A 115,343-nucleotide genomic window follows, 5' to 3' on the forward strand; every position below is an offset into this window, starting at 1 on the left:
ATTATAACACAAAAAGCATTTTACACGCAAAAAAAGAGCCAGATATTAAATCTAGCTCTTTAATCAAAATCCTATTTTAAAACGTTTCTCTTTATAGTAACAGATTTGCTTACTGCATCCCAGAAGATGTCCTTGCCATCTACAAGGCCTAAAGCCCTTGCAACGTTTGCAATTGGAAGCATAGTTCTGTTATTCTTAATTATAGGTTTAACATCACTTACAAATGTATTTCCGTTTACAATTATATTGTTTGTATCAACAGGTATTTGTACGATATTTTCCTTGTCTACAAGATAAACAGTCCTTGTATTTTCATCCCATGTTACCATAAATCCTAAAGCTTCAGCAACAAAACGTATTGGAAGCATAGTTCTTGATTGATAGATGAATGGAGCGATGTCCATCCTAACTTGGCTTACAACACCATTTACTGACTTCTGCATTAGATTGTTATTTATAAATAGTATTGCTTCAAGCTTGTCATAAACTTTAGCTTCTTCAATTTTTTCTTCTACTGGTTTAGTTTCTTTTTCAGTATCATTTTGTTTTGTTTCGTTTCTATTAGGTCTATATGGTCTGTATGGTCTGTATGGTCTTTCTTCTTCTCTATGCTCTGGCCAATATGGTCTGTTAGGTGTTGGTGTAGGTGTAGGTGTAGGTGGAAGTACTTTAGCATCATTTTTTGCCTTAGCTTCTTCTACTACTTTATCAACTCCTGGTTGATCAACTTGTTCATCTACTTTGTCTTTAAATTCTTTCTTCTCTTGGTTTGTTAAGTTAGAAAGTTTATCTATTTCTTCTTTTGCTTTTTCTTTGTATTTTGTTAAATCATCTTTTTTATTTACTGTTAAGGCATTTGTATCTGCTGTTAAATTGCCTTTTGTTAATGTAACTTTCTTACCATTGTGATTAGCTACTGTTAATGCTGTATCATTTGCTGGTTCCGCAGTGATTCCATTATCTACAAAGTCTGCAAATGCTACGTACTTTGTTAAGCCTTGATTATCTGTTAACGTTACAACTAGTCCTGCTAGTGTTAGGTTATCACCTTCTTTGTAGATTAGTTTTGTTGGCTGTGTTTTTACTACCATAGTTTCTACATGAGCTGGATCAAATACTTTTTTTGCTTTCTTAAAGACTGCTTTTGCTGTTGCGTTACCTTCTCCTATGATTAATGTGGTTTTTAAAGCATTTATATCTGATACAATTGCTCCTTCTACTTCCCATTTGTCAAATTCATAGTCTGGTTTTGGAACTGCTTTTAGGTTTACTTTTGTTCCTTTTGGTCCTTTGGATGGATCAGCTGTTGCTGTTCCGTTTCCATCATCGGTTACTGTTACCGTATATTCTACTATTGGGATGATTTTTTCTTCCCATTTTGCTTTTAAGGTCTTGTTTTCTTTTACTTCTGTTTCGAAGTTATATTCTTCTGTGCCTAGGAACCAACCTTTGAATATATAGGTCTTGCCGCTTGCGCTATCCAGGATTTCTGTTGTGTCTTTTCAAATCCGTTGGTGCTTTTGCTTTTCCGTTTTCTTTTACTTTTGGTCTTCTGGTTTTGTGCCGTAGGTTGTTTCAAAGCTTACTTTGTATTCGACTGTTGGGATGATTTTTTCTTCCCATTTTGCTTTTAAGGTCTTGTTTTCTTTTACTTCTGTTTCGAAGTTATATTCTTCTGTGCCTAGGAACCAACCTTTGAATATATAGGTCTTGCCGCTTGCGCTATCCAGGATTTCTGTTGTGTCTTTTTCAAATCCCGTTGGTGCTTTTGCTTTTCCGTTTTCTTTTACTTTTTGGTCTTCTGGTTTTGTGCCGTAGGTTGTTTCAAAGCTTACTTTGTATTCGACTGTTGGGATGATTTTTTCTTCCCATTTTGCTTTTAAGGTCTTGTTTTCTTTTACTTCTGTTTCGAAGTTATATTCTTCTGTGCCTAGGAACCAACCTTTGAATATATAGGTCTTGCCGCTTGCGCTATCCAGGATTTCTGTTGTGTCTTTTCAAAATCCGTTGGTGCTTTTGCTTTTCCGTTTTCTTTTACTTTTTGGTCTTCTGGTTTTGTGCCGTAGGTTGTTTCAAAGCTTACTGTGTATTCTGCTATTGGGATGATTTTTTCTTCCCATTTCGCTTTTAGGATCTTGTTTCCTTTTACTTCTGTTTCGAAGTTATATTCTTCTGTGCCTAGGAACCAACCTTTGAATATATAGGTCTTGCCGTTTGCGCTATCCAGGATTTCTGTTGTGTCTTTTTCAAATCCCGTTGGTGCTTTTGCTTTTCCGTTTTCTTTTACTTTTTGGTCTTCTGGTTTTGTGCCGTAGGTTGTTTCAAAGCTTACTTTGTATTCGACTGTTGGGATGATTTTTTCTTCCCATTTTGCTTTTAAGGTCTTGTTTTCTTTTACTTCTGTTTCGAAGTTATATTCTTCTGTGCCTAGGAACCAACCTTTGAATATATAGGTCTTGCCGCTTGCGCTATCCAGGATTTCTGTTGTGTCTTTTTCAAATCCCGTTGGTGCTTTTGCTTTTTCATTTTCTTTTATTTTTTGGTCTTCTGGTTTTGTTCCATAGGTTGTTTCAAAGCTTACTGTGTATTCTGCTATTGGGATGATTTTTTCTTCCCATTTCGCTTTTAGGATCTTGTTTCCTTTTACTTCTGTTTCGAAGTTATATTCTTCTGTGCCTAGGAACCAACCTTTGAATATATAGGTCTTGCCGCTTGCGCTATCCAGGATTTCTGTTGTGTCTTTTTCAAATCCTTGCGGTTCTTTTGCTTTTTCGCCTTCTTTTATTTTTTGATCTGCCGGTTTTGTTCCATAGGTTGTTTCAAAGCTTACTGTGTATTCGACTGTTGGGATGATTTTTTCTTCCCATTTTGCTTTTAAGGTCTTGTTTTCTTTTACTTCTGTTTCGAAGTTATATTCTTCTGTGCCTAGGAACCAACCTTTGAATATATAGGTCTTGCCGCTTGCGCTATCCAGGATTTCTGTTGTGTCTTTTTCAAATCCCGTTGGTGCTTTTGCTTTTTCATTTTCTTTTATTTTTTGGTCTTCTGGTTTTGTGCCGTAGGTTGTTTCAAAGCTTACTTTGTATTCGACTGTTGGGATGATTTTTTCTTCCCATTTTGCTTTTAAGGTCTTGTTTTCTTTTACTTCTGTTTCGAAGTTATATTCTTCTGTGCCTAGGAACCAACCTTTGAATATATAGGTCTTGCCGCTTGCGCTATCCAGGATTTCTGTTGTGTCTTTTTCAAATCCCGTTGGTGCTTTTGCTTTTTCATTTTCTTTTATTTTTTGGTCTTCTGGTTTTGTTCCATAGGTTGTTTCAAAGCTTACTGTGTATTCTGCTATTGGGATGATTTTTTCTTCCCATTTCGCTTTTAGGATCTTGTTTCCTTTTACTTCTGTTTCGAAGTTATATTCTTCTGTGCCTAGGAACCAACCTTTGAATATATAGGTCTTGCCGCTTGCGCTATCCAGGATTTCTGTTGTGTCTTTTTCAAATCCTTGCGGTTCTTTTGCTTTTTCGCCTTCTTTTATTTTTTGATCTGCCGGTTTTGTTCCATAGGTTGTTTCAAAGCTTACTTTGTATTCTTTTGGTGGTATTTTTTTGAAAATTGCCTTCGCTGTTACATTTCCTTCTCCTATGGTTAGGGTTGTTTCAAGAGATTTTGGATCTTGTGCTGTTGCTCCTTCTACTTCCCATTTGTCAAATTCATAGCCCGGGTTTGGATCTGCTTTTATGGTTACCTTTGTTCTCTTTGGCCCCTTGGAAGGATTTGCTGTTGCTGTGCCATTTCCATCGTTATTTACAGTTACCGTGTATTCTTTAGGTTTAACTGTCACAGTTCCTAGGAAAATTTTGTAGAAATCATCAATTTTTTGGAAAAAATGTTCTGTATTTTTATCATTGTACATATATGAAGATGCGGGCACTTTTTCAACTGTAGGAAAACTTCTATATGAAAGTCCCATAGTCTTGGAATCTGTCTCGATCTTTAAGGCAAATTTGCCGCTAGTTATTGTATAAGGCTGTATTACTTCTAATGTTTGATATCCTTTTTCTGTAAAAGTGCCGCTAGCCAATTCTACCCATTTGTCACTGTTTATATCTTTTAGTGTATCCCCTTTTGTTCCATCAGCAAATGTGGTCTTTTCTTCTTTTAGTAGTTCTGGGTCTTCGGTTATATAGATTTTATATGGAGCAGACCCTTCTGACTTATTATAGTAGGTTACATACTTGATAGTTTCAGGTTCAGTTGTACCTCTTTCATAAACATTTATGGCCTTGTTTAGCTTTCCTTTTATATCGAATTTTTGATTAAAAGTAGTACCTGCAAGTTTGCAAGGATTATATACATTTTTAAGACTTGCTCTTTCATCTGGATCCATGGGTCTAACTTCTCGTGGGGTAATGATTTTAGTAAAACTTGGAACTATATCTCCATTGCCTAAAAATGATTCATAGGAAATCCAATGATACCCTCTAGCATCGTCATAGCGATCATATGGCGGAGCGGGCACTGAATTTTTAACTAAAAAGGCTCCTTTTGCTGTTTCTCCTAATTTATTTTTAATTTCCTTATCGTCATCCCATCCTATTAATGCAACCGCATGATTATACTTCAGATAATTTGAATTTTTAAAATTTCTCACATAGTGATAACGAACTCCATTTTTCTTAACAGACCATTTATCAATCCATCTACCTCCAAGAACATCTTTGCTATACCCATCTTCCGCTATTAAATAGGTACCTTGTACCGATCCATTTTCATATATACATCTCTTTAGATTTTCAAGTGTTAAGTCCAATTCCAAGGTCCTTGTAACTAAAAAATCTAGTTTCTTATTAAAAGCATCACCCATTATCTTAAAGGTATCTCTTTCACCTTCAGGAAGTGAGATTGCTCTTGATGGGTCAAAATCTTTTTGTTTTCTGTCTTTTGGATCATCTTCATTGATTGAGTATGCTGTGAGATTTTTTTCTAGTACGGGTCCTGAAAGCCTAGCGCAGTAAGCTAGCGCATCTTCATCAAGCCCACCCGATTGAAGATTTGTTTGATCATCAACATTATATGCCATATGACCTTCTGATAAATCATAGTCTTCTCCATATTTAATTTTTAATAGTGATTCTACTACTGCTAAATAAGCATGAGCCCAACAAGTTCCTGTGTAAAACTGATCTTTTCGTGGAGTTATGACATTTATGCCAAAGTGATTTAATTTTATATCACCACTTCTAGAATCATATTTTTTGAATCTAGAGAATTCACTTGATGATCTAGTTCTAATATTTCTTGTTTTTTCTTGAGGAAAGATATACTTTGGCGGTATGTAGCCATAAGTAAATTCCTCTTTGTGATTTAGATAATACTCGTACTGAGGATTAGGTATGGGACCCTCTATTTCCTTAGCTCTTATAGGTGCAGTTTTCATTGTGCTTCTATTAACTGTCGATGTATTTTCATTTACATTTACGGCTGCAGAAACAGGCAATATAAGCGTGTGTACAAGAACCATTAAAGAAAGTAGTATTACCCAAAACTTTCTTAGCAGTTTCTCTCTAGGAATATACATTTTATTATCACTCCTTTATCAATCATTAGTATAGTCAAACATAATTTTATTTGGCTGTATAATATCTATTGAGGATTTAACTCCCCAATAGATATTATACAGCCTTTATAAAACTAAAAAAGGACACCTGGGTGTCCTTTTTTAGAGATGATCTATTGGATCCCCTTTTTATAGTTGATCTATTTTTCGATCATTCTTATAATAGTAACTTGCTTTGTAGCTGCATCCCATAAGATGTCCTTGCCATCTACAAGGCCTAAAGCCCTTGCAACGTTTGCAATTGGAAGCATAGTTCTGTTATTCTTAATTATAGGTTTAACATCACTTACAAATGTATTTCCGTTTACAATTATATTGTTTGTATCAACAGGTATTTGTACGATATTTTTCTTGTCTACAAGATAAACAGTCCTTGTATTTGCATCCCATGTTACCATAAATCCTAAAGATTCAGCAACGAAGCGTATTGGAAGCATAGTTCTTGATTGATAGATGAATGGAGCGATGTCCATCCTAACTTGGCTTACAACACCATTTACTGACTTCTGCATTAGATTGTTATTTATAAATAGTATTGCTTCAAGCTTGTCATAAACTTTAGCTTCTTCAATTTTTTCTTCTTCATTATCATCTCTATCATATCTGTCGTCTCTTTCATTATATTTTCTACGAGGTCTACGTCTTTCGTATGGGTATGGGTAGCTTGGTGTGTATATCTCTTCAAATCTAGCATAAATAACCATATCTCTTTCGATAATTGTTGGATTGCCATATAGATAAGGTGACCATCCAGCAAACTCATATCCATAGTAAGGTATAGCTGCTGGTGCAAAACTTGCTAAATCTGCAAATGTTTTGCCTGCTCCCATTGGTACATAAACAGTATTTGCTTTTGCTACAGTACCTTTGTTTTCATTTTCTGATTCAAATGTTACTACATAGTATTTGCTTGGATCTGCTGGCTTTCCTCCACCTGGTTGTGTTGGATCTACTGGTCCTACTACTGGTGGATTTTGTGGTGTTGGTGCACCTGCTTGTTTGAAGTATGCTTTTACTGTCATATCTCTAGCGATTGTTGTGTTTGCATCTAAAGCTGGTTCCCATTTTTCAAATTCATAGCCTTGTACTGCTGTTGTCTTTGGTGCTGTTACGTCGGCTAATGTCTTTGTTTCTGTCTTTAATACATATACTGTATTTTTAGCATCTACTGTTCCCTTTGTTGTATCTGCTGATTCAAATGTTACTACATAGTATTTGCTTGGATCTGCTGGCTTTCCTCCACCTGGTTGTGTTGGATCTACTGGTCCTACTACTGGTGGATTTTGTGGTGTTGGTGCACCTGCTTGTTTGAAGTATGCTTTTACTGTCATATCTCTAGCGATTGTTGTGTTTGCATCTAAAGCTGGTTCCCATTTTTCAAATTCATAGCCTTGTACTGCTGTTGTCTTTGGTGCTGTTACGTCGGCTAATGTCTTTGTTTCTGTCTTTAATACATATACTGTATTTTTAGCATCTACTGTTCCCTTTGTTGTATCTGCTGATTCAAATGTTACTACATAGTATTTGCTTGGATCTGCTGGCTTTCCTCCACCTGGTTGTGTTGGATCTACTGGTCCTACTACTGGTGGATTTTGTGGTGTTGGTGCACCTGCTTGTTTGAAGTATGCTTTTACTGTCATATCTCTAGCGATTGTTGTGTTTGCATCTAAAGCTGGTTCCCATTTTTCAAATTCATAGCCTTGTACTGCTGTTGTCTTTGGTGCTGTTACGTCGGCTAATGTCTTTGTTTCTGTCTTTAATACATATACTGTATTTTTAGCATCTACTGTTCCCTTTGTTGTATCTGCTGATTCAAATGTTACTACATAGTATTTGCTTGGATCTGCTGGCTTTCCTCCACCTGGTTGTGTTGGATCTACTGGTCCTACTACTGGTGGATTTTGTGGTGTTGGTGCACCTGCTTGTTTGAAGTATGCTTTTACTGTCATATCTCTAGCGATTGTTGTGTTTGCATCTAAAGCTGGTTCCCATTTTTCAAATTCATAGCCTTGTACTGCTGTTGTCTTTGGTGCTGTTACGTCGGCTAATGTCTTTGTTTCTGTCTTTAATACATATACTGTATTTTTAGCATCTACTGTTCCCTTTGTTGTATCTGCTGATTCAAATGTTACTACATAGTATTTGCTTGGATCTGCTGGCTTTCCTCCACCTGGTTGTGTTGGATCTACTGGTCCTACTACTGGTGGATTTTGTGGTGTTGGTGCACCTGCTTGTTTGAAGTATGCTTTTACTGTCATATCTCTAGCGATTGTTGTGTTTGCATCTAAAGCTGGTTCCCATTTTTCAAATTCATAGCCTTGTACTGCTGTTGTCTTTGGTGCTGTTACGTCGGCTAATGTCTTTGTTTCTGTCTTTAATACATATACTGTATTTTTAGCATCTACTGTTCCCTTTGTTGTATCTGCTGATTCAAATGTTACTACATAGTATTTGCTTGGATCTGCTGGCTTTCCTCCACCTGGTTGTGTTGGATCTACTGGTCCTACTACTGGTGGATTTTGTGGTGTTGGTGCACCTGCTTGTTTGAAGTATGCTTTTACTGTCATATCTCTAGCGATTGTTGTGTTTGCATCTAAAGCTGGTTCCCATTTTTCAAATTCATAGCCTTGTACTGCTGTTGTCTTTGGTGCTGTTACGTCGGCTAATGTCTTTGTTTCTGTCTTTAATACATATACTGTATTTTTAGCATCTACTGTTCCCTTTGTTGTATCTGCTGATTCAAATGTTACTACATAGTATTTGCTTGGATCTGCTGGCTTTCCTCCACCTGGTTGTGTTGGATCTACTGGTCCTACTACTGGTGGATTTTGTGGTGTTGGTGCACCTGCTTGTTTGAAGTATGCTTTTACTGTCATATCTCTAGCGATTGTTGTGTTTGCATCTAAAGCTGGTTCCCATTTTTCAAATTCATAGCCTTGTACTGCTGTTGTCTTTGGTGCTGTTACGTCGGCTAATGTCTTTGTTTCTGTCTTTAATACATATACTGTATTTTTAGCATCTACTGTTCCCTTTGTTGTATCTGCTGATTCAAATGTTACTACATAGTATTTGCTTGGATCTGCTGGCTTTCCTCCACCTGGTTGTGTTGGATCTACTGGTCCTACTACTGGTGGATTTTGTGGTGTTGGTGCACCTGCTTGTTTGAAGTATGCTTTTACTGTCATATCTCTAGCGATTGTTGTGTTTGCATCTAAAGCTGGTTCCCATTTTTCAAATTCATAGCCTTGTACTGCTGTTGTCTTTGGTGCTGTTACGTCGGCTAATGTCTTTGTTTCTGTCTTTAATACATATACTGTATTTTTAGCATCTACTGTTCCCTTTGTTGTATCTGCTGATTCAAATGTTACTACATAGTATTTGCTTGGATCTGCTGGCTTTCCTCCACCTGGTTGTGTTGGATCTACTGGTCCTACTACTGGTGGATTTTGTGGTGTTGGTGCACCTGCTTGTTTGAAGTATGCTTTTACTGTCATATCTCTAGCGATTGTTGTGTTTGCATCTAAAGCTGGTTCCCATTTTTCAAATTCATAGCCTTGTACTGCTGTTGTCTTTGGTGCTGTTACGTCGGCTAATGTCTTTGTTTCTGTCTTTAATACATATACTGTATTTTTAGCATCTACTGTTCCCTTTGTTGTATCTGCTGATTCAAATGTTACTACATAGTATTTGCTTGGATCTGCTGGCTTTCCTCCACCTGGTTGTGTTGGATCTACTGGTCCTACTACTGGTGGATTTTGTGGTGTTGGTGCACCTGCTTGTTTGAAGTATGCTTTTACTGTCATATCTCTAGCGATTGTTGTGTTTGCATCTAAAGCTGGTTCCCATTTTTCAAATTCATAGCCTTGTACTGCTGTTGTCTTTGGTGCTGTTACGTCGGCTAATGTCTTTGTTTCTGTCTTTAATACATATACTGTATTTTTAGCATCTACTGTTCCCTTTGTTGTATCTGCTGATTCAAATGTTACTACATAGTATTTGCTTGGATCTGCTGGCTTTCCTCCACCTGGTTGTGTTGGATCTACTGGTCCTACTACTGGTGGATTTTGTGGTGTTGGTGCACCTGCTTGTTTGAAGTATGCTTTTACTGTCATATCTCTAGCGATTGTTGTGTTTGCATCTAAAGCTGGTTCCCATTTTTCAAATTCATAGCCTTGTACTGCTGTTGTCTTTGGTGCTGTTACGTCGGCTAATGTCTTTGTTTCTGTCTTTAATACATATACTGTATTTTTAGCATCTACTGTTCCCTTTGTTGTATCTGCTGATTCAAATGTTACTACATAGTATTTGCTTGGATCTGCTGGCTTTCCTCCACCTGGTTGTGTTGGATCTACTGGTCCTACTACTGGTGGATTTTGTGGTGTTGGTGCACCTGCTTGTTTGAAGTATGCTTTTACTGTCATATCTCTAGCGATTGTTGTGTTTGCATCTAAAGCTGGTTCCCATTTTTCAAATTCATAGCCTTGTACTGCTGTTGTCTTTGGTGCTGTTACGTCGGCTAATGTCTTTGTTTCTGTCTTTAATACATATACTGTATTTTTAGCATCTACTGTTCCCTTTGTTGTATCTGCTGATTCAAATGTTACTACATAGTATTTGCTTGGATCTGCTGGCTTTCCTCCACCTGGTTGTGTTGGATCTACTGGTCCTACTACTGGTGCTACATCTTTGTAGATTGCTATGAATGTTTCTGTTGCTACGTTTCCTGTTGCTGGTACTTCTGGATTCCATTTGTTAAATTCTTGTGTTGTGTCTGTTGGAACTGCTACTATTGCCGCAATCTTTTCTTTTAGTTCTGCGTCTTTGTATGTTGTTCCATCTAGTACATCTATTGCTTTTACTTGAACTTTTCCAATCTTACCAGCTGATGTTGCGTCGAATTTTAGTCTCACATAGCCTGCTGGTACTTGACTGTCTGGATCGGTTACTTCGCTGAATTTTGGTTTTCTTTTATATGTTGCTGTAAATGTTTGTGTTGTTACTTTTCCACTTTGAGGTACTTCTGGAAGCCAACTCAAAAATGCCTTAGTGGGATCATTGGCTATTGGTTTAATCGCTAATATTCGCATCCTTAATGCTGGTGATCCGAAATCCGCGGTACTAGGTACATTTAAGACCACCTTTTGCTCGCCGTTGATGGTTCCTTCGCCTGCATCAAATGTTAGATTTATCTTGTAGACTGCTGTAAATGTTTTTGTTGTTACGTTTCCTGATGTTGGTACTGTTTCGCTCCATTTGTCAAATTCTTGTTTTGTATCTTGGTTTATTGCTTTTTCTGGAATTTCATCTTTTACAGCTTTGTTATCCCATGCTGTTCCTGTTAATACGTCTATAACTTTGTATCTGTGTGTTCCGTCTACTGTATTTCCTTCGCCTGCGTCAAATTTTACTCTTGTATATCCGTTTGGAACTGCTGCGTTAGGATCTGTTCCTGCTTTCACTAGTTCTTTTGCTTTATATGTTGCTGTAAATGTCTTTGCTTCTACTGTACCTGCTGTTGGTACTGTTTCGCTCCATTTGTCAAATTCTTGTTTTGTATCTTGGTTTATTGCTTTTTCTGGAATTTCATCTTTTACAGCTTTGTTATCCCATGCTGTTTCTGCTAGTACGTCTATAACTTTGTATCTGTGTGTTCCGTCTACTGTATTGCCTTCGCCTGCATCAAAGATTACTCTTTCAATATTTCCTAATGCAGGGATTTCCGGATCATTTCCGATAGTTACCTTTTCATCTACAAATTTTACATATAATTTTACTGGAATTGTCCATCTTTTATTAAAGGAGTATTTATAAGAACATTTGTAATATCCTTCGTCTTCATATTCTTCAGTTATATTAAAATAATCATACTCAATTTTTAGACCGTTTAGATCTTTTGCTCTGCCCACGTCAAATTTTCCTGGTAACACGCTATATTTGAATTTCTTTGTTTTTTTATCAACAGCAATATAATACGGATTCACTTCACTAAACTGTATCCCTCCGATAAAAGGTACTGCTGTTTCATTTGGTGAGTTTAAAGTCGTCATATTGTTGCCTTTTACTATTACATTTTTAAGATTTGTATTAGTGTCTAAATCTATGGTTGATAATTTATTATCGGCACAGGCTATTTCTTCTAGAGCAGAAGCGCCTGTTACATTAAGATTTGTTAAGTTATTTCTCCTACAACCTAATTTTTTTAAGTTTGTTTTATTGCTTACATCTAATGATCTTAGTTGGTTATCACTGCACTCGAGATTTGTAAGGGCAGTGTTTTGGCTTACATCTAATGATGTTAGTTGGTTACCCCTGCAATCGAGATTTGTAAGGGCGCTGTTATTGCTTACGCCTAATGATGTTAGTCGGTTATTATAGCAGCTAAGTGTCGTAAGCGCTTTGTTTTGGCTTACATCTAATGTTCCTAGTGGGTTACTTCCGCAAGAGAGATTTGTAAGAGCATAGTTTTGGCTTACATCTAATGAACTTAGTTGGTTATCATAGCAGGTAAGTTTCGCAAGGACTTTGTTTTGGCTTACATCTAATGATGTTAGTTGGTTACCCCTGCAATCGAGATCTGTAAGGGCGCTGTTATTGCTTACGCCTAATGATGTTAGTCGGTTATTATAGCAGCTAAGTGTCGTAAGCGCTTTGTTTTGGCTTACATCTAATGAACTTAGTTGGTTTCTTGAACATTTAAGACTTGTAAGGGCCATATTTTTACTTACCTTTAATGAGCTTAGTTCGTTCAGTTCGCAAATAAGTGTCTTAAGATAGATGTTTTGGCTTAAATCTAATGATGTTATTTGATTGTTTGAGCAATCAAGTATTTCAAGGTCTTTAAAACATGCAATCCCTTCAAGGCTTGTAATTTTTCCTTTACTACTTGTAGACTTTAGATAAATATTTGTTACACCACTTGTTTCCCATTTCTCTAAAATGCCATTGTTATTCTTATCATATTGTTTTACAAATCCCTTAAATATTTTATCAGGAAAGTTTGTACCATTAATTTTAACATCCCCCGCCCCAGCATGTACTATGCCGCTTCCAAATGGAAGGTTGGTGAAAAAGATGATAAAGGCTAGAATTAAGCCTAAAATCCTCGTTTTTTTGATTTTCATTAATTTCATATCCTTTCTATATATATTTTTTACTATCCTTATATATATTTATAAAGTATCGCTATGTGCGTCTTGATAAACAATCCTCCTTCGTGACAAAATTCACATACGACTAAGCTTTTTTAAAATATATACTTAAACATTATAATTAAAGTCTAATAATATACTCTAATAAAATGATATATTGCTTCTATTAAATTATAGAATACTTTTGTCTAATTGTCAAGGATTTTTATTTAAAAAATTTCTCTTCTAATGCAGTTATATGCTCATTTATAACAATACATATCAAAAAAAAAAAAAAGACACCTAGTGTCTCTTTCTGCTAATATTATTTTTATTAAATTAAACACGTATATAGATTCGTGGCAAATTAATCTTCGTGTGAAACGTTTTTTGTATTTAATCGTTTAAGGCGAAGCGATATGCAATCGAAATGATTTTGATCTAGATGCTTCATCAGAAATCGTTATGCTTTTAATATGATTTAGGCATAAAAAAAGAAGCGTGCTTTAAACACGCTTCAAGTTTGTGGAGGCGGCAACCAGATTTGAACTGGTGGTCAAGGTTTTGCAGACCTGTGCCTTACCACTTGGCTATGCCGCCATATGGAGCGGAAAACGAGATTCGAACTCGCGACCCTCGCCTTGGCAAGGCGATGCTCTACCACTGAGCCATTTCCGCACATGGTGCCCAGAGCCGGGATCGAACCAGCCACACGTAGATTTTCAGTCTACTGCTCTACCGACTGAGCTATCTGGGCACACTAGTCATATTACTGACTAGTCTATGATACTATAAATTGATTTAATTGTCAAGGCTTTTTTATATATATTTAATATTTTAAAAATATTATACTGCTAAATTTTTTATCATGCCTAGTGACATAAGTAGAGGCAATCCTGCCATGATGATCCATACTACTATGTTAAAGGCTAGTGGCAGGTATGAGAACTTTGCTGGCGCTTCTACGTCCAAAGTGCAGTCTACATCTTCTGTTACTTCTTTTGTCTTCATTTTTGAAAGTACTCTATATAGGACGAAAATTATCACTATGGCTATGAGTACCATGAAAACTCCTTGTAATAAGCCTATATTTAAGTCTGCTTCACCTAGCGTAATCATCTTCATATCGTTTACTGCGCCCTCGGCAATATCCTTTTGGAATATGCTAAGTATGACTGAGCAAGTATTGAATGTGAAGTGGCCAAGCATTGACGAGTAAAGTGAATTTGTTTTTTCGTTTAAAACTGAAAATACATAGCCTAATATGAATGGTGCAACTATGTTGAATGGATTAACATGCATTAGCATAAATAGTAGTGCTGTGTAAAAGTATGTGAATTTCCTTCCCTTTGCTCTCTTGGCTGGTGCGCTTAGTAGGCCTCTTACGAAGAACTCTTCACAGATGGCTGGAAGCACACCTATAATCAAAATGCTGTATATACTTGATAGTCCGCCTGATTTGACATTGATTTGAGGCACTCTTACCTCGCCAAATAGGCTATAGAACTTGATTAAAAGTGTCGAGCTTATACCAACTAGTGGATAAACTAAAAGTGTTAGAAGAACTGATACAAGCGCTTCTTTTCCAGTGATTTTATTTAGTCTAAAGTATCTTTTGAAATTAACTTTCTTTTGCTTTACATAAACAAGAACTGGTACTAACAGTATCAATACCTCTCCAGCGAATAGTCCTAGGTAAAGGTCTAGCTGCTGAAGCATTGAGCCTATGAAGATATATGCAAGAAAAAGTATTGTATATAGCCATGAGGCTTTGTTGATATCTATCCCTGTCCTGTTTACTTTGTTCTCTCTATACATTATGCACCTACTTTAACTCTTCTAATCTCTTTAATGTCTTATCTAATAGCTCCTTGTAGTTCTCAAGCTTTTCTTTCTCTTTATCAACAACATCCTTTGGTGCCTTGCTAACGAATTTTTCATTTGAAAGTTTTTTCTCAAGTCTTTCAACTTCAAAATCTAGCTTTTCTTTTTCTTCCATAAGTCTTTGTTTTTCTTTTTCAAAATCTATAAGCTCGTTTAATGGGAAGAATAGTTCTGCGTTTGTCATCATTATCGATGTGAAATCTTTGTTTATGGCATCCTTATTGTCAAGTATAGTTATCTTATCTATATGTTCAAGATCTTTAAAGTAATTAGCACTGTCACTATATAGTCTTCCTGCTTCTTCATCGTTTGGATATACAAGCATAGAGAAATGTTTTGATGGCTCGATATTCATATCTGTCTTCATCTTTCTAATTGCTTTGATAGCATTTTTGATTAGTTCTAAATCATTAAGCTCTGCATCGTAGTACTTAATATCCTTTGGCCAATTGCTGATGATTAATGGAGTCTTTCTATTTGGTAGGTAGCTCCAGATCTCTTCAGTGATAAATGGCATGAATGGATGAAGTATCTTTAAAATATTTTCTAAGATGTATAAAATAACATTTTGCGCATTTATATTGTCTCTATCGTATAATCTTGTCTTAACAAGTTCTATATACCAGTCGCAGAAGTCCTCCCATATAAAGTCTTGTACCTTAGCAGCTGCTATACCTATCTCGTACTTGTCAAGGTTATTGTTGATCTCATCTACAACAGTTTTTAGTCTTGAGATAATCCATTTGTCTTCTCTTTCTAATTTATCGTAGTCAAGGCTATAGTCATCTCTATCATCAAGGTTCATAAGAACAAATCTTGATGCGTTCCATAATTTATTAGCAAAATTTCTTTGTGGTTCAACTTTTTTAACGCTATATTTAATGTCATTACCAGGAGCGTTATTAGTAATTAATGAGTATCTTAACGCATCTGCGCCATATTCACTGATAACTTGTAGTGGATCAATACCATTGCCAAGTGACTTACTCATCTTTCTACCTTGTACGTCTCTGATAAGTCCAGTCAATAAGACGTCTTTAAATGGTACCTCACCAGTTTGTTCTAATGATGAGAATATCATTCTACTAACCCAGAAGAATATTATGTCGTAGCCTGTTACTAGTAAATCTGTCGGGAAGAATCTCTTGTAATCTTCTGAATCTACATCCGGCCAACCAAGTGTTGAGAATGGCCATAAAGCTGATGAGAACCATGTGTCAAGTGTATCTTCATCTTGTCTTAAATGTTCTGAACCGCACTTGTCGCACTTTTCTGGTTTTTCCTTGCTAACAATGTATTCGCCACAATCATCACAATAGTAAACAGGGATTCTGTGTCCCCACCATAGTTGACGGGAAATACACCAGTCTCTGATATTTTCTAGCCAGTTTTCATATATCTTGCCGAACCTTTCAGGGATGATGTTTACTTTATTTTCTCTATAAGCTTCAAGAGCTCTCTTAGCCATCTCTTCCATCTTAACAAACCATTGAAGTGAAGCTAGTGGCTCGATGATAGTATTACATCTTTCGCAGTGACCAACAGAGTTTTCATGTTTTTCTACCTTTACTAATAGGCCTTGTTCATCAAGGTCTTTAATGATTCTCTCTCTTGCTTCGTATCTATCTAGTCCCTTGTAAGCGTAAGCATTTTCATTCATCTTAGCATCTTCATCTATAACGATTAGTTGACCAAGATTGTGTCTAGCACCTACTTCGAAGTCGTTAGGGTCATGTGATGGTGTAATCTTAACACAGCCAGTACCAAATGATGAGTCAACATACTCATCAGCAATAACAGGTATTTGTCTATCTGTTAATGGTAGGTCAAGCGTTTTGCCAACTATCTCAGTGTATCTTTCATCTTCTGGATTAACAGCAACAGCTAAGTCACCAAGAAGTGTCTCAGGCCTAGTTGTTGCTATAGTTACATAGCCAGTCTTATCTGAGTATGGATACTTAATGTACCACATCTTACCCTCTTGTGGCTCATGAACAACTTCTGTATCGGATATAGCTGTGTGACAGTGTGGACACCAGTTAACTATCCTCATGCCTCTATAAATATAGTCTTTTTTGTATAATCTTTCAAAAACTTCATAAACAGCCTTTGTTAAGTGCTCATCAAGTGTAAAGCTATCGCGTGACCAATCACATGACGAGCCTAATTTTTTAAGCTGCTCTTTGATGTTGCCGCCGTACTTGTGAGTCCAGTCCCAAGCTTCCTCCAAAAACTCTTCTCTTGTAAGGTCGCTCTTCTTAATGCCTTCTTTTTTAAGTTTTTCTACAACCTTTGCTTCTGTAGAAATTGACGCATGGTCAGTTCCAGGTAGCCAAAGTGCGTTGTAACCTTGCATTCTCTTGTATCTTATTACAATATCTTGTAAAGTTCCGTTAAGTGCGTGGCCAAGGTGAAGCTTACCTGTTACGTTTGGTGGCGGCATAACGATGGTAAAGGACTCTTTACTATCATCAGTACTTGGCTTGAAGTACTCATTGTCCATCCAAAATTTATAAATATTGTCTTCAAATTCTGCTGGATTATATGATTTTTCTAAATTTTTCATAGTTCCTCCTAGTATAAAGTTTATATTATACCTCCATAATTACAGGAAGTATCATAGGATTTCTCTTCATAGTTTGATATATATACTTCTTCAAACTGTCTCTAATTGCATTTTTGATGCTTGACCAGTCTGATATACGTCTTTTTTGACAATCTTCTATAGCAAGAACGACCTTGTTCTTTGCTTCCTCCATCAGATCGTCTGCTTCTCTAACATAGACAAAGCCTCTTGATATGATGTCTGGTCCAGCTATAGTTGAGCCGTCTTCCTTACTTAGTGTTAACACAACTATAATTAAACCGTCTTCAGATAAGTGTTTTCTATCTCTTAAGACGATGTTACCAACATCACCAACACCAAGGCCATCAACTAAGACATTGCCTGAAGTAACTTCATCGACTATCTCAGCCTTTCTCTTGTCAAGTTCAAGCACCTCTCCATTCTTCATTATAAAGATGTTCTTAGGGTTCATGCCCATGCTCTCTGCAAGTGAAGCATGTATCTTAAGATGTCTTTGTTCGCCATGAACTGGAATAAAATATCTTGGCTTAATAAGTGAATGTATTAGCTTAAGCTCTTCTTGACAAGCGTGTCCTGAAACATGTATCTCACCAAGTGATTCGTATATAACTTTTGCATCAAGCTCTATAAGCTTGTTAATTACCTTTGATATTGCGTTTTCATTTCCTGGTATAGGATGCGCTGAAAGTATAATTAAGTCATTTGGTGTGAGCTGAATTTTTCTATGCTCATTATAAGCAATCCTTGTAAGTGCACTCATAGGCTCACCTTGAGAACCTGTTGTTATAATACAAAGTTCTCTGTCGTCATACTTATTCATCTTATTTATGTCAATAATACTTGATTCTTTAACTCTTAAGTAGCCTAAATCCTTAGCAACATTGACGTTATTTATCATGGACCTGCCTGATAAAACAATCTTCCTTCCGTGCTTTTCAGCCGCTTCTATAATCTGTTGAATTCTTTGTATATTTGATGCAAATGTTGCAACTATAATTCTATTCTCAGTATATTCGTGGAAGATAGTTCTAAATGTCTCACCAACTACTCTTTCACTAAGAGTGTAGCCCTTTCTTTCAACGTTAGTACTTTCTGCTAATAAGCAAAGTACTCCTTTGTCGCCAAGCTCAGCAAATCTGTTTAAGTCATTAACTCCACCCATGATTGGTGTGAAGTCAATCTTAAAGTCTCCTGTATGAACTATGACTCCTGCAGGCGTATGGAAGGCTAAAGCTGCTGAATCAGGTATACTGTGACATTGTCTAATGAATTCAACAACAATTTTACCTAATCTTACCTTATCGTTAAAGTTCACAACGTGCATCTTTGGCTTTAGGTTGTGCTCCTTTAATTTATTCTCCAATAGTCCCAAAGTAAGTCTTGTACCATAAATAGGCACATTAATCTTCTTTAAAACATATGGTATAGCTCCTATATGGTCCTCATGACCGTGTGTTAAAACTATACCTTTTATTCTCTCTTTATTTTTTTCTAAGTATGTGATATCAGGAATTACGATATCCACACCCAGCATCTCGTCCTCTGGAAATGTCATACCGCAATCACATATAACTATATCTTCATCACATTCAATAAGAGTAATATTCTTTCCGATCTCATTAAGACCACCCAGCGGGATGATTCTTAGTTTGTTACTCTTTAACATCTTCTCCTCCTTTTATTAATTTGTCTTATCTAATTCTTCATAGGCTTCTTGAGCTTCCTTAAGCTCCTCATCGTCCAAGCCAATGAATACTAAATTACCTTCTTTATCTTCTTGATACTTCATAATATAGTAGTCATCATCCGCTTCATCTTCATACATGACTATATACTTATCTGTATCAATCTCAAATGTTGCTTCCACGATAAATTCTACTTCTTTGCCATTATCATCAAGAAGCTTAATTTTATTGTCCATCTTTTCCCCTTTGCATATCCAAATATGTTCTTAATATATAATTTGCTGCTATAGAGTCTACAAACTTCTTTCTGTTTTCTCTACGCACATTCGTATCAATTAATACTCTTGTAGCGCTAACTGTTGTTAGTCTCTCATCAACATAGACAAGTTCAATGTCTTCTATGTTTTTCTTCATAAAATCCATGTACTTCTTTACTTTTTTTGCTTGTGGTCCTAGGCTTCCATCCATGTTCTTAGGAAGTCCTACTACCAAAGTCTTAACCTTGTACTGATCAATAACAGCTTTTAATTTGTCCCTATCTTCTAATTTTGATGTTCTAAAGATAGTATTTAATGTTGTGACAATGATTTGCATCTCATCCGAAACTGCAAGTCCCACTGTCTTATCGCCAATGTCTAAAGCAAGTATTCTCTCCATAATTTCACCTAAAAATAATAGGGGTTATAAGCCCCTATTAATCATTTTAAATAATCAACTAGTATTGCCTCTAAAAGCTCATCTCTTTCCATTTGTATGATCATCGATCTTGCATCATTGTAGCTAGTTATATATGTCGGATCGCCTGATAGAATGTAGCCAATGATTTGGTTGATAGGATTGTATCCTTTTGCTTCTAGGGCTTCGCAAACCTTATTCAATATTTCTTTTGGTGATTGAATTGTTTCCTTTTGAACATTAAATTTCATTGTTTCATCAAATTTGTTATCCACTACTATCACCTCTAACTATAGTATAACACAAAAGACCTAAGTCTTCAATAAATATTTATCTTACAGCTTAAGCTAAGATCTCTTTTAATTTTTCTTCTGCCTTAGCCTCAAATTCTTTAAGCTTATCAGAGTTACCGCCACCTGCTTGTGCCATGTCGTCTCTTCCGCCACCCTTTGCATCAAGAAGTGGTGCAATGTTCTTCATTAAGATATTTGCTGTAACTACCTTACTTACAACATCCTTAGTAAGTGTTATGATAAACGAAGTTTTGCCTCCAATATCTGCAGCTACCATTACTATACCTGACTTAACTTTATCTTTAAGCTTATCGCCTGCTTGTCTTAATTCATTCATATTGTCCGCATCTATTACACTGATTATATAATTAATGCCATTAAGATTTTTAACTTCACTATCTAAGTTCTTAAGCTCAGCACTTTGTATTTTGTTCTTTAACTCTTTAATTTCTCTCTCTCTATCTTTAAGTTCATTAATAGTTTGTTCTGCTTTGACAAGAAGGTCTTCCTTCTTTACCTTAAATGCATCACTTAACTTAACAAGCTCATCTTCATTTTCATTTAAGTACTTATAAGTGTTTCTTCCAGTCAATGCTTCAATTCTTCTAACGCCTGCAGCTATACCTGTTTCTTGAACTATCTTAAATAAGCCTACTTCTGAAGTGTTCTTAACGTGAGTACCGCCGCATAGCTCCACTGAGAAGTCTCCTACTTGTACAACTCTTACTAAGTCTCCGTACTTATCTTCAAATAAGCCTGTTGCTCCCATCTTCTTAGACTCATCTAAGCTAACTACTGATGTCTCAACATCTATCGCATCAAATATGCTTTCATTAACAATATTTTCAACTTGTTTAATTTCATCAGCTGTCATTGCTTGGAAGTGTGTAAAGTCGAATCTAAGTCTTGTAGGACTAACTAATGAGCCTGCTTGATTAACATGTGAGCCTAAAACCATCTTCAATGCTTTGTGTAGTAAGTGAGTTGCAGTATGGTTCTTGCGAGTATCTTGTCTTAACTTGTAGTCGATTACAGCATCTAGCTTATCACCTATTTTTAACTCGCCCTCTTCTACTTCAACTTCGTGAAGCACAAGTCCAGTTTTAGTCTTCTTTGTGTCTATTACTCTAAGACTTACTTTGTCATTCTTAAGCGTACCAACGTCACCAACTTGTCCGCCTGATTGTCCATAGAATGGTGTCTTATCAAGTATTACTATCGCTTTATCGCCTTTTTTAATAGACTCTCTTAAGTTCTTATTAACAACTATAGCATTTACTTTAGCATCTTCATTCTCATTATATTCGTAGCCTATAAACTCATTCTTGTAATTATCGTAGATGTCTAAGTTAAGGTCGCTGTTCCAGCCAGAGTCTTCAACATGAGCATTTTCCTTTGCCCTAAGCTTTTGCTCTTGCATGTTCTTATTAAACTCTTCTTCATCTACGCTAATTTTATTTTCTTCAAGAATTTCCTTTGTTATATCAAATGGGAAGCCATATGTGTCATATAAAATGAAGGCTTTTTCGCCAGAAAGACTAGTCTTACCTTCTTTTTTAAGCTCATCAATATATGAGTTTAGAATGTTCATACCTTGGTTAATAGTCTCTTCAAATTTTGCTTCTTCAGCGCTTATAATCTTGATTATAGTGTCTCTATTTTGTGCAAGTTCAGTGTAGTGATATGACCAGCCATCTATAACTTTTTGAACAAGATCAGCTAAGAATGGTCTATCTATACCAAGAAGCTTGCCATGTCTAATCGCACGTCTGATTATCTTTCTAAGTACATAACCTCTTGACTCGTTTGAAGGTATGATGCCGTCTGAGACCATAAAAGTCATGCTTCTAACGTGGTCAGCGATTATTCTTATAGATATGTCATCTTTTTCATTCTCTTTATATTTTTTATTAGATAGTCTTTCAATCTCTTCAATAATGCTTCTGATTTCCTTTATATCGAAGATGGAGTGTACTCCTTGCATAACGCACGCCATTCTTTCAAGGCCCATACCAGTATCAATGTTAGGGTGACTTAATGGCTCGTACTCATCCTTTGATTTTCTATCAAATTGTGTAAATACTAAGTTCCAAACTTCGATAAGTCTTTCATTTTCAACACCATCATCAAAGTCTTTTAATGTGCCGTATTTTTCTCCTCTATCATAGAAAATCTCAGTACATGGACCCGATGGACCTGTCTCAAGTTCCCAGAAGTTGTCTTCTTTGCCAAGTCTTACTAATCTCTTTGGATCTTGTCCCTCTTTAACCCATAGATCAAAAGCTTCATCATCGTCCTTGAAGACTGTAATCCATAACTTTTCTGGCTCTATTTCAAATTTTTCTGTAAGTAAAGTCCATGCCCAATGTATTGCTTCTTTTTTGAAATAGTCTCCAAAAGAAAAGTTTCCAAGCATTTCAAAGAAAGTTCCGTGTCTATCAGTCTTACCAACGTTGTCAATGTCGCCTGTTCTTATACACTTTTGACAAGTTGTCATCCTCTTAGACGGTGCACTTAATTCGCCTGTAAAGAATTTTTTAAGTGGTGCCATACCAGCACCTATTAATAATAATGATTTATCATCCTTAGGTATTAGTGAAAAACTTTTTTCAGCTAAGTGACCTTGGTTTTTAAAGAAATTTAAATATTCATCTCTTATTTGGTCTAAAGATAAATGTTTCATATATACACCTCTAATTATTTTTATTTACAATATACTCATTATACACCGTTTTGATAACAAGTGCAATAGGCACAGCTAGTATCATGCCTAAGAATCCAAATAGTGACGCGCCTAATACTAACAAGAACAAAACAACTATTGGATGGAAGCCAGTTTCGTTCGAAAGTATCTTCGGTCCCACTATATTATTTTCTATCCATTGAATAAATAGATATAAAACCAATATCCAAAGTGCTTTGATTGGACTTTCAATAAAGGCAAAAACAAAGGCTGGCACTAAGCCCATAAGCGGTCCAACGTATGGAACGATGTCTGCAAAGCAAGTTATCATACCTATGATGAAAGAAAACTCAACGCCTAAAATCGCAAGCATTATAAATGTTGCAAAACCGACGAAAATTGCCATCTTTATCTTGCCTATGATGTACTTAGTCATGTCATCATGAATCTTGGAGAATAGTCTAAGCAGACCTTCCTTTTTTGATTCTGGAAGCATTGATCTAAATTTCTCTTTTATATCGTCTTTGTCCTTCAAGAAATAAAATGCAAAGATTGGAATCAAAACAACAGAAAAAACAAAGCTCATAACGTTTTTTGCCGATGCAAGTATAAGATTAGCAGCATTTGCTTTTTGATTATTATAGATTTTTGATAAATTGTCAACTATTAGCTTATTATCTAAATTTAATCCCTTAAAAACTTCGTATTGACCAATAAATTCATTAATTGATTCAAGCGTTTGCTTGTAGTACTGAGGGAATTTAATTATAAGATTCTTAATATCTGAGATAGTCTTTGGAAAGACTGTAAAACCTAAGATTATAAATATAAGAGCAACTATTAGAAAAACAGTCAAAATCGCAAGAGTCTCTGAAATCTTAAGCCTCTTACGCACACTCTTTACCATAGGGTTTAAAAAGTACGCGAGCATAGCCGATACTAGTATGGACAAGCTTAGTGTCCTTACCATAAGAAAACTCTTGTATATGTATATAAAAAATAAGACTGCTAATACTGCTATAAGAAATTTTATGATTACAGTCTTTGAGAATATAAGTTTTTCGCCATTTTCCACATGTCTGTTGCCTATATTTATAAGATAATATATGCCTAAAGCCAAAATTATTATTTGCAAACCAAGGAGGATACCGTTTAAAGCTCCTCCTTGATTTATCAAATTAACAATATTTTTATTAATATTACTTGTTAATAAATTCATCTTTTTAATCTAAACTCATGTGTTCGTGATCGTGTAGATCATCCTTTGGTGGTTCGTAGTTTTCAAGACCTTTTACCTTATGTCCAGATTTTTGTTGATAGTCATAAAGTGCAGCCTTTATAGCTTCCTCAGCAAGTACTGAGCAGTGCATCTTAATTGGTGGTAGGCCGTCTAAGTTTTCTGCTACTTCCTTGTTTGATAAGTTTATTGCATCATTTATTGATTTACCCTTAATCAGCTCAGTTGCCATTGATGATGACGCGATAGCAGTGCCGCAGCCATAAGTTTTAAACTTAACATCAGTAATTATGTCATTTTCATCTATTTTAAGATACATTCTCATGATGTCGCCGCATTTTGCGTTACCAACTTCGCCAACACCACTTGGATTTTCCATCTCTCCTACATTTCTTGGATGCATAAAGTGATCCATAACTTTTTCAGAATATAACATTATATTTCTCCTTTCGCAATCGCCTCATCATATAGAGGTGACATTTGTCTTAATCTTTCTATAATCTTTACAAGACTATCTACAACATAGTCTACATCTTCTTCTGTAATTTCTTCTGAGAATGTTAGTCTCAAAGATCCATGTGCAATCTCATGTGGAAGTCCTATTGCAAGAAGTACGTGTGATGGATCAAGTGAACCTGATGCGCACGCAGAACCTGTTGATCCGGCTATGCCCATAGCATCAAGCATTAGTAAAAGAGCTTCGCCTTCTACATACTTAAAGCAGAATGATGCATTACCAGGTAATCTTCTGTTTACATCTTTACTTCCGTTATATAGTGTATATGGAATTCTCTCCATAACTTCTTTAACTAATCTGTCTCTTCTGTCTCTTAAATGTTTGTTATGTTTATCAAAGTTATCATATAATAATTCTATAGCTTTAGCAAGACCAATGATTTCAGCAGTATTTTCAGTTCCTGCTCTTCTCTTTCTTTCTTGTCCTCCGCCGTGAATTAAGTTGTCTATGTTTACGCCATTCTTAATATAAAGTGCTCCTATACCTTTTGGTCCAAATAATTTATGACCAGATAAGCTCAACATATCAACTCCTAAGTCTTTTACGTCTATCCTAACATTACCAACAGCTTGAACAGCGTCAGTGTGGAATAGTACGTTGTGCTTATGAGCTATAGCAGCCGCTTCTTTGATTGGCTCAATAGTTCCTATCTCATTATTAGCAAACATTATGCTTACCAATATAGTATCCTCTCTGATAGCATTCTCAAGCTCTTTAAGGTCGATAAAGCCTTCCTCATCAACACTTAGATACGTTATATCAAAACCTTCCTTTTCAAGGAACTTACATGTGTTAAGTATAGCTGGATGCTCAATCTTAGTTGTTATTATGTGCCTTCCCTTGTCCATATACTTGAAAGCACAACCCTTTAAAGCCCAGTTGTCTGATTCTGAACCACAGCTTGTAAAATATATTTCATCTGCCTTACAATTAAAGTAAGAAGCAATCTTCTCCCTTGCTGCTACAACATCCTTCTTAACATCTGTAGCTAATGAGTATAGAGATGAAGCATTATAATACTTTTCACCATAATAAGGTAGCATAGCATCTATAACTTCTTTTCTAACTCTAGTTGTTGCAGCATTATCCAAATAAATAAAGCCCATCATAATCCCCCTTTATATAAAATCATACCAAAACAAATATCCCTATTTTATTTTAATATGTATGTATGTGATAATAAAATTATCTATGTAATATGATTGGCCTGTAATATGTATAATATATGTATTTAATTATACATCGATTATAATATATCCCATTTTGTCAAGAAATAAGCATAATTTTAAATTTTATGATATTGATAAGATAGACTAAACATTTTAACCTATACTCATCTACGCATACTCTTTATACCCATTTATACATTATTCATTCATATCGATTTATTATACCTGAGCTTACTTTATACATATACTTAAGCTTAGCTCTCGCATTTGATACTCTTTTGATTATATAGAGAGCTCCTATAGTGAGCTTGTCATTATTGAGTCTCTTACATAAAAAAACAGAGTGATCTCTCACTCTGCTTTGTATAATTTGTATAATACTAATAAACTATTTTAATTTTTCTCTTAGCTTTTCAAGCATGTCTTTACTCATTGTGTCAAGATCATACTCAGGCTTCCAGCCCCATTCTGCTCTTGCACAGCTGTCATCTAATGAGTTTGGCCATGAGTCTGCAATTGCTTGTCTAACTGGGTCAACATTGTATGTCATAGTAAAATCTGGCATGAATTTTTGTATTGACTTCTTAATTTGTTCTGGCTCAAAGCTCATTGCAGCGATGTTGAATGCATTTCTGTGTATTAGTTTTGATCCGTCAGCTTCTATAAGTTGAATTACTGCGTTCAAAGCATCTGGCATATACATCATGTCCATGTATGTACCTTCTTTGATGAAGCATTCGTAAGAACCTTTTTTAATTGCATCATAATAAATATCAACAGCGTAGTCAGTTGTTCCTCCGCCTGGAAGTGTGTCGTATGATATGATTCCAGGGAATCTGACTCCTCTTGTGTCAACGCCAAATCTTAAGTGGTAGTAGTCGCATAGGTTTTCGCCAGCAACCTTAGTTACTCCGTACATAGATGTTGGTCTTTGTAATGTTGTTTGAGGTGTCTTATCCTTTGGTGTATCTGGTCCAAAGCATGCAATTGAGCTTGGAGTAAATACTTGGCACTCATTTTCTCTAGCAACTTCAAGAACGTTGAATAAACCGCCCATGTTTATTTGCCAGCACTTTTGAGGTACCTTTTCACCAACTGCTGATAGTAGTGCTGCTAAGTGAACTATAGTGTTAACTTTATATTTGTCAGCTACTTCTTTAATTCTCTTACCATCAGTAACGTCAATTAATTCAAATGGACCTGCGTCTATGATGTCTTTTCTTTCAGGTAGTTCTCTTACATCTGATACAACAACATTGCTGTCGCCGTATTCTTTTCTAAATCTTTTAACAAGTTCAGAACCTATTTGTCCTAAAGCTCCAGTAACTAATACTTTTCTCATTTCTTCCTCCTATTTGTATGCAATTGCTTCTATTTCAATAAGCCCATCCTTTGGTAGAGTGCTTACCTCTACACAAGATCTTGCAGGTTTATGTTTTGAGAAGTATTTTTCGTATACGCCATTAACTTTTGAAAAATCTTTCATATTCTTTACGAATATAGTTGTCTTAACTACGTCTTCTAATGTGAAGCCAGCTTCGTTTAGAATTGCTTCTACATTCTTAATTGATTGTTCAGTAGCTTTTTCAATATCGTCAGATATTAATACTCCTGTTTCAGGATCGATAGGTAGTTGGCCTGATGTGAAACAAAATCTTTCAAAAGCTATCGCTTGTGAATATGGTCCTACAGCACCTGGTGCTTTTTTAGTGTCTACAGTATTTAGACTCATAGTTATTCCTCACTTTCTGTTTCTAAATTTTGCCATAATCTTTCTAGATTATAGTATTCTCTCTCATCGTTTAAAAATATGTGAACGATTACGTCTTCATAATCCATAATGATCCATTTGCTAGTTGCCTTGCCTTCAACGCGTCTTGGTAAAATACCTTGTACAGCAAGTTTTTCATCTACCTCGTCCATGATTGACTCGGCGTGTGATTTATTATTGGCTGAACAGATTACAAAATAATCAGCAATAGAACTTTTATCTCCTATAAACAAAGTATCAATATCAAAACCTTTCTTTGCTTCTATTGCATTTTGTATAATTTCTAACTTTTCTTTAGTTTCCAAAATAAATTACTCTCCTTTCAATTCCAATAATAAAGAATTTCTTGTCTTTAATGATTGTGGATGTACATATAAGCCTTCTTCTAGTAAATAGCATAGGTTGCAGTTAACGGCTTCATATGCTGCCTTTGTAAGCCCTTCATACTTAAACTCTCTTAACTTTTCAGCCATAGAGTAAGTTCTTAATGGCTCTGCAAAGTCTGCATAAAACACAATCTTCTCTAAATCACTCATGTTTTCTCTTCCAAGTGCGTGATTCTTTATTGCTAAAAGCACTTCTTCATCCTCTACTCCATACTCATATCTAGCTATATAGTATCCTAGCAAAGCATGCAAAACTTTTATGGTGTGCTTTAAGTCACCATCAATTATTATATCAAATTCTTTTGCTTTTTGCAATATCTTATCAGTATCTTTATATTTTGCGCAGTCGTGCAAAAGTCCCGCGACCCTTGCCTTCTCTTCGTCTACGCCATAGTATTTTGCAAGCTCTACTGAAAAATTCATAACAGATAAAGAGTGCTCATACCTTGACTGTTTTACTTCGCTCTTAAGTTTTTCTTTAAACTTTTCTATATCATACATATAGTTTCTCTTCCTTTATAAACTTTTCCACTTCATCACTTACTAGATACTTAATCGATTTGCCGTTCTCTATCATCTCGCGTATCATACTTGATGATATCTCAAGCCTTTTATTGTTTAAAACTTTTATGTGGGCTCCATACTTTTCTTTGTATTCATTGATCTTCATTTCAATAGCCTTGTCTTCATCATCTCTTCTTAGTACTAGTATTTTATACTTTTTAAGTATCTCATCTGCCTTGTACCACCAATCAAGATTCATAAGACTATCCGAGCCTATAAGTATAGTGATGTCATCATCACTAAGCTTTGAAATCTTTTCAAGCATGAGGTAAAGCTTACCTTCTAAGTCATATCTCTTTTCTATGCTTGAGTAGGCAAATTTATCATTATCCTTTATCGCCATCTTTAACATTTTAAGTCTTATATCAAAGTCAAGTGTATCCTTATAATATGGATTCATAGTCGGAATAAAGACTACCTTATCATAGCCCTCTTCGTTTATACATTGCTCAGCTAAGATTAAATGACCATTGTGTATGGGATTAAAGGTGCCACCAAAAATAAGCACTTTATTTTTCATCTTGCAAAAGTCTTGGTCTCTTTAAAGACTCTCTATATATAACAAATATAGAACCAATTTGCTGAACAAATTCGCAGTTTAGCTCTTCCATAAGAAAGGCTTGTGCTTCTTTTACATCTTCTGATGAATTATTTAAAACTCTAATCTTAACGATCTCATTCTTTTCTAGATAATCATCGATTTGATTTATAAATTCAGCTGAAATTCCTTCCTTACCTATTTGGAATGTAGCTTTTAAATTTTGTGCGATTGATTTTAACTTTGCTCTTTCTTTTCCTGTCATAATATCACCTATTTATAATAATCAAACTCAAATCCGCATACATCAACTGTGTCTGAGTCTTCTAATCCTAACTCTCTAAGTTCATCCATGATACCTTCATTCTCAAGGAATCTTTGGAAATATCTTAGCGAATCTAAATTATCCACATAGACACCTTCTAAAACATTTTCAACCTTTGTTCCCTCTACAAAGTATATACCATTGGACTTATATACATGTACAGGTACTTCGTTATCTTCCTTAATGTAGACTGTATCATCAAATGTTTCGTTAACATTTTTAGGCATGTCTTTTATGATGTCATATAGTTTATACTTAAGCAGCTCTACACCTTCAAGTGTTGCGCTACTTGTTATAACGCTATCGTAGCCCATCTCTTTAAAATCGTTTTGAAGCTTTTCTAAATCTTCTTTATCATAAACTAAATCAGCCTTATTTAATACGACTAATTGCTTCTTATCTCTTAATTTCTCATTATAAGAAAATAATTCTTCATTTATCTTTTTAAAATCTTCAATAGGGTCTTGTCTTTCTGATCTTGATGCATCAACGACATGAGCAAGCACATTAGTTCTTTCTATATGCTTTAAGAAATTATGTCCAAGTCCAAGTCCTTCATGTGCGCCCTCTATAAGTCCTGGTATGTCAGCCACAACAAAGCTGTTATTATCCTTTGTTGTTACTACTCCTAGGTTCGGTTCAAGTGTTGTGAAGTGATAGTTTGCAATCTTTGGTTTAGCTCTAGATATAACCGATAGTAATGAAGACTTACCAACGTTTGGATATCCTATAAAGCCAACGTCCGCTATAAGCTTTAACTCAAGTATTACCTTTATCTCTTCACCTTTTTTACCAGGCTCTGCAAATGTTGGTGCCTGTCTTACAGAGTTTTTGAACTTAGCATTGCCTCTGCCGCCACGGCCTCCCTTAGCAATGATGCATTCGTCTCCATCATTCTTTAAGTCTATAATAAGCCCTTTCGAATTATACTCCTTAACAAGTGTACCAACAGGAACTGTAAGAATCAAATCTTCACCATCTTTACCGTATTGCAATTTGTTCTTGCCGTTCTCGCCATTATCAGCCTTGAATATTCTCTTATGTTTAAAATCTATAAGCGTTCTCATATTTGAGTCAGCCCTCAATATGATGGATGCTCCCTTGCCTCCATCTCCTCCGTAAGGTCCTCCTGCAGGTTCAAACTTTTCTCTTCTCCAACCAACCATGCCGTCTCCGCCTTTACCGGCTTTTAGTTCTAATACTACCATGTCTAACACATTATCACCACCTTAAAAAAAGGAACCGTGTACCGGTTCCTTCAAACTATGCTAAAACTTCTTTTGGATATACACTTACTTGTTTTCTTTTCTTGTCTTTTCTTTCGAATTTAACAACACCATCGATCATAGCAAAAAGTGTATCATCTTTTCCTCTTCCGACATTATTACCGGGATGAATCTTTGTTCCTCTTTGTCTTACAAGTATATTACCTGATAGAACGAATTGGCCATCTCCACGCTTTGTTCCAAGCATTTTAGGCTTACTGTCTCTACCGTTTTTTGAAGAACCAAGTCCCTTTTTAGAGGAGAATAATTGTAAATTAATTTTTAACATTTTTTTACCTCCTTCACATATAAACAAACTCTATCTGAGTATTCCTTATATATTTTTAACGCTTAGTAATAAAGACCTAAGTAGTATTTGACTTATGTAGTCCTTGTCAGGATTATCTGTCTTATACTTAAATTTTAATTTAACTTCGTCTTTATCCTCATCTTCATAAATTTCCACGAAGTATTCTTCGTTTTCATTTAATCCTGCTATTTCTTCTAAAGAATTGACTGTTGATATTGAAAGTGCTGAAAGACTTGCACAAACTATGCCATCTTCATGGGCGTAATTCGCATGTCCATCGAATTCAAACTCTAATATCTTGCCATCCTTTTCGAAAAAAGTTACCTTTGTCATAACTAAGCTTCGATCTTAGTTACTTCTAATCTTGTAAATGGTTGTCTGTGACCTTTTTTCTTTCTTTCGTTCTTTTTAGGTTTATATTTGAATACAATAATCTTTTTAGATTTACCTTGTTTCAAAACTTTGCAAGTAACCTTAGCACCTTCTACGTAAGGTTTACCTACTTTATTATCCCCATCATTAGAGACGAAAAGTACATTCTCTAAGCTAATTTCGTCACCTTCGTTAGCTTCTAACTTTTCTACGTGGATTACATCGTTTTCTTTAACCATGTATTGTTTTCCACCTGTTTCTACTATTGCGTACAAGTCTATTTACCTCCTCTAACTTAGTCTCGCCATCATTGGTGATAAACTTAATACCAATTCTGAGCGGTTTACCTATCTATTATATCAGAAACGATATAAATGTCAAGCCTTTTATTAAATATTATTAAATATTTTAACTTTTTCTTATCTACAACTTCTTCGAAGCCACAATTAGGACAAGTGATTATGTTTTCTTTGCTCTTTCTCTTTATGGTCCTATACTTGCCACACTTCGGACATGGCTTTGAGTACACTTCATCAAAAGTAGCAAAGTCACATTTTGGATAGTTAGAGCAGCCGTAGAATATCCTTCCACTCTTTGACTTCTTCTTGATTATATCATGTCCACACTTAGGGCATATTGCTCCAGTCTTCTCAACTATTGCTTCAGTGTATTTACATTCAGGGAAACCTGAACATCCAAGGAACTTACCATACTTAGACCTCTTAATAAGCATAGGTTTTCCGCATAGCTTGCACTTAATATCTGTTACTTCATCCTTAAGCTCATACTCTTTTGCTTCCTTCTCAGCCTTGTCTACATCCTTAATAAAGTCTTTGTAGAAGCTAGCTATAACATCTTTCCAATCAAGTTTACCAAATGAGATGTCATCAAGTTTGCTTTCAAGATAAGCAGTGAACTTTGCATCGACTATAGACTTAAAGTTTTCTTCTAAAAGTTTTATTACTGATATGCCAAGCTCTGTTGGTATAAACATCTTCTTTTCTATCTCTATATAGTTTCTATTAAGCAGTGTTGATATAGTTGGTGAGTAAGTACTTGGCCTACCAATGCCTAGCTCTTCAAGTGTTTTTATAAGTGTTGCCTCTGTATAATAACTCTTAGGCTGTGTGAATTTCTTCTCACCTTCAAGCTTATCTAAGTCCACCTTATCCTTCTGTTTAAGCTTTATTTCCTTTTTCTCATCAAACTTTTCATACGAAGACACCTTTAAGAAGCCATCAAAGTTTAAGCTCTTATAGTTCGATCTAAATATATATTTACCTGAAGCAAAATCTATGGTTAAAGTATCGAACTTAGCACTTGTCATTTGCGTCATCAAAAATCTTTGCCATATAAGTCTATAAAGCTTTAGTTCATCTTGTGATAAGTACTTTGATATTTGGCTAGGTAATATATTTATATTAACCGGTCTTATTGCCTCGTGAGCATCTTGAACGTTCTTAGATTTCTTATGTGCATAATTATTTTTCTTGTGATACTCTTTGCCATATTTATTAAGTATATATTCTTGAGCAGACTTACACGCTTCATCTGACAATCTTGTTGAGTCGGTTCTCATGTAAGTTATAAGACCAGTTTGTGAGCCTTTTCCAATGTTAATACCTTCATACAAGCTCTGTGCCAGCTTCATAGTCTTAGAAGATGAAAAGTTTAATATCCTTGAGGCATCCTGTTGTAGGGTACTTGTTGTATACGGTGGGCTTGGCATCCTATTTGATACTGATCTTTTTATGCTATCGCATATGTGGTCAGCGGCCTTTATCTCCTTTGCTATGGCATTCTTTTCCTTAATATTGTGTATATCGACTTTGCTTACATTGCCTTTAGCATCGATAGTTCCTACGAACTTTGCCTCATACTCTTCCTTGTCATGTTTATATAGAGCCTTTAAGTTCCAATATTCTTCAGGAACAAAGGCGTCTATCTCTCTTTTTCTATCAACAATAAGCTTAAGCGCACTCGACTGCACTCTACCTGCTGATAAGCCAGATTTTATTTTCTTCCATAGTATCGGGCTTATCTTATAACCAACGATTCTATCAAGAACTCTTCTTGCTTGCTGAGCATCAACTAAGTCCATGTTAATCTTACGCGGCTCTTTTATAGCGTTTGTAACAGCATTTTTTGTAATTTCGTGAAACTCAACTCTATCTAAGTCCTTTGTATCGATACCTAAAATATATGCCAAGTGATAGCTAATAGCCTCCCCCTCTCTATCGGGGTCGGTTGCAAGATATACTCTTTCAGCTTCTTTAGAAAGTTTTTTAAGCTCGTTGATTACAGGTCCTTTGCCTCTTATATTAATATATTCTGGTTCAAAATTATTTTCTACATCAATTGCAAACCTACTCTTTGGTAGGTCTCTTAAGTGTCCCTTCGATGCAACTATCTTATATGTCTTTGGTAAAAACTTCGAAATAGTTTTCGCCTTCGTCGGGGACTCAACTATAATTAAATCCATCTTTCATCACCTTCTGTTTGCATAGTATGTTCTTTGTCCTTGACTAGTAATTACTCCCTTAAGCTCAAGTATAGTTAGTAGAGCCGACAAAGAGGCGCTATCTAGTCCTGCTTTTGCGAGTATTATCTCATAATTTACATCGCCATTTTTAATTATATCATAAACTTTTCTCTCATCATCACTTAAATCTAAATCTTCTTCTTTTGTAGCTACTGACCTATCAACTAAACTGCTTGTTTCGATAAGGTCTTCACAGTTTGTATATATGCCTGCTCCATCTCTAATAAGTGTGTTACAGCCTTCACTATTAGCGGAGAAAATATTTCCTGGCACTGCGTACACATCACGGCCTTGTTCAAGAGCGAGCCTTGCAGTAATAAGCGAGCCACTTCTCTTTTGAGCTTCAACAACTATAACTAGCTTTGAAAGTCCACTAATGATTCTATTCCTTACCGGAAAATTATATCTAAGCGGCTGCTCTCCTATAGGAAACTCAGATACAACAGCTCCATGTTCAGCAATTTCGGCATACAGTCTTTCATTGCGTCTTGGATACACCCCGTCAATGCCGTTGCCAATAACGGCTATGGTTCTGTTTGCGTTATCAAGTGCTGTTGTATGTGCTATAGCATCTATACCTAATGCAAGACCAGATATAATACATATCTTCTTCATAGATAAGTCTCTTGCTATCTCTTTGCATGCAAGCTGACCATAGCTAGTCGACTTTCTCGCTCCAACTATGGCTACCGAATTTTCATCTTCATCTAGTATCTCGCCTTTAATAAATAATAAATATGGCGGATCATCTATAAAAAGAAGTCTACTAGGAAACTCCTTATCAAGAAAAGTTATGAAGTGAGCTCCTAGCTTTTCTAATTTCTCTTTTATTCTATATACTATAGCTTCCTTGTCGTCTTTTGTGATTTTATCTATTATTGCGTCTGTAAATATATTTAGCCTCTTTAATGACGCTCTATCCATGCTCATAATATCATTTAAGTCAATATTTAAGTCAAAAAGGCTATATACAGCAGCTCTTTCAGCATATATGCTGTTTAAGTACAAAAGTATATCTCTTTGTTCCATCTTATCTCCAATACTTCTTATCTAGAGTTCTATATTGAATTGCTTCTAATACATGCTTTTCTAATACTAAGTCGCTATCAGCAAGGTCGGCTATGGTTCTAGCAAGCTTTAGTATCTTGTTGTAGCTTCTAGCACTGAAATTGAACTTTTTGAACGCAAATTCCATAATCTCTTGAGCCTTTTCATCAAGTTTGATGTACTTTTTAATCATTTTATTCGTAAGCTCAGAGTTAGAAATGATTCCTTCATTTTTATATCTTTCAAGCTGTCTTTTTCTAGCTCTATTGACCCTCTCGCGAATAGTTTCTGAAGACTCGCACTCAGTCTTAGAGCTTAATTCATCATACTTAACAGGTTTTACTTCTATGTGGATGTCAATTCTGTCAAGTAGTGGACTTGAAATTTTGCCTAAGTATCTGTCAATTTGACTTTGTGTACATGTGCACTGATGAGTTTCATCACCATAGTAACCGCATGGGCATGGATTCATCGATGCAACAAACATAAACTTTGATGGATACTTAAATGTTGCATTTACACGGGATACAGTAACCTCTCCGTCTTCAATTGGCTGCCTTAAAACTTCCAATACTTTTCTAGGAAACTCTGGTAATTCATCAAGAAACAAGACACCGTGATGTGCAAGCGAAACTTCGCCTGGCTTTGGTATTCTTCCTCCGCCTATCAAGGCAACATCTGACGATGTATGGTGAGGCGACCTAAATGGTCTTCTCTTTACAAGACCCTCATCTTTTAATAAACCTGATATACTGTAGATCTTCGTAATCTCTATGGCTTCTTCAAAAGTTAAATCAGGAAGTATTGTAGCAAGTCTCCTTGCTGCCATGGTCTTACCTGAGCCTGGAGGTCCTATAATGAGCATATTATGTCCTCCTGCTGCAGCTATCTCCATCGCTCTTTTAAGACCTTCTTGCCCCTTCATATCTGAAAAATCAACACTATCATCAACAGCGTTTATAATCTCTTCTTCATCATTTTTATATGGCTCTATCTCAAGTTGACCGTTGAGATAATCAACAACTTCTCTTAAGTTCTTAACAGGAATTATCTCAATGTCTTCAACTATGGCGCACTCTTTTTTGTTAGCATCAGGAACTATACACTTCTTAACGTGAAGATCGCGCATCGATATAAGCATCGGAAGAGCACCTTGCACCGAGTTTACTGTTCCATCAAGTGCAAGCTCACCTATAATAACCATATCATCTGTGTCTTGATTGTCAATATCGCCATTTGCAAGTAAGATGCCAACTGCTATAGCAAGGTCCATCTGAGAACCTTCCTTCTTTTCATTTGCAGGTGCTAAATTGATTGTTATCCTTTTGATTGGAAACTCAATATCCGAGTTTTTAACCGCTGTTCTAACTCTTTCCTTAGACTCTTTTATCGCAGTATCAGCAAGTCCAACTATGTTAAATTGTGGTAGGCCACTTGATAAGTCGCTCTCAACATTAATTATCTTTGCGTTCAAACCTTGCAAAACACAAGTATTTACTTTAGAATACATCTTCAATCTCCTATCCAAAATGCATTTTTAATATGCTTAATCTTGTTCGTAGAAAAATCAACTTCAACAACATCAAATCTTGGCTGATAGTTCAAGTTTTGATGCTCGTATAAGTAGTACTCAGCCGTCTTGATTATCTTCTTTTGCTTAGACTTTGTTACAGCCTCCATGGGCCTTCCGTAGTCCATCTTGTTTCTAGCCTTAACTTCAACAAAGATCAAATACTTATCATCCCTAGCAATGATGTCAATCTCGCCATCTCTTACTTGATAGTTTTGATCCAGTATAAAGTAGCCTTCATTCTTTAGGTAGTCTTTAGCTTCTTCTTCGCCAAACCTTCCCTTTTTTCTGTTGTCTTTTCTATTAAAATTATTTTGCATCGCTATTACCTAAAAGCTTTCTTAAAAAAGTTTTTCTATGTAGCGGCGTAGCTCCATACTTTAGTATTGCCTCCCTATGCTTTTTAGTGCCATAGCCCTTATTATTCTCAAGGTCATACTCTGGATACTTACTAGCTAAATAACTTATCTCAGCGTCTCTTAAAACCTTCGCTACAATACTTGCCGCAGCTATAGTAAACACAGTAGCATCGCCGTGAACAATACTTCTTTGGTCTATATCTACGTTAATTTTTTCAGCGTCAATTAAAATTATGTCAGGCTTAAGCTTATTATTAATATCGTCATGAAAGTCTTCTACCGCCCTTTGCATAGCTAAGTGAGTTGCCTCTTTGATGTTAATCTCATCAATTTCCTCAGGACTTGCCTTGCCAATCCCTATGCCGATGGCGTTTTTCACAAGCTCTTTAAAAATTTTTTCTCTCTTCTTTTGACTGAGCTTCTTCGAATCGTTTACCTCTTCCATAAAGAAGTCCTTATCAAAAGCTATAGCACAGGCAAGTACATCGCCAAAGAAGGGTCCTCTACCAACTTCGTCTATACCAACTATAATTTTATGACCTTCGTCAAAGAGTTTATCTTCATAATCCTTATTCATCTAGAGGCTCCTCAAGTGAAATCCTGCCTAAAAGACCATTCCTAAACTCATCAACTAATATATTTATAGCTTTGTACACATCAAGTTCATTGCCCTTAAGTATAAAGCCTCTGTTCTTTGCTATCTCTTCAAGAATTTCAAGCTCTGTAGCGTCCTCGTTGACCTTGTATCTCTTATTAAGTGCGCCGCTATAATTATTCTTAAGAAATTTGATTAGTGCTAGGGCAATATCATCCTTGTTAAGTATCTCATCTTTGATGGAACCAATGAATGCTAGGTGCATACCTATATCTTGGTTTTCAAACTTTGGCCATAAAACACCGGGTGTATCAAGTAGCATAAAGTCATTGTCAACTTTAATCCATTGGTTCTTCTTAGTTACACCTGGTTTGTTGCCTGTCTTAAGGCTCTTTTTATTGTTCATTAAGTTAATAAAAGTAGACTTGCCAACATTTGGTATGCCGACAACCATGGCCTTGATAGGTCCGAAGTGCTCTCTTTGTTTGTGCTCTTTGTGATACTTGTCGACCTCTTTGCGCGATAAGTCGATAATTTTCTTCACGTTTGATTTGTCTTTCGCGTTGAACTCTATACACTTCGCATCCTTGTAATGAGCTATCCACTTCTTATTAACTTTATCATCCGCCAAGTCAGCTTTGTTTAGTAATACTAGCTTTGCTTTGTTCTCAGTTATGTCTTTTATAATTGGGTTCGTGCTCGACATGGGTGCTCTTGCATCTATTAGCTCAATAACTATATCAACTAGCTTAGACATCTCTATTAAAGACTCTCTAGTCTTCTTCATATGTCCAGGGTACCAATTTATGTTCATAGCATACACCTTCCTAACTATCTTCTATATTATCACAAAAGGTCTTCAATGTAAATGACTAATGCAAAGAAAAAAGACACTCTCATAACAGAATGTCTTTACCTTAATTAAAATGATTGTTTTTCTCTAACCTTAGCAGCTTTACCTACTCTGTTTCTTAAGTAGTATAGCTTAGATCTTCTAACTCTACCTTTTCTTACAAGAACGATCTTATCGATTCTTGGAGAGTGTAGTAAGAATGTTCTTTCAACACCAATACCATATGACAATCTTCTTACTGTAAATGTTTCTTTAGCTCCGCCGTTTTGTCTCTTAATTACAGTACCTTCGTACACTTGGATTCTTTCACGTGTACCTTCTACAACTTTATAGTGTACTTGAACAGTATCACCTACATGAAATTGAGGAATGTTGTCTTTTAATTGTTGTGCTTCAAGCATCTTTATATAGTCCATCTTAGTCCTCCTTCTTTAGTTTATTTAAAATTTCTCTCAAATTTTTCATTTCCTTATTATCTAGCTTAGCAAAGTCAAGTAAGTCTATCCTGTTTTTTACAGTCGCTTTGAATGACTCAATGAGTCTAAAGTCATCGACATCTTGATGGTTTCCACTAAGCAGTACTTCTGGAACCTTGTCCCCATCCAGATCATATGGTCTGGTATACTGAGGATACTCTAAAAAATTTGACATGTGAGTTTCGTCAGAATACGAATCTTCTTTTATTACTGAATCAACTAACCTCGATATAGTATCTATGATTACCATAGCAGGTAGTTCGCCACCAGTTAATACATAATCACCGATTGATATCTCTTCATCGACATAGTTTTGTATGATTCTCTCATCCAAACCCTCGTAGTGCCCACAAAGAATTGTTATCTCATCAAGTTTTGCATACTCTTTAGCCAAGTCTTGATTGAAGAGCTTTCCTTTTGGTGAAAGATATATAAGCTTCTTTGGCTTAATATCTTCTAAGCAGTCCTTAAGTACATCCGCTCTTAAAAGCATACCACTGCCGCCACCATATGGGTAGTCGTCAACCTTTTTGTGCTTGTCCTTTGAGTAGTCTCTAAAATTAATAAGATTGATCTCTATAAGTTTATTGTCTATAGCTCTTTTGATTATACTAAAATCAGTAAGCGCTGCAAACATCTCTGGGAACAGAGTCAAGACATTAAACTTTATCATAAGATACCTTCTATAAGTTTGACTTTGATTCTTCTTTTAATCAAATCGACTTCCTTGATAAAGGCCTTAACAAAAGGAATAAGTGCTTCCTTTCCGTCATGATCTACTACTAGCACATGGTTTGCACTCGTTGTCATAACGTCTTTAACAGTGCCAATAAATTCATCAGCTTCACTATATACTTCCATATCCATAAGATCGTGTATATAGTAGTCACCTTCATCTAATAAAGGCATGTCAGCTTTATCAATAAAAACATCCTTATCAATGAGTCTTTTGACATCATCTATATAATCAAAGCCTTTTAGTTTAAGTACAATAAATTTTGAAGCTATCTTTTGACTTAGTATCTCAAGCTCTTCTCCATCAAGATATATTTTCTTATACTCTTTAAATTTGCTTAAATCATCTGTGTAAGGAAAGATTTTTACCTCTCCATTTAAGCCATGTGCTGAGACAATCTTTGCTATCTTAATAAGCTCCAAGATTTATTCCTTTATCTCTAAATTAATTCTTCTTGAGTCTTTAAGTGTAGCTCCGACAATAAGTCTGATTGCTTTAACAACCTTACCGCCTTTACCGATAACTCTACCTATATCATCTGGATTTACGTATAGATCAATGTTGATCTCATCTGATGCTTCGTTAACTGTAACTTTAACATCGTCTTTGTTTTCAACAATAGATTTTGCTAAAAATTCAACTAATTCTTTCATATTAACCCCCACATCCTAAGCTTCTACAGCTTCTGTTTCTTCTTTAGCTTCAGCTTTTTTAGCAGTTTTTGCTGTTATATCATATCCTTGAGATTTGAATAATCTTTGAACTGTTTCACTTGCTTTAGCTCCGTTTGCTATCCATTGTTCAGCCTTTTCTTGATCGAATTTTATTGTCTTTGGCTCAGTTAATGGGTTATAGTAACCAAGTTGTTCAATAAATTTGCCATCTCTAGCTCTTCTAGAATCAGCTACAACAATTCTGTAAAATGGATTCTTCTTAGATCCCATTCTCTTTAAACGAATTTTTACCACAATCTCACCTCCTTAAAATTATATATTAAATGGAAAATTGAATTTTCCTTTTCTCTTCATAGACTTTTCCATGCTGCCAAAGCGCTTCATCATCTTCTTAGTATCTTCGAATTGCTTCAATAGCTTGTTGACATCATTTGTTGTCGTTCCACTGCCTTGTGCAATCCTTTTCTTTCTTGAAGCGTTGATAATGTTTGGAGTAACTCTCTCTTTCATTGTCATACTTCTGATGATGGCTTCAACTCTGCCTATATCTTTATCACTTATGTTAATGCCCTTTAAGGCTTTTGAATTCATTCCTGGTATCATTTGTAATAAGTTTTCAATTGGTCCTAAGTTTCTCATTTGAGCTATCTGATCTAAGAAGTCATCAAGTGTAAATGTTTCTTCTCTTAATTTCTTCTCAAGCTCCATTGCCTTCTTTTGGTCGATATTGCTTTGTGCTTTCTCTATAAGAGTAAGTACGTCACCCATACCAAGTATCTTAGAGACTAATCTGTCTGGATGAAACTCTTCAAGGTCATCCATCTTTTCGCCCATACCAACGTATTTGATAGGTTTATCAGTTACGGCTCTGATTGAAAGTGCCGCACCGCCTCTTGCATCACCATCTAACTTTGTTAGTATAACACCTGTTATACCAAGTGCATCATCGAATGATTTTGCTACATTTACCGCATCTTGACCTGTCATTGAGTCAAGTACAAGAAGTATCTCTGATGGATCTAAGTTTTCTTTCAAACCTTTTAGCTCATCCATAAGCACTTCGTCTATGTGTAAACGGCCCGCAGTATCTATGATGACTACGTCATTACCATTCTTCTTTGCGTGCTCTAAAGCGCTCTTTGCTATATCAAGCGGCTTTATCTTATCACCCATGGTAAATACTGGAACGTCAACTGACTTTCCTACTACTTCTAGCTGCTTTATAGCTGCTGGTCTGTAGACGTCGCAGGCAACTAGTAGTGGTCTTCTGCCTTTCTTTCTAAGGTTTATTGCAAGTTTACCAGTTGTTGTTGTCTTACCTGCACCTTGAAGACCGCACATCAAGATTATGCTTGGATTCTTGCTTAGCGTAAGTCCTTCTTTAGTCTTACCCATAAGATTAATTAATTCTTCATTAACTATCTTAATAACTTGTTGACCAGGAGTTAAGCTCTCCATAACCTCAGAACCGATGGCTCTTGCTTTTAAATTATCTATAAATTTTTTAACTACCTTATAATTAACATCGGCTTCTAGAAGTGCTAGCTTTACTTCTCTAAGTGCAGCATCGACATCTTTCTCACTAAGCCTTCCCTTGCCTCTTAGGCTGTCTAATGTTTTTTGTAGTTTTTCTGATAAGCTCTCGAATATCATTCTTGCTCCTTTTACATCTCGTTTATAATCTCTTTAGCTTCTTTAATTCTTCCTTTAATTTCATTTATATCGTCAATTTCGATTAGACCTTGAAATATAATTTCTAATTTCTCTTTGTCTTCTTTCTTCTTGTCAAACTTTTCTATAAGCTTAAGTGCTGCCTCGAAAGACTTTAATTTGTCTATAGCTCTTTTAATGTTAAGGCTCACTGCTTGTCTTGATATAGAAATTAGCTCAGCTATCTCTGTTAATGAATAATCTTCATTGTAGTAGTAGTCAATCGACTTGTACTCGCTCTCTGTTAAGAGGCTTCCGTAGAAGTCTAAGAGCCTTCCGATATATATATAATCATCTAATACTTTCATTTTATCATCCAATCATTATGTAGAACACGCATCATACTTAGTGTTCTCTCACAAAAAACTGTCAAGCTATTTGCTTGACAGTTAATATAATACTATATAGATTGACGTTTGTCAATACCTTTTTATCATTTTCTTTGCTTTTTTTAAAATAATGCTTCTACGAAGTCATCGACATTAAAGGCTTGAAGGTCTTCTATCTTTTCACCGACACCTATAATCTTAACAGGTAGATGTAGTTCGCTCTCAAGTGCAATGATAACACCACCCTTTGCAGTGCCATCAAGTTTAGTAACGCATACACCTGTTATGTCGCTTGTCTCTTTAAATGCCTTTGCTTGTATGATGGCGTTTTGTCCAGTTGTCGCATCAAGTACTAATAAATTTTCTTTAACAGCATTAGGGAACTCTCTATCTATAACTCTCTTAATCTTGTTAAGCTCGTTCATTAGGTTTTGCTTGTTGTGAAGTCTGCCTGCTGTGTCGCAGATAAGTATGTCAGTCTTCCTTGCCTTAGCCGCCATGATGGCATCAAAAATAACACTTGCTGGGTCTGCTGACTCTTCATGAGCAATGATGTCAACGTTGGCTCTGTTTGCCCACTCTTTAAGCTGTTCGATGGCAGCGGCTCTAAAGGTATCTGCTGCAGCAATCAAAACACTCTTACCTTCTTCTCTAAATTGGTAGCTAAGCTTGCCTATGGTAGTTGTCTTACCAACACCATTGACACCAACAACTAAAAGTATGGCTGGAGATGGTTCAAGTTTTAAATCTCTTGATGAAACGTTGTCATTCATGATTTTCTTTATTTCATCCTTAAGTATAGGGAAGGCATCTTTTCTATCTAAGATATTTTCTCTGACAATTCTTTCTTTTAGATTGTCAATGATGTTCATAACAGTTTCTACTCCGATGTCGGATGTTACTAAAACCTCTTCAAGTTCATCATAGAAGTCATCATTGATGTCTGTGCCTTTAAAGACAGTTTGAAGTTTGTAATTTAAGTTTTGTCTCGTCTTCTCAAGATCAGAGAACATCCTCTTAAAGAAAGATGATTTTTCCTCTTTGACCTCTGGCTTTTCTTCTACTTGTGCTTCTCCGCTTGACTCAATATCTTGCTTTTCCTCAGTCTCTTCGACTGCCTGTTCTTCTCTAGTCTCATCTTTAACTATATCAATCTTTTCTTCTTTAATTTCAATTACTTCTTCATCTTTATTTTCTTTTAAACCAATTAAACATATTTCACCTCTTAAGTTAATTTCATCGAAAGTATAGAGCTTATGCCCTTTTCTTTCATAGTAATGCCATATATAGCGTCCGATATCTCCATAGTTACCTTTCTATGTGTGATAAGGATAAATTGTGTTTCCTCTTTTATTCTATCAAGGTAGGCAGTATACTTACTGATGTTTGCATCGTCAAGTGCAGCGTCTATCTCATCAAGTATACAGAATGGCGATGGCTTAGATTTTAAAACTGCGAACAATAATGCTATAGCTGTTAAAGTCTTCTCACCACCAGATAAAAGACTTAAGGACTGCATGCTCTTTCCTGGTGGACGCGCTTCTATCTCAATACCTGAGTTAAGTATATCATTTTCATCACTAATATAAATCTTAGCTTCTCCGCCGCCAAATAGGTTTTGGAATATTTCAGAGAAGTAGCCTTGTATGATATTGAAGTTGTCCTTAAACTTTATCTTGATAGTCTCATCGATATCGTCAATTATATTTAATAGGTCCTCTTTTGACTCTTGCATATCATCAAACTGCTTTCTTAAGAACTCAAGTCTTGTTAATGTATCTTCATACTCTTTGATTGAAGATAGAGAGACTTCGCCAAGTACATCTATCTTCTCTTGTAGCTCTCTTAGATCCTTAGTGCTTGCTTTAACAAGGCTTTCCTTGTCTATGGTCTCAATGTTAATAAAGTAGTCATTTGATAACTTTTCTTTGATGTTATCCTTCATTACTTCGTTACGAGCAAGTAAGACCTCATTTTTATTTATCTCGTCTTTTATAGATATAATATTTTCTTGACAAGCTTTTATTTCATTTTGAAGTTCAAATATCTTTGATAAAACTTTTCTTTTCATCTGTTTTTCATTTATCTTGTCAATGTATACTTGTTCAAGTTCTTCGTTCTTCTTTAAGAAATCCATTATGCTAGTGTTTTCACTTTCAAGCGCTTCTTTGTTTTGACTAAGCTCTTTGAAGTCACTAGCAAGCGCTGCCTTTATATCTTGTGACTTAGCTATATATTCTTCTGAAAGAGCAATATCTTCAACTGTTCTTTCTAGCTTTGCTTCTAAGGTAGACTTTTCAACACTTATTTGAAGAAGCTTTTCATTACGTCTATCCTTTTCTTCCTCAAAGCCTTTGATAAGTTCTTTTTCTAATTCTATCTTCTTCTCGTGCTCAGCTTTTTTCTCCTTAAGAGCTTCTAAATCCTTATTAGCTTGAACGATTTTCTCATCAAATGCATTCAATGAAACCTTGATATCCTCTAGTTCTTTCTTTGCTTGACTGATATCTCTTTGTGCAAAATTGATATTGATCTCTAATGAATTTATTTCTTTCTTATGCATATCAATCTTTTCATTGATACTTAATATCTCTTCATTGCTTATCGTAAATAGACTTTTCATTCTTAATCTCTTCTTCTTTTTTAATCACTGAAGTCTTTACTTCATCTAAAGCGGCTTTCTTATCATTGATCTCTTCCATAAGCTTACTTAACATATGTTTACGCGAAATAAATGATGACTTAACTTGACTACCACCCACTATAGAACCAGATGGATTTATGATTTGTCCATCCAAACTTACATATCTATATTGCTTATAAGTCTTCGATATTCTGAGTGCTGCATCAAAAGTCTTTGTAACGACCGTTCTTTGAAGCAGACTCTTAAATAAATTCTCATACTTCTTATCAAAGGTAATTAGTTCACTCGCAAAGTCTATAGCATCTTTATCATTGATGCCAAAGTTTTCACTCGCATAGCTTTTATATCTGTTAAGTGGATAGAAAGTTGCTCTACCATAGTTATTCTTCTTCAAAAAGTCGATGTATTCTTTAGCATCGTCATCTTTATCTATGACTATAGCTTGTAAGTTTGATTGAAGTGCTGACTCTATAGCAAGCGAATACTTTTCTTCGCAGTTAAATATATCAACTAATAAACTTGAGTCAGACTTGAAGAAGTTTTTCTTTGCAGCCTTAGAAATCTCTCTAACACTTCTGTAATAACCATCTAGGTTCTCTTCTAGGTTCTTATGCATCTCATAACTCTTTTGCAATACTTTAAGGTCATTTTCCAAAGCAAAGTATGAGTCTTTAGACCTAGTTAAGTCATCTGATCTTGAAGCGATATCGTTCTTTGCTTTTTCATACAATTTGTCCTTCTCTACAAAAGAATTGTTTAAGTCATCCAAGCCTTCACTAGCTTTCTTAAACTCATCATTTTGCTTCTTTAAGTCATTTTCCTTTTCTAGAATTTTCTTCTCAAGTTCTTTAGCTTTTTCCCTCTCTGTAGTCTTATTGCTCTCATAATTTGCAATTCCTAACTTAGTAGCCTCTAGCTCTCTATCAAGTTCAAGCCCCTTGTTCATAGCTTCATCATAACTTGTCTTATCATAGGATGCTTTTTCGCTCTTAAGCGCTTCTAAGTCTTTCGCTATATTTAAAAGATTCTCTTCGCTAGATTTTTTAACTTGCGATAAAGTTTTTATCTTCTCTTCTGATTCTAATAATTTATTGGCGTGTTCTTTCTCTTTTAGTTTATTGTCAAGTATCTTGTCTTCGATAGAGTTTAACTTTTCTTTATTGATCTCAAGCTTTTGTCTATTGATATCAAATTCTCTAAGGTCTTTATTTCTTTGCTCTTTAATCTCATCAATAAGCGCTTCGTACCTCTTAAGCTCACTTTGTAATGGCGCAGAGCTCTCTTCAACCTCTTTATTTTTAATCTCGCTTAGCTTTAATTCATCAACTAGTCTGTCTTTGTCGGCAGTAAATTTAAGTAGGTTCTTCTCAATCTTTTCATAAGCACTGTATGAAATAGATACATCTACCTTTTTGTACTCTTCCATAAGGCCCTTAAACTCTCTAGCCTTTTCAGATTCACTCTTCAGTCTTGCTTCATTTTGCTCTATCTCATAAAGTATGTCTTTTATTCTTAATAGATTTGCCTCAGTCTTATCAAGTTTTCTTAATGACTCTTCCTTTTTGTATCTATACTTACTAACACCAGATGCCTCTTCAAATATGGCTCTTCTGTCTTCCGGTTTATTAGATAGTATCTCATCAATCCTACCTTGACCAATGATGGAGTAGCCGTCCTTACCAACACCTGTATCTAGGAAAAGTTCTCTAACGTCCTTCATCCTAGCTTTTTTGTTATTAATCAAAAATTCGCTCTCACCTGAGCGGTACATACGTCTTGTTACCTCTACCTCTTGGTACTCAACAGGTAGAGAATTATCATCATTTGAAAATATTATGCTTACTTGAGCGTAGCCAAGTGCTTTTTTCTCTTCAGTCCCTTGGAAGATAACGTCACTTGACTTGTTTGCTCTAAGTGATTTATTGCTTTGCTCTCCTAGAACCCATCTAACAGCATCAGATATGTTGCTCTTGCCGCTACCATTAGGTCCAACAACAGTTGTAACTCCAGGGGTAAAGACTATTTCAGTTTTATTTGCAAAGGATTTAAAACCCTTCAATATTAATTTATTTAAACGCAAAATACTTGCCCTTTTTCGTATTTATTCTTTTATAAGATCCTTAAATGAGTAACTTTGCGGGCTTCCATCGTAAAACATTAGCCTATCGTCCTCATCAAAGATCCCTTTATCTCGTAATTTATTTTATATTTATTTATATTTTCTTTCTATTCGTTTTATTCGAGCCGCTTAAGAAGGAAGCTACTTTTTAGAAGAAATTATTGTGAAATCATTAGTAATTTTATTTATTTCAATAAATTCTTCTATGATGTCAAGGTAGATAGCCTCATAAGTTAATGAGCGTATCGCTGGGTGAAATGGCCCTGCAACTACGTCCTTACCTAGCTGTATGTTATCAGTCGTTTGCAGACCTATCCTGATTATCTCAATGTTCTTTGCTTCAAATATAGTGACAATTCTTTTAAGTGTATGAACCGCCTCATCTACATCTAATGATGTATACGAACCATCTTCAAGTCTGTCAAGTAGTTCAGTATCTTTAATGACAAGTGTCGGATATATCCTAACAAAATCAGGCTCCAGAGCTGCTATCGCTTCAGCTGTAGCAATATCCATCTCTTCTGTAGACTTATATAGGCCCGCCATCATTTGAAGGCCAAGGGTAAATCCTTTGTCCTTAATAATTTTAGCGCTGCGAATGGTGTCAGCCGCCTTATGACCTCTCTTTAGTGCATCTAAAACCTCATCATTCATTGACTGTGCACCAAGTTCGATGGTTTTCACTCTATACTTTTCAAGCTCGTCAAGAATTTCTTCATTTATAGCGTCCGGCCTTGTCGATATCCTAATGCTATCTATGAGGCCTTTATCGATGTATGTATTCGCAAGCTTTAAGTAGCTAAGCATAAGTGGGTAATCAAGTGCAGTAAAGCTACCTCCATAAAAAGCAAGCTCTATATCCTGCTTTCCTTCATATAGCGCCAAATACTTTTCTATATCATTTTTTATATTTTCTTCTTTTTGCGCATCGTAGTCCTTAGCGATCTTCTTTTGATTGCAGAAGATGCAATCATTTGGGCAGCCTAGATGCGGTATAAAAATTGGTATTATATAGTTTTTTTTCATTTTATCAATTTCATCTCAAGTGCAAGCTCTTTGGATGCCATTTGCTGAGCGGTCTTTTTATTCTTAGCTCTAGCAATGGCTCTATACCCATCAAGCTCTACAGCGTACTCAAAAATCTTATCATTGTCCGGACCATATTCTTTTAATAAAGTATATACTAAGTCTAAACCATGTTTTTGTGCATATTCAATCAAGATATTCTTATAATTCCTAAAATCATTATTCGCATCCAAAACCATGTGTGCATTCTTTAAATATTTATCTAAAATAAATTTTTCAGCTTCATCAATGCCTGAATCTAAGTAAATAGCTGCTATTAGTGCTTCTAAGTGATCAGCAAGTATAGACGTTTTATCAATATTGAACCTCAAATTTGCCTCCATATAAATGTAGTCTTCTAAGTGAAGCTCTTTAGCAACAATATTTTGGTATGAAGCCTTAGCAAACATAGCTATAAGCTTAGATAAAGTACCTTCATCCTTATTAATATACTTAGCAAATAAATATTTTGCCAAGACATAAGATAATACTTTGTCACCTAAAAACTCTAGGCTCTGTGCGTTGTATGGCGCAGTTAAGGTCTTAGCTTCCTGTGAACTCTTGTGAACTAAACTTGTGTATAGTAAATTTTCGTCATTAAAATTATATCCGATAATCGCCTGCAAGCTTTTGAGCTTTTCGCGAGCATCGGATATATCATAAATCTTCATTATTTTAACGCTTCTTTAGCTAGTGCTATTGCTTCTCCAACTGTTTTAACGCTTGTAACTCTATCATCATCCAAGCTTACATTTAATTCATCTTCTAGATTCATAATTAGTTCAACTATGGCGATAGAGTCTGCCTTTAAATCTTCCTTAAAAGTAGTTTCGTCCTTTAAATCTTTAACATCTACCTTAAATTGTTTAGCAATTATCTCTTTAATTTTTCTTCCAAGATAGTCCCTCCTAGTTTTCTTTTAAATAATCTATAACTTTAGAATTAACAAGGTCAACAGTGTTTCTTATAGCTAAATAAAATGCCTTTTCGTCACTGTTGCCGTGCGCCTTAACTATAGCTTTGTTCACTCCTAATACTGGTGATCCGCCATACTTAGTAAGTCCCATAAGAGACATTAAGTCTTTCATAAATGACATCTTCATCTCATCAGACGAGAAATATTTTTTATCTTGCATAATAAAATTCTTAACATTGCCTACAAAGACTTTACTCATACCTTCAAGTTCTTTTAAGATTACGTTGCCAACAAAGCCATCTTGAACAATGATGTCCGCTTCAGTTGTAAGTATCTCATTCGCTTCGATGTTGCCAATGAAATTAAGCTCAGAGTTTTTAAGAATCTCATGAGCCTTCTTAGTAAGCTCGTTACCCTTCTTAGCTTCAGCTCCGTTAGATACTAAAGCAACCTTTGGATTTTCGATGCCAAGAAGCTTTTCAACGTACTTTGAGCCAAGTTTTGCAAACTCATAAATAAATTCTGGTTCGCAGTCAACATTTGCACCTGAGTCCAAAAGTAGTGTTGGTCCCTTTAGTCCTGGTAAGAATGTTGGTATGCTAGCTCTTTTGAAGCCATCTATCCTCTTAACTATAAGCATAGCTGCTGCTAAAAGCGCACCAGTTGATCCAGATGATATAAAGGCATCTGCATCATCATGCTCTACTAAGTACTTTGACGCTAGGACTATGGATGCTTTATCCTTCTTTCTTATTGATAAAGCGGCTTCGTCTTCATTTGTTATTACATCTTCAGTTTGAACTATCTCATAATTTTTTGCGTCAGAACCAAGAGCCTCTTCAATCTCTTTCCTGTCGCCAAATAAAATAAATTCTAAAGAGCTATCTTCAGCCTTTGCCTTTTGTACGGCCTTTAACATTGCGACAGGTGCGTTGTCGCCACCTTGTGTATCAATTAATAATTTCATACGTGCCTCCAATCTAAATCACTAAATATTATACATTATTTTGTCTATTAAATCAAGTTTTTATATTATCGCTAATGCACATAGAAAATTAGATATTAATAATAATTGTCTTTGCCGCTTCTAGTAGGATTTTTATTTCTTGATCTGTTAGTTCTTCTACATTTTCTATAAGTCTTTCTAAGATTGCTCCTCTTGTTATTAGCCTATGAGTTCTTTCTTTTCTTCTTTTTCTATGTCTTGTTTTAACATCTTCTTTTCTTGATTTTTAGTTGCCTTAGTCTTTCTTCTGTATCATCAATTTTGTCTCTTATTATTTCTTTTGACTCTTGTCTTATTTGTTCTAATTTATTCATATAACTCCTTTCTTGTAATAAAAAGAGTTAACATTTATGCTATCTCTTTAAAAGTTTCATTATTAAATTTCTTGTCATCTAACAACGCATTAAAATAAATCTTCCAACCTTTTCCAATTTTCATTATTCATTTCTTTTGTGTAGTTTGTATTGTTAATATAAAGTCTTGTATCTTTATCTCTAACAAACCCCAATTTATTTTACGCCTTTATGCGTAATCCTTAAAAGCATTGAATTTATTTTCGATTTGCTTATCAATATTTTCCAGATGACCTTTCTTTACCATATCCTTAAGTTTCCTTGAATTGGTTTTTCTTTTTCACTAATATAATCTGCAAGTTGTTGACTTTTTCATTGGCATCTTCTATAATCTTTTCATAGCTTTTAAAATAGCCTTTGCTGAATACTGAGCCACTTTTATCTCAATATTTATAGCCTTATTATTAACTTCATCATTTACCATATAGGCAACCTCCTTTCCGGGGAAAATAAAAAGCGGCCCAGACTTTTACATCTGAACCTCTAAAATTTTAATTTATAGTTTTTATTATTTTAATTTTATTACTGTTGTGACGTACTATATAAATTATTTGTCGCAAACTATTTTTGCTATTTAATGCTTTATTGATGGTTTCTTGAATAAGAGGACTACAGCATTTACCCAAAGGATTGTTAATTTCGCACTTTGCATTTTCATTGCCCTGTAAGTCTAATAATATCTTTAATATTCTTTGCACCATCATCTAAAACAGCGTTTATAATTTGTTGCTCTGTAACTTGGTTGCAATAGCATATATTTGGGATTTGCATCCTTTTAAACCATATAGGAACTTTTACATCTTCCTTATAAAAACTCTTTCATTGTTTAAGTTATAATACACGACATCACAATCTTCATTCATACATAAATAGTAAGTTTCTTCATCTACAACCTTTCCCATAAGGTTTTCTGATACCATATGCTTTACAGTTATATTCTTAACCTTTTCTCCTATTTTGTGACATTTGGGGCAATTTGTTTTTCTTCCACTGTACCAGTGGTTTTTGTATTGAACCTCAGCAAGATTGATTTATCTTATTTTCTTGACTCACTTTATTTCCTCCTGTCTAAATAAATATTATTTCTATAGTTAATCAGGATATCTAATACCTCTTTCAATGGATCTACAGGTTGCAGCTCTTTTAAGTCTTCTTTATTCATTAATCTATATTATATCATAAATAGGCTGATAAATCAATTTAGCCTATTTTATACTTGTGCTTGCGTTAGTATTTATTGAGATAGTCCTTGTTTTTCCTTGTCCCACTTGGAACTGCTCCAAATCACTTGGACCTAGTAGAAACATTTTTGCATTTTATTTTCTTTCTTATTTTGACAAAGAAAAACGACTAAGTTTTAATCTTAATCGTTTTAAAATATTCTGAAGATATTTTACATCATTTTTATAATAAATTTAATCAACTGTTTATTAAAGCTGTTAGATATAGAAGGAATAAAGATAGACATATTCCAGACAAAATTGTATAATGCTAAGATCTATCTCCATCACTTTTAATGGCTTTTATAATAAACATCGGAGTCAGGTATGCTACCACAAGAGCTATGATAATAATTTTATTTCAATTCTTCTGTTTTAGTTAAAGGATTTATAAATTTTTATTTACTTCTAACTCAAATTCAATACAATTATGTTTATTTAATTCATGACCATGATCTTTTTCTGATTTTTCCTTCCGACTTTGTAGATACTATTTTTTTCCCTAAATAATTCTAGAAAAGAAAAGCATTTGATTTCATATCTTTAACGTAAATTCCATATTCTCCATCATTCGGAATAGTAAATTTTACATCATCTTCTGGGTTTTTCTCTTTTTTATAGGAGCACCATAATCATTATAGCCCCAACCAGCTTTAATATCTTCGGCAGGTAAAATACCTACTTCTAAATCTTTTCCTTTTAAAGACTTTAGCTTAATAACTACGGTATCACCTTTTTCCCATTTCTCTCTACCAAAAATAGCTACACTTCCTTTTAACAAGCGGATTTTAAAATGCGTAGATCCTTTCGTATCTCTAGATTCTACTAAAAAAGTCTTACTTGAAAAACATTTTTCATTGTTACTTTTTTTCGCAGCCATTACTACATTCAGACTAAAAACTAATGCAAAAAGCACAAGTGCTATTGAAAGTTTTTTTATATTCTTCATTTCTTACCTCCTCATATAATTTTGTTTATACTTGTCTTTGATATCACTGCTTTTTTTAAATCTATGTTGCGATAAACCTAAAGGTTTACGGTATTTCTCGATTCTATTATTTATTACTTCATCTTTATTTGTTTAACTATAGTTTAGCATAATTTTGTTCAAAATTCAATACTTTTTCATATTTTTGATTACCTTTTCTAGTATATTATCATATAATATCTATGGTAATATTTTTCCATTTTTTCTTATTATTCTAAATGTTTCTTTAAATTCTTTAGTCTTTTTTATGTGTCCTACTACAAACCCTTACAAATCATGTTAACATAGTGGAAACACTAACAATAAAAAAACTCAGGCGATTAACCTGAGTATTTTTTATTCAACATCTAAAACCTTTTCACCATTGTAGTAACCACAGCTCATGCATACTCTGTGTGGTCTTTTCATTTCATGACATTGAGGACATTCAACGAATGTTGCTTTTCTTAATGTATAAGATGAAGCTCTTCTTTTGTTACGTCTTTGTTTTGATGTACGTCCTTTAGGTACTGCCATTAAAAACACCTCCTTAACTTACAGTAAATGTATTTCTATACTAATTCACATTTATAACATTACAATTATACTGTTTTTTGTGTCTTTTGTCAAGACTTTTTCTTTTTTATTTTAAATTATTTTGAAATAATTTCTTTTGTGTCTCTTGCTATCATTAACTCTTCATTTGTTGGGCAAATGTAGATCTTAATCTTAGCTCCGTCTTTAGCGATGTTAACTTCTTTTCCTCTTGTTCCATCGTTCTTCTTGTCATCTAGTTCTATGCCTAGGTGTTCAAGTCCGTGAAGAATTTCTCTTCTCATTGTGTCAGAGTTTTCTCCGATACCACCTGTCATAACGATAGCGTCAAGCTCTGGCATTTGAGCCATGTAAGCACCGATGTATTTCTTAACTCTGTTTGTGAACATATCAAGTGCAAGACCTGCCTTTTCGTTACCTTTGTCTCTTGCTTCTTCAAGGTCTCTGAAGTCTGAGCTTAATTTAGAAACTCCAAGCACACCTGACTTCTTGTTTAACCATTGGTTAGCTTCGTATGGTGTGATGTGTTCGTTTTCGCAAAGGAATGTTACTACTGTTGGGTCGATGTCACCTGATCTTGTACCCATTACAAGTCCTTCTAGCGGTGTAACACCCATTGATGTATCATACACTTTACCATTCTTAATGCAAGCTAAGCTTGAGCCATTGCCTAAGTGGCAGTTGATAATGTTTAGTTCTGATAAATCTTTATTAAGTATTTCAGCCATTCTATGTGCTATATATTTATGAGAAGTTCCGTGGAAACCGTATTTTCTAAGTCTGTACTTTTCGTATAGGTCGTAGTCGATAGCGTACATGTAGTTCTTAGCTGGCATTGTTTGATGGAAGGCTGTATCCATAACAACAACGTTTGGTTTGCCCTTTACAAGCTCTTCGCAAGCTTCTATACCCATAAGGTTTGCTGGGTTGTGAAGTGGTCCAAAGCAGATGAACTTTTCGATAGTCTTCTTTACATCTTCAGTAACTAGTGTTGAGTCAGTTATTATGTCTCCACCATGTAGTACTCTGTGACCGATACCGTCAATCTCATCAAGTGAAGCAACAACGCCGTGTTCTTTATTAACTAGTGCATCAAATACATGCTTCATAGCGTCCTTGTGGTTCTTCATGTCTTCTTCAACTACAAAGTTTTCTTTTCCTTCTACTTTGTGAGTAAGCTTTGAGCCATTGATACCGATTCTTTCTACTAAACCTTTACAGATTACGCTTTCATCATCCATGTTCATTAGTTGGTACTTTAATGATGATGATCCGCAATTAATTACTAATATTTTCATTTTTACCTCCCTAAATATTTAACAAAATACATATATATGATATAATAAAACATAGAAAATTTCAAGTGTTTTTTAAGAAAGAAGGGAAAAAGTTGAAAATAGCTGCAATTATTTGTGAATACAATCCATTTCATAAGGGTCACCTCTACCATGTACGTAAAAGTAAAGAGGAGCTAGGTCTTGATGCCGTGGTTGCTCTTATGAGTGGTAATTTTGTGCAAAGAGGTCTTCCTAGTGCCTACTCTAAGTATGAAAGAGCCAAAATTGCCTGCGAGTGTGGCTGTGACCTTGTACTAGAGCTGCCACTGTTCTCTTCTATTGCTCCTGCAGACATATTTGCGAAAAACGCTGTGACTATACTAAATAAACTAAACGTAATAGATTACCTAAGCTTTGGAAGTGAAGATGGTATAGAGACTCTTAGAAAAGCAGATGAAATAATGAAGGCTAAGAAGAATGTATTTGATGAGCTAATTAAAAAGCATTTGAATAGTGGCCTCTCTTACTCAAGGGCATATGCTCTAAGCTTTAATGAGCTAACATCAAGTGACATAATGAGTAAATCAAATAATATACTTGCTTATAAGTATATAAGTGCACTTGACGAAACAAAGAGCACGATAAAGCCATTTGCCGTGCAAAGACATGGCCCCGGCTATAATGATGAGTGCGATGACGATGGTATAGCAAGTGCAAGTCACATACGCTCTCTTATATATAAAGGTGAAGATGTAATGGGTTTAGTCCCAGCACTTCCCCAAGAAAAAATACTTGACTTAGAAAAATATTTTTCTTATATTAAATCCATTTTCATAAGAGAAAAGAATTTAACATGGTGTTTTGAATATGATGAAGACGCTGTAAACTATATTAAAAAATACATCTATGAGGCGAAGAGTTATAATGAATTTATGGATATGGTCTCAATAAAAAACTTTTCAAAGAGCAGAATCAATAGATTTTTATTATCAATGCTATTAAACATTTATAAAGATAGTGTTTCAAGAGACAAAGAATATGATTTTATAATTCCTTTATGTGCAAATGTAAAAGGAAAAAAAATTTTAAAAGAGATAAAAAAACATAGCAAGCTAAATATCATTAGCAAGTACAAAGATCTTGATAATTTAAGTCATGAGAGCAAGTTAGACCTTGAGATGACGGTAAATAATGATCAAATTTATTATCTGATGAAGGGCATGAACGTAAAAGATGCTTATAAGATTAATTTACTAAGTGTATGAAATATTTCTTAAAAATAAGACAATATATGATATAATTATTGTATAAGAAAAAAATAAAGGAGGACATATACATGAAATTACTAATTATCGGTGCAGGTCCTGGTGGATACGAAGCCGCTTTTAGAGCTGCCCAACTAGGAAATGATGTAGTTCTTGTTGAAAAGAACTTGCTTGGTGGCACTTGCCTAAACATTGGCTGTATACCAACTAAGACTATGGTTAAGATTGCTGATTTTTATAGCGAAGTACAAAATTCGGAAGAATTTGGCGTAAAAATTGATGGCTATGGACTTGACACTGAAAAGATTTATCAAAGAAAGCAAGATGTTATGACTAAGCTTAGAGATGGTATCGAGTACTTAATCTCTACTTATGACAACATCAAGCTAATAAAGGGTACTGCTTCATTCGTAAGTGAAAATGAAGTTAAAGTCGCTTTAAACGATGGCGGCGAAGAAAACGTTACTTTTGATAAGTGCATCATAGCAACTGGATCAAAGGACATAAAGCCACTTGAAGGCTGCGACCTACCAAAGGTTTTAAACTCAACTACTCTACTAAGCTTAAAAGAAATACCTAAGTCAATGATAGTTATTGGTACAGGTGTTATAGGTCTTGAGTTTGCGACTATATATGCAAGCTTCGGTACTGATGTAACTGTTATCGGTAACAATATGTTCAAAACAGCAGATATGGAAATACAAAAGAGACTTCAATCTATACTTAAGAATCCAAATCTAAAGTTTGCAACTAAGCAACACTCTAAGAAGATAGAACAATCTGGCGATATGCTTAAAGTAACTACTCAAATGGTTGGTAAGGATACTTTAAAAGAGTATGAAGCTGAATATGTATTAGTTGCACTAGGAAGAGCAAGCAACACTGATGGTCTTAACACTGAAGCTGCTAAAGTTGAAACAAAGGACGGTGGCGTTTTAGTTGATGAAAACTTAAAGACATCAAATGACAACATCTACGCTATCGGCGACGTTATATACAAGAACACTCAATTAGCTCACTTTGCTACAGCTCAAGGCTTCCACGTTGTTGAACAGTTGTCTGGCCTTGAACCAAAAACTGATCTATCCATCGTTCCAGCTGTTTTATATACAGTTCCAGAACTTGCTCAAGTAGGTAAGACTGAACAAGAGCTTGAAAAAGAAGGCGTTGAGTATGACAAGGCAAAGTCTATGTACCAAGCAAACGGTAAGGCACTTGCAGTTGGTGGAACAAAGGGCTTTATAAAGATACTATCTACAAAGGATCACAAGAAGATCTTAGGCTGCCACATCATTGGTAAAGACGCTGACTTATTGATCCACTACGCTGTTATAGCTATGGCTAATGGCTTAAGTGTTGAAGACTTATCAAATATGATATATGCTCATCCAACTATTGCCGAAGTATTTAAAGACGCAATAGAGGCTCTTGAAGGTAAGTCGACTAACTCACCTATGGCAAAATAATTTTATAAAAAAACAAAAAAATAAATGCGAAGGTATATGTACTTTCGCATTTATTTTTTTACTTTTCTTCTTTTTCTTGTGCTACTTGGCTTTCTTGACTAACACTAGCAGCCATCTTTCTAAGTTCTGTTCTGTTTTCGTTCAAAGTAGTAATCATTTCTTTTAGGTTCTCTTGTGCGTTCATTAGTAGCTTGTCAGAATATTCAAGCGAAGAACGCTTTAAGTTTGTTGATGCTACTTGAGCTTTGTTCATAAGATCTTTTGCTCTTTCGTTAGCTTCTTTTAATACTTCTTCCTTGCTTACAAGCTCTTCAAGTTTTAATCTTGTCTCTTTGATAATTTGTTCTGCATCTTTATTTGCTTCGCTAATAATTCTTTCTCTTTCTTCTTTAATCCATGCAGCTTGTTTTATTTCATCTGGAAGCTTTATTCTTAATTCGCTAATGATGTCTAGTAACTCTTCTTTTTGAACTAAAACCTTACTTGTTAGAGGTAGAGAACCTGCTGATTCAACAATGTCCTCAATCTCATCGATAAGACCTAATACATCCATTTTTTAACCCCTTTCGTATTTCTTTTTCAATCCATTTTCAACATTTTTTGGCACTAGTGCCGATACATCTCCATGATAGTATGCAATCTCTTTCACAATCGAAGAACTAAGGAAGTTGAACTTGTGTGATGCTACTAAAAATATAGTCTCTAAATCTTTATTAAGCGACTTATTCGCCATCGCCATTTGAAGTTCATACTCATAATCTGAAACGGCTCTTAAACCTCTGATAACGAAGTTCGTCTTCTCTTCTTCACAAAATGAAGTTAAGAGGCCGTCAAATGTCTTTACCTTAATCTTCTTCTCGTCTTTAAAAATCTCCTCTATCATCTTTTTTCTTTCTTCTATAGTAAATAAATGTTTTTTCTGTACATTAGTAGTTATGCCTATAATCAACTCGTCAAAGATGTCCTTTGATCTATTGATGATGTCTATGTGACCGTTAGTTATAGGATCAAAACTACCTGGATAAATAGCTTTCATTTAATTCCTCTTTATAAAAAATATTTTCTTGTCACCCATTGCTCTGATATCGATATCAAAATCATCGTTGCTAATGGTTTCGTTTAGTTCATAGTTCTTGTTTTCTTCTATAATAATCTCGCCACATTCGCTAAGTAAATTCATCTCTACTATAGTTTTAAGTACCTCATTTAGAAGCTCGTGCTGCTTATATGGTGGATCTAGAAAGATATAATCAAATTTTATCTCCTTGAGTGGACCTTTTAGTGCCCTTAAACCATCCACCTTCATAAGATTTATCTCATTAGATAGCCCCAAGCTTTCTAAATTCTTTTTGATTACAGTAACGGCTTCAAAAGAATTATCCACTAAATAAACATCCTTCGCGCCTCTACTGTAAAATTCTATACCAATCTGCCCTGTCCCACTAAAGAGATCTAGGACAGATGCATTTATCGCAATTGGCGATATGATATTAAATATCGTTTCTTTTATATTATCCAAAGTTGGCCTCGTTTTAAGACCCTTTGGTGCAAGTAACTTTCTTGATTTTAATTTGCCTGATATAACTCTCATAGCTGCCTCTTAATTTAAGATGATATCCTGTTTACTGTCGTAGAAGACTGAGTCCATATTGCTTAGCAAGGCTTCGTATCTATCTTTTTCATAGTCAATGTCGCCTCTTAGTATAGATAAGACTTCTTTGTTGATGTCATTAATCATCTCTGTATCTTTATCAAAGTCAAAGAACTTAAAATCTATAGCTCCATGCTGCTTTGTTCCGAAGAAGTCACCTGGTCCTCTTAGTATCAAGTCTTTCTTCGATATCTCAAAACCATCTGATGTCTCTTGCATAAGTTTTAATCTCTCATAGCTAATGTCATTAAGCTTGTCGTAAACAAGTATGCAGTATGCTTGGTCAGAACTTCTTCCTACCCTGCCTCTTAATTGATGCAGTGTCGATAGTCCAAACCTTTCCGCATTTAGTATTATCATAAGGTTAGCGTTGGCAACGTTAACTCCAACTTCAATTACAGTAGTTGATACAAGTATCTGTACCTTGTTAGCTTCATAAGCCGACATTATCTTGTTCTTCTCATCATTTGAGGTCTTGCCATGTAGAAGTGCAACATTGTAATCCTTGAAGTGTTCTTTAAGTTCCAAGTAGACATCATTTGCGTTTGATAAGTCTAGTGACTCGCTCTCTTCTATAAGAGGTGTGACTACATATACCTGCTTTTTATTCTTAAGCTCTTTTAATATAAAGTTGAAAATTCTTTCTTTATAGTCATATGACACAGCATAAGTCTCAACCTTTTTTCTTCCTGGCGGCATAGTCTTGATAGTAGATATATCAAGGTCGCCGTAGAATATTAGTGACATAGTCCTTGGTATAGGCGTTGCGCTCATTACAAGAGTGTCCGCGTATACTGATTTATTTGTTAGGTTAGCTCTCTGCTTTACACCAAATCTGTGCTGCTCATCTGTTATTACAAGTCCGAGATTCTTAAAATTCACCTTATCTTGAATGATGGAGTGAGTTCCGACAAGCATGTCTATATCTCCACTCTCCAGACAATCGTAGATATCTTTCTTTTCTTTTGCACTGATAGATGACGATAAAAGTGCTAGCTTTATGTCCTTGTCCTTAAAAATACTTTTAAGGCTCTCGTAGTGCTGCTTAGCAAGTATTTCAGTAGGCGCCATCATGGCGGCTTGGTAGCCATTGAGGTAGGCTTTATACATCGCATATACCGCAACTATAGTCTTACCGCTACCAACGTCACCTTGCACGAGTCTGTTCATCCTCTTATCAGCTTGCATATCAGCATTGATCTCATCTATAACAGTCTTTTGATCAAGCGTTAGCTCAAAGCCAAGGCCATTAATAAAGTCTTCTTCTTTATCAAAATGCTTGAATTTTATATAGTTTTCATCTTGAACTTCTTTTCTTAGGACTTTAAAGCCATATTCAACAGTAAATATCTCTCTAAAAGCTAAAGTCCTTCTTGCCTTATCCAAAGTCTCGTTCGAAGTCGGAAAGTGCAGTTCTTTAAGAGCCTCGTCTATGCCATACAAATCATAATCTCTAATTAAAATTTCAGGCACTATCTCTTTTACTAAGCCTTTTGTATTAAGTAGCTCAGTGACAATCGAAACTAGCTTTGAGTTATATAGGCCCTTTACAAGATTATATATGGGCCCAATGTAGCCAAGCCTGTCAGTATTTAAACTAGTATAAAATTCCGGATTAGAAAAGCTATATCCATATTTATTTTTACTTAATTTGCCAAAAAAGTAGTATGTTTTACCAGCTTTGAAGATGTTTCTATAGTAGTTCATACCAAAGAAGAATACTTTTGCACTATTTTTAGCATCGCAAACGTCAAACATCATCATATTTCTCTGCTTCATCATAGGCGAAGTTAAAACTTTTACCTTAAATAAAGCAGCCTCACTTAAGCTTTCATCAGAGATAAACTTAAGATTTTTCCTGTCCTCATACCTTCTAGGCCTATTTAACAATGCATCTTCTGGGGTATATAGACCAAGCTTCTTTAGGTACTCCTCAGTTTTGCTTCCTACTCCTTTGACCTCTCTTAGCTTCATTATTCCAATGAAATTATATAGTAATACAAAGCTTGCTTAGACTCAATTACTTCGAAGTCGATATCTTCATACTTTTCTTCAAGCTCTGCAATTAGTTCATCTGCTAAAACTTTTTCAGCATCTTCGCCTAAGTATAAAGTTACTAAAGATGTGTCTTCATCGATAAGCTCATCAATCATCACCATAGTAGTTTCGTTTAAATCTTCTGAGCTTGCAAGTATCTTTGATGAGCTGATAGCAAGGTAGTTACCTTTCTTTATCTCTTTGCCATCAATAGTAGTATCTCTAACCGCAAAAGTAACTTCGCCAGTTTTAACGCTTGCTATAGCGTCCTTCATAGCCTCAAGTATCTCATCTGCGCTCATCTCTTCATCAAAAGTAATCATAGCGCTGATAGCTTCAGGCATATTCCTTGTTTCAACAACATGTATCTTCTTGTCGCTAAGATCTATAGTTTGCTTAGCAGCCATAATGATGTTTTTGTTGTTAGGGAAGATGAAAATTTCATCAGCATTGATATTGTCGATGGCTTTCATGAAGTCTTCTGTAGATGGGTTCATAGTTTGACCGCCAGTAACTACTTCATCGACCTTTAAATCTTTAAATATCTTAGTAAATCCTTCACCTGAGCTTACAGCTATAAAACCATACTTCTTGTGCTCTTTTGCTGTATTAGCTTCTTCTTTGCTGTTTTTATATTCTTCTTCACTAAATAATATCTCGTGGTGTTGAAGACGCATATTATCAATCTTGATATCCTTTAGGTAACCAAGCTTTAGAGCTTCCTCAATTACTTGACCTGGGTTGTTTGAGTGTATATGGCACTTAATTATATCATCAAGAGCAACTACAACCATTGAGTCACCTATCTTTGATATAGTTTCCTTAAATTCATCAACCTTGCTAGTATCACCAGTGATAATAAATTCTGTACAGTAACCATATTTAATGTTGTCTGTAGAAATTTCTTTTCTGTTGGCAGTTTGCTTAGTCTTGTTTATATCTTTAACCTTGATTTCAAGATTTTCAGTTCTAGCTCCTTCTATCGCACCCTTTACGATGTAATAAAGTCCCTTACCGCCTGCGTCAACTACGCCTGCTTCTTTTAGTACACTAAGAAGCTCTGGTGTTCTATTTAATGACTCTTCTAAAGCTACTAGAGCATCGTCTGCGAACTTAGAAAGTTCTGTATAGTTCCTGTAATTTTTCATAGCAAAATTAGCTAGGTCTTTTGAAACTGTAAGTATAGTTCCCTCAGTAGGTCTCATTACAGCCTTATATGCAACCTCGCTTGCCTTTACAAAGCCTTCCATCAAAACTTCGATGTCAATGTATTCTTTGTCCTCTATAGCTTCTTTAAAGCCTCTTAAAAGCTGAGATAAAATTACCCCAGAGTTTCCTCTTGCTCCAAGAAGTGCTCCTTTGCTTAAGCCATTTGCTATCGCTTTAATAGTTTTATTTTCTTCTTTAACTGCATTTGTAACTGCTGACTTCATTGTTAAAAGCATATTAGTACCTGTATCACCATCTGGAACAGGGAATACATTTAGTGCGTCTACTGTTTCTTTATTATCTCCAAGAGAATTAAGTGCACCAATCAATGCTCTCTTTAAAACAAGTTCGTCAATTCTATTAGTACTCACATTTACCTCCTACTTTTTGTCATTTATTCTTAGTCCTTGGACAAAAACGTTGACATTCTTAACAGACATAGCTGTTTGCTTTTCAACATTATACTTAACCTTTTCAACAATGTTGTCGCATACAACTGAAATTTTTACTCCAAACTCTAAGACAACATATAGAGATATATCTAGATTTTTACCATCAGAGCTAACCTTAACTCCCTTAGATAAGTTCTCCATGTTAAGTAACTTATAAAAACCGTCCTTTGCATCAATTGCGCTCATACCTACTATGCCGTAGCTTTCCATAGCAGAAAGACCTGCTATCTTAGCGACAACATTATCAGCAATGTTAATAGTTCCTAAATCGTTAGTATATTGACAAGGCATAAATTTCCCTCCATTCAATTAATAAACTTTTTTAATCTTTTAACTAATTTATTCATACTCATATGTACTTATATTATATCATCAAATAGACAATTTTTAAAGAATTAAATAGAAATTTTAGCTTTTTTTGCCATTTTATTTAAAATTTATCTGTTTTTTATAAAAAAGGCTTGATTTTTATATAGAACTTTGTTATAATTAGGTAGTTAAAGCTTGAGAGGAGGTAAAGACATGGGTAGAGTTTGCGATATATGTGGTAAAGGAATGATTGCCGGTAACAAAGTATCTCACTCTTTAAGACATACAAGAAGAACTTGGAAGCCAAACCTAAGAAGAGTTAGAGCAAACGTTAACGGAACAGTAAAAAGAATAAATGTTTGTACTAGATGCCTAAGATCAGGCAAGGTACAAAGAGCCGAATAAAGAATTGCAGACTTTCTGCAATTTTTTTCGTTACATAAAAGAGGCAGGACGATTTTGTCTTGCCTCTTTGCGTATATAAAGAAAAGGTCGAAGCAGATGCTTCGACCTTCTTATATATGTTATCTCTTTATATATATGCTCTCTTTATAAGAACAATGTTGAAAACAAGAACGCTCTGTTCTTATGTGCTGTTACTACTGCATAGTCACCTTCTGCCTTGTTGCTCATAAGTAATGAGCTGCCTCTTGATACAGTCTTATGATCTAGTTCCCACTTTGCAGACTCTATCGAAACAGTGAAGTCTTCATCTGCTGGCACTAAAGAGAAGGAAACGATATCATATCTGTTTATAACTCTTATCTTGTCACCTTCATTAAGAACTTTTACTATTTGATCTCCACCAAAGACAGTCATATTTAAGTCTTTGCTATATGCTAAGACATTGTTTAAAACTGTCATAGTGTGGTCCACTCTGTTACCCATAGCGCAATATATGTCAACTTTCTTTATTTCGCACTTGTTCTTAACATACTCTAGCGCAAGTTCAAAGTCGGTTTTATCCTTTTCTCTCTCATATTCTAATTTAACTATGCCACTAGTCTCTAAGTAGAACTTAGCATCATCGTTAATACTATCTTGATCGCCTATATATAGATCAGCATCCATATCATACTTAACTAAGTGATTCAAACCGCCATCAACAGCTATAACTAAAGCATAATCCTTTACATCTCCAGTTAAAAAACAGTCTATCGGTCCATTTAATACTATTGCTATCCTATCTTTTTTCATTATCTTCTCAACTCCTCTAAATTTTTTTCTATCTCTGAATTTTTAAATGCTGCTGATCCTGCAACAAATAGATCTACACCTAAGCTTTCTAAGTATTTTATATTGTCCTTGTTCACTCCACCATCAACTTCGAGCATAATATCTTTTCCGCTCTCAACAATCATCTTCTTAACTCTTTTAATTTTTTCATCTACAGCTTTGATGTATGATTGACCACCAAAGCCTGGGTTAACTGACATGATTAGTATTAGATCAAGGTCGTCCATAACATACTTAAGAGTTTCTTCGCTTGTTGATGGGTTTAGTGATACTCCAGCTTTCATGCCAAGCCTTCTAATCTCATTAAGCGTTCTTTGCAAGTGTATTGTTGATTCTTGATGCACTGTAAGTATATCTGCTCCAGCATTTTTAAAATCTTCCAAATATCTTTCAGGCTTCTCAATCATTAGGTGGCAGTCAAGAATAAAGTCTGTGTTCTTTCTTACTGACTTAATAATTGGCAGGCCAAATGATATATTCGGCACAAAATTTCCATCCATAACATCAAGGTGTAAGTACTTAATACCTTCGTTTTTTAATCTCTCTAAGTCGTCTTTTAAATTGTAAAAGTTCGCTGATAGTAGCGATGGTGCTATCTCTCTCAAATTAATACCTCCTCTTTGCTTTTATCTCTTCATACATCAAAAGGTAATTTTTGTACCTTATGGATGAAATATTTTCTTCTTCGATTTGTTTTTTTATCTCGCAGTCAGGCTCGTTGATGTGTAAGCATGACGAAAACCTGCACTTGCTTTTATACTTATTAAACTCTCTGTAATAATTTTTAAGTTCATCTTCGCTCTCTAAAAAGTCTATCTCAAGCGAGGTAAAACCAGGCGTGTCTATGATATTAGTCATATCGTCAATAGAATATAGCTGCACTGACCTTGTTGTTTGCTTGCCTTTATTAAGCTTCATAGATATCTCTTGCGTCTTGATTAGCTTGTTCTTATTGAGATAGTTCATAATTGATGACTTTCCAACACCTGACGGCCCAGATAAAACTGATGTCTCGTTCTTTATTTTATCTAAGACCTTGTGTATGGACTCGTCATCATATATGCTCGTCTCAAAGACATCGTAGCCAATGTTCTTATACATATTGTATATCATCTCATCAAGCTTGATGTCTTTTTTATTTATTATAATTATAGGCCTAATCTTATTGTACTCAGCCATGACTAAAAACTTGTCAAGCAAGAGTAAATTTATACTTGGCGTGCTTATAGTCATAACTATCAATAGATTGTCAACGTTGGCAACATTAGGCCTTATTAATACGTTCTTTCTATCTACTATGCTTTCTATAAGGCAAGAGCCGTCCTTTTCTACGAAGTTTGCAATGTCACCTACAAGAGGTTTTATTTTTTGCTTTTTAAAGCTGCCAAACTGCTTTGCTTCATAAACACGTCCTTCGCTTTCAATGTAGAAAACACCCGATATAGATTTAATTATCTTCCCCTTCATTAGTTAGCTTGCTTTGTAGTTATATAAGTGTCATTCTTATAGATATCGAAGGTATCTCCTTCTTTAGCATTGTATTTAAACCTTACTTGTCCATCTTCTCTGCTAACAAGTTCATCATAAACAGTTTCTTTTACTCCACCAGAGTTTTTAACTATAGTAAAGTGTGTTTGTTCAAGTTCAGTGTCAGCTTGAAGGACGATGTCTATAACAACTGTGCTTTTGTCTTTGTGTTTCTTGTCTGCGTCAGAAGTTTTTTCATTTGTTTCACTGCCCTCATTGTTTTCTTCCTCGCTAGGTCTTTCGATCTTACCTTTTGAAACCACAAGGTCTATAACTTCATCCTTTTGAGCTGTTGAACCTGAGGCAATTGATTGCTCAGTTACAATATCTTTTTCGTAGTCTTCACTGTCTTTGCTTGTAATCTTATATTTAAGTCCTAAATCTGTAATTTCTTTTATAACTTCATCCTTATTTCTTCCTACGAACTCTGGAACTTGCACTTCATTTTGATTACCTTTGCTTACAACTACTTTTACCAATGAGTTTTTCTCAACTTGTGAACCTTCACTTGGTTCTTGTTTGATAATAGTTCCTTCGTCGTGCTCGCTGTCTTCCTCATAGCTTGGTTCAGCAAGCTTTAAGCCATATTTGTTAAGTATACTTTCTGCATCAAGTATTGTTTCGCCAACTATGTTTGGAACTTCAACACTATCTTCCGACTCAGATATAGTAAGTGATACCTTAAAGTCTTTTTTAACTTTAAAGTTTGCTTCTGGATCTTGCTTTGTAACTATATTTGCCTTGCCATCAGTCTTTTCTGTTGCTACTACTTCATAACTTAGTCCTAGGCTTTCAAGTTTAGATTTTGCAGTATCTAAATCATCGCCAACAAGGTTTGGCACTAAAATATCATCTGATCCCCCGCCACTTAAAGCTCCCTTTAAGTAGTTGTACCCAAAGAACAGACCCGCAACTAATATTAGTGCTGTTATTATACCTAAGAAAACACCTACTAAGCCATTTTCTTTTTTTCTTCTGCGATGACTTCTGTTTGATTGTCTCATTTCAGAAATATTTTCCTCCCTATTCCTATTTTTCTTATCAATTTTTTCTTCTCTAATTATATCCTCTTGCTTCAAAACAACCGTTTCATCATTCCAGTTATCATTTTGTTTATCATAATTAAAATCATCATCATCATCTAAGTGCAAGAAGTCAGATAATATCTCATTAACATTTTGATACCTTTCACTTTGCTTCTTCCTTGTACACTTTAATATTATCTTTTCAAGATTTTTATTCATGCCTGGAAGGTACTCAGACGGTGGAACTATGTCGTCTTGTATTTGCTTCATCGCTACTGATATAGGGTTGTCCCCATCATATGGCTTCTTGCCCGTTAACATTTCATATAGAACTATACCAAAGGAGTATATATCTGTTTTGTTATCAGTATATCCGCCCCTTGCTTGCTCAGGTGATATATAATGCACCGAACCAAGTACGTCTGACGTAGTTGTTACTGTTGTTGATGTTGATGCCCTCGCTATACCAAAGTCAGTTACCTTTACACTTCCTTGCTTAGTAATCATTATGTTGTGTGGCTTGATGTCTCTATGGATAACGTTATGATCATGTGCATCCTTCAAGGCGCCAAGTATTTGTATTGAATATTTTATAGCGTCGTCTTCTGATAACTTACCTTTGCTGTCGATTATATCCTTTAGAGTCGTACCATCGATGTATTCCATAACGATGTAGTATATAGTTTCCTCGTCTATCACATCTGTGCCAACATCGTATATGCCAACAATGTTTTGGCTTGAAAGCGATGCTGCCGCTTTTGACTCTCTATTAAATTTTCTTATAAATTCCTCATCATTAGCATATTCAGGCCTTAATATTTTTATGGCAACATATCTATCTAAAACTCTACATCTGGCTTTGTAAACTGTTGCCATGCCGCCATCGCCAATTTTTTCAAGAATTTCATATCTATCTGATAAAAGTTTTCCTATCATCTTATCCATTTCATCACCTCTAAGCTTTTATTGTTATTATAGTAACATTGTCTCTTCCGCCCATAAGTATAGCTCTATCCTTTAACTCCTCTGCAACTTTTTGCATCGAAATATTTTTATTCTTCTCAATTATTGCAAGTATCGAGCTATCTTCGACCTCTTTGTTAAGTCCATCAGTACATAGTAGAACTATGTCATCGTTTCTGTGTATAAACTTATATGTGTCAATGACAACTGTCTTCTCTGTACCAAGTGCTCTCGTCAAAGCGTTTTTGTTATCTATATTTTTTACATTAAAAATCTTGCTTCCTGCCCTTTTTATTAGCTCATTACCAAAGGTATGGTCCTCTGTTAGCTGAGCTATCTCGTGATCTCTAATAAGATATGCTCTTGAGTCACCAACATGAGCTATAAGGCAAGTATTTTTGTAATATGCACAAACTAAAACCGTTGTGCCCATGCCTTCGCAATCTTTATTAAACTTTGAATATTTGTAAATGGAATTGTTAGCGTTTACTATGCTAGTTCTTATAGCATCTTCAACATCGTCTATACAAACTGCATCTTTTTTATTTTTCAAGACATCTGCAATGGTATCAACCGCCATCTTACTAGCTAGTTCGCCTGCCTTGTGTCCGCCCACTCCATCAGCAATTACAAAGAAAGGGAATGGATAATCATCATAGATAAAAAAGTTATCTTCATTATTGCTCCTCGTTTTACCCTTATCTGATACATAACCAAGATTCACATAGACCACCTCCTATTGTTCAAGATAATTGTTTCTTAGTTGTCCACACGAAGCGTTTATGTCTGCTCCAAGTTCACGCCTAACTGTTACGTTGAAACCAAAGTCTTCTAAGTACTTCTTAAACTTATTAATATTCTCAGAAGTACTTGGCTCTTCATCGTACTCTTTAATTTTGTTAAGCGGAATTAAATTGATGTGTGACTTAATATCTTTTAGTAAATTTTTTATATCTAAAGCAGATTTGTAAGAATCATTAAGACCGTCAATCAAAACATATTCGAAAGATATCCTCTTATTAATCCTGGCCTGATACTCCTTAAGAGCAGGCACAAGATCTTTGAAAGGATACTTCCTAGTAATCGGCATGATCTTCTTTCTTTCTTCCTCGTCTGCATTATGTAAAGATATCGTTAGCGTTACTGGATAGTTATACTCTGCAAGCTTTAGTATCTTATCTGCTAAGCCGCACGTTGATATAGTGATGTTTCTTTTTGAAAGTTTCTTGCCTTCCTTTGCACTTATTAACTCGATAAACCTTATAAGCTCATCAAAGTTATCAAGTGCCTCGCCACTACCCATTAGTACTATGTTTGATACATTTATATTGTTTAATCTTTCTATCTCGTATATCTCATCGAGCATCTCTGACGCATAAAGGTTTCTTATTAAGCCTTTCTTTGTTGAAGCACAAAAGGCACATCCCATCTTACAACCAACCTGTGTTGATATACAGACCGTGTAACCATACTTATACTTCATCAAGACGCTTTCGATAACATTTCCATCGTGAAGCTCAAAAAGATATTTCCTTGTTTCGTCAAGTTTTGATTTTAGCTCTAAAACCTTGTGTACACCATATATCTCAGAGCTCATAGCAATCTTTTCTTTCAAATCCTTTGAAAATGTAGTAAGTTCATCTAAGCTCTTTATCTTTTGCTTGTGCAAGGCTTCAAAGAGCTGCTTGGCTCTAAATTTCTTTTCGCCCAGCTCTAAAAAGTATGACTCAAGCTCCGATATATACATATTGTTAATAATGTTTCTCAAGTTAATCCTTCCTTAGATATGAAATGAAAAAGCCGTCGTTAATCTTCTCTGTTGGCATGTGTTTGATATATTCTTCCAAAGTAAAGTCTTTGTTCTCTTCAAGGAACTTCTTCAGTATATATTCGTTTTCCATCTTAAGTATGCTGCATGTACTATATACAAGTAGTCCGCCCTTCTTGACATAATTCTTCGCATTATTTAATATCTTCCACTGCTTTTGATTAAGTTCTTTAAGCTCCTTTGTTCCTATTTGATATTTTATCTCTGGCTTTCTTGATATTATACCACTTCCTGAGCAAGGCACATCTATCAAAACCTTATCAAAGACATCAACAAAGTCTTTATTAAGTTTCAATGCATCATTAAGTTTAAATTCAATGTTATCAAGTCCAAGCCTAGCTGCTTCTTTTTCAAGAAGTTTTATCTTATGCTCATATATGTCGCAGCTAGTTATAGAACCTTCTAATAACTTTTCAGCCATGTGCATACTCTTTCCACCAGGTGCTGCGCAAATGTCTAGTATCCTATCGCCCTTATTAAGCTTTATGTGATCTTGAAGACTCGCACTCGTTGCATCTTGAAAGGATATATATCCTTGACTAAATAAACTCTTGATGACATCACTCACCTTGTCATATATGATAAGGCTGTCAATAGATATATCGCTCTCTTCATACTTGATATTAAACTTATCAAGAAGAGCTTCTAGGTCTTTCTTATTCGTTTTCTTTGTGTTGATCCTTATATTAAGAAGTCTCTCATCCATTGACCTCTTTAAAAAGTTTAGAAGAGTTTCATTATCATAATCACTCACTAGAATATCCAAAAATTCTTTGCTTATGGAATATTCTACAGATAATCTCTCAAGCTCGTCAGAAATGTCAACTTTAACTAAGTCGTCTTTATTTCTTAGAAAATTTCTTAAGTTTGCATTAACAAAGCCTGCTAATCTTTTATTTATAGTCTTAGTAAGCTTCACCGCTTCATTAACTGCAGCACTCTCAGGTACCTTATCCATGTATATGATTTGATACAAAGCCATCTCTAAGACAATCAGTATATCGATGTCAATCTTACTAAGCTTAGTCGACGACAGCTTTGAGATGATGTAGTCAAGATACAGTTTTCTCTCTACAACACCATAAACAAGCTTTGTTACGAAAGACTTACTTTGTTCGCTATCTAATTTATTAAGTTCACTTCTTAGGCTAATGTTTGAGTAAGCCCCACTTGCAAATATATCTTTCAATATTAAAAAGCTTGTATATCTATCGCTGTTTTTAGTCATTTCTTCTCCTCATTGATAATAGTCTTAGTAGTTCACTAAGTGCCGCAAATGCTGAAGCTACATATGTTAATGCTGCAGCTCTTAAAACCTTTTTAGATCCGTATATAGTCTCATCATCAGCACCTTGCATAGAGCTAATTTCATTTAAAGCTCTCCTTGATGCATCAAACTCAACAGGTAATGTAACTAGCGTAAATAATACTATGACAGCATACAGAATTATGCCTATATCTAATAAGCCACCAAAGTTAAAGAACAAGCCTCCAAGTATTAGTAGCATAGCAAGTCTACTTGATACTCCTACGGCTGGTGCCATATAGTTTCTTAAGTTTAACATAGGGTAGCTTTCCTTATCTTGAATTGCATGTCCAACTTCGTGTGCTGCAACCGCAACAGAGGCGATGGATATGCCGTCTGATATGTCTCTTGATAAAGATAGGCTCTTATCTCTTGGGTCGTAGTGATCACTTAAGGTGCCAGGCACTTCTTTTATCGAGACATTCCTTAGGCCGTTCTTGTCTAAAATCTCTCTTGCTACATCCGAGCCATTGCGTCCCAATGAGCTACGTCTACCCATGTATTCTTTGTATACATAAGCAATCTTATATTGTGCATAAAAGCTTAGTAACATTGCCGGTATAACATAGATAAAGTATGAGCTTACATAACTATGGTACCTTCCTACAAATATTAAAAAGTTTAGCATAATCTTTCTCCTAACCTTTCTCCTACTTCTATCTTATTTCCTCTTATATAATCAGCTACCTTCATCCTCTTTTTGTTAGGCATTTGCACCTCACTTATGATTATGGCAGAGTCCTTACACTTAACCTTTATACCATCATTATTAACAGCTAATATAGTACCTTCTTTAGCGTCACTACTGTCTTTAGTCACGAAAGATGTGAATATCTTCATATTCTCTCCCTTATAAGTAGTAAAGGCAACTGGCCATGGCTGCATAGATCTAACTATGTGCTCGGTTTTAGATGCGCTTTCAGTAAAATCAATAAAAGCATCTTCCTTCTTAATCATCCTAACATATGAGCTCTTAGTGTCATCTTGGGGAGTTCCCTCATCAAGATCATTAAGATTGTTTAAATACTCAGTTATCATCTGAGCACCTAAGTTTGATAGTTTCATAGTTAATGTCTCTGCTGTGTCGTCATCTGATATAGGAAGCTCTCTCATCATAAGAATGTTTCCTGTATCAAGTCCCTTCGCCATCTTCATAAGTGTGATACCTGTTATTTTATCTTCATTAATGATAGCTGCTTGCACTGGTGCCGCACCTCTGTACTTTGGCAAAAGCGATGCATGTATGTTTATCGAGTGATACTTTTTCATGTAGAGTATTTCTTCTTTTATTATCTGACCATATGAAGCTACAACTATGACATCAGCATCTGTATCCTTGATTTTCGCTATGGACTCAGGGCTGTTTACATCTTCTGGCTGAAAGACTTCTATATCGTTATCAAGTGCATATGTCTTTAGCTCTGAATAAGTGACTTGCATCTTTCTACCACGTCTTCTGTCTGGCTGAGTAATAAGCATAGTTATGTCAAAGCCATTATCCTTCAAAGCCTTTAGAGGCGCCAGACTAAATAGCGGCGTTCCCATGTAAATGACTTTCATTATTTTGCCTCTGCCATCTTGTGTTCTTTATCTAATTTTGCCTTTAGTTCATCGTTTGTATACATCTTCTTAGCCTTGTCAGTGTATAAAACTCCCTTCAAATGATCTGTCTCGTGACATATAACCCTTGTCAAGAAGCCTTCTGTTTCAAGCTCGTGCTCCTTACCTTCAAGGTCTTGGTACTTAAGCTTAAGCTTTTCTGGTCTTTCTACAACTCCTGAGTAGCCCGGAACCGATAGACAGCCTTCGTAATCATCGCAGCTACCTTCTGTTTCAAGTATTTCTGGATTTACAAAGACCATAGGTCCTTCGCCTATATCTATAACTATCATTTGCTTAAGTATACCAACTTGCACAGCAGCAAGACCAACACCTTCTGCTTGGTCCATAGTCTCTATCATGTCATCTGCTAGCTCTTTAAGTCTATCATCAAAAACTTTAACTAGCTTGGATTGTTTTCTAAGTATTTCATCTTCATCGTGTCTAATATTTCTAATTGCCATCTTTACCTCCTATAAAAAATTTCTTGGATTTATATAAATGTTATAATTTACTTTTTTGTTCTTTGCAAACTTGCTTCTATATAAAATGAAGCGTATATAGTCTTTGATCTCTTTCGAGTATGTGTTTGTGTACTTAAGTATGATTTGATATCTATAGCTTGCGTTGATTCTCTCAATCGCGCACTGCATTAGCTTTGATATCTCGCACCTAATCTCATTCTTAGTTAAGTATCTTTCAATATCGCTTCTTAGGTACTCCATCTCTCTTTGAACAATATTTTTGTCTAAGCTCGTTCCAACGATGTATATCATGTTAATGAATGGTGGATACAAAAACTCTTTTCTAAGTGCAATTTCATTCTTATAAAATGCTTCATAGCTTCCCTTCATTGCATAGCCAATAGTCTCATTATCTTTTGAGTAGCTTTGCAGAAGCACTCTACCTTTCTCATCACGACCTGCTCTACCTGCAACTTGAGTAATCAGGTTATATGTGTCTTCATTTGCACAGTAGCTAGGGAAGTTTAAATTTGCGTCTACTGATACTATAATCGCTGCATCAACGTTCTTAAAGTCGAGACCCTTACTAATCATCTGAGTGCCTATAAGTATATCGACATCGCCTGCATTCATTTTTTTGTATAAGTTAATGTAGTCGTCTTCTGTTTTGATTGTATCACTATCTGCTCTTAATATCTTCGCATCTGGGAAAGTCTTTCTAAGCATCTCTTCAACTTTTTCTATGCCGTAGCCGGCAAAGCTCAAGTTCCGAGCACCGCAGCTTGGGCATGTCTTCGGTATGCTTTTTACAAGACCACAGTAGTGACACTTAAGTTTATTTATGCCCTTATGATATGTCATACTCACATCACAGTTGTCACAAGTAATCGTATAGCCGCAGCTCTTGCAAAAGATTTCCTTGTTGTAGCCTCGTCTGTTCAAAAAGACGATGCTTTGCTTCTTCGCCTTAAGGTTCTCATCGATGACTTCATAAAATCTGGATGAAATCTGACTAATGTTGCCCCTTTGCACTTCATCTATCATATCAACAAGCTCTATCTCAGCTTCCCTTTGTCCCTTTGCTTTTTTATCAAGCTCTAAGAGTTCATATATGCCGTGCTTTGCATTATAGTATGACGATACAGATGGTGTTGCACTCGCTAGTAGTAGCGTCGCTTTTTCATCCATGCTTCTATAGTATGCCACCTCATCTGTTTGATACTTAGGATTCATATCTGAGATGTAACTTTGATCGTGCTCTTCGTCTATGATTATAAGACCTAAGTTTTTGCACGGGGCAAATATTGCTGACCTTGCACCTATAACTATAGTAGGCGAAGAGGCCTTTATATCGTTATACTCATCAAAGCGTTCAGCTATGCTTAGCTTTGAGTGAAGCACGTGAACCTTTCTTTGAAAACGTCCTATAAAGCGTCTAATAGTTTGTGGTGTAAGGCTTATTTCGGGCACTAGTACTATAGCATCTTTACCCATTTGTATGCATTTTTCAACAAGGTGTAGGTAAATTTCTGTCTTACCGGAGCCTGTTACCCCTCTTAGTAAAAACTTCTCTCCTAAATTATTATCAAGAGAGTACTCCATCCTCTTATAAACCTTTTCTTGTTCTTTGTTAAGTTTTATCTTCTCATAAGAATCTACATCGTAGCCTCTCTTTCTTGACTCTTGCACATAGTCTTCTCTTAGGAAGCCATTCTTCACAAGAGTTTTTATAGGCGAAGACGATATATTAAGAGCGCTTATAATGTTTTTCTCTGTTGCACTTCCGCCGTTGTCCCTTAGATAATCGAGAACAGCTTTTTGCTTTGTGCTAAGCTTCTCATCATATCTTACAAGGCTGATATACTTTTCAAAGTGCTCCTTAACTTTTTGCTTTATCTTGTACTTCTCTACAAGCACTCCTTCATTAATGAGAGCTTTGATATCATTTTCGCTAATCATATCAAGCAAGGCATCCTTTGTGTACGCCTTGTCCTTTATTAGGCCATGCACATCAGCATTTGCATAATATAGTAAGTCAAGCTCCTTTATACCTCCAGGTGGAAAGACAAGTCTAAGTGCATCGTTGTATGTTGAGATGTATCTATTTCTAAGCCAATGTGCAAGATCAATCATCTTCTTATCTATGATGGCCTTGTCATCCAATACTTTAATTATGGACTTAATCTTTGCTTCATCGATATCAATTTCTTCACATGTATTTAAAACCACAGCAATGCTAGGCTTGTTTGACCTACCAAATGGAACTAAGACTCTAGTACCTATCTCGATCTCTTCATCAGTTTTATATGTGAAGACTCTATCTAAGACTCTTGATTTTGTATCAATAACAACTTGTACGAACATTAAATTTTCTTTCTATCTTTTAAAAGTACAGCAAGGTTGTCAAGTATGATATCTGCAAGCTCGCTCTTCTTCATAAGGTCGAATGATGTAGCGTTCTTCTTATCATATACAAAGCTTACTTTGTTCTCGTCACTTTTAAAACCTGAGCCCTTAAGCGTGATGTCGTTAGCGACTATCATGTCAGCACCTTTGGATAATAATTTTTTCTTCGCATTCTCAATAACGTTTTGAGACTCCGCCGCAAAACCTATGATGACCTTATCATCTTTCTTATCCTTAAGTGACTTTATGATGTCATCAGTCTTTTTTATCTTTATATCATGAACTTCGCTTGCTTCTTTTTTAATCTTCTCTGTGCTATATTCTGCTGGAGTGAAATCAGCTGGTGCTGCAGCCATTATTAAAGCATCGGCTGAAGCAAACTCTTTATTCACTGCTTCATACATATCCTTTGATGAAACGACGTTAACTATATTGAATGGATCTTTTATATCAAGATCGTTCGGTCCAATGATTAGAGTAACATCTGCACCTCTATTGTATGCCTTAAGAGCTATTTGGTAGCCCATCTTGCCAGTAGAGCGGTTTGAGATGTACCTAACAGGGTCTATCGCTTCAACAGTATGACCTGCTGTTACAAGTATCTTATACTTCTTAAGATCCTTCTTCGATAAGATATAATCAATACGGTCTATAATCCTGTCTGCATGAGGCATCTTGCCCTTGCCTATGTCACCGCAGGCAAGCATACCATAGTCCGCTTCTAATATGTCAATGCCCCTTTTCTTAAGTGTCTCAATGTTATCTTGTGTTGCTTCATTCTCAAGCATATTAGTATTCATTGCAGGAACTACAAGCTTCTTTGCTTTGCTAGCTAAGAAAGCAAGCGTAAGCATATTGTCACAGATGCCACTTGCAAGCTTTGCTATGGTGTTCGCAGTTGCAGGCGCTACAACAAAGATGTCTGCCCACTTAGCTATGTCTATATGCATAGGCTTAGCTTCATCATTAAAGACGTCTACATATACTTCGTTCTTTGAGAGTATCTTAAAGGTTTCGCATCCTACAAATTGAAGGGCATCCTTAGTCATAATAACTCTTACATTGTGCACCTTCGATAGCTTAGATACAAGGTCTGCTGCTTTGTATGCTGCAATACCTCCACTAACGCCAACTACAATGTTCTTTTTCATCTTAAATTTCGTATTCTATCTTGTCTTCAAGGTATTCATCCATAGCGATGGATACAGGGTTGTGTGACTCTGTGTCAACCTTTGCTTCTGCTCCATCAACTATTTGCCTAGCTCTCTTTGAAAGAATCATTACTAAGGCATATCTTGACATTGTTTCTAAATCTTCTTTATTTTTAATATAAATCATTTGTTTTCCCCCAATACTTTATCTTTTATATATTTGAATCTCTTCGCTCTATGTTTTTCCGCTTTGATGATGGACTCTATATCTCTAACTGCGTCCTCTAAGTAATCATTAACGACGAAGAAGTCATATTCCTCAACGAAGCTTATCTCTTTAAAGCCGTTTGCAATTCTGATCTCTAAGTCCTTTTCGCTCTCTGTTCCTCGTCCGACCAGTCTTCTTTTTAACTCTTCCATCGATGGTGGTATCAAGAAGATAAAGACAACTTCCTTCATCTTTTGCTTGATTTGCAAAGCACCTTGCACGTCTATCTCAAGAAGCACTATCTCTCCTTCTTCTATCCTCTTAGTGACGAAGTCTTTTGGAGTGCCATAGTAGTGTCCATGAACGCTTGCGTATTCCAAAAACTCATCGTTCTTTGCTCTTTTGAGAAACTCTTCTTCACTTAGGAAGAAATAGTTTTTGCCGTCCACTTCGCCTGGACGAGCCTGTCTTGTTGTTGCTGAGACTGAGAAGACTATGTCGTCGTTTCTTCTAAAAAGCTCATCAGCAACAGTGCCCTTGCCGCAACCCGACGGTCCAGATAGCACTATCAAAAAGCCTCTTTTCATCTAATTACCTCCGTTCAATCTTTCACTAATAGTTGAAGTAGCAAGTGTCGATAATACTATGGACTCGTTATCCATAATGATAACGCTCCTTGTTTTCTTACCGCATGTTGCATCTATGAGTCTAATAGTATCTCTGTTTTCCATGATAAGTCTCTTTATAGGTGCTGACTCCGGTCCTACAACAGCTATGACTCTATGTTTATTGATTAAGTTCCCAAATCCAACGTTAATGTATTCCATAATTCACCTACTCTATGTTTTGTATTTGTTCTCTAATCTTTTCGATTAGGTTCTTTTGCTCAACACCTATCTTAGATATCTCGATGTTATTAGTCTTGCTAAGTATAGTGTTGGACTCTCTGTTCATCTCTTGTATTAAGAAGTCCATCTTCTTACCTATGGCTTCGTCTGAGTTAAGCATGGCTTTGAATTGAGATATGTGGCTATACATCCTAACTATCTCTTCATCTATAGCATACTTGTCAAGTAATAGTGCAAGTTCAAACTCTAGTCTCTTCTCGTCAATTATGCTCTTGTCATCAATAAGCGCATCGTACTTCTTTAAGAAGTTTTCTTTATATTGATCCGAGTAAGATATATATAGCTCCTTAATCTTGTCAACGTTCTTCTCTATTGAATTAAGATTTTCTAGTATATCACGCTTAAGGTTTTCTCCCTCTCTAATTCTCATATCATCAAAGTTGTCAAGCGCCTTCTCAAGTGTCTCAAGCAGTATATCAAGAAACTCATCGCTCTCGTAGTTATTCTTAACAATGCTTAAGACTTCTTGCTGACTTATGATGTCTTCAAGTTTAATCTCGTCATCAAGACCAAGCTCTTCCTTGATAGTCCTTAGAGCCTTCATATACTTTCTTAAGAAAACTAAATCCACTTCAACATCATTAGGGTCGTCCTCTAAGAATACAACTGTTAGGAAGCAATCTATCTTTGCTCTCGATATTCTCTTTTTAATTGCAAACCTTATTTTGTCCTCGTACTCGATAAGCGAGCGTGGACTCCTTAAGTTTAAATCAAAGTATCTGTTATTAACAGACTTAAGTTCAAATTTTATCTTATACTTCTCACATATATATTCGCTTGAACCATATGAGGTCATACTCTTTAACATAGTCTCACTCCTTATGCATACATTATACCATCTATTAATAAAAATATATATAGAATATGACAAATTCTTCATATTTATAATCTTTATCTTTGATATAATAGATGCAAGGAGTGATTAGATGTCATTTGATGGAATTGTAACTAGAGCCTTGACTGATGAGTTCAACACTAAGTACATCGGTGCAAGGGTCGATAAGATATATCAAACTGAAAAAGATGAAATAATGATTAATATGAGGAGCAAAGATGGTGCTTTCAAAGTGCTAATTAGCGCATCGAGTAATAACCCGCGCTTCTATGTAAGTAAGGTCACTAAAGAGAACCCAAGCGAAGCACCTTTATTCTCTATGATACTTAGAAAGAACCTATCTGGTTCAAAACTACTTCGTGTTGAGCAGTTCGGCTTCGATAGAGCTGTAAGCTTTATCTTCAAAGGCTACAATGATTTTCATGAAGAAGCTCTCTACTACCTCGTTGTTGAGATCATGGGTAAGTACTCGAACATCATACTATTAAACGAAGACCACAAGATCATCGATGCTATAAAGAGGGTCTCTACCCTTATGTCTAGAGAGCGTGAGATAGAACCTTCTCTTATATATGAAAGGCCGCCTGTCTTTGATAGACTATCGCCAATGGATGTGGATGAAGATTTGCTTAAAGATATGATAAGTAAGAAGCTTGACGAAGAGGTAAAAGACTTTTTAATGAAGTCCTTTCTTGGACTAAGTACCGAGATAGTAAATAAGATACTCTTCGATGCAGCTCTAGATGAGAGCTACCTACTTAAGAACTTAGATGATAAAGCCATAGATAAACTAGCAAAGGCTTTCACCAATACCTTTGACAAACTAAGTGCAAATGATTACAGCTTCAATATATATAAGCTTAGTGAAAGAAAGAGCGTCTACAACGCCATCTGTCTAGATCAATACGCCTCGGTTGATAAAGAAAGCTTTGATAGTATAAGCGAGCTTCTCGATAAGTATTACTATGAAAAGGATCAAAAGGACAGAATAACTCAGCGCTCACAAAATATGAGGCACACTATAAGCGCTAATCTTAAGAGAGCAAAAAATAAATTGCAAAAGCAAAAAGAAGAGATGCTTGAGAGTGCAAACAGAGAAGCATACAAGGTATACGCTGACCTCATCTCTTCAAACATACACAAGATTACTAAAGGCCTTAAAGAGATTACTCTTGAGAACTTCTACGACAATATGAATGAGCTAGTAGTGCCACTTGATCAAAAGTTATCCAGTGTGCAAAACGCACAAAGGTACTACAAGAGATATCAAAAAATGAAGCAAAGAGAAATAGTCTTAGAGAAGCAAATCGAAAACACTGAAGATGAGATTAAGTATCTTGAGCTTGTAACAGATGCGATAGAGAGGACTGAGGATGTAAAGAACCTTGATGAGATATACTTTGAGCTTGTTAAGAATGGCTACATCAAAAAAGATAAGAAGATTAAAAATAAGCCAAAAAAAATCGCCATACATTCGATTGATTATGACGATACTAGTAAAGTGTACTATGGCAAGAACAACTTGCAAAACGAATACATCACCTTCAAGGTCGCTGACAAAAATGATGTATGGATGCACGTCAAGGGCTTCCCTGGCTCGCACGTCGTAATCAAGTGTGACGGCTACCCTAGTGATGATCTATTAGTCTTCGCAGCAAAAATTGCCGCAAAAAATTCAAAAGCCAAAGACTCTAACAAGGTTGATGTTGACTTCACAACGAGGAAGAATGTTAAGAAACACCCTAGTGGTAAGACAGGCCTCGTTAACTATGTGAACTTCAAAACCATCACTGTAGATCTTTAGCTTTATATAAATTCGTTTTGATGAGTGCCTCTTTAAAATATGCTGGCACATCACTCTCAACACTTATTAAATTGTTTGATATTGGATGGACGAAACTTACTTTTCTGCAATGTAAGATATGTCCGTCCATTTTTATTTTGCCACGGTAGCCATAAGTCTTGTCACCAAGCACGGGATGATTAAGGTATGAAAGGTGCACTCTGATCTGATGCGTTCTTCCTGTCTTGATAAGGACTCTTAAGTATGAGTACTCATCATTTTGTTTAAGTAAATGGATTTCGGAGTGTGCCTCTTTGCCTTCATCAGATACGCACATCTTTATCTTCTTTATCGGGTCACGCATAATGCCCTTATCAACTACAGTCAACTCACCCTTAAATGTGCCCACGGCTATGGTGATGTACTCTTTGTATATCTCTCTTGACTTAAAGAGCTCCTTCATCTTTTCATGCACTTCGTTGTTCTTTGCAATGATGATCAGGCCGCTCGTGTCCTTGTCAAGCCTGTGGACTATGCCTGGCCTTGTTTCGTCAATATCGCTTAGTGAAGCAAATCTATATAGCAAAAAATTTACTAAACTTATCTCGTCATCATTAGTCGGATGAACTATAAGTCCCCTCGGCTTATCAATTACAGCTATGTCATCATCCTCGTACAGAACTTTTATATCCATAGGGGTCTTTTCAAAGCGCCTCGACTCTTTCTCTATAAGTTCTATCTCGTCACCCGCATTTAACTTATAAGAAGCTTTCACAGACTCGCCATTAAGTTTTACATAGCCTTCTTCAATAAGCTTCTTATACAATGACCTCGTCTTAGAAGCATCATAGCTTGCCAAAAATGCATCTAGCCTTTGAGATGCATCAGAATCCATTACTTTAATTACTCTTCTTTGCATTTTTATCTTTAATCTTTAAATAAAAGTAATATCCGATAAATAAGACAATGATTACGCACATGTAGCTATCAGCTAAGTTGAAGCATGGGTACTGGTATGAACCAAACTTAAAGGATATAAAGTCGATAACGTAACCTCTAAAAACTCTGTCAATGAAATTGCCAAGTATACCTGCTAGGAAAAACGATAAGAATACCTTCTCATACATAGCAAGCGTATTAAACTCTGTAATAAATATATATAAAATTATCGCTATGGCAATGAAGGTTACTACGTAGAAGAAGATGTGTTTACCTTGCATAATGCCAAAGGCTGCACCTCTGTTCTCAACATAATCAAACGAAAAAAAGTTTGGAATTATTTCGTATGCAGTTCTGCCTTCTAAGTATAGCTTTGCAAAATACTTTGTTATTTGATCTAGTGCAACTGCTAGTACTACTATTAATAAATAAATCATGTAACACCTACTTTATAATTTTAATGATCAGCTTAGCTTTGTCCTTCTTGCTAAGTCCAAGGTAGTCTCCTATTATAAACCTGCCGCGCCTTCTTAATGAGACTAGGTCGCCTACGTTTACTGCCTCGCTTATCTTGTAAGTTACTTTGTAGTTAAGTTTTACAAGACCTGCTTCTATGGCACTCTTCGCATCGCTTCTTGATAGATTATAAACATTTGCAAGAACTAAGTCTAGTCTTAATGAAGCACAAGTGATTAGCTTCTCTTCATACTCAAGTTCTCTACTGATTTTTGATTTTAAGTCAATCACTTCAAGCGCTACACCATAGTTCTTAATCTTCTCAAGGTTGAGTAGTACATAGTCTAAAATCTCGTTCTTAATGTAGAAGTATATAGCATCATCCTTTATAATGATGTCTCCAAGCTTTTCTCTTCTTATACCTAAGGATAATATAGATCCAAGCACGTCTTTGTGCGCTATCTCGTAGTCCTTCTTATCTATCTTGACAAGGCTTATATACTCAGAAGCCTCTGGCTCGTCCATGTAATCAGGATAAATTAAAATAGCCTTACTTTCAGAATCTTCATTCCCAATAAGGCTAAAACTTATAGTATCATACGTATTTATTAGTGAGACAAGTTCTTTCACTTCAAAAGGGTTGTAGAAGTCCGTGCACTCGATAGACTTATTTTTCGAAACAATATCACAAATATCTATAACCCTTCTTGCAATGTCTTTGTTCTCACTACTAATATGATCTAAATTTTTTGACTTATTCATTAAAATGGAAACATGCCTCTGCTTTTAAGTTCGTCTTTTAAGCCATCTATAGCAACGTTCTTTGGTGCTAATACAAAGATGTCTCTTGTAACTTTTTGTATGCTTCCATCGATAGCGTAGATACCGCCATTGATAAAGTCAAAAATTTGTCTTTTAACACTAGCTTCTAGTTGTTCAAAGTTAACAACAACCGCCTTGCCTTGTCTTAAGTCATCAATAATAAGTGGTGCTTCGTCATAGCCAAGTGGCTCTTGCACAGTGATAATCATAGAGCTAGTCTTTCTTTGAATAGGAACAACATTTTCCTTTTCTTTCTTTCTTGAGAAGATAGATGCTTCCTTTTGTGGCTCTTCTTCTACTGCTTCGTCCTCATCTTCGTAATCGTATTCTTCATCGTAATCGTCATCGCCGAATCCTAAGAAATACTTTACTTTGTCCATAAAACCCATAATAAACCTCCTAATAATTTCTTTCGCCAAATATCTTTGAGCCGATCCTCAATATATTTGATCCTTCTTGTATTGCAATTTTATAATCATGTGACATACCCATGGATAGGTATTTCAAGTCAACATTGTCATAGTTATTTTTTGCTAGTTTCTCTTTTAGTTCATAAAGACCTCTAAAAGTATCTCTAACGACTTTTTCATCATCAGTGAATGGTGCCATAGTCATGAAGCCTACAATATGTATGTTTTTATACTCGTGCATCTTCTCTAAGGCTTCAGCTACTTCATCTTTGTAGAAACCACTCTTTGATTCTTCTTTAGAAATATTTACTTGTAAAAGTCCATCTAGCTTCATATCATTGTTTTTTAATCTCTTGTCAAGTGCTTCAATAAGGTCAAGGCTATCAAGCGAGTGAATTAATTTTATCTTGCCTAGTAGCTTATTAATCTTGTTCTTTTGAAGACTTCCTATCATGTGAAATTCGAAGTCGTCTTTCAAGGCTTCATACTTTTCTTCTATCTCTTGAACTTTGTTCTCACCAATCTCGTTAAGATTAAATTCTTTAATCTCTTTAATCCTTGCTACATCAACAGTCTTTGTTACCGCTAATAACTTTACTTCATCTTTCTTTCTTCCTGCTAAGTCAATCTCTTTATCGATAGACTCTAAAAGATCAATTAAATTCTCTTTTACACTCATCATAGTATGTCACCCTCCTTTACAGTCGACGGAAATACCACAACTTCGTCATAATATTTTATGCTCTTAAAACTTAAATTCTTGTAATTCATATTGCCCTTATCGTCAGTTCTCATAACATAAATGTTGTCCCTATCACTGCCGACTAAAAGCACTTTTTTATATCTTATAGTGTTGTCAATGTCTTTTATGAATACACCCTTTTCGCTGCCTCTGTCAATTAAAGCACTCTTTGGTAGTTTGAACGTCTTATACTCGTCAAATATGATTTCCATCTTTGAAAATCTGTCTTTATATAGCTCCGATATCCTCTCTCTGATATTCAAAAGCAGCTTATAAGTCTTAGCCGCCTTTTCTTTCTTTAGAACCCTTGCATATGTCTTTGTTCCTGTTAAGTCCCACTCGATAAGCACTACATCATTCACTTCGACATTATCAAGCTTTTCATTATCAGAAAAGGCTAGTATGTTCATTGAAAAATTATCTAGTATCTTAAAGTTTTGATTGTTTTTACCTTTGTTTAAGCTGTAATTCTTGCTGTCATCAATTAAGTCCTTCTCTTGCAAAGCATCGAAGTTATTGCTAGTATATTTATCTTCCAAGCCATCAATAAAGTAGCTTACTATGCCTGACATCGATACCTTGATTGAAGGAGCGTCGCTCTTCTTACTTTCTTTAAGAGCCTCTCTCATCTCTAAAAGCTTATCAATGGAGTAATTTTTAATACTCTCGTAGTAAGCATCTTCTTCATCATCGTCGCTTTCTAAGATTTGTGATAGGTCTTCATACCTTTTTTGATTTATGCTTATCTGCAAGGCCTTAATCTTTGCCATTATGATTTTTTCATCAACATTGTCTTCGTCGCTAACATCATAATCAAGATCTTCTAATCTTTTATTTATGGCATCAATCTTTTTATCAATAATATCGTTAGCACTTCTTGTTACGCTTAAGTTCTCAAGACCTCTTTTAACCTTTTCGCCTTCTTTAGCCTTAGTTAGAAAGTAAGAATTCCTACCTGCTTGATACACTTCTTCAGTCTTAATAAGCGCTGAATTCATTGCAACTGAGTTGTAGAAAACTTCCTCAACAGGTGTTTGCGTAACAATCTTTTTCTTAAAGAAAGATGTGATTATGGTGTTAAATGCAACTATTATGAATATAAAAGCTACCAAAACTCCTAAAAATCTCGAGAAGCCTTTGCCGTTCTTCTTATCTATCTTCATACTTTTCTATCTCGTGTTTAAGCGGTCTACCCATAAGCTCAGCAACAACGCTGTCTAGCGGGTAATCTTCATATAAAAGTTTATACATCATATCAACTATCGGCATCTCTACAGAGTATTTTTCCTTAAGCATGTAAGTTGACTTAGTAGTCTTTATACCTTCAACAACCATGCCAACCTTTTCTATAGCACCTTCTGTAGATAGTCCCTCGCCAATATATACACCGCAAGTTTTATTTCTTGAGTGCTTACTTGTACAAGTTACGACTAGGTCGCCTATGCCAGCTAGTCCATAGAAAGTCGATGCCTTCGCTCCTAGAGCTATGCCTAATTTTGTAATCTCGTGTATACCTCTTGTGATAAGTGCGGCCTTAGTGTTGTCGCCATAGCCCTTGCCTTCGCAAATGCCGCTTCCTAAAGCGATGATATTCTTAGTCGCGCCAGCAAGCTCAACACCAAGTAGGTCATCATTAACATAAACCCTTAAGTTGTCATTAGAGAATATGTCTTGAATAAACTCAGCATCATTAACCGATTTAGATGCACTAACAATAGTTGTCGGTATACCAATTGCAACTTCTTCTGCATGCGATGGTCCAGATAGTGAAACAAATCTTGCCTTTGGATTAAATTCATAGAAAACCTCGCTCATAGTCTTAAGCGAATCAATCTCTATACCCTTGCTAACATTGACAAAAATTTTATCTTCATCAATGTACTTATCTATAGTCTTTAAAACATTTCTAAGCTCTTGACTAGGTACTGCAAGTACAACTACATCTGCATCTTTAACAGCTTGTTCTATATCGTTAAGCAAAATTATATTCTCAGGAAGTTCTACCCCCTTCAAGTACTTATTGTTTATTCGAGTTTCTTTTATTAAATTATAAGAGTCCTTATTTCTAATATATTGATATAAGTTTTCTCCTCTTTTTGCTAGATGTATAGCTAAGGCTGTTCCAAAGCTACCTCCACCAATTACTGAAATTCTCAAAACTATGCCTCACTTTTACTTTTAAATATATAAAATTTATTTTCCTCGCCTTTAGTTAATCTCTTAATATTCTTAGAATGTCTTAGTATGCCAACGAAAGCAACAATAAAACTTATGATTACGGCTAAATTAAGCTCTTTGAAGCTTATAAGTGTATATATGAAAAAGCCTAAAAACATAAGTATCGATGCTAAAGAAACATACTTTGTAAGCAAAACTACTAAAAACATAAGCACAACTACAACTAATCCAAGCTTGTAGTCCATCGCAATGATTGCGCCCACAGTAGTAGAAACGCCCTTACCCGCATTGAAGTTTAAGTAAAAAGGAAAGTTATGTCCCAATACAACACCAACTAGTGCGATGTACTGTGCATAAGAAACATCAAAATATCTAGCTACAAGCACAGCTAAAACGCCTTTTAATATATCCAAAAACAGTGTTATAAGACCAAGCTTTGCACCAAATACTCTGAACATATTAGTCGCTCCAGCATTCTTGCTTCCGTAATCTCTTATGTCCTTCATCCTAAATATCTTTCCAAAAATATAAGAATTTGATATAGAGCCAATAAGGTAAGTAAGAATAAATAGTAAGATCTCCTTCATTACTCGCTCCTGTTCTTGTAATTTATGATTATAGATGTTCCTTCAAATGGATAAACATTTCTTATTTGATTTTCCAAAAATCTTGTATATGAAAAATGTGTTAGTTCTTTATCATTTACAAATATTGTAAACTCTGGCGGTCTAGTTCCAGATTGCGTTGCGTAAAGTATCTTAAGCCTCTTGCCTTTATCAGAAGGCGGTTGGTTTATAAGAGTTGCATTCGAAATTATATCGTTTAATAAACCTGTCGATAATCTGTAGCTATATGCTTCATTAATCTCCATAATCTTATCTATAAGCTCGTCAACTCTCTTGCCAGTAAGTGCTGATATGAAAAGTATCGGTGCATATGACAAGAACGGCAAGTTATTTCTAAGACTATCTGAGAAAGTCTTCATAGTTTTTGAATCTTTTTCAACTATATCCCACTTGTTTACACAGATGATGATGGCCTTGCCTTGATTGTGAGCGTAACCAACTACCTTAGAGTCTTGCTCTGTAAAGCCTTCAAGAGCGTCTATCAAAAATACGCATACATCAGCTCTATCAACACTAGATAAGGTTCTTACTTGCGAGTAAGCTTCGACGGACGAGTCAACTCTAGATTTTTTCCTAAGTCCTGCTGTATCAATAAACATAAACTCTTGTCCTTTTATGTTTATATATGAGTCTATAGCATCTCTTGTTGTGCCTGCGATATCAGTTACTATGACTCTCTCCTCGCCAAGTATTCTATTAGTTAATGATGACTTTCCAACATTTGGCTTACCGATAAAGGCAACCTTGATAAGTCCTTCCTTCTCTGCGAAGTCTCTATCTTGAGGAAGATTTTTTACTATCTCATCTAGTAAGTCTCCTAAGCCAAGTCCTTGCTCAGCAGATATAGACATAGGTTCACCTAAAGCAAGCTCATAGACATCATAAAAGTTGTCTTTTCTTTTGCCTTCAGTCTTATTTGCGACTAATATTACTTTTTTATTTGATTTTCTTAATATATTTGCAATTTCAAGGTCAAGTGCTGTGGCAGGGTCTCTACCATCAACAACAAAAAGTATCAAGTCAGACGCTTCGATAGCAATGTTTGCTTGCTTTCTAATGTTTGACATGATCTTGTCATCATCAAAGGGGTCTAGTCCACCAGTGTCAATGATGTCAAAGACGTGTTGTTGCCAACTTGCCTCGGAGTATATCCTGTCTCTTGTAACGCCAGGTGTGTCTTCAGTGATAGATATTCTTCTACCAACAATCTTATTAAATAAAGTTGATTTACCAACATTTGGTTTGCCTACTATACTAACAACAGCTCTATTCATATCGACACCTCCTTATCCTAATTATTATAACATAAAGACTTTTAGTTTTCAACACTTTAATAGCTATTGCAAGATATATTTCTCATATAAAAGAAAACGCATTATATATTACTCATAACAAACATCATTAGTGACTTATCATATGTAGTGAGGCGTGTAAGACCTCACTCACTGCTACTCATAATTCACACGCCACCCGCTTAGTAAGGATACCTTTTGTTCTTATGCTTTGAAAGATATACATAGCTCAATAAAAAAAAAGAAGCGAAAGATCTCTCTCGCTTCTTATATAGTCTTTATTCTTTTGTTTAGAATATACCTTCGTACATAGGGAATCTCTTGCAGATATCAGATACTCTTTGTCTAATTTTCTTTCTGTCGATAGATGTATCAAATGTATCTCTAAAGATTTCTGCAACTTCTCTCATTTCGTCTTCTTTGAATCCTCTAGTTGTTAAAGCTGGAGTACCAATTCTGATACCGCTTGTAACGAATGGAGATTCAGTTTCGTTAGGAATTGTGTTCTTGTTAACAGCAATACCGATTTCACCAAGCATAGCTTCTGCTTCTTTACCAGTGAAGCCTTTCTTCTTAACGTCGATTAAGATTAGGTGGTTATCTGTACCGCCTGAAATTAATCTGAAGCCATATTTGTCAAGTTCCTTAGCAAGTACTTGTGCGTTTGCTAAGATTTGCTTGCAATAGTCTTTGAATTCTGGTTTTAATGCTTCGCCAAATGCAACTGCCTTAGCTGCTATAACGTGCATTAATGGACCACCTTGGATTCCTGGGAAGATAGCCTTGTCTAGCTTCTTAGCATTTTCTTCCCTGCAAAGGATTGCTCCTCCTCTTGGTCCTCTTAGTGTCTTATGAGTTGTTGTTGTAACAAAGTCTGCATAAGGTACTGGTGATGGATGTAGATCAGTTGCTACTAGACCAGCGATGTGTGCCATATCTACCATAAGCATAGCGCCAACTTCATCAGCGATTTCTCTGAACTTCTTGAAGTCGATAATTCTTGGATAAGCACTTGCACCTGCTACTATTAGCTTTGGTTTTTCTTTTAGAGCTATCTCTCTAAGAGTATCATAATTTATAACTTCTGTCTTAGAGTCAACACCGTAAGCAGCAAAGTCAAAGAATGATCCTGAAATGTTAACTGGCGAACCGTGTGTTAAGTGACCGCCTTCGCTAAGGTTCATACCTAATACTTTGTCACCAGGCTTTAAGATTGAGAAGTAAACACCGATATTAGCATTAGCTCCTGAGTGTGGTTGAACGTTTGCATGTTCTGCCTTGAATAGCTTACATAGTCTGTCTCTTGCAATGTTTTCTGCGATGTCTACAACTTCGCATCCGCCATAATATCTTTTTCCAGGATAACCTTCAGCGTACTTGTTAGTAAGTTCGCTTCCCATTGCTTCCATAACAGCTTTTGAAACATAGTTTTCAGATGCTATCATTTCAAAGTGATCTTGTTGTCTGTCATGTTCTTTTTCGATGACATCAAAAATCTCTTTGTCTGTCTTTTTTAGATTGTCAAAATCCATGTTAATTCCTCCCTTAAAATAAAATTAATTTAATTTGTTTATGATTAATAAATCATTATCCCCTTTAGAATATTTTTTGTCATATGCCTTAACTATGACTAAAGATATTAATAGTAGGACTACACCTATTATTATACTATAAAAGTCTTGAACTTTAAAGCTTAATTTGCTAAAAATATAGTTTGAAACAAAAATTCCTAATAAAAATGCAAGTAAAGGTACTAAATATACCATCATTACACCTCTAAGCATTTTTCTTGAATCAACTTTTATTGATACCAAGTCGCCAACGTTGTAGTTTGCTCTCGGCTTCGCTTTAATTATATGCTCCTTTGACTCGCAGCCTGCTGCACATGACTCGCAAGAGCCGCATGCTGAGTCTCTCTTCATAGATATAAGCATCTGACCATTCTCAATTTTAATTACTCTACCAATGCTTTCATTTTCTTCCATCTAATAGGTCTCTAACGAGCTTCGATGCGATTAATAAACCGCCACTCGCCGTTACAAAGGATATCGACCCTGTCACCACCTTACCATCATCCTTCAGTTTTTTCTCTATAGGTAGTTCTTTTGAATAAACTACATTTATCTTCTTTTGTACGCTCTTGTCAATCTTTTGTCTTAACTTTCTTGCTAATGGACACACGCTTGTCTTGTCTAAAGTTGATATCTCAAGCTTTGTTGGATCAAGTTTGTTACCGCATCCCATTGCACTTATGACTTTTATCTTCTTTTCAATGCATGTCTCGATTAGCTCAATTTTATTTTTTAGCATGTCGATAGCATCGACTACATAGTCGTAATCTCTATCAAATATCTCATCATTAATTTCTTTCGAATAAATTTTGTCTATGCACCTTATGTCAAGTTCATCGTTTATCTTCAGAAGCCTCTGTCTCATAACATCGACTTTCTTCTTGCCGATTGTATCATCAAGAGCTAAGATTTGTCTATTGATATTTGATTCACTCACTGTGTCATAGTCAACTATGGTGATGTGCTCTATACCAAAGCGAACTAAAGACTCTAGTGTGAATGAACCGACGCCTCCTATGCCAACTATTAAAACATTTATATCTTTAAAACTATTAAATACTTCGTCTCCTAATACAACGCGTGTCCTAATCGTTCTTTTGGGCTTCATCTAGATCAACCTTTATAGATACTTCGTGTAGCTGCTTGTCATCAACTTCGCTTGGTGCGCCTGTCAATAGGTCTGTTGCTGATTGTGTCTTAGGGAAGGCTATAACGTCTTTGATGTTTTCGTGCTTTGTAAGTAATTGAACGAATCTGTCAAGTCCATAAGCTATACCTCCATGAGGTGGAGCTCCGTACTTGAAGGCCTCGATGAAGAAACCAAATTGTTCCTCAGCCCTTTCTTTAGTAAAGCCAAGTGCCTTGAACATCTTTTCTTGTAGCTCGGAGTTATTGATTCTTATACTGCCTCCACCAATCTCTTCGCCATTGATAACTATGTCATATGCTTTTGCCTTAACAGTATCTTTTCTTTCTTCGATATATGGTATGTCTTCAATCTTTGGATGTGTGAATGGATGGTGCATAGCCATGTATCTTCCTTCTTCTTCACTATATTCAAATAGTGGGAAGTCTGTTATCCAAAGTAGTTCAAACTTGTCTGGATCGTTTAAATTAAGTTCTCTAGCTACTTCATTTCTTAAGTTGCCAAGTGTCTTCTTAACAACAGATTTTTTATCTGCAACAAATAAAATTAAGTCATTGTTCTTAATATCCATCTCTTTAATAAGAGCTTCTTTTTCTTCATCAGTAAAGAATTTTGCTATAGGGCCTGTAAATTCATTTTCTACATACTTAACCCAAGCAAGTCCCTTTGCTCCAAATGTCTTTGCAAAGTCTTCTAGCTTAGTGATATCTTTTCTAGTAAACTTTTCTTGGTAGCCATTAATATTGATAGCGTTAACCATATTACCAGCATCTACAGTATCTTTGAACACCTTAAAGCCACTGTTTTTAAATATGCTGCTTACATCGTGAATCAAAAAGCCAAATCTTAAGTCTGGTTTATCCACACCGTACTTATCCATAGCTTCATCAAATGGCATTCTTCTTAAAGGAAGCTTGATATCTATATCCAAAATCTCTTTGAATATATGAGCAATAAGCTGTTCATTGATTGACATAACATCGTCTTCATCAACGAAGCTCATTTCGATATCGACTTGTGTAAACTCTGGTTGCCTATTGGCTCTAAGGTCTTCGTCTCTGAAGCACTTAGTGATTTGATAGTATCTATCCATGCCTGATACCATTAGTAATTGCTTAAATAATTGTGGAGATTGTGGAAGTGCAAAGAACTTTCCAGGGTTAACTCTACTTGGAACGATATAGTCTCTTGCTCCTTCTGGAGTTGACTTGCCAAGTATAGGTGTCTCTATCTCAATAAATCTGTGATCATTTAAAAAGTCTCTAAATGCTTTGTAAATTTTCGCTCTTGTCATAAGAGTCTTTTGCATGAATGGCTTTCTTAAGTCTAAGAATCTGTACTTAAGTCTCATTTGCTCACCTACATTGTCATCGTCTTTTACGTAGATAGGTGGAGTTTGAGCTGTGTCAAGTATCTTTAGCTCATCAGCTAACACTTCGATATCTCCTGTAGCTATGTGAGGGTTCTTTTGTGATCTCTCTCTAACCTTACCTCTAACAGCGATAACGTACTCGCCCTTAAGTCCCTTCGCCTTCTCAAAGACATCCTTAGAGATTGTCTCATCAAAAACGACTTGAGATATACCACTTATATCTCTTATATCAACGAAGATAAGTTGTCCTAGGTTTCTTTGAGTTTGCACCCAACCCATCAGCACAACTTCTCTTTCAATGTCTTTCATTCTTAGTTCGCCAGAGTAGTCACTCCTGCGTAAGTTTCCCATTGTTTCCATAAATATCCTCCCAATATTACAATATATCTTTATTATAAACACTGTTTATATACAATGCAATGTCCTTATAATTAAATTTACGCCTTAGCTCAGCGACTTCAATGTACTTCGATACAGCACCCGCACCGAAGGCGTATATGCTTGTAAGGTCGTTCATCGAAATTATATTATATATAGATGCCTTGTCTTTAAGTGCGAAGGCGACATTCTCAAGGTTAGAGTTTGTCATCTTCTGCCTGTACATATAGTACGGCTCGTAAGAGCTATCATAAAGCAAGGTGTAAATTTCTTTTGATAAGTCAATATTTTCTAATCTAAACTGCTCCTTAGTAATGACAGAGCGTCTTTTAAGTGCCAGATTATGTATAGTAATCGACTCTGGCCTCATCGCTATAAGCTTTTTTACTGAGTCAATATAATCAAGCTTTCCCTCTCCTTCAAGGCCTATAATAAGGTCCATGTTGATGTCGAAGTCATACACTCTTGCAAGCTCGTATGTCTTATAAAGCTCTTCAATATTTGCTCTTCTGTGAACCCTCTTAAGCGTTTGTTCATTCATAGTCTGCGGGTTAATACATATCCTTGTAACTCCATACTCATCTAAAATATCTAGCAAAGATGCGTCCATAGTGTCAGCTCTGCCACACTCAAAGGTAAGTTCTTTGAACTTATAATTTTCTTTTATGTATTTTAAGAGTCTTTCTATGCTATCGTGATCAAGGGCAGATGGAGTCCCTCCGCCTATGTATATGCTGTCAGGCTCGGATATATCTCTTCTCTTACTCTCCATACTCATCTCATAGATCACGGCTTCTACATACTTTGCATAGTCGTAGTTCTTCTTTGTGATATCGTTTGTGTAGAACGAACAATATGAGCAGATGCCTTTGCAAAATGGTATGTGTAGATACAAGCTGTACTTTGGCTTAAAAGATAGAGCCTGATTCTTGTAAGTTCTCTCTAAAAGTTCAAACTTTTCATCCGAGATAAAAAACTTTTCTTTGAAAGCCTCCTTATCATCAGACCTCGCATATAGCTTTAGTGGCTTAATTCCTGTAAGTATGCCCCAAGGTAGACTTATGTCTTCTTTCAAAAACTCCTTATATATCAGGGTCTTCATCTCGTTATTACTAAGTCCATCAAATGAAGTAAAAATTCTTTCACTTCCATCTATAGAAAAGCGTATGCCGCTTTCTAAAATCTCATAACTAATGCCATCTCTAATGTTTTGAAGCTCCCAAAAGAGCTCTTTTATTACCTTTATACTAGCTTCTCTTAGCATTTATGTAAGGATTGTTTGCCCTTTCTTCTTCAGAACTTGTATTCATACTATGTCCCGGATATATTATATGATTACCTTCTATCGCCAAAACTTTATTAACCGAGTCAATAAGTTCAGCTTCGTCGCCGCCATAAAGATCGCTTCTACCAACTGAGTGGAAAAATATAGTATCGCCTACGAATAAATCATCACCGATTTGATAAGTAAGGCCGCCCTTTGTATGTCCAGGAGTCTTTATAACATTAACAACTACGTCTCCAAATTGCATAGGACCTTCTTTGTCGATAGTGTGGTCTATATTTATAGGCTCGTCTATATAGTTTCTCATCTTATCGTTAAGCATAAAGTCTGTTCTTTGAGTCATCTCATAATCATCTTTTGAAAGGTAGCTAGGGGCGCTGCTTAATTCTCTTAAGGCGTTTACTCCTAGAACATGATCAAAGTGACCATGTGTTAAGAGTATCGCTTTTAAATTTAATTTATGCTCTTGCATATATGCATATAAGTCGTCTGCATTGCCGCCTACGTCAATAATTACCGCATCACCACTGTCGCTGCTGACAATGTATGAATTAGAGCCATAAACTCCAACATTTTTCTTAAAAATATTCATTTAAAACTCCTTCTTTGAATCTAATAATATAGTTACCGGTCCAGATAGATGTGCGTGTATGTGCATATCTGCTCCAAAGACTCCCGATTTAAAATTTATCCCGCCTATCTTTAATTTCTCTTTAAACATTTCATAATAGCTTTCAGCCTTCTCTGCCTTTGCGCTCTTCATAAAGTTAGGTCTGTTGCCTTTTCTAGCGTCACCATATAGTGTGAACTGCGAAACAAGAAGTATCTCACCGTCAATGTCTTGCACCGATAGATTCATCTTGTCTTCTTCGTCAGAGAAAATTCTCATATTAGTAACTTTTTTAAAAATATATTCAAGATCAGCATCTGTATCGTCATCTTCAACAGCAATGTAGACAAGCAAGCCGCCCTGTATTTCGCTTATAAGCTTGTCATCTACTTCCAGGCGAGTCTCTTTTACTCTTTGTACAACCGCTCTCATCTCTATGCCCTGTAGACATCTAGAACGCCGTTGATGGTCTTAAGTTTTTGCATCATCTTATCTAGTTCTTCCCTTCCCGAAACTTCAAATGTTAAATATATAAATATATCGCTTATAGTGTTGCTCTTTGCACTTAAGGATTGTATACCAATGCCTGCTTCCTTTGCCATGGCTGTGATTTCAGAAAGTATACCAGTTCTGTCAACCGCTCTGATGGTTACATTAGCAAGGAATTTTTCACTCGCTGCAACATCCCACTCAGCTTCCAGGCATCTGTCCGAGTCAAGTAAGTTAGCAATGTTTGTGCAGTCCTTTCTGTGTATAGAAACACCGTAGCCTCTTGTTACGAAGCCAATGATTTCGTCGCCAGGAACTGGGTTACAGCACTTAGCAAACTTTATCTTCATGCCTTCAAGTCCGTCTATCCTAACTCCTGTTGCATCCTTCTTTGATGAAGAGCTCTTTAAGTAGTCGTCCTCGTTCTTAGTTAGGCCGATATTTTCAATTGCATTCTTTATATTTATTATTTTATTTATAACAAGCTTTTCTTTAAAATTGCCATAGCCAATAGACGCAAATAAATCACTAATCGAGTTTATCGAAAGCTCTTTTGCAAGCTTATGGTAAATTTTTTCGTTGTCCAATATATTTAAGTCTAAGCCAAGCTTCTTAGCTTCTCTTTCAAATAGTTCCTTACCCTTCTCGATGCTGATGTCCTTTTCTTTAGACTTGAACCATTGCTTTATCTTCTGCCTTGCTCTTGGGCTCTTTACAAACTTTAGCCAGTCCCTACTTGGTCCTGTTGATGACTTTTGTGTGATGATCTCGACTATATTGCCATTCTTAAGCTTATAGTTAAGTGGAACTATCCTTGAGTCAACCTTAGCACCAACGCATGTGTTACCTACACCTGTGTGCACTCTATAAGCAAAGTCAACTGGTGTCGAGCCTTCTGGTAGGTCAACAACATCGCCGTTAGGTGTGAATACGAAGACCTCATCATCAAAGAAGTCAATCTTAAGAGTATCGATAAACTCTTTTGGATCCTTTAAGTCCTTTTGCCACTCTAATAATTGTCTTAACCAGTCAAGCTTATTGTCAACATCTTTGCCTTGTGCCTTGCCGCCCTTATACTTCCAATGCGCAGCAATACCAAACTCAGCAACTTCGTGCATCTCATATGTTCTTATCTGAATCTCAAATATCTCTCCAGTGTCAGAGATTACAGTTGTATGTAAGGACTGATACATATTTGGCTTAGGCATGGCTATGTAGTCTTTAAATCTTCCTGGAAGCGGCTTCCACATCGAGTGGACTATACCTAAGACAGCGTAGCAATCCTTAACCGTGTCTACCAATATCCTCACAGCTATAAGGTCATATATGCTCTCAAAGCTCTTGCTCTTGCCCTTCATCTTCTTATATATACTGTAGAAGTTCTTAGGCCTGCCGCTTATGTCGTAGTGAAGCTCTTGCTTATCAAGTTCAAGGGATATCCTCTTTATAATCTCATTAATCTCTTTCTCGCGCTCCGATCTCTTCTTGTTAATCTTCTCAACCAAGTCGTAGTAGCCTTCTGGGTCAAGGTATCTAAGAGATAAGTCCTCAAGCTCCCACTTAATCTTGAATATTCCGAGTCTTCCAGCAAGTGGTGCGTATATCTCTATAGTCTCCTTAGCCTTTTGCTTTCTCTTCTCTTCATTCATATACTCAAGCGTACGAAGGTTGTGAAGTCTGTCGGCAAGCTTAACTATGATGACTCTTATGTCGTTATTCATAGCAAGAATCATCTTTCTTAAGTTCTCAGCTTGGAAAGCCTCCGAGCTCTTATAATTTAACTTGTTTAATTTAGTTACACCATCGACAATGTTTGCGATGTCTTCTGTAAATAAATTTTTAACATCATCATAAGTTGCAGGCGTATCTTCAACAACATCATGAAGCAAAGCCGATATGATGGTTTCAACGTCCATATCTAGGTCAGCTAGTATGATAGCTACATTGACAGGGTGAATAATATAAGGCTCTCCAGACTTTCTCTTTTGATCCTTATGCATCTCGCTTGCATATTCATAAGCCTTCATAACAAAAGCAATCTCGTCCTTTGTCATGTACTTTTCAATAATTTTAATTAAATCTTCTATCATAAGCTCACCTCCTAAACCTAAAGTGCTTTATATTTATATCAAGGCTCTTAGTGCCCATATATTCATTAACTTGAAGATTGTAGCAAATATCCATAATTATCTCTTTGCCATCAGCTAAATCTCTGTTAATGTCAGATTCATATTGATCTAAGTAGTCTTTCTTAAACTCATCTTCCTTGTAGAATAGTATAGCTGTTATCAGATTGTCAAGCTTTGTTCTAAACCTTAGCTTTATAACGTTGCGGTTCTGTCCAAATACATTAATACTTTTCAAAACAAGATCTTTATCTGCAAATAAAACTTCAGGATTCTTCTCACCGAATGGCTTTAGCTTCTCTATGCTGTCATAAGTTGAAAATTTTTGAAAATCAACTGGATAAAGTGCATCAATATATACCTTCTCGACCTTGTCATCGTCAGTTAGATTGGAATTTTTATTCATGAAATCAACAAAGGCATCATAATTTTCAACTTTTAACTCCAAGCCCGCCGCTAGCTTATGGCCTCCAAACTTATTTAAGTACTCCTTGGCCTTGCTTAGCTCATCAAAAAGGTTGTACTCCTCTATAGATCTTGCAGAACCATACAGAATACCGTCTTCTTCATATAGGGCTATCGCAGGTCTGTAGTACCTTTCCTTAAGCCTTCCAGCGACAATACCTGCAACACTTCTCTCAAGATTTTTCGATTTTACAACTATAAGATCCTTAGCATCAAAATTTTCATCCGCTTCAATCGCCTTTATAGCCTCGTCGTAGCCAAGCTCTGTTAAGTCCTTTCTCTCCTGATTAAGTGCATATAGCTCCTTGCAGATATCTATAATCTTGTCGTCATCATAAGACTCAAAAGCTGCAATTGCGTGATTGGCATTGCTTAGTCTGCCTATAGCGTTGACCGATGGTCCTAAGATAAAGCCGATGTGAAAAACATTTATATCTTTATCAATTTTTAGCTCGCTCTTTAGATGAGAAAAAACCTTAGATGGTCTTTTATTCATAAGCTCCAAGCCCCTCTTTAAGAGGTCTCGGTTCTCATCAAGAAGCGGCATGATGTCAGTTATAGTTGCAAAGGCTGCATACTGAATTATCTCATCTATAAGGTCTGGATCAAATTCATAATCCTTGCTAATGTATGTGATCAGCTTAAAGGCAACGAATGCTCCACAAATCTCTGTGAATGGATAAGTAGACTTTTCCACCTTAGGATCAATTATCGCATCAGCGTCTACCTTAATTTCCTTACCATCTTCTATCTTTGGTAAATGGTGGTCAGTAACAATAACTTTTATGCCTTGCTCCTTTGCATACTCTATAGCCTCAAAAGCCGATACACCATTGTCACAAGTAATTATTAGCTTAACCTTGTCATTAAGACAATTATCAACTATACGCTTATTTATACCGTAGCCATCCGCCTTTCTGTCCGGCACTTCAAAACTTGCATCAGCACCAAAGTACTTAAGAGCTCTTAAAAGTATTGTGCAGGACATAATGCCATCCGAGTCATAGTCGCCTACAATGCGTATCCTCTTTTGATTTTTTATAGCGTCCCCTATAAGCTCACGTGCTAAGTCCATGTCAGGCAAGCCTTCAGTGCGGTAAATCTTTGTGTAGTCATCATTTAAGTAGTCGATGACATCATCAGTTTCAACGACCCCTCTGTTACAAAGAACTTTCGCTAATAAATCATCCTTAACTACGCTCTTAACATCTGCATATTTATCTGCATTTCTATTTTTTATAAACCATTTTTGCATACAATAACCCCATTATCTATATTTATTTATTATATCACAAAGCGCTGTATATTAAAAGCCTTTTTTATAAAGAATATCAATATAGCATAGCTCAATTTCAAGTCTTAGGAGGAGCTCTCTATATACCTTTCTTACTATATAGTAAGACGCCTCGCATATAGTAGCAGCCTTGCTATATAGTGGGAGGCTCTTGATATGTTGAAACTAAAGTGTCATATAGCTGCAAAAGAGCATAAGAAAAGGTCTAGATGTGATCTAGACCCTTCGTAATAAGACTGCCGTTTTAAATTTTATATAAACTTTTTTATAATTCATAAACTTCATCAGCTACTTCATTTAAAAATTCTATGTCGTGTGAGACTATAAAAATTATTTTATCCATAGCTTTGTATTTTTTAATCAGTTCAGATATTTTTTCCATATTGGTATAATCCATACCGCTAGTTGGTTCATCATAGTAAACAAAAGTCGAGTCTTTACACATAACTGACGCTATTGCAAGTCTTTGCTTTTGTCCTCCCGATAAACTCATCGGGTGCCTTTCAATAAATTCGTCTAAGCCTAAATCTTTTAAAATGATTTTTGCCTTTTCCTCGTCAAAATTCTTTACACCTAGACTAAGCTCTTTGAATACTTCATCTGTGAATAATTGATGGTTCACATCTTGCATAACAAGTGAAGAGTTTTTGAGTCTTTCTTTTTTAGATAATTTCTCGCCTTTAAAATAAATTTCTTCTTTTGATTTTTTCTCAAGACCAATTAAGCATCTTAAGAGCGTTGACTTTCCTCGTCCATTGGATCCTATTATGCCATAAATTTTGCCAAGCTTAAATGAGATGTCCTTTACACTTAAACGCTCATCATCAGTAAATTTGTAGCTAAGATTTTTTATCTGATACTCTCCACCGCCTTTTAGATAAGGAACTTCTAATTTACTTAATTCTTTATCTCTTAAGCTTAAAGCGTTCAAATCATTTTTGTCTAGCTTTAAAAATTCACTTCTAGTATAAGTTTTTTTAATTTTGCCCTTATCTATTAAAAATACACGGTCAACTATATCCATCAAATAATAAATTCTATGCTCAGCTACAATTATGCTTATGCCCTTTTCTTTTAGTATCTTTAGCATCTTTGTCAAAACACTTATGCTTTTAATGTCCAAATTTGATGATGGCTCATCCATAACTATGATCTTTGTGCCTGCTATATAAGAAGCAGCAATGCAAAGTATTTGTTTTTCACCGCCAGATAGATTAAATATATTTCTGTTCAATAGATTTTTTATCGGGAAAATTTCTAGCATCTCATTCAAACGCCTGTCCATCTCTTCTCTTGCAAGACCAATATTTTCTAAATAAAACAATAATTCTAATGTCGTATTTATATTAAAGAAATATGTCTTAGGATTTTGAAAAACAGTTGAGACAAGCATTGAGATTTGATAAAGCTCCAAATCTTTTATATTTTTACCATCAATAATTATTTCGCCCTTTGTCTTTGCGTTATCATATCTTACAGCTAGTCCGTTTATAGAATTTATTAAAGATGACTTACCGCTTCCGCTTTTTCCTGTAAATAGCACGCACTCTCCCTCGGCTATGGATAGTGATATATCATCTATTATATGTTCTTTGCCATAATCAAGGCTTAAATTTTTTATTTCTACCATATTAAGCCTCCCACAATAAGTCCAGCAACCGCCAAAACATAAACAAAGTCAATTAGCTGTACCTTTACACGAGTATATCTAGTCTTGGCAATTGGGTTTTCTATTGCCTTTGTTTCCGCCGCTTTTGCAATGTCATCTGCAATGTTTGAAGATATAATTAGTAGTGGCACTGAGACATATTCAAGATATTTGATTGGATTTTTAAAATTTATACCTCTTACCTTCATAGCCATCTTAATGTTTTTCTTCTCTTCTTTGAAAGATGGGAAGAACCTAAACATGACCGCAACAGGTATAGAAAGATTTTTTGAAATTTTGAGCTTATCCATAGATGAAATTATTGCACCTACATCAGAGGTCTTTACCATGAAGCTTGCCGCCATAAATGGCAATAAAAACATTCTAAAGATAATAAATAGACTTAAAAACATCTTAAGTATTGGATTTAATTCAGATAACACCATAAAATTTGGTAACGAATAAAGTATTCCACATAAAACTATCCATTTAAAAAGTGTTTTTTTGTATCCATTCAAATAAAATAAAATACCAATAATACAAACAATTGCTAGCTCGAAACATATGTTTAAGCTATGCACAACAGTTAGGCCTGTAAGAAATACGACTAATAACTTACTTATTGGGTTGAGATTAAAGGAAGAATTCGAAGAAAAGTTAGGCATTATACAATGCCTGCTTTTTCAAAGTGTTTCTTCAATAGAGCCTTGCCTATATATGCTCCAATTATTCCTCCTAGGAAAGCACCTAAGGCTACTAAAGCCATGTGAGGATATGTTATTAGATTTTCCAATGCATCAGTATAATCTTTTCCCATCATCATCAAAGACATCTCCATATATTTTTCTTTTGCTAAAAGCATTTGCATTAAAGAGCTACATATCCATGTGCTGAAGATTGCATAAGAAAGCATATTGTATTTAAAGGAATTGTAATTACCAATCTTTCTAATTAATTCTGCTATTGTCATTACTATAAGTGATAAGACTGCAAGTACATAAGTATGTCCCATAGCAAACATCACAAGCGGTGATATCATACCTAGAATAAATAATGCCCATGGTTTTTGAACCTTAGCCATAAATAACATAACTACAGTTCCTGCAACTATGGCTAAAACTGTTGGGTAAACTAAAAACAATATTGGGATCATTCCCATCATACCAACACCAAACATCAAGACGAAATAAATTACGGCAAAAACACCGATACTTACTAAATCTTTTACTTTTAATTTTTTATCATCCATTTTAGTCCTCCTAATAAATAAATTCTTCTGCCATTTTTGTTTTTTTCTTTATTTTATTTTTAATTTTTTACATTCATATTTGAAAGAGCCTTGGCTTGCATTGCTAAACCTACCATTATCATAGTAAAATCTACAACTGGTTCTGCCCACCAAACAGCCCCTGCTCCAAATATTCTTGGCAATATAAGTAAAGCTGGAACAAGTAGTATTAACTGTCTTAGCATTACAATCATTCCAGCTTTTTTTCCATCCCCAATCGCTTGAAAAAAAGTGATTGTCATAATCATAATTCCATAAAGAATAAATACTGAATAGAACATTCTGAAATTATTAACTCCGCTTGAAATTATATCCTGACTTACTTTAAATAAACCAAGTAACTGTTTTGAAAATACTTGTGCTGGTAACCAAAAAATTGCTGCAAGTACTGTTCCTCCTATAGAAAATATATTCATAGTTTCCTTTACTCTATCGTATTGTTTTGCTCCAAAGTTTGTACCAATAATCGGCTGTAACCCCTGACTCATTCCCCAAATTGGTATAAATGAGAATCCATAAAATCTCAAAGTTGCCGACATTAATATTGCATTTGGATCTCCTCCATATCTAAAAGCTTGTCTATAAAGCAATGTTTGTTGAACCATGAAAAATACTTGCATGATCATAGCTGATACTCCTACTCCAAACATTTCCTTTGATATATCTTTTTCTTTTTTTATTTTTCCTATTTTTACATTTTCACTTTTACTCTTAAAATAATAAAGAGTAATAACTGCTTGAATTATTTGTGCTGTTACAGTTGCTATAGCTGCTCCCTCAATGGCATAATCGCCCATTGCTTTCATTAGTATTGGATCAAGAACTATATTGATAAAGGCACCGAGTCCCATGATACTCATTGCTCTTTTCATAAGCCCTTCACCACGCATAACCATATTGGCTGACTGGGTAAAGTTTACAAAAATTGAGCCTAGAAATATTATTCTTAAATATCTTATACCTAATGCCTTTATTTCTCCTGTTGCTCCAATTAAATCTAAAAAATATGGTCCTAGAAGTATTCCTCCTATTGTTATGATCGTTGAAAAAAATATAATCCAATAGATAAGATTTCCCATAAGCTTGTCTATAGTATTATTATCACCCTTTCCCATGGCTCTTGATAAAATTGATGCCGAACCTATCCCTATAAGCGTTGCAATCCCATTATTAAAAAAGGTAAGTGGCATAGCTATTGAGCAAGCCGCCATAGCATTCTCACCAATTATTTGTCCAGCAAATATTCCATCCATAAGTGGGTATAGACCTATAACCACCATGCCAATTACTGCTGGTATAGATAATTGAAACATTAAAGACAATGGCTTCTTGGTCAATAACTGTTCTTTCATGTTTTGTTTCATTTTTAATTTCTTCAATATATAAACTCTTCTGCCATTTTTGTTTTTTCTATTAAATTCTTGTAAACTTTTGATTTTTGTAAAAGCTCTTCATGCTTGCCTTCACTTTCTAATTTTCCGTTTTCAAGAACTACAATCTTGTCTGCATTTTCTATGGATTTCATTCTGTGTGAAATGATGACAACAGTTTTATCTTTAATTAAATTATTTAAAGACTCTTGAATTTTTTTCTCATTGTCAACATCAAGGCTTGCTGCTATCTCGTCTAAGATCAATATCGGTGCATCTTTTAAGAAGGCTCTGGCTATTGATAACCTCTGTCTTTCTCCGCCTGATAGTTCAGCACCGTTTTCACCAATAACTGTATCGAAACCCTTATCCATTTTTTCTATAAAATCTGTGCAATTTGCAAGTTTTGCTGCTCTTTTAACTTCTTCGTCACTTGCATCTTGCTTTCCGATCCTAATATTTTCCATAATGCTTTGATTAAATAGAACTACATCTTGGAAAACAATAGACACCTTATCAAAAAGGGATTCTGTTGATATTTCTTTTATATCTTTGCCATCGATTAAGATTTGTCCCTCGTCGTAATCATAAAGTCTTGATATAAGTTTCAATATAGTTGTTTTGCCACAGCCACTTGCTCCTACTAAAGCAGTTACCTCTCCCTGCTTAGCTTTAAAGCTTACACCATTTAAAACTTTTGTGTCTTTATTGTAGGCAAATTCAACATCTTTTAGATCAATATCAAATTTTTTCAAATTATAGTCATCGCCTTCTTGTAAATCTTGATTTTGAATTTCTTTTAATCTTTCAATTTTAGGCGATAAATAAAATATCTCCATCATTCCCTCTTTAGATGCATCAAGAGCGTCTTTTATCTTCATAGCCGCTAGTAAATATCCTATAAGGTAGAGAGCACTTATTTCTTTATTAATAATTAGATTTACGCCAACAAATATCACAACAGCAAGGGAAATAAAGCTAAAAATTGATGAAAGTGACATAATTAAAATAAGTCCTATCTCTGTCTTTAAGTGCACTTTTTCACTTTTATCCATTTTTTCATATAGCTTATCTTTCATTTCCTCTGATAAGCCATAGGCTTTGATCTCCATTTGCATCTCGATATTTTCTTGAAAGCTTTCTGAGTTTTCTCTTAAGACGTCATAATATCTTTTTTGTCCCTTAACCTGATGTTTTTTAGATAGTGGTATAAATATAAAACTTAATATAGTTGGAATAATTACAGCTAAACCCATCTTTACATTGCTAACTAACATCATGATGGATATAAGTGGAAAGAAGAGTGCCATACCGCCCACTTTTGGTATCGAGTGGCTCATTGCATGCTCTATACCTTCAATATCAGACATAATTGTTTGCGCTAAGTCTGAAATATCATGCTTAGAAAAGTAAGATAGAGGTAGTTTTGATAAATTCTCCGCTGTCCTTATTCTTAAGTCCGCACTTTCTTGATATGTTGTGCTATATAATTTATCGTATTCGATAGAAAGCAAAATATACATTGCTATCAAGGTCAAAACTGAGAATACTATATAAAATCCCTTGCTTTTAACAATATTTTCCAAAACTTCCTGAGCAAAAATCATTAGTAATATCGCTGGAAGCATGTTTATACAATAAACGAAAAATGAAGCCAGTGTTGCTTTACTTAAATTTCTTGCTCCTTTATCTGTAAGAGCAAATCTTTTTTTATAAAACTCCTTCATTTGAAACCCTCCATTCATTCGCACTGTTAAAGAGCTCTTGCAATCTCTTATACTTTGTATCGCTTGACATTAATTCTTTGTCAGAACCTCTTTCTATAATTTTCCCGCTATCCATCACAAGTATTTCATCAAGGTCTTTAATTGTTGAAAGCCTATGAGCAATCATGATAACTGTTTTATCCTTCATCAGATTTTTAAAAGCTTTTTGCAATTCAAACTCGTTATCTGGGTCAATAGACGCCGATGCCTCATCCATAATAATAATTTTGGAATCCTTTAAAATTGCTCTAGCAATTGCAATCCTTTGTTTTTCTCCACCGGATAAATAAACTCCTTTTGAGCCTATGACTGTATTTTCTCTTTCTGGGAATTTGTCTAATATCAAATCGCATCCTGCTAATTTTAAGGCTCTCATAACGTCATCTTTGCCTGCATCTTTATTAGCTAAAGCGACGTTATCATAAATACTTTTCTTGAATAATTTCGAATCTTGAAATACAAAGGAAATGGCTTTAATTAAGGCTTCGTCAGAATATTCACTTATTGGAATCCCGCCTATCTTTATACTTCCTTCATTAACATTGTAAAAACCTGATATAAGTTTTGCTACTGTTGATTTGCCTGATCCAGATGAACCGACTAGTGCATAGGACTTTCCTTCTTCTAATTTAAAGGATAAATTTTCAATGACAGCTTTGTCGTTATAAGCAAAGCTTACCTTGTCAAATTCTATATTGTAGTTTTTAAAATTATTGACATTGCCATGGACCAATTTATCTTTTTGCATATCATTGTAAAGTGCCTCTAAAGTATCTACTGCATAATTGCCTTGAGTAATATACATAGCATACCACATTATCCTCATAAATGAAACAAAGAGAACTCCTGATAAGAATAAAATCATGATAAGCTCAAGTAAAATCACCTTGGCGCTGCCTAAGCTAGTCATAAAATAAACTATAGGAATAATTAAAATTGCAATTAAACCAAAAAATAACCATTGATACAAAACATAAGGTTTTTTACAAGATAGCGAATAATCATAAGCATACTTTGAATAATCTTTTATCGCCTTGTAAAAGCTTTTAAATGACTCTACATTTGCTCTAAATATCTTTACTACTTGCATACCTCTAACGTATTCAACAGTCTCTGCACTTAGTTTAGATAGAGCTTCTTGGTATATCTTCATAAATTCTTGCTCTCCCATCATTGCACCTAAAAGTAAGCCATCGATTATGGTAAGAGCAAGCAAAGTTATGCCAACTCTTATACTTACTATAAAGCCGAGTGCAAGTACAAGTACGGGTGTAACTATTGCCTGAGAACTATCGGGAATCATGTGAGCTACAACCTGATGAGTTTGCGCGGCGTTGTCATCTATGATCTTTCTTATTTGACCAGATGGATTTAAGTCAAAGAACCTAAAACTTGCTTTCTCTAAGCCGTCTATCCCCCTTTTTCTTAAATTTGTTTCAAGCCTAAAACCTAGTATGTGAGAACATGTTCCTGAAACAGAATAAAATATTGCTCCACTTGTTAGTGTGATGACAGATTTTAACGCTATGCTCTCTGCGCCAGATAAATTTGAATTAATTATTAAATTATCCAGAAATTTGTAGATTAAATAAAATCCATATACCGTAAGTACAGCAGATATAGCAGAAAAGACTATAGCTAAAAAACCAAGATATTTTTTATCCTGTACATAAGCAAATAGTTTTTTGTAAATCTTCATAATATTATCTCCTTTCTTTGATATTCCTTTTAGATAAAAAGTTTTTTGCTAGCAAACATTATCCTTGCTTTTTTATTATACATCAGGTATAATTATTAATGCAATAGCCGCGGCTAACTAAGGCTATTAGGGATATTGTCTAAAAGGGATAGGTGTATTATGACTTATTATGATTTTGTAAAAGATTATATGAAGGTGGATGAATGCAAATACAATAAAAAGTATTCAAGTGCAGGACACACTTTTTGTTGGAATAAAGAGGACTCAACTTATGGAGAAGGCCTGTTTTGGTTTTATGAAGGAGACGGCTTCATTATTAATATACATGATTTTTATATCAAAGAAGAACTAATTCAAAATAGCACATATAGTATGGCAGATTATGTATCAATTTACTCAAGCTACATAGTCAGTGCAAACGGAGAAAAATTTAGTCCTTATCAAACTTTGACCGCAAACTCTTTATGCACTTTTGATTTTGATAATATAAGAGATGACTTTCTATTTTTATTGCACGAGAATTCATATTATCTTTCTGTTTCTATAGGCTTTAAAAGAGAACTTTTGGAAAACCACCTAGCATCTATTAACATAGATACAGAATCATTTTATTCATCTTTACTTCAACCGAATCAAATAATTCTTACAAAGGCCTTGGAAAAAGTTGCAATGGAAATATTGAATTGTAAAATGGCCGCACCCGCCGCTGATTTTTTCTTTAAAGCCAAAGCAAATGAATGGATAAGCATTGTAATAGATACCTACCTAAATAGAAAAAATTATAAAATTGAAATTGATGATGATAAAGCGCTTGAAGATGTCGCTAGATTTTTAGAAGATCATTTCGCAACGAATGTAAATCAAAGTACGCTTGAAAAAATATCTAAAATGAGCGGGACCAAATTAAAAAATCTATTCAAAGAGAAATATGGTCAAAGCATTACAGAATATACTCAAAGAAAAAGAATGAATGTGGCTGAAACACTTCTACTAAACACAGGGCTGCCTATAAAAGAGATAGCAGAGTCCGTTGGATACACATCGGCAAGTAAATTCTCCATATATTACAAGAGATACAAAGGAAAACTTCCTAGTGAAGTGCGTAATTCAGCTTTCAATCAGCAAAACTTAAAATGTGATCACTGTGAATAATAAAGAATTCATGTAAAAGAAAAGGTCTAGATATAATCTAGACCTTTCTTGATGAGGTTTCTACGCAAAATTTCACGCGCCTGACATGAAAAAGAGCTTCCACAATTGGAAGCTCAATATAATTATTTAATTACTCTTCTTGCTGCAACGAATCTTGGTAAGTAATAACCTGAGTCGATGTCTGAAATAACAACGCTCATAAGTTGTCCGCTTGATGCGTGTACCATCTTGCCATCGCCAATGTATATACCTGCATGTGATATGCCCTTGCCGTTTGTGTTAAATAAAAGTATATCTCCAGGTAATAAGTTTTCTCTCTCTACAGCAACTCCGCATGATACAAGTGCTGCTGATGATCTTGCAATGTTTGTACCAAGTACAGTTTTGTAACAATAGTAAACCAAGCCTGAGCAGTCGAAGCTGTCTGGTCCACTTGATCCAAATAGATAAGGTTTACCGATTTGTGCTTTTGCAAATTCAATAAGTCCTTGAACATCAGAACGTCCAGAGTAGCTTGATCTATCGATATTTACTACTTCGGCTTTCACTTCTGAGAAAGAAATGTCGTTCTTGTGTGCTTTGAACTTGTTATTGCCATCGCTTAGAGTGAAGAAGTTTCCATCGTAATCAACAATGCTTACCTTGTCACTCTTCTTTAGTACTAATGAATTTGCTCCAGACTTTAGTGTCTTGTTAACCTTAGAATAAGCGTCAGTGCTGTTTTCCACTTTAACGTTCTCTAAATCATTAATGTTAACAAAGCCGATTCTCTTTCTTGAATCTACAAAGATTGAACCATCAGCATTAGTACTTAGTAGTTCAACTGTCTCTCCAGGTAATAAATAGTCAAATGGGTCTACACCCTTTGATGTAGATATGCCTGTGAAAGAAACTACTTTGTACATCTTAGTATCTTTTTGAGTTACGATTAAAGAATCTTTGCTAAGTCTCATATCTTTGCCAGCTTTTCTAACTATGTATGAGTTACTATCTTCATTTATTATGTTTACAATTTCTTTTTCTGCTAGTTTTACATTGTCAATGCCAACGAAAGGTTTAAGCATAACACCATAGTCTTTAAATCCAATCACTGAGATCAGAAATAAAGATAATAATAAGACATAAGGTCTATGTTTAATATTCTTCATCGTATTACCTCCCTTAGGTACTAGTTATTTTATAATAAATTGCAAAAAAAATCAAGAGAAATGTCGAATTTCCCTTGATTATAAAATAAATTATTTAATTTTATCTTAATTTTCATACTTTAGTAGTATGTTATTTTTCTTCCTTCTTAACTATTTCTTTAGTATCAATTTCTTTTTTAATTCTTGATATAAAGTCATCTAGTGACACTTTTCCTTGATCACCTAAGTCTCTGTGTCTAATAGTTACTGTCTTAGTATTAACTTCTTCCTCACCTATTATTAACATGTATTCAACTTTTTCTACTTGTGCTTCTCTTATCTTCTTGCCAATCTTTTCATTTCTATCGTCAAGTACTACTCTGTAGCCTTTAGATTTTAGTTCATCGTAAACGGATTTTGCATAGTCGTTAAACTTTTCTGATATTGATAAAATCTTAACTTGTACTGGCGCAAGCCATAATGGGAACTTGCCGATAAATTGTTCGATAAGTATGCCTAAGAATCTCTCTAATGAGCCAAATAAAGCTCTGTGAAGCATAACTGGTCTCTTCTTTTCGCCGTTTTCAGCAATGTAAGTTAAGTCAAAGTTAATTGGCATTTGGAAGTCAAGTTGAATAGTACCGCATTGCCATGTTCTGCCTATAGCGTCTTCTAAGTGGAAGTCAATCTTTGGTCCGTAGAAAGCACCATCGCCTTCGTTTATAGTGTATTTAATACCTCTCTTCTCAAGTGATGACTTTAGTGCCGCCTCAGCCATGTTCCAAGTTTCTATCTCGCCCATAAAGTCGTCAGGTCTTGTAGATAGTTCAACTGTGTATTTAAAACCGAATGTGCTGTATAGGTAGTCAGCAAGGTCTATCATTTTAAATACTTCATCTTCAACTTGTGATGGCAAGCAGTATACATGCGCGTCGTCTTGAGTAAATGTTCTTACTCTGAATAGTCCGTGTAAAGTACCAGAAAGTTCGTGTCTGTGTACTTGACCAAACTCAGAAAGTCTTATTGGAAGCTCTTTGTATGAGTGTTGACTGTTTGCATAAACTATAGTTGAGCCTGGGCAGTTCATCGGTTTGATAGCGTAGTCCTTGTCATCTATCTTTGTGAAGTACATATTTTCTTTGTAGTGATCCCAGTGGCCACTTCTGTGCCATAGGTCTTCGTTTAAGATGATAGGTGTTAATATTTCACCATAACCATTCTTAGATAAAACAGCTCTCCACCAAGAAAGAAGTTCGTTTCTAACTACCATACCGTTTGGATGGAAGAATGGGAAGCCTGGTCCTTCATCATGCATGCTGAATAGATCCATTTCCTTACCAATCTTTCTGTGGTCTCTAAGCTTTGCTTCTTCAAGTCTTGCTAAGTGCTCATCAAGCATCTTCTTCTTAGGGAAAGATACTGCGTAGATTCTTTGAAGCATTTCGTTGTGCTCGTCACCTCTCCAATATGCACCTGCGATTGATAATAGTTTAAATGCTTTAATCTTTGAGATGTCATAAAGGTGTGGTCCCTTACATAAGTCAACGAAGTCACCTAATCTATAGAATGAAATGTGTGCATCTTCTGGAAGGTCTTCGATTAGTTCAACCTTGTACTTTTCTCCAAGCTTCTTAAAGTGCTCAATTGCTTCGTCTCTAGGCATTTCATATCTTTCAAGAACTCCGCCCTCTTTAACTATAGCAGTCATTTCTTTTTCTATCTTTTCAAAATCTTCAGGAACAAATCTATGTTCTGTATCGAAGTCGTAGTAGAAACCATCATCAATAGATGGTCCTATAGCGAACTTAACGTCCTTGTATAATCTTTGTATTGCGTAAGCCATAAGGTGGGCAGATGTATGCCAAAATATAGCCTTGCCTTCCTTATCTTCAAACTTAACAAATTTTACTTTACTGTCTTCTTCTAGCGTTTCTTGTAAACCCATTGTTGTGCCATTAACAACAGCCCCTAATACATCTCTTAATAAAACTTCAGATATGTCCTTGCACACATCATAAAGCTTAACACCCTTATCATACTCTCTACTAGAGCCATCAGGTAGTGTTACAATAATCTTTGACATTTTTACCTCCTATAAATATCATTGATGGTGAAATAAAAAAAGCCCACCATCCCCCAAGGGACGATGAGACCGTGGTTCCACCCTAATTACTTCTTTTTAAAGCTATAACGTGCTTAACTCCGTGATTCCTTTCGGATCCGATTCAAGGTTAGTCTTCATATAAGTGCTTATAGGGAAATCACAGCCAGCATCCCCTCTCTGAATAAGCTTAAGTATACTACTCTTCCTCTCATTATCTTTGATTATTAAACTGAATATATAGTATCACAAAGACTTAGCTTTGTCAAGAATTTTTTGGCGCATCTAAAAGGAATCGAACCTTCGACCTGCCGATCCGGAGTCGGCTGCTCTATCCACTGAGCTATAGATGCCGATAGTTTCTTAATCATGTTTATGGTATTGACACTAACATGATTATTCAATGGACTAGTAAGCAAGTGATTTTATGTATAAAAAAAAGAAGTGCGAACACTTCTTTTGGTGCGGGAAAGAGGACTTGAACCCCCACGTCGTTGACACTAGATCCTAAGTCTAGCGCGTCTGCCAATTCCGCCACTCCCGCATATTGGTGATCCATCCGCGACTCGAACGCGGGACACCCTGATTAAAAGTCAGGTGCTCTGGCCGGCTGAGCTAATGGACCAAATTAAAAGAATTATGGGGTGGATAATGAGATTCGAACTCATGACCTCCAGAGCCACAATCTGGCGCCCTAACCAACTAGGCTATACCCACCATATCTCTGGAATTAAGATTGCTTACCTTCGGCCAAAGTACCTAAGCTATCTCAATAACTACCTTGCCATTATAACAAATATAAGACGCAATGTCAAGACCTTTTTCAAAAATTCTCAACTTTTTTTATTTAATTTCTTATACTTGCTAATAAGTAAGCCTCTATCTCATCAAGCACTTGTTAATTATAACTCTATTATGTGCATTTGTCAAGTGCTTTTTTAAAAATTCTTTATATTTTTTATTCTCGTTTAAATTAATTTTGATAAAACAATAAAATACCCTCTAAGCAATTTTAGAGGGCATATCAACATATTAACTTTTCTTTTTAAGTCTTCCAAGGTTCTTTTGATTGTATAAGAACAGTATCACTGCTGAAAGCAGTATTAGGAAGATACCTATATACTCTATAGGTTCTATCTTGTCTTTAAAAATTATGAAGCCTAGTATCGCTGAGAATATAACTGAAGTGTAGTTATATATACTTACCTCTCCTGCTGGTGCATGTAGGTAGGCTAGTGTTAATAGGTATTGACCTAATCCACCGAAGACTCCTATAAGTAATAGCCATAGCCAATCTATAGGAAGCGGTCTTTTATATGTTAAGACAAGTGGAACGAATAAGCAGATGCATGTGACGAAACCAAAGGCTAGCATAATTCTATATGGGTTCTCAGTTTTTCCAAGCGAACCGATTATGGTATAGGCACCTGCTGCAAAGACTGCAGAGAATATACCTGACAAGGCTGGTATTAGGTTGTAGTTACCTGACGGGTTTGTTACGAAGTACGCACCTAAGAAGGCAACGACTAATGACATAAGATGAAATCTTGTTAGCTTTTCATTTAAGAATATTGCAGCAAAGATCATTACAAAGAAGGGTGAGCTCTTTTGTAAGATCGCTGCGTTGGCTGTCGGCAAGTTCTTTGTTGCGTAGAAATACATAACTGCTCCGAACAAGCCTAAAAAGCCTCTAAAAAATAAAGCTACTCTGTGTTCTTTAATAGGAACTAGCTTTTCTTTATGCTTTTTAAGCATTATAATGCTGAATATTGATAACAAGAAGTTTCTAAAAACTACTTGTAAGAATATACTTACACCTTCTGATGTAAGCTTGACAGCTATCTGCATTAGCGAAAATGCTAGTGCAGACGCTATCATACACAATATACCTTTTGTTTTATCACTCATTACTTATATATAACCTCCACTACTTCTTTAGAAAGGTCCAAGCTGCCGTCGTCTTTTAATTTTATACTAAAGTCGATAGCTTTGTCACCATTCTTTACAGTGAATGTAAACTTATCAAGATCTGCGTCTGATATAGCAAGCTTAAGTCCAAATTTCTTGCCTAAGTTGAATGATTCACCATCAGATTCTGAGTCTTTCGCCTTAACTATAAACTCAGTTTTGTCTTCTTTAGGGAAGATTAGATACTCTTTTGCGTCATCGTTTTCGCTAAGTAATAATTCCTTTACGTTGTACGCTGCAAACAAATCTTCTTTGTCGTTATTGTTTGTAACGTTTGCTATGCCAATAAGCTCATCATCTTTGAAGTCGTCAAAGTATTTAATATTTACTTTGTCCTTCATATCGCTAGAGTCTTTCTCAGCTTCGTCCTTGTCTTCTTTCTTCTCTTCAGAAGCATCCTTCGCTTCAGTCTTTTTTCCTTCACTAGCTTCCTCTACTTTATCACTTGCATCGCTGTTTGTTTTAGGTGCACATGCCAATGTTAATAGTGAGATTGCTAGTAAAGCTGCAATAATTATCTTTTTCATAATAACCTCCATATCTTTACATCTAATTGTCATTATACACTTCTTAAAAATAATTGTCAACAAAGTATAGATGAAGATAAGTCTCTAGCATTAATTTTGCAAATAAAAAATTCTCCGATTGCTCAGAGAATTTCTTTTCTTATTTAATCATCCTATTTAATTATCCTTACTACTTTAGTCGCGTCGTCCCAATAAACTTCTGCGCCAAGCATCTCGGCGATGAATCTAAGTGGTGTATATGTTCTGTCGTTTTCTATTAAGACAGGAGAGTCTAGTTCGTAAACAGTGCCATTAACAAGAGCCTTATTCGAACCTATAGTAAGCTTGATCTCAAGTGGCATCATTGTTTTAAGGTTAAGGCCTTTTATATAAACAGTTCTCTCTGTATCATTCCATGTAACTTTAGCTCCAAGGCTTTCAGCTACAAATCTCGCCGGCAACATAGTTCTGTTGTTTTTGATGATAGGTGCTGTGTCGTTAGTGACATTTTTGCCAAAGACAGTCATAAGCTTACTGCCTACTGCTAAGACAATGCTTCTTTCTTTAAGACTTGTATCCTTATTGATAGTCTCTTCATCTTCTCTATATAGATTAGCATCTTCTTCAATGTCTGCAATTCGATTATGCCTTTTGCTTTTACGCTCATATATCCTGTGATACTTAGTATCATTTTCGTAATTGTCATATGAGTCTGGACTTGGTGTTGGATGCAATGGTGGATTTGGTGTTGGTTCTGGATCTGGTGCTTCTTCAACAGTAACTTGTAATTCTACAAGCTTATCTACATAGTTCTTTGATTTGTATATAGCCTTGAATTCTTTTTCGCCTATTTCGTTTAGCTCTTGATCAGGATTTTTCCATACAAAGCCCTCAGGTAATGCTACAGTTGATAATTTTTTACCCTTTGTACCCTTTAAATCTGTAGGCTTCTTGCTTTCATAAGTTGGGTCTGTATCTGTAGATTTCTTTATCTCCCATTTAATTTTTATATCATTTTTTGTATAATCTTCTAATTGTATGCCATCTATAGTCAACATACATCGCCATATATAATCATTATTTACTTTAAATACAGCTGTATAAATACCTGCATCTGTCGCTTTATTATTTTCTACTGTATATCCATTATCGCTCTCATAAGCAGTTTGTTCTCTTCCATTGTAAACTAAGCTCTTTCCTTCATTGACTACTCCTGTGCGTGCAAGACCATCTTTTGCATTTGGTCTGCTAGCGACTTTAAGTACCTTTTTTTCATTAAAAAATATGTCAAAACTTGTACCATCAACACGCTTAATAGAATAAGCTTTTGTTGGTGTTATATATTCTCCATTTATCTTAAGCTTTGTGTTGCCAGTGACACAATAGTTTTTTGATTTGCATAATATTTTCAGATTGTATCTGTACTCGTAATTAGGCATTGCTTCCACTGGATAATCATATATAGTTGTCCATTCACCACCATTTGTTCTATGCTGAATATATACTATATCAACTGATAATATGTCCGCATGATTTTCAGCTATAAATATACGATTATAAGGTCCTGAAGGTCTTGGAATTTTTTTCCATGGAATTAAATCATAGTGGTCACTCATAAAATTTTTATAATCTTCATTATCGCATGTAAAACTTACCTCTTTAAGCTCAACAGGTTCACCAGCTGCGTACACACTAGTATCTACACCCATAAACAAAATGCTACTTACTAACAAAAGTGCTAAAACAAAACAGAATTTTCTTTTATAATTCATCGCTCTACCTCCTATGTACCTATGCCTTCATTATAGTTAATGACGCATCATATGTCAACAGTATTCTAAGGCTTTACACGCATAAAGACAAAAAAACTGCTAAGGCTCTTTTACCTTAGCAGCTATACTGATATCTAATCAAGCATTCTTAGTACTGTAACTAAAACTTCCTGTCTCGTCATATTCTTCTTTGGATTAAACTTAAGGCTACTGTCGCCTTGTAAGAGTCCCTTCTTGATAACACTGTCTATCGCGCTTTTTGCCCACTCACTTGCATCGGCATAACCCACTTTGTTCTCAAATTTGTCTTCTAATTTGATTATGCTTGCTAGTCTGTCCAAGATCACTGCGACCTCTTCCCTTGTAATCTTTCTATCCGGTGCAAATGTTTTGCTCTCGTTATACGTTAAGAGCTTTATCTTGTACGCCTTCTTAACTGCAGTGGACTTTGTATCAATGACCTCTTCGCCTTCGTAGTCCTTAATGCTCTTTTTGTACTCAAGTGCCTTAATAAGCGCCTCTACGAACTCTAGTCTGCTTGCATCAGCCTTCATATCCTCTCTCATAGTCTCTGTTACTATACCAAGACTGTCAGCTCTATGTATGGCGTCAGCTGCCCACGCATCGTAGTTCTTTACGCTAAGCGTAGCATTGAATGTGATTGTATTAGAGAACTCACTCTTTTGTGCATTAACTATGGCCCTGATTCTTACATCAAAACTCATCGAGTATTTGATCTCTTCCTTAAACTTGTACTCATACATACGAGTCTTTGTATTGTAAGTAAGAGTTATAAGATTATCAAAGTCCTCGCTAAGCCATTTACCATCATCAATCTTGTAATCAAGTTCTAGATTTTCAAATTGTCTATGGTCTTCAATTTGAACTTCGATTTTATTATTTTCAAACTTTGCTAAATTTATGCTTATAGGACTAATGCTTTCTGCTTTATTAACATTTAAAGGCGCAAGACATATAAGCATCGCTAAAATAATTAAAACAATTGTCTTTTTCATTAGAATATTGCTATAGGGTTACTTGCTATATACATTCTCAAGAAGTAAATAAGTAGTAAGTGAACTGGATAGAATGCATAGAAGA

General features: G+C 35.3%; 105 protein-coding genes, 7 tRNA genes, 3 pseudogenes and 1 other annotated feature (1 of these 116 only partly in view). Of the genes and pseudogenes, 5 read left to right on the plus strand and 110 right to left on the minus strand.

The window, feature by feature from the left end; translation table 11 throughout:
- Positions 1-71: 71 nt before the first annotated feature.
- The 53 genes and pseudogenes from KO172_RS07165 to KO172_RS07415 all read right to left on the minus strand — a co-directional run bounded on the left by KO172_RS07165 (position 72) and on the right by KO172_RS07415 (position 54,036).
- Entirely contained in the window at positions 72-1,091 is a 1,020-nt protein-coding gene (locus KO172_RS07165) for a stalk domain-containing protein (protein WP_215492870.1), read from the minus strand.
- Between the two features lie 93 nt (positions 1,092-1,184).
- Positions 1,185-1,487 (minus strand): annotated as a pseudogene (locus KO172_RS08270) (InlB B-repeat-containing protein); the annotation flags it as partial.
- 51 nt (positions 1,488-1,538) lie between these two features.
- Entirely contained in the window at positions 1,539-1,982 is a 444-nt protein-coding gene (locus tag KO172_RS08275; protein ID WP_215493507.1) for an InlB B-repeat-containing protein, read from the minus strand.
- A complete protein-coding gene (locus tag KO172_RS07170) occupies positions 1,931-5,575 on the minus strand; it encodes an InlB B-repeat-containing protein (protein WP_215492872.1) in 3,645 nt (1,214 codons plus the stop codon). Before KO172_RS07170 ends, KO172_RS08275 begins: the two co-directional genes overlap by 52 nt.
- Before the next feature lie 179 nt (positions 5,576-5,754).
- Positions 5,755-12,735 (minus strand): stalk domain-containing protein, encoded by a 6,981-nt coding sequence (locus KO172_RS07175; protein WP_215492874.1) that lies wholly within the window; start codon positions 12,733-12,735, stop codon positions 5,755-5,757.
- Between the two features lie 532 nt (positions 12,736-13,267).
- Positions 13,268-13,341, minus strand: a tRNA-Cys gene (locus tag KO172_RS07180).
- Between the two features lie 3 nt (positions 13,342-13,344).
- Positions 13,345-13,419: transfer RNA gene (locus KO172_RS07185), tRNA-Gly, on the minus strand.
- 3 nt (positions 13,420-13,422) lie between these two features.
- Positions 13,423-13,498 (minus strand) — tRNA-Phe (locus KO172_RS07190).
- A gap of 89 nt (positions 13,499-13,587) precedes the next feature.
- Entirely contained in the window at positions 13,588-14,559 is a 972-nt protein-coding gene (locus KO172_RS07195; RefSeq protein ID WP_215492877.1) for a CPBP family intramembrane glutamic endopeptidase, read from the minus strand.
- 7 nt (positions 14,560-14,566) lie between these two features.
- The gene (locus tag KO172_RS07200; RefSeq protein WP_215492890.1) at positions 14,567-17,191 is read right to left on the minus strand and encodes a valine--tRNA ligase; all 2,625 of its coding nucleotides are present in this window, start codon (positions 17,189-17,191) and stop codon (positions 14,567-14,569) included.
- A gap of 25 nt (positions 17,192-17,216) precedes the next feature.
- Complete coding sequence (locus tag KO172_RS07205; protein WP_215492897.1) at positions 17,217-18,878, minus strand: ribonuclease J; 1,662 nt, start codon at positions 18,876-18,878, stop codon at positions 17,217-17,219.
- A gap of 15 nt (positions 18,879-18,893) precedes the next feature.
- Positions 18,894-19,133: a DUF1292 domain-containing protein gene (locus KO172_RS07210; RefSeq protein ID WP_215492904.1), complete on the minus strand. Its 240-nt coding sequence runs from the start codon at positions 19,131-19,133 to the stop codon at positions 18,894-18,896.
- Positions 19,123-19,554 carry a Holliday junction resolvase RuvX gene (gene ruvX / locus KO172_RS07215; protein WP_215492913.1) on the minus strand — a complete coding sequence of 144 codons (432 nt, stop codon included), beginning with the start codon at positions 19,552-19,554 and terminating at the stop codon, positions 19,123-19,125. Before ruvX ends, KO172_RS07210 begins: the two co-directional genes overlap by 11 nt.
- A 41-nt stretch (positions 19,555-19,595) precedes the next feature.
- Positions 19,596-19,847: an IreB family regulatory phosphoprotein gene (locus KO172_RS07220; RefSeq protein WP_479680629.1), complete on the minus strand. Its 252-nt coding sequence runs from the start codon at positions 19,845-19,847 to the stop codon at positions 19,596-19,598.
- 67 nt (positions 19,848-19,914) lie between these two features.
- The gene (gene alaS / locus KO172_RS07225) at positions 19,915-22,548 is read right to left on the minus strand and encodes an alanine--tRNA ligase (protein WP_215492915.1); all 2,634 of its coding nucleotides are present in this window, start codon (positions 22,546-22,548) and stop codon (positions 19,915-19,917) included.
- Positions 22,549-22,558: 10 nt separating this feature from the next.
- Positions 22,559-23,767, minus strand: a complete 1,209-nt coding sequence (locus KO172_RS07230; protein WP_309557689.1) for an AI-2E family transporter — start codon at positions 23,765-23,767, stop codon at positions 22,559-22,561.
- A gap of 4 nt (positions 23,768-23,771) precedes the next feature.
- Positions 23,772-24,221, minus strand: a complete 450-nt coding sequence (gene nifU, locus KO172_RS07235; RefSeq protein WP_215492919.1) for a Fe-S cluster assembly scaffold protein NifU — start codon at positions 24,219-24,221, stop codon at positions 23,772-23,774.
- Positions 24,221-25,408: a cysteine desulfurase NifS gene (nifS, locus tag KO172_RS07240; RefSeq protein WP_215493511.1), complete on the minus strand. Its 1,188-nt coding sequence runs from the start codon at positions 25,406-25,408 to the stop codon at positions 24,221-24,223. The genes nifU and nifS overlap by 1 nt, the downstream gene beginning before the upstream one ends.
- 451 nt (positions 25,409-25,859) lie before the next feature.
- Complete coding sequence (locus KO172_RS07245) at positions 25,860-26,813, minus strand: L-threonine 3-dehydrogenase (protein WP_215492921.1); 954 nt, start codon at positions 26,811-26,813, stop codon at positions 25,860-25,862.
- A gap of 9 nt (positions 26,814-26,822) precedes the next feature.
- Entirely contained in the window at positions 26,823-27,203 is a 381-nt protein-coding gene (locus KO172_RS07250) for a RidA family protein (RefSeq protein ID WP_215492923.1), read from the minus strand.
- Positions 27,204-27,205: 2 nt separating this feature from the next.
- A complete protein-coding gene (rsfS, locus tag KO172_RS07255; RefSeq protein WP_215492924.1) occupies positions 27,206-27,547 on the minus strand; it encodes a ribosome silencing factor in 342 nt (113 codons plus the stop codon).
- Positions 27,548-27,553: 6 nt separating this feature from the next.
- Positions 27,554-28,129 carry a bis(5'-nucleosyl)-tetraphosphatase (symmetrical) YqeK gene (yqeK, locus tag KO172_RS07260; RefSeq protein WP_215492938.1) on the minus strand — a complete coding sequence of 192 codons (576 nt, stop codon included), beginning with the start codon at positions 28,127-28,129 and terminating at the stop codon, positions 27,554-27,556.
- Entirely contained in the window at positions 28,122-28,712 is a 591-nt protein-coding gene (gene nadD, locus KO172_RS07265; RefSeq protein WP_215492940.1) for a nicotinate (nicotinamide) nucleotide adenylyltransferase, read from the minus strand. Before nadD ends, yqeK begins: the two co-directional genes overlap by 8 nt.
- The gene (locus tag KO172_RS07270) at positions 28,702-28,995 is read right to left on the minus strand and encodes a YhbY family RNA-binding protein (RefSeq protein ID WP_082244132.1); all 294 of its coding nucleotides are present in this window, start codon (positions 28,993-28,995) and stop codon (positions 28,702-28,704) included. The genes nadD and KO172_RS07270 overlap by 11 nt, the downstream gene beginning before the upstream one ends.
- Before the next feature lie 8 nt (positions 28,996-29,003).
- Positions 29,004-30,263: a GTPase ObgE gene (gene obgE, locus KO172_RS07275; protein WP_215493513.1), complete on the minus strand. Its 1,260-nt coding sequence runs from the start codon at positions 30,261-30,263 to the stop codon at positions 29,004-29,006.
- A gap of 55 nt (positions 30,264-30,318) precedes the next feature.
- Positions 30,319-30,609 (minus strand): 50S ribosomal protein L27, encoded by a 291-nt coding sequence (rpmA, locus tag KO172_RS07280; RefSeq protein ID WP_019214708.1) that lies wholly within the window; start codon positions 30,607-30,609, stop codon positions 30,319-30,321.
- A gap of 45 nt (positions 30,610-30,654) precedes the next feature.
- Positions 30,655-30,963 carry a ribosomal-processing cysteine protease Prp gene (locus KO172_RS07285; RefSeq protein ID WP_215492949.1) on the minus strand — a complete coding sequence of 103 codons (309 nt, stop codon included), beginning with the start codon at positions 30,961-30,963 and terminating at the stop codon, positions 30,655-30,657.
- Between the two features lie 2 nt (positions 30,964-30,965).
- Positions 30,966-31,277, minus strand: coding sequence for a 50S ribosomal protein L21 (gene rplU, locus KO172_RS07290; protein ID WP_019214706.1), 312 nt, complete (start codon positions 31,275-31,277; stop codon positions 30,966-30,968).
- Positions 31,278-31,289: 12 nt separating this feature from the next.
- Positions 31,290-31,355 (minus strand) — a sequence feature (ribosomal protein L21 leader region).
- Positions 31,346-33,484, minus strand: coding sequence for a type I DNA topoisomerase (gene topA / locus KO172_RS07295; protein WP_251320156.1), 2,139 nt, complete (start codon positions 33,482-33,484; stop codon positions 31,346-31,348). Its footprint overlaps the feature before it by 10 nt.
- Positions 33,485-33,490: 6 nt before the next feature.
- A complete protein-coding gene (gene dprA / locus KO172_RS07300; RefSeq protein ID WP_215492951.1) occupies positions 33,491-34,573 on the minus strand; it encodes a DNA-processing protein DprA in 1,083 nt (360 codons plus the stop codon).
- A 1-nt stretch (position 34,574) separates the two neighbouring features.
- Entirely contained in the window at positions 34,575-36,101 is a 1,527-nt protein-coding gene (locus tag KO172_RS07305; protein WP_215492959.1) for a YifB family Mg chelatase-like AAA ATPase, read from the minus strand.
- 2 nt (positions 36,102-36,103) lie between these two features.
- Positions 36,104-36,481 (minus strand): YraN family protein, encoded by a 378-nt coding sequence (locus KO172_RS07310; RefSeq protein WP_215492961.1) that lies wholly within the window; start codon positions 36,479-36,481, stop codon positions 36,104-36,106.
- The gene (gene rnhB / locus KO172_RS07315) at positions 36,471-37,097 is read right to left on the minus strand and encodes a ribonuclease HII (protein ID WP_215492963.1); all 627 of its coding nucleotides are present in this window, start codon (positions 37,095-37,097) and stop codon (positions 36,471-36,473) included. The genes KO172_RS07310 and rnhB overlap by 11 nt, the downstream gene beginning before the upstream one ends.
- A complete protein-coding gene (gene ylqF / locus KO172_RS07320) occupies positions 37,090-37,929 on the minus strand; it encodes a ribosome biogenesis GTPase YlqF (RefSeq protein WP_215492970.1) in 840 nt (279 codons plus the stop codon). The genes rnhB and ylqF overlap by 8 nt, the downstream gene beginning before the upstream one ends.
- 107 nt (positions 37,930-38,036) lie before the next feature.
- A complete protein-coding gene (gene rplS, locus KO172_RS07325) occupies positions 38,037-38,384 on the minus strand; it encodes a 50S ribosomal protein L19 (RefSeq protein WP_215492972.1) in 348 nt (115 codons plus the stop codon).
- 1 nt (position 38,385) lies between these two features.
- The gene (trmD, locus tag KO172_RS07330; protein WP_215493515.1) at positions 38,386-39,114 is read right to left on the minus strand and encodes a tRNA (guanosine(37)-N1)-methyltransferase TrmD; all 729 of its coding nucleotides are present in this window, start codon (positions 39,112-39,114) and stop codon (positions 38,386-38,388) included.
- Complete coding sequence (gene rimM, locus KO172_RS07335; RefSeq protein WP_215492979.1) at positions 39,114-39,602, minus strand: ribosome maturation factor RimM; 489 nt, start codon at positions 39,600-39,602, stop codon at positions 39,114-39,116. The genes trmD and rimM overlap by 1 nt, the downstream gene beginning before the upstream one ends.
- A 3-nt stretch (positions 39,603-39,605) precedes the next feature.
- Complete coding sequence (locus KO172_RS07340; protein ID WP_215492981.1) at positions 39,606-39,833, minus strand: KH domain-containing protein; 228 nt, start codon at positions 39,831-39,833, stop codon at positions 39,606-39,608.
- A 15-nt stretch (positions 39,834-39,848) separates the two neighbouring features.
- Positions 39,849-40,151, minus strand: a complete 303-nt coding sequence (gene rpsP, locus KO172_RS07345) for a 30S ribosomal protein S16 (RefSeq protein WP_251320191.1) — start codon at positions 40,149-40,151, stop codon at positions 39,849-39,851.
- Positions 40,152-40,166: 15 nt separating this feature from the next.
- Positions 40,167-41,507: a signal recognition particle protein gene (gene ffh / locus KO172_RS07350; RefSeq protein WP_215492985.1), complete on the minus strand. Its 1,341-nt coding sequence runs from the start codon at positions 41,505-41,507 to the stop codon at positions 40,167-40,169.
- 11 nt (positions 41,508-41,518) lie between these two features.
- Positions 41,519-41,872 (minus strand): sigma factor-like helix-turn-helix DNA-binding protein, encoded by a 354-nt coding sequence (locus tag KO172_RS07355; RefSeq protein ID WP_215492987.1) that lies wholly within the window; start codon positions 41,870-41,872, stop codon positions 41,519-41,521.
- A 143-nt stretch (positions 41,873-42,015) separates the two neighbouring features.
- Positions 42,016-42,906 (minus strand): signal recognition particle-docking protein FtsY, encoded by an 891-nt coding sequence (gene ftsY / locus KO172_RS07360; RefSeq protein WP_215492989.1) that lies wholly within the window; start codon positions 42,904-42,906, stop codon positions 42,016-42,018.
- A 212-nt stretch (positions 42,907-43,118) separates the two neighbouring features.
- Positions 43,119-44,516 carry a coiled-coil domain-containing protein gene (locus tag KO172_RS07365; RefSeq protein WP_215492991.1) on the minus strand — a complete coding sequence of 466 codons (1,398 nt, stop codon included), beginning with the start codon at positions 44,514-44,516 and terminating at the stop codon, positions 43,119-43,121.
- Complete coding sequence (locus KO172_RS07370; RefSeq protein WP_215492993.1) at positions 44,488-46,617, minus strand: chromosome segregation SMC family protein; 2,130 nt, start codon at positions 46,615-46,617, stop codon at positions 44,488-44,490. Before KO172_RS07370 ends, KO172_RS07365 begins: the two co-directional genes overlap by 29 nt.
- Before the next feature lie 180 nt (positions 46,618-46,797).
- Positions 46,798-47,682 carry an elongator complex protein 3 gene (locus KO172_RS07375; RefSeq protein ID WP_215492995.1) on the minus strand — a complete coding sequence of 295 codons (885 nt, stop codon included), beginning with the start codon at positions 47,680-47,682 and terminating at the stop codon, positions 46,798-46,800.
- The gene (locus KO172_RS07380; RefSeq protein WP_215492997.1) at positions 47,679-48,392 is read right to left on the minus strand and encodes a ribonuclease III family protein; all 714 of its coding nucleotides are present in this window, start codon (positions 48,390-48,392) and stop codon (positions 47,679-47,681) included. The genes KO172_RS07375 and KO172_RS07380 overlap by 4 nt, the downstream gene beginning before the upstream one ends.
- On the minus strand, positions 48,392-48,607 hold the full coding sequence (locus KO172_RS07385; RefSeq protein WP_215493517.1) for an acyl carrier protein: 216 nt from the start codon (positions 48,605-48,607) through the stop codon (positions 48,392-48,394). The genes KO172_RS07380 and KO172_RS07385 overlap by 1 nt, the downstream gene beginning before the upstream one ends.
- A 22-nt stretch (positions 48,608-48,629) precedes the next feature.
- A complete protein-coding gene (plsX, locus tag KO172_RS07390; RefSeq protein ID WP_215492999.1) occupies positions 48,630-49,604 on the minus strand; it encodes a phosphate acyltransferase PlsX in 975 nt (324 codons plus the stop codon).
- Positions 49,605-49,692: 88 nt separating this feature from the next.
- Positions 49,693-49,957 (minus strand): annotated as a pseudogene (locus tag KO172_RS07395) (DUF3847 domain-containing protein).
- A gap of 605 nt (positions 49,958-50,562) precedes the next feature.
- Positions 50,563-51,023: pseudogene (locus tag KO172_RS07400) on the minus strand (Csac_0668 family 2Fe-2S cluster-binding (seleno)protein); the annotation flags it as partial.
- Positions 51,024-51,802: 779 nt separating this feature from the next.
- Positions 51,803-52,165, minus strand: a complete 363-nt coding sequence (locus KO172_RS07405) for a hypothetical protein (protein WP_251320157.1) — start codon at positions 52,163-52,165, stop codon at positions 51,803-51,805.
- A 375-nt stretch (positions 52,166-52,540) separates the two neighbouring features.
- Entirely contained in the window at positions 52,541-52,720 is a 180-nt protein-coding gene (gene rpmF / locus KO172_RS07410) for a 50S ribosomal protein L32 (protein ID WP_019214681.1), read from the minus strand.
- A gap of 116 nt (positions 52,721-52,836) precedes the next feature.
- A complete protein-coding gene (locus tag KO172_RS07415; RefSeq protein ID WP_215493004.1) occupies positions 52,837-54,036 on the minus strand; it encodes an acetate kinase in 1,200 nt (399 codons plus the stop codon).
- Positions 54,037-54,128: 92 nt separating this feature from the next.
- Between KO172_RS07415 and KO172_RS07420 the strand changes: the two genes are divergently transcribed.
- Together KO172_RS07420 and lpdA are read left to right on the plus strand one after the other, a co-directional pair.
- On the plus strand, positions 54,129-55,280 hold the full coding sequence (locus KO172_RS07420; protein ID WP_215493006.1) for a tRNA(Met) cytidine acetate ligase: 1,152 nt from the start codon (positions 54,129-54,131) through the stop codon (positions 55,278-55,280).
- A 71-nt stretch (positions 55,281-55,351) separates the two neighbouring features.
- A complete protein-coding gene (gene lpdA, locus KO172_RS07425; protein ID WP_215493008.1) occupies positions 55,352-56,746 on the plus strand; it encodes a dihydrolipoyl dehydrogenase in 1,395 nt (464 codons plus the stop codon).
- Positions 56,747-56,804: 58 nt separating this feature from the next.
- Here the strand turns inward: lpdA and KO172_RS07430 are convergent, their stop codons facing one another.
- Genes KO172_RS07430 through KO172_RS07455 form a run of 6 tightly spaced genes read right to left on the minus strand, consistent with a single transcriptional unit; the run spans position 56,805 to position 62,386 of the window.
- Positions 56,805-57,299: an ATPase gene (locus KO172_RS07430; protein ID WP_215493016.1), complete on the minus strand. Its 495-nt coding sequence runs from the start codon at positions 57,297-57,299 to the stop codon at positions 56,805-56,807.
- A 3-nt stretch (positions 57,300-57,302) separates the two neighbouring features.
- Positions 57,303-57,782 carry a pantetheine-phosphate adenylyltransferase gene (gene coaD, locus KO172_RS07435; RefSeq protein ID WP_215493018.1) on the minus strand — a complete coding sequence of 160 codons (480 nt, stop codon included), beginning with the start codon at positions 57,780-57,782 and terminating at the stop codon, positions 57,303-57,305.
- Positions 57,783-58,337 carry a 16S rRNA (guanine(966)-N(2))-methyltransferase RsmD gene (gene rsmD, locus KO172_RS07440; RefSeq protein ID WP_215493027.1) on the minus strand — a complete coding sequence of 185 codons (555 nt, stop codon included), beginning with the start codon at positions 58,335-58,337 and terminating at the stop codon, positions 57,783-57,785.
- Between the two features lie 9 nt (positions 58,338-58,346).
- A complete protein-coding gene (gene recG, locus KO172_RS07445) occupies positions 58,347-60,371 on the minus strand; it encodes an ATP-dependent DNA helicase RecG (protein ID WP_215493029.1) in 2,025 nt (674 codons plus the stop codon).
- Positions 60,371-62,014 (minus strand): DAK2 domain-containing protein, encoded by a 1,644-nt coding sequence (fakA, locus tag KO172_RS07450; protein ID WP_215493031.1) that lies wholly within the window; start codon positions 62,012-62,014, stop codon positions 60,371-60,373. The genes recG and fakA overlap by 1 nt, the downstream gene beginning before the upstream one ends.
- Positions 62,015-62,023: 9 nt before the next feature.
- Positions 62,024-62,386 carry an Asp23/Gls24 family envelope stress response protein gene (locus tag KO172_RS07455; RefSeq protein WP_215493033.1) on the minus strand — a complete coding sequence of 121 codons (363 nt, stop codon included), beginning with the start codon at positions 62,384-62,386 and terminating at the stop codon, positions 62,024-62,026.
- Between the two features lie 231 nt (positions 62,387-62,617).
- On the opposite strand from KO172_RS07455, the gene rpmB reads away from it, so the two are divergent.
- Entirely contained in the window at positions 62,618-62,809 is a 192-nt protein-coding gene (rpmB, locus tag KO172_RS07460) for a 50S ribosomal protein L28 (RefSeq protein ID WP_215493036.1), read from the plus strand.
- A gap of 144 nt (positions 62,810-62,953) precedes the next feature.
- On the opposite strand, the gene KO172_RS07465 is transcribed toward rpmB, so the two are convergent.
- Genes KO172_RS07465 through KO172_RS07540 form a run of 16 tightly spaced genes read right to left on the minus strand, consistent with a single transcriptional unit; the run spans position 62,954 to position 77,833 of the window.
- Positions 62,954-63,601: a thiamine diphosphokinase gene (locus KO172_RS07465; RefSeq protein WP_215493038.1), complete on the minus strand. Its 648-nt coding sequence runs from the start codon at positions 63,599-63,601 to the stop codon at positions 62,954-62,956.
- Positions 63,601-64,245: a ribulose-phosphate 3-epimerase gene (rpe, locus tag KO172_RS07470; protein WP_215493046.1), complete on the minus strand. Its 645-nt coding sequence runs from the start codon at positions 64,243-64,245 to the stop codon at positions 63,601-63,603. The genes KO172_RS07465 and rpe overlap by 1 nt, the downstream gene beginning before the upstream one ends.
- A gap of 1 nt (position 64,246) precedes the next feature.
- A complete protein-coding gene (gene rsgA / locus KO172_RS07475; protein WP_215493048.1) occupies positions 64,247-65,107 on the minus strand; it encodes a ribosome small subunit-dependent GTPase A in 861 nt (286 codons plus the stop codon).
- Positions 65,107-67,137: a Stk1 family PASTA domain-containing Ser/Thr kinase gene (gene pknB, locus KO172_RS07480; protein ID WP_215493050.1), complete on the minus strand. Its 2,031-nt coding sequence runs from the start codon at positions 67,135-67,137 to the stop codon at positions 65,107-65,109. Before pknB ends, rsgA begins: the two co-directional genes overlap by 1 nt.
- Positions 67,138-67,147: 10 nt before the next feature.
- Positions 67,148-67,879 (minus strand): Stp1/IreP family PP2C-type Ser/Thr phosphatase, encoded by a 732-nt coding sequence (locus KO172_RS07485; protein ID WP_215493058.1) that lies wholly within the window; start codon positions 67,877-67,879, stop codon positions 67,148-67,150.
- Positions 67,880-67,891: 12 nt separating this feature from the next.
- Positions 67,892-68,923 carry a dual-specificity RNA methyltransferase RlmN gene (rlmN, locus tag KO172_RS07490; protein WP_215493074.1) on the minus strand — a complete coding sequence of 344 codons (1,032 nt, stop codon included), beginning with the start codon at positions 68,921-68,923 and terminating at the stop codon, positions 67,892-67,894.
- Between the two features lies 1 nt (position 68,924).
- Entirely contained in the window at positions 68,925-70,211 is a 1,287-nt protein-coding gene (gene rsmB / locus KO172_RS07495; RefSeq protein ID WP_215493076.1) for a 16S rRNA (cytosine(967)-C(5))-methyltransferase RsmB, read from the minus strand.
- On the minus strand, positions 70,204-70,917 hold the full coding sequence (locus KO172_RS07500; protein ID WP_215493078.1) for a zinc metallopeptidase: 714 nt from the start codon (positions 70,915-70,917) through the stop codon (positions 70,204-70,206). Before KO172_RS07500 ends, rsmB begins: the two co-directional genes overlap by 8 nt.
- Positions 70,911-71,849 (minus strand): methionyl-tRNA formyltransferase, encoded by a 939-nt coding sequence (fmt, locus tag KO172_RS07505; RefSeq protein ID WP_215493079.1) that lies wholly within the window; start codon positions 71,847-71,849, stop codon positions 70,911-70,913. Before fmt ends, KO172_RS07500 begins: the two co-directional genes overlap by 7 nt.
- Complete coding sequence (gene def, locus KO172_RS07510; protein ID WP_215493081.1) at positions 71,849-72,352, minus strand: peptide deformylase; 504 nt, start codon at positions 72,350-72,352, stop codon at positions 71,849-71,851. Before def ends, fmt begins: the two co-directional genes overlap by 1 nt.
- Positions 72,353-72,361: 9 nt before the next feature.
- Positions 72,362-74,716 carry a replication restart helicase PriA gene (priA, locus tag KO172_RS07515; protein WP_215493083.1) on the minus strand — a complete coding sequence of 785 codons (2,355 nt, stop codon included), beginning with the start codon at positions 74,714-74,716 and terminating at the stop codon, positions 72,362-72,364.
- Entirely contained in the window at positions 74,716-75,909 is a 1,194-nt protein-coding gene (coaBC, locus tag KO172_RS07520) for a bifunctional phosphopantothenoylcysteine decarboxylase/phosphopantothenate--cysteine ligase CoaBC (protein WP_215493085.1), read from the minus strand. Before coaBC ends, priA begins: the two co-directional genes overlap by 1 nt.
- A gap of 1 nt (position 75,910) precedes the next feature.
- Positions 75,911-76,096: a DNA-directed RNA polymerase subunit omega gene (gene rpoZ / locus KO172_RS07525; RefSeq protein WP_215493087.1), complete on the minus strand. Its 186-nt coding sequence runs from the start codon at positions 76,094-76,096 to the stop codon at positions 75,911-75,913.
- Positions 76,093-76,704 carry a guanylate kinase gene (gene gmk, locus KO172_RS07530; protein WP_215493089.1) on the minus strand — a complete coding sequence of 204 codons (612 nt, stop codon included), beginning with the start codon at positions 76,702-76,704 and terminating at the stop codon, positions 76,093-76,095. The genes rpoZ and gmk overlap by 4 nt, the downstream gene beginning before the upstream one ends.
- Positions 76,705-76,944 carry an extracellular matrix/biofilm biosynthesis regulator RemA family protein gene (locus tag KO172_RS07535; RefSeq protein ID WP_019214657.1) on the minus strand — a complete coding sequence of 80 codons (240 nt, stop codon included), beginning with the start codon at positions 76,942-76,944 and terminating at the stop codon, positions 76,705-76,707. It lies immediately after the preceding gene.
- Positions 76,945-76,951: 7 nt separating this feature from the next.
- A complete protein-coding gene (locus KO172_RS07540) occupies positions 76,952-77,833 on the minus strand; it encodes a YicC/YloC family endoribonuclease (RefSeq protein WP_215493091.1) in 882 nt (293 codons plus the stop codon).
- A gap of 118 nt (positions 77,834-77,951) precedes the next feature.
- Here KO172_RS07540 and KO172_RS07545 point away from each other — a divergent pair, with 118 nt between their 5' ends.
- On the plus strand, positions 77,952-79,664 hold the full coding sequence (locus KO172_RS07545; RefSeq protein ID WP_215493094.1) for an Rqc2 family fibronectin-binding protein: 1,713 nt from the start codon (positions 77,952-77,954) through the stop codon (positions 79,662-79,664).
- Here the strand turns inward: KO172_RS07545 and KO172_RS07550 are convergent.
- From KO172_RS07550 to KO172_RS07665, 24 genes are all read right to left on the minus strand, one after another.
- Positions 79,648-80,538 (minus strand): RluA family pseudouridine synthase, encoded by an 891-nt coding sequence (locus tag KO172_RS07550; RefSeq protein WP_215493096.1) that lies wholly within the window; start codon positions 80,536-80,538, stop codon positions 79,648-79,650. The two genes, KO172_RS07545 and KO172_RS07550, sit on opposite strands and share 17 nt — an antisense overlap.
- Positions 80,539-80,542: 4 nt before the next feature.
- Positions 80,543-81,019, minus strand: a complete 477-nt coding sequence (lspA, locus tag KO172_RS07555; protein WP_215493098.1) for a signal peptidase II — start codon at positions 81,017-81,019, stop codon at positions 80,543-80,545.
- Between the two features lie 7 nt (positions 81,020-81,026).
- The gene (locus tag KO172_RS07560) at positions 81,027-81,800 is read right to left on the minus strand and encodes a YlmH family RNA-binding protein (protein WP_215493105.1); all 774 of its coding nucleotides are present in this window, start codon (positions 81,798-81,800) and stop codon (positions 81,027-81,029) included.
- Entirely contained in the window at positions 81,800-82,249 is a 450-nt protein-coding gene (locus KO172_RS07565; protein WP_215493107.1) for a cell division protein SepF, read from the minus strand. The genes KO172_RS07560 and KO172_RS07565 overlap by 1 nt, the downstream gene beginning before the upstream one ends.
- Positions 82,250-82,259: 10 nt before the next feature.
- Positions 82,260-82,952, minus strand: a complete 693-nt coding sequence (locus KO172_RS07570; protein WP_251320158.1) for a YggS family pyridoxal phosphate-dependent enzyme — start codon at positions 82,950-82,952, stop codon at positions 82,260-82,262.
- Positions 82,949-84,175, minus strand: a complete 1,227-nt coding sequence (locus KO172_RS07575; RefSeq protein ID WP_215493109.1) for a biotin/lipoyl attachment domain-containing protein — start codon at positions 84,173-84,175, stop codon at positions 82,949-82,951. The genes KO172_RS07570 and KO172_RS07575 overlap by 4 nt, the downstream gene beginning before the upstream one ends.
- Complete coding sequence (locus tag KO172_RS07580; RefSeq protein WP_215493128.1) at positions 84,162-85,169, minus strand: NAD(P)H-dependent glycerol-3-phosphate dehydrogenase; 1,008 nt, start codon at positions 85,167-85,169, stop codon at positions 84,162-84,164. The genes KO172_RS07575 and KO172_RS07580 overlap by 14 nt, the downstream gene beginning before the upstream one ends.
- A 2-nt stretch (positions 85,170-85,171) precedes the next feature.
- Positions 85,172-85,777, minus strand: coding sequence for a glycerol-3-phosphate 1-O-acyltransferase PlsY (gene plsY / locus KO172_RS07585; RefSeq protein ID WP_215493129.1), 606 nt, complete (start codon positions 85,775-85,777; stop codon positions 85,172-85,174).
- Positions 85,777-87,090: a ribosome biogenesis GTPase Der gene (der, locus tag KO172_RS07590; protein ID WP_215493131.1), complete on the minus strand. Its 1,314-nt coding sequence runs from the start codon at positions 87,088-87,090 to the stop codon at positions 85,777-85,779. Before der ends, plsY begins: the two co-directional genes overlap by 1 nt.
- Before the next feature lie 308 nt (positions 87,091-87,398).
- A complete protein-coding gene (gene glyA, locus KO172_RS07595) occupies positions 87,399-88,640 on the minus strand; it encodes a serine hydroxymethyltransferase (protein WP_215493133.1) in 1,242 nt (413 codons plus the stop codon).
- Positions 88,641-88,664: 24 nt separating this feature from the next.
- A complete protein-coding gene (locus KO172_RS07600) occupies positions 88,665-89,093 on the minus strand; it encodes a SoxR reducing system RseC family protein (protein ID WP_215493135.1) in 429 nt (142 codons plus the stop codon).
- Entirely contained in the window at positions 89,080-89,787 is a 708-nt protein-coding gene (locus KO172_RS07605) for a tRNA threonylcarbamoyladenosine dehydratase (RefSeq protein ID WP_215493138.1), read from the minus strand. Before KO172_RS07605 ends, KO172_RS07600 begins: the two co-directional genes overlap by 14 nt.
- On the minus strand, positions 89,765-91,558 hold the full coding sequence (gene aspS / locus KO172_RS07610) for an aspartate--tRNA ligase (RefSeq protein ID WP_215493140.1): 1,794 nt from the start codon (positions 91,556-91,558) through the stop codon (positions 89,765-89,767). The genes KO172_RS07605 and aspS overlap by 23 nt, the downstream gene beginning before the upstream one ends.
- A gap of 16 nt (positions 91,559-91,574) precedes the next feature.
- A complete protein-coding gene (gene hemZ, locus KO172_RS07615; protein WP_215493142.1) occupies positions 91,575-92,840 on the minus strand; it encodes a coproporphyrinogen dehydrogenase HemZ in 1,266 nt (421 codons plus the stop codon).
- Positions 92,824-93,453, minus strand: coding sequence for an MBL fold metallo-hydrolase (locus KO172_RS07620; RefSeq protein WP_215493150.1), 630 nt, complete (start codon positions 93,451-93,453; stop codon positions 92,824-92,826). Before KO172_RS07620 ends, hemZ begins: the two co-directional genes overlap by 17 nt.
- The gene (gene dtd / locus KO172_RS07625; RefSeq protein ID WP_215493159.1) at positions 93,454-93,903 is read right to left on the minus strand and encodes a D-aminoacyl-tRNA deacylase; all 450 of its coding nucleotides are present in this window, start codon (positions 93,901-93,903) and stop codon (positions 93,454-93,456) included.
- 2 nt (positions 93,904-93,905) lie between these two features.
- Positions 93,906-96,050, minus strand: a complete 2,145-nt coding sequence (locus KO172_RS07630) for a RelA/SpoT family protein (protein ID WP_215493161.1) — start codon at positions 96,048-96,050, stop codon at positions 93,906-93,908.
- A 4-nt stretch (positions 96,051-96,054) separates the two neighbouring features.
- Complete coding sequence (recJ, locus tag KO172_RS07635) at positions 96,055-97,806, minus strand: single-stranded-DNA-specific exonuclease RecJ (RefSeq protein WP_215493163.1); 1,752 nt, start codon at positions 97,804-97,806, stop codon at positions 96,055-96,057.
- 304 nt (positions 97,807-98,110) lie between these two features.
- A complete protein-coding gene (locus KO172_RS07640) occupies positions 98,111-99,475 on the minus strand; it encodes an ABC transporter ATP-binding protein (RefSeq protein WP_215493165.1) in 1,365 nt (454 codons plus the stop codon).
- Positions 99,469-100,158: an energy-coupling factor transporter transmembrane component T gene (locus KO172_RS07645; protein ID WP_215493166.1), complete on the minus strand. Its 690-nt coding sequence runs from the start codon at positions 100,156-100,158 to the stop codon at positions 99,469-99,471. Before KO172_RS07645 ends, KO172_RS07640 begins: the two co-directional genes overlap by 7 nt.
- On the minus strand, positions 100,158-100,742 hold the full coding sequence (locus KO172_RS07650) for an MptD family putative ECF transporter S component (protein ID WP_215493168.1): 585 nt from the start codon (positions 100,740-100,742) through the stop codon (positions 100,158-100,160). Before KO172_RS07650 ends, KO172_RS07645 begins: the two co-directional genes overlap by 1 nt.
- A gap of 59 nt (positions 100,743-100,801) precedes the next feature.
- Complete coding sequence (locus KO172_RS07655; RefSeq protein WP_445080618.1) at positions 100,802-102,160, minus strand: MATE family efflux transporter; 1,359 nt, start codon at positions 102,158-102,160, stop codon at positions 100,802-100,804.
- Positions 102,157-103,878, minus strand: coding sequence for an ABC transporter ATP-binding protein (locus tag KO172_RS07660; protein ID WP_215493170.1), 1,722 nt, complete (start codon positions 103,876-103,878; stop codon positions 102,157-102,159). The genes KO172_RS07655 and KO172_RS07660 overlap by 4 nt, the downstream gene beginning before the upstream one ends.
- A complete protein-coding gene (locus KO172_RS07665; RefSeq protein ID WP_215493172.1) occupies positions 103,862-105,616 on the minus strand; it encodes an ABC transporter ATP-binding protein in 1,755 nt (584 codons plus the stop codon). The genes KO172_RS07660 and KO172_RS07665 overlap by 17 nt, the downstream gene beginning before the upstream one ends.
- A gap of 159 nt (positions 105,617-105,775) precedes the next feature.
- On the opposite strand from KO172_RS07665, the gene KO172_RS07670 reads away from it, so the two are divergent.
- On the plus strand, positions 105,776-106,768 hold the full coding sequence (locus tag KO172_RS07670; RefSeq protein ID WP_215493175.1) for a helix-turn-helix domain-containing protein: 993 nt from the start codon (positions 105,776-105,778) through the stop codon (positions 106,766-106,768).
- A gap of 122 nt (positions 106,769-106,890) precedes the next feature.
- On the opposite strand, the gene KO172_RS07675 is transcribed toward KO172_RS07670, so the two are convergent.
- The 11 genes from KO172_RS07675 to KO172_RS07725 form a co-directional block, all read right to left on the minus strand.
- Entirely contained in the window at positions 106,891-107,916 is a 1,026-nt protein-coding gene (locus tag KO172_RS07675; RefSeq protein ID WP_215493182.1) for a C40 family peptidase, read from the minus strand.
- 130 nt (positions 107,917-108,046) lie between these two features.
- Positions 108,047-109,978: a threonine--tRNA ligase gene (gene thrS / locus KO172_RS07680; protein ID WP_215493184.1), complete on the minus strand. Its 1,932-nt coding sequence runs from the start codon at positions 109,976-109,978 to the stop codon at positions 108,047-108,049.
- Between the two features lie 295 nt (positions 109,979-110,273).
- Positions 110,274-110,349: transfer RNA gene (locus tag KO172_RS07685), tRNA-Arg, on the minus strand.
- A gap of 107 nt (positions 110,350-110,456) precedes the next feature.
- Positions 110,457-110,540 (minus strand) — tRNA-Leu (locus KO172_RS07690).
- 4 nt (positions 110,541-110,544) lie between these two features.
- Positions 110,545-110,621, minus strand: a tRNA-Lys gene (locus KO172_RS07695).
- A 15-nt stretch (positions 110,622-110,636) separates the two neighbouring features.
- Positions 110,637-110,713, minus strand: a tRNA-His gene (locus tag KO172_RS07700).
- Between the two features lie 315 nt (positions 110,714-111,028).
- Positions 111,029-111,904: a DMT family transporter gene (locus tag KO172_RS07705; protein ID WP_215493186.1), complete on the minus strand. Its 876-nt coding sequence runs from the start codon at positions 111,902-111,904 to the stop codon at positions 111,029-111,031.
- Positions 111,904-112,491 (minus strand): hypothetical protein, encoded by a 588-nt coding sequence (locus tag KO172_RS07710; RefSeq protein WP_215493188.1) that lies wholly within the window; start codon positions 112,489-112,491, stop codon positions 111,904-111,906. Before KO172_RS07710 ends, KO172_RS07705 begins: the two co-directional genes overlap by 1 nt.
- A 152-nt stretch (positions 112,492-112,643) precedes the next feature.
- Complete coding sequence (locus tag KO172_RS07715) at positions 112,644-114,242, minus strand: copper amine oxidase N-terminal domain-containing protein (RefSeq protein ID WP_251320159.1); 1,599 nt, start codon at positions 114,240-114,242, stop codon at positions 112,644-112,646.
- A gap of 134 nt (positions 114,243-114,376) precedes the next feature.
- Positions 114,377-115,258 (minus strand): S-layer homology domain-containing protein, encoded by an 882-nt coding sequence (locus tag KO172_RS07720; protein ID WP_215493190.1) that lies wholly within the window; start codon positions 115,256-115,258, stop codon positions 114,377-114,379.
- A protein-coding gene (locus tag KO172_RS07725; protein ID WP_215493192.1) for a TraX family protein crosses the window boundary here: on the minus strand, positions 115,258-115,343 show its final stretch. It continues 694 nt past the right edge of the window; the window shows 86 of its 780 coding nt (coding positions 695-780); the start codon falls outside the window, past its right edge — the gene reads right to left on this strand; it ends in the stop codon at positions 115,258-115,260. Before KO172_RS07725 ends, KO172_RS07720 begins: the two co-directional genes overlap by 1 nt.

Source organism: Fenollaria sporofastidiosus, from assembly GCF_943169635.2.
Classification (GTDB): domain Bacteria; phylum Bacillota; class Clostridia; order Tissierellales; family Peptoniphilaceae; genus Fenollaria; species Fenollaria sporofastidiosus.

What these genes read in the sequence shown, in the direction of transcription:
- plsY (WP_215493129.1), bottom strand. Translation starts at nt 85,777, where the DNA reads ATGAAGGAGATCTTACTATTTATTCTTACTTACCTTATTGGCTCTATA.
- KO172_RS07710 (WP_215493188.1), bottom strand. Translation starts at nt 112,491, where the DNA reads ATGAAAAAGATAATTATTGCAGCTTTACTAGCAATCTCACTATTAACA.
- glyA (WP_215493133.1), bottom strand. Translation starts at nt 88,640, where the DNA reads ATGGATTTTGACAATCTAAAAAAGACAGACAAAGAGATTTTTGATGTC.
- coaD (WP_215493018.1), bottom strand. Translation starts at nt 57,782, where the DNA reads ATGAAAGCTATTTATCCAGGTAGTTTTGATCCTATAACTAACGGTCAC.
- rsmB (WP_215493076.1), bottom strand. Translation starts at nt 70,211, where the DNA reads ATGACTAAAAACAGCGATAGATATACAAGCTTTTTAATATTGAAAGAT.
- KO172_RS07165 (WP_215492870.1), bottom strand. Translation starts at nt 1,091, where the DNA reads ATGGTAGTAAAAACACAGCCAACAAAACTAATCTACAAAGAAGGTGAT.
- gmk (WP_215493089.1), bottom strand. Translation starts at nt 76,704, where the DNA reads ATGAAAAGAGGCTTTTTGATAGTGCTATCTGGACCGTCGGGTTGCGGC.
- KO172_RS07270 (WP_082244132.1), bottom strand. Translation starts at nt 28,995, where the DNA reads ATGACAGGAAAAGAAAGAGCAAAGTTAAAATCAATCGCACAAAATTTA.
- KO172_RS07550 (WP_215493096.1), bottom strand. Translation starts at nt 80,538, where the DNA reads ATGGATTCTGATGCATCTCAAAGGCTAGATGCATTTTTGGCAAGCTAT.
- rsmD (WP_215493027.1), bottom strand. Translation starts at nt 58,337, where the DNA reads ATGAGAGTTATATCAGGCAAATTAAAATCAAGAAAGTTACTTGCACCA.
- KO172_RS07375 (WP_215492995.1), bottom strand. Translation starts at nt 47,682, where the DNA reads ATGAAAAAAAACTATATAATACCAATTTTTATACCGCATCTAGGCTGC.
- KO172_RS07540 (WP_215493091.1), bottom strand. Translation starts at nt 77,833, where the DNA reads ATGTTAAAGAGTATGACCTCATATGGTTCAAGCGAATATATATGTGAG.
- KO172_RS07500 (WP_215493078.1), bottom strand. Translation starts at nt 70,917, where the DNA reads ATGCTAAACTTTTTAATATTTGTAGGAAGGTACCATAGTTATGTAAGC.
- rpmA (WP_019214708.1), bottom strand. Translation starts at nt 30,609, where the DNA reads ATGTTAAAAATTAATTTACAATTATTCTCCTCTAAAAAGGGACTTGGT.
- rsgA (WP_215493048.1), bottom strand. Translation starts at nt 65,107, where the DNA reads ATGAAGGGGAAGATAATTAAATCTATATCGGGTGTTTTCTACATTGAA.
- KO172_RS07365 (WP_215492991.1), bottom strand. Translation starts at nt 44,516, where the DNA reads ATGAAAAGTCTATTTACGATAAGCAATGAAGAGATATTAAGTATCAAT.
- dprA (WP_215492951.1), bottom strand. Translation starts at nt 34,573, where the DNA reads ATGGAACAAAGAGATATACTTTTGTACTTAAACAGCATATATGCTGAA.
- KO172_RS07560 (WP_215493105.1), bottom strand. Translation starts at nt 81,800, where the DNA reads ATGAATAAGTCAAAAAATTTAGATCATATTAGTAGTGAGAACAAAGAC.
- ftsY (WP_215492989.1), bottom strand. Translation starts at nt 42,906, where the DNA reads ATGTTCTCTGATCTTGAGAAGACGAGACAAAACTTAAATTACAAACTT.
- hemZ (WP_215493142.1), bottom strand. Translation starts at nt 92,840, where the DNA reads ATGCTAAGAGAAGCTAGTATAAAGGTAATAAAAGAGCTCTTTTGGGAG.
- KO172_RS07455 (WP_215493033.1), bottom strand. Translation starts at nt 62,386, where the DNA reads ATGCCTTGTCAATATACTAACGATTTAGGAACTATTAACATTGCTGAT.
- KO172_RS07630 (WP_215493161.1), bottom strand. Translation starts at nt 96,050, where the DNA reads ATGATAGAAGATTTAATTAAAATTATTGAAAAGTACATGACAAAGGAC.
- ylqF (WP_215492970.1), bottom strand. Translation starts at nt 37,929, where the DNA reads ATGAACATAAATTGGTACCCTGGACATATGAAGAAGACTAGAGAGTCT.
- ruvX (WP_215492913.1), bottom strand. Translation starts at nt 19,554, where the DNA reads ATGGAGAGAATACTTGCTTTAGACATTGGCGATAAGACAGTGGGACTT.
- KO172_RS07200 (WP_215492890.1), bottom strand. Translation starts at nt 17,191, where the DNA reads ATGAAAAATTTAGAAAAATCATATAATCCAGCAGAATTTGAAGACAAT.
- rnhB (WP_215492963.1), bottom strand. Translation starts at nt 37,097, where the DNA reads ATGAATAAGGATTATGAAGATAAACTCTTTGACGAAGGTCATAAAATT.
- obgE (WP_215493513.1), bottom strand. Translation starts at nt 30,263, where the DNA reads ATGGTAGTATTAGAACTAAAAGCCGGTAAAGGCGGAGACGGCATGGTT.
- priA (WP_215493083.1), bottom strand. Translation starts at nt 74,716, where the DNA reads ATGTTCGTACAAGTTGTTATTGATACAAAATCAAGAGTCTTAGATAGA.
- aspS (WP_215493140.1), bottom strand. Translation starts at nt 91,558, where the DNA reads ATGGAAACAATGGGAAACTTACGCAGGAGTGACTACTCTGGCGAACTA.
- KO172_RS07170 (WP_215492872.1), bottom strand. Translation starts at nt 5,575, where the DNA reads ATGTATATTCCTAGAGAGAAACTGCTAAGAAAGTTTTGGGTAATACTA.
- KO172_RS07285 (WP_215492949.1), bottom strand. Translation starts at nt 30,963, where the DNA reads ATGACAAAGGTAACTTTTTTCGAAAAGGATGGCAAGATATTAGAGTTT.
- rplS (WP_215492972.1), bottom strand. Translation starts at nt 38,384, where the DNA reads ATGGACTATATAAAGATGCTTGAAGCACAACAATTAAAAGACAACATT.
- alaS (WP_215492915.1), bottom strand. Translation starts at nt 22,548, where the DNA reads ATGAAACATTTATCTTTAGACCAAATAAGAGATGAATATTTAAATTTC.
- KO172_RS07705 (WP_215493186.1), bottom strand. Translation starts at nt 111,904, where the DNA reads ATGAGTGATAAAACAAAAGGTATATTGTGTATGATAGCGTCTGCACTA.
- recG (WP_215493029.1), bottom strand. Translation starts at nt 60,371, where the DNA reads ATGAAGCTAAGAGAGGTCAAAGGAGTAGGAAGCAAAACTGAGGAGTAC.
- KO172_RS07720 (WP_215493190.1), bottom strand. Translation starts at nt 115,258, where the DNA reads ATGAAAAAGACAATTGTTTTAATTATTTTAGCGATGCTTATATGTCTT.
- KO172_RS07340 (WP_215492981.1), bottom strand. Translation starts at nt 39,833, where the DNA reads ATGAAAGAATTAGTTGAATTTTTAGCAAAATCTATTGTTGAAAACAAA.
- KO172_RS07305 (WP_215492959.1), bottom strand. Translation starts at nt 36,101, where the DNA reads ATGTATTCTAAAGTAAATACTTGTGTTTTGCAAGGTTTGAACGCAAAG.
- KO172_RS07570 (WP_251320158.1), bottom strand. Translation starts at nt 82,952, where the DNA reads ATGATGAGTGTAAAAGAGAATTTAATTGATCTTTTAGAGTCTATCGAT.
- recJ (WP_215493163.1), bottom strand. Translation starts at nt 97,806, where the DNA reads ATGCAAAAATGGTTTATAAAAAATAGAAATGCAGATAAATATGCAGAT.
- nadD (WP_215492940.1), bottom strand. Translation starts at nt 28,712, where the DNA reads ATGAAAAATAAAGTGCTTATTTTTGGTGGCACCTTTAATCCCATACAC.
- nifS (WP_215493511.1), bottom strand. Translation starts at nt 25,408, where the DNA reads ATGGGCTTTATTTATTTGGATAATGCTGCAACAACTAGAGTTAGAAAA.
- KO172_RS07175 (WP_215492874.1), bottom strand. Translation starts at nt 12,735, where the DNA reads ATGAAAATCAAAAAAACGAGGATTTTAGGCTTAATTCTAGCCTTTATC.
- pknB (WP_215493050.1), bottom strand. Translation starts at nt 67,137, where the DNA reads ATGGATAAGATGATAGGAAAACTTTTATCAGATAGATATGAAATTCTT.
- rpmF (WP_019214681.1), bottom strand. Translation starts at nt 52,720, where the DNA reads ATGGCAGTACCTAAAGGACGTACATCAAAACAAAGACGTAACAAAAGA.
- KO172_RS07355 (WP_215492987.1), bottom strand. Translation starts at nt 41,872, where the DNA reads ATGAAAGTATTAGATGATTATATATATATCGGAAGGCTCTTAGACTTC.
- KO172_RS07245 (WP_215492921.1), bottom strand. Translation starts at nt 26,813, where the DNA reads ATGAGAAAAGTATTAGTTACTGGAGCTTTAGGACAAATAGGTTCTGAA.
- dtd (WP_215493159.1), bottom strand. Translation starts at nt 93,903, where the DNA reads ATGAGAGCGGTTGTACAAAGAGTAAAAGAGACTCGCCTGGAAGTAGAT.
- ffh (WP_215492985.1), bottom strand. Translation starts at nt 41,507, where the DNA reads ATGATATTCGAGAGCTTATCAGAAAAACTACAAAAAACATTAGACAGC.
- lspA (WP_215493098.1), bottom strand. Translation starts at nt 81,019, where the DNA reads ATGATTTATTTATTAATAGTAGTACTAGCAGTTGCACTAGATCAAATA.
- KO172_RS07415 (WP_215493004.1), bottom strand. Translation starts at nt 54,036, where the DNA reads ATGAAAATATTAGTAATTAATTGCGGATCATCATCATTAAAGTACCAA.
- rpmB (WP_215493036.1), top strand. Translation starts at nt 62,618, where the DNA reads ATGGGTAGAGTTTGCGATATATGTGGTAAAGGAATGATTGCCGGTAAC.
- KO172_RS07310 (WP_215492961.1), bottom strand. Translation starts at nt 36,481, where the DNA reads ATGCAAAATAATTTTAATAGAAAAGACAACAGAAAAAAGGGAAGGTTT.
- yqeK (WP_215492938.1), bottom strand. Translation starts at nt 28,129, where the DNA reads ATGTATGATATAGAAAAGTTTAAAGAAAAACTTAAGAGCGAAGTAAAA.
- der (WP_215493131.1), bottom strand. Translation starts at nt 87,090, where the DNA reads ATGAATAGAGCTGTTGTTAGTATAGTAGGCAAACCAAATGTTGGTAAA.
- plsX (WP_215492999.1), bottom strand. Translation starts at nt 49,604, where the DNA reads ATGAAATTATTAATTGATACACAAGGTGGCGACAACGCACCTGTCGCA.
- KO172_RS07605 (WP_215493138.1), bottom strand. Translation starts at nt 89,787, where the DNA reads ATGAAGCCCAAAAGAACGATTAGGACACGCGTTGTATTAGGAGACGAA.
- KO172_RS07250 (WP_215492923.1), bottom strand. Translation starts at nt 27,203, where the DNA reads ATGAGTCTAAATACTGTAGACACTAAAAAAGCACCAGGTGCTGTAGGA.
- KO172_RS07575 (WP_215493109.1), bottom strand. Translation starts at nt 84,175, where the DNA reads ATGAAGATAGATAAGAAGAACGGCAAAGGCTTCTCGAGATTTTTAGGA.
- KO172_RS07465 (WP_215493038.1), bottom strand. Translation starts at nt 63,601, where the DNA reads ATGAAAAAAGATAGGATAGCAATAGTATTAAATGGACCGATAGACTGT.
- KO172_RS07210 (WP_215492904.1), bottom strand. Translation starts at nt 19,133, where the DNA reads ATGGACAATAAAATTAAGCTTCTTGATGATAATGGCAAAGAAGTAGAA.
- KO172_RS07535 (WP_019214657.1), bottom strand. Translation starts at nt 76,944, where the DNA reads ATGGAATACATTAACGTTGGATTTGGGAACTTAATCAATAAACATAGA.
- KO172_RS07715 (WP_251320159.1), bottom strand. Translation starts at nt 114,242, where the DNA reads ATGAATTATAAAAGAAAATTCTGTTTTGTTTTAGCACTTTTGTTAGTA.
- KO172_RS07675 (WP_215493182.1), bottom strand. Translation starts at nt 107,916, where the DNA reads ATGAAGAATATTAAACATAGACCTTATGTCTTATTATTATCTTTATTT.
- KO172_RS07545 (WP_215493094.1), top strand. Translation starts at nt 77,952, where the DNA reads ATGTCATTTGATGGAATTGTAACTAGAGCCTTGACTGATGAGTTCAAC.
- KO172_RS07620 (WP_215493150.1), bottom strand. Translation starts at nt 93,453, where the DNA reads ATGAATATTTTTAAGAAAAATGTTGGAGTTTATGGCTCTAATTCATAC.
- KO172_RS07430 (WP_215493016.1), bottom strand. Translation starts at nt 57,299, where the DNA reads ATGGATGTATTAGGTCTTATCGATGAGATTGAGGACATTGTTGAATCA.
- KO172_RS07665 (WP_215493172.1), bottom strand. Translation starts at nt 105,616, where the DNA reads ATGAAGATTTACAAAAAACTATTTGCTTATGTACAGGATAAAAAATAT.
- nifU (WP_215492919.1), bottom strand. Translation starts at nt 24,221, where the DNA reads ATGTTATATTCTGAAAAAGTTATGGATCACTTTATGCATCCAAGAAAT.
- coaBC (WP_215493085.1), bottom strand. Translation starts at nt 75,909, where the DNA reads ATGAAAAAGAACATTGTAGTTGGCGTTAGTGGAGGTATTGCAGCATAC.
- KO172_RS07640 (WP_215493165.1), bottom strand. Translation starts at nt 99,475, where the DNA reads ATGGTAGAAATAAAAAATTTAAGCCTTGATTATGGCAAAGAACATATA.
- KO172_RS07650 (WP_215493168.1), bottom strand. Translation starts at nt 100,742, where the DNA reads ATGGATGATAAAAAATTAAAAGTAAAAGATTTAGTAAGTATCGGTGTT.
- KO172_RS07660 (WP_215493170.1), bottom strand. Translation starts at nt 103,878, where the DNA reads ATGAAGGAGTTTTATAAAAAAAGATTTGCTCTTACAGATAAAGGAGCA.
- topA (WP_251320156.1), bottom strand. Translation starts at nt 33,484, where the DNA reads ATGGATTTAATTATAGTTGAGTCCCCGACGAAGGCGAAAACTATTTCG.
- fmt (WP_215493079.1), bottom strand. Translation starts at nt 71,849, where the DNA reads ATGAAAGTCATTTACATGGGAACGCCGCTATTTAGTCTGGCGCCTCTA.
- KO172_RS07645 (WP_215493166.1), bottom strand. Translation starts at nt 100,158, where the DNA reads ATGCCTAACTTTTCTTCGAATTCTTCCTTTAATCTCAACCCAATAAGT.
- KO172_RS07380 (WP_215492997.1), bottom strand. Translation starts at nt 48,392, where the DNA reads ATGAAGATTTATGATATATCCGATGCTCGCGAAAAGCTCAAAAGCTTG.
- lpdA (WP_215493008.1), top strand. Translation starts at nt 55,352, where the DNA reads ATGAAATTACTAATTATCGGTGCAGGTCCTGGTGGATACGAAGCCGCT.
- thrS (WP_215493184.1), bottom strand. Translation starts at nt 109,978, where the DNA reads ATGTCAAAGATTATTGTAACACTACCTGATGGCTCTAGTAGAGAGTAT.
- KO172_RS07670 (WP_215493175.1), top strand. Translation starts at nt 105,776, where the DNA reads ATGACTTATTATGATTTTGTAAAAGATTATATGAAGGTGGATGAATGC.
- KO172_RS07205 (WP_215492897.1), bottom strand. Translation starts at nt 18,878, where the DNA reads ATGTTAAAGAGTAACAAACTAAGAATCATCCCGCTGGGTGGTCTTAAT.
- def (WP_215493081.1), bottom strand. Translation starts at nt 72,352, where the DNA reads ATGGCAATTAGAAATATTAGACACGATGAAGATGAAATACTTAGAAAA.
- KO172_RS07405 (WP_251320157.1), bottom strand. Translation starts at nt 52,165, where the DNA reads ATGAAGAATATAAAAAAACTTTCAATAGCACTTGTGCTTTTTGCATTA.
- KO172_RS07230 (WP_309557689.1), bottom strand. Translation starts at nt 23,767, where the DNA reads ATGAATTTATTAACAAGTAATATTAATAAAAATATTGTTAATTTGATA.
- rpoZ (WP_215493087.1), bottom strand. Translation starts at nt 76,096, where the DNA reads ATGATTTATATTAAAAATAAAGAAGATTTAGAAACAATGTCAAGATAT.
- KO172_RS07565 (WP_215493107.1), bottom strand. Translation starts at nt 82,249, where the DNA reads ATGGGTTTTATGGACAAAGTAAAGTATTTCTTAGGATTCGGCGATGAC.
- KO172_RS07195 (WP_215492877.1), bottom strand. Translation starts at nt 14,559, where the DNA reads ATGTATAGAGAGAACAAAGTAAACAGGACAGGGATAGATATCAACAAA.
- KO172_RS07600 (WP_215493135.1), bottom strand. Translation starts at nt 89,093, where the DNA reads ATGGAAGAAAATGAAAGCATTGGTAGAGTAATTAAAATTGAGAATGGT.